General features: G+C 60.6%; 91 protein-coding genes, 2 pseudogenes and 1 riboswitch (2 of these 94 only partly in view). Of the genes and pseudogenes, 50 read left to right on the top strand and 43 right to left on the bottom strand.

Features of this window, described 5'->3' with window-relative positions; translation table 11 throughout:
* From HKK53_RS18205 to HKK53_RS18110, 20 genes are all read right to left on the bottom strand, one after another.
* A protein-coding gene (locus tag HKK53_RS18205; protein ID WP_169371976.1) for a beta-ketoacyl-ACP synthase crosses the window boundary here: on the bottom strand, positions 1-67 show its 5' portion. 1,160 nt of this gene lie to the left of the window's left edge; 67 of the gene's 1,227 nt are visible here — the first part of the coding sequence; the start codon lies at positions 65-67; its stop codon lies beyond the left edge, outside the window.
* Entirely contained in the window at positions 67-795 is a 729-nt protein-coding gene (gene fabG / locus HKK53_RS18200; protein ID WP_169371975.1) for a 3-oxoacyl-ACP reductase FabG, read from the bottom strand. Before fabG ends, HKK53_RS18205 begins: the two co-directional genes overlap by 1 nt.
* On the bottom strand, positions 795-1,253 hold the full coding sequence (locus HKK53_RS18195; RefSeq protein WP_169371974.1) for a hotdog family protein: 459 nt from the start codon (positions 1,251-1,253) through the stop codon (positions 795-797). The genes fabG and HKK53_RS18195 overlap by 1 nt, the downstream gene beginning before the upstream one ends.
* Complete coding sequence (locus HKK53_RS18190; protein WP_169371973.1) at positions 1,250-2,446, bottom strand: beta-ketoacyl-[acyl-carrier-protein] synthase family protein; 1,197 nt, start codon at positions 2,444-2,446, stop codon at positions 1,250-1,252. The genes HKK53_RS18195 and HKK53_RS18190 overlap by 4 nt, the downstream gene beginning before the upstream one ends.
* On the bottom strand, positions 2,443-2,925 hold the full coding sequence (locus tag HKK53_RS18185; protein ID WP_169371972.1) for a hypothetical protein: 483 nt from the start codon (positions 2,923-2,925) through the stop codon (positions 2,443-2,445). Before HKK53_RS18185 ends, HKK53_RS18190 begins: the two co-directional genes overlap by 4 nt.
* Positions 2,925-3,650 carry a class I SAM-dependent methyltransferase gene (locus HKK53_RS18180; RefSeq protein ID WP_169371971.1) on the bottom strand — a complete coding sequence of 242 codons (726 nt, stop codon included), beginning with the start codon at positions 3,648-3,650 and terminating at the stop codon, positions 2,925-2,927. The genes HKK53_RS18185 and HKK53_RS18180 overlap by 1 nt, the downstream gene beginning before the upstream one ends.
* Positions 3,647-4,894, bottom strand: coding sequence for an NAD(P)/FAD-dependent oxidoreductase (locus HKK53_RS18175; protein WP_169371970.1), 1,248 nt, complete (start codon positions 4,892-4,894; stop codon positions 3,647-3,649). The genes HKK53_RS18180 and HKK53_RS18175 overlap by 4 nt, the downstream gene beginning before the upstream one ends.
* Complete coding sequence (locus HKK53_RS18170) at positions 4,881-6,041, bottom strand: sodium:proton antiporter (protein ID WP_169371969.1); 1,161 nt, start codon at positions 6,039-6,041, stop codon at positions 4,881-4,883. Before HKK53_RS18170 ends, HKK53_RS18175 begins: the two co-directional genes overlap by 14 nt.
* A complete protein-coding gene (locus HKK53_RS18165) occupies positions 6,038-8,380 on the bottom strand; it encodes an MMPL family transporter (protein WP_169371968.1) in 2,343 nt (780 codons plus the stop codon). Before HKK53_RS18165 ends, HKK53_RS18170 begins: the two co-directional genes overlap by 4 nt.
* Positions 8,364-8,930 (bottom strand): outer membrane lipoprotein carrier protein LolA, encoded by a 567-nt coding sequence (locus tag HKK53_RS18160; protein ID WP_169374261.1) that lies wholly within the window; start codon positions 8,928-8,930, stop codon positions 8,364-8,366. Before HKK53_RS18160 ends, HKK53_RS18165 begins: the two co-directional genes overlap by 17 nt.
* A gap of 170 nt (positions 8,931-9,100) precedes the next feature.
* The gene (locus HKK53_RS18155) at positions 9,101-9,526 is read right to left on the bottom strand and encodes an acyl-CoA thioesterase (protein ID WP_169371967.1); all 426 of its coding nucleotides are present in this window, start codon (positions 9,524-9,526) and stop codon (positions 9,101-9,103) included.
* A complete protein-coding gene (locus tag HKK53_RS18150) occupies positions 9,519-11,063 on the bottom strand; it encodes an HAL/PAL/TAL family ammonia-lyase (RefSeq protein WP_169371966.1) in 1,545 nt (514 codons plus the stop codon). Before HKK53_RS18150 ends, HKK53_RS18155 begins: the two co-directional genes overlap by 8 nt.
* Positions 11,044-11,991 (bottom strand): LpxL/LpxP family acyltransferase, encoded by a 948-nt coding sequence (locus tag HKK53_RS18145; RefSeq protein WP_169371965.1) that lies wholly within the window; start codon positions 11,989-11,991, stop codon positions 11,044-11,046. The genes HKK53_RS18150 and HKK53_RS18145 overlap by 20 nt, the downstream gene beginning before the upstream one ends.
* On the bottom strand, positions 11,988-12,722 hold the full coding sequence (locus HKK53_RS18140) for a glycosyltransferase family 2 protein (protein WP_169371964.1): 735 nt from the start codon (positions 12,720-12,722) through the stop codon (positions 11,988-11,990). The genes HKK53_RS18145 and HKK53_RS18140 overlap by 4 nt, the downstream gene beginning before the upstream one ends.
* Positions 12,715-14,394 carry an acyl-CoA synthetase family protein gene (locus HKK53_RS18135; RefSeq protein ID WP_169371963.1) on the bottom strand — a complete coding sequence of 560 codons (1,680 nt, stop codon included), beginning with the start codon at positions 14,392-14,394 and terminating at the stop codon, positions 12,715-12,717. The genes HKK53_RS18140 and HKK53_RS18135 overlap by 8 nt, the downstream gene beginning before the upstream one ends.
* Entirely contained in the window at positions 14,391-14,936 is a 546-nt protein-coding gene (locus HKK53_RS18130) for a hypothetical protein (RefSeq protein ID WP_169371962.1), read from the bottom strand. Before HKK53_RS18130 ends, HKK53_RS18135 begins: the two co-directional genes overlap by 4 nt.
* The gene (locus HKK53_RS18125) at positions 14,933-15,187 is read right to left on the bottom strand and encodes an acyl carrier protein (protein WP_007992314.1); all 255 of its coding nucleotides are present in this window, start codon (positions 15,185-15,187) and stop codon (positions 14,933-14,935) included. The genes HKK53_RS18130 and HKK53_RS18125 overlap by 4 nt, the downstream gene beginning before the upstream one ends.
* A gap of 9 nt (positions 15,188-15,196) precedes the next feature.
* On the bottom strand, positions 15,197-15,457 hold the full coding sequence (locus HKK53_RS18120; RefSeq protein ID WP_169371961.1) for a phosphopantetheine-binding protein: 261 nt from the start codon (positions 15,455-15,457) through the stop codon (positions 15,197-15,199).
* On the bottom strand, positions 15,438-16,247 hold the full coding sequence (locus tag HKK53_RS18115; RefSeq protein ID WP_169371960.1) for a lysophospholipid acyltransferase family protein: 810 nt from the start codon (positions 16,245-16,247) through the stop codon (positions 15,438-15,440). Before HKK53_RS18115 ends, HKK53_RS18120 begins: the two co-directional genes overlap by 20 nt.
* Positions 16,223-16,948 (bottom strand): beta-ketoacyl synthase chain length factor, encoded by a 726-nt coding sequence (locus tag HKK53_RS18110; protein WP_169374260.1) that lies wholly within the window; start codon positions 16,946-16,948, stop codon positions 16,223-16,225. Before HKK53_RS18110 ends, HKK53_RS18115 begins: the two co-directional genes overlap by 25 nt.
* A 356-nt stretch (positions 16,949-17,304) precedes the next feature.
* On the opposite strand from HKK53_RS18110, the gene HKK53_RS18105 reads away from it, so the two are divergent.
* Positions 17,305-18,075, top strand: coding sequence for a ParA family protein (locus HKK53_RS18105; protein ID WP_054053184.1), 771 nt, complete (start codon positions 17,305-17,307; stop codon positions 18,073-18,075).
* 126 nt (positions 18,076-18,201) lie between these two features.
* On the opposite strand, the gene trxC is transcribed toward HKK53_RS18105, so the two are convergent.
* Positions 18,202-18,636: a thioredoxin TrxC gene (gene trxC / locus HKK53_RS18100; RefSeq protein ID WP_169371959.1), complete on the bottom strand. Its 435-nt coding sequence runs from the start codon at positions 18,634-18,636 to the stop codon at positions 18,202-18,204.
* Between the two features lie 270 nt (positions 18,637-18,906).
* On the opposite strand from trxC, the gene HKK53_RS18095 reads away from it, so the two are divergent.
* Positions 18,907-19,176, top strand: coding sequence for an AbrB/MazE/SpoVT family DNA-binding domain-containing protein (locus HKK53_RS18095; RefSeq protein WP_169371958.1), 270 nt, complete (start codon positions 18,907-18,909; stop codon positions 19,174-19,176).
* Complete coding sequence (locus tag HKK53_RS18090) at positions 19,176-19,538, top strand: type II toxin-antitoxin system PemK/MazF family toxin (protein ID WP_169371957.1); 363 nt, start codon at positions 19,176-19,178, stop codon at positions 19,536-19,538. Before HKK53_RS18095 ends, HKK53_RS18090 begins: the two co-directional genes overlap by 1 nt.
* 6 nt (positions 19,539-19,544) lie before the next feature.
* Here the strand turns inward: HKK53_RS18090 and selO are convergent, their stop codons facing one another.
* From selO to HKK53_RS33030, 5 genes and pseudogenes are all read right to left on the bottom strand, one after another.
* Complete coding sequence (gene selO / locus HKK53_RS18085) at positions 19,545-21,008, bottom strand: protein adenylyltransferase SelO (RefSeq protein ID WP_169371956.1); 1,464 nt, start codon at positions 21,006-21,008, stop codon at positions 19,545-19,547.
* 48 nt (positions 21,009-21,056) lie between these two features.
* Positions 21,057-24,437 (bottom strand): mechanosensitive channel MscK, encoded by a 3,381-nt coding sequence (gene mscK / locus HKK53_RS18080; protein ID WP_169371955.1) that lies wholly within the window; start codon positions 24,435-24,437, stop codon positions 21,057-21,059.
* Positions 24,438-24,472: 35 nt separating this feature from the next.
* Complete coding sequence (locus HKK53_RS18075) at positions 24,473-26,215, bottom strand: potassium/proton antiporter (RefSeq protein WP_169371954.1); 1,743 nt, start codon at positions 26,213-26,215, stop codon at positions 24,473-24,475.
* Positions 26,216-26,510: 295 nt separating this feature from the next.
* Positions 26,511-27,110, bottom strand: a pseudogene (locus HKK53_RS33035) (methyl-accepting chemotaxis protein); the annotation flags it as partial.
* Positions 27,111-27,413: 303 nt separating this feature from the next.
* Positions 27,414-28,070, bottom strand: a pseudogene (locus HKK53_RS33030) (MCP four helix bundle domain-containing protein); the annotation flags it as partial.
* A 342-nt stretch (positions 28,071-28,412) separates the two neighbouring features.
* Between HKK53_RS33030 and HKK53_RS18065 the strand changes: the two are divergent.
* The 3 genes from HKK53_RS18065 to HKK53_RS18055 all read left to right on the top strand — a co-directional run bounded on the left by HKK53_RS18065 (position 28,413) and on the right by HKK53_RS18055 (position 30,981).
* Positions 28,413-28,643 carry a hypothetical protein gene (locus HKK53_RS18065; protein WP_054053207.1) on the top strand — a complete coding sequence of 77 codons (231 nt, stop codon included), beginning with the start codon at positions 28,413-28,415 and terminating at the stop codon, positions 28,641-28,643.
* On the top strand, positions 28,640-28,942 hold the full coding sequence (locus tag HKK53_RS18060) for a cell division protein ZapA (protein ID WP_169371952.1): 303 nt from the start codon (positions 28,640-28,642) through the stop codon (positions 28,940-28,942). Before HKK53_RS18065 ends, HKK53_RS18060 begins: the two co-directional genes overlap by 4 nt.
* 101 nt (positions 28,943-29,043) lie before the next feature.
* Positions 29,044-30,981, top strand: coding sequence for a methyl-accepting chemotaxis protein (locus HKK53_RS18055; protein ID WP_169371951.1), 1,938 nt, complete (start codon positions 29,044-29,046; stop codon positions 30,979-30,981).
* A gap of 119 nt (positions 30,982-31,100) precedes the next feature.
* On the opposite strand, the gene HKK53_RS18050 is transcribed toward HKK53_RS18055, so the two are convergent.
* Both HKK53_RS18050 and putA read right to left on the bottom strand, forming a co-directional pair.
* Complete coding sequence (locus HKK53_RS18050; RefSeq protein ID WP_169371950.1) at positions 31,101-32,903, bottom strand: acyl-CoA dehydrogenase; 1,803 nt, start codon at positions 32,901-32,903, stop codon at positions 31,101-31,103.
* A 224-nt stretch (positions 32,904-33,127) separates the two neighbouring features.
* Positions 33,128-37,078 carry a trifunctional transcriptional regulator/proline dehydrogenase/L-glutamate gamma-semialdehyde dehydrogenase gene (gene putA, locus HKK53_RS18040; protein WP_169371949.1) on the bottom strand — a complete coding sequence of 1,317 codons (3,951 nt, stop codon included), beginning with the start codon at positions 37,076-37,078 and terminating at the stop codon, positions 33,128-33,130.
* 464 nt (positions 37,079-37,542) lie between these two features.
* Between putA and putP the strand changes: the two genes are divergently transcribed.
* From putP to HKK53_RS17995, 9 genes are all read left to right on the top strand, one after another.
* Positions 37,543-39,027, top strand: a complete 1,485-nt coding sequence (putP, locus tag HKK53_RS18035) for a sodium/proline symporter PutP (protein ID WP_169371948.1) — start codon at positions 37,543-37,545, stop codon at positions 39,025-39,027.
* A 268-nt stretch (positions 39,028-39,295) separates the two neighbouring features.
* A complete protein-coding gene (locus HKK53_RS18030) occupies positions 39,296-41,308 on the top strand; it encodes a type VI secretion system Vgr family protein (protein ID WP_169371947.1) in 2,013 nt (670 codons plus the stop codon).
* On the top strand, positions 41,298-42,035 hold the full coding sequence (locus HKK53_RS18025) for a DUF4123 domain-containing protein (protein ID WP_169371946.1): 738 nt from the start codon (positions 41,298-41,300) through the stop codon (positions 42,033-42,035). The genes HKK53_RS18030 and HKK53_RS18025 overlap by 11 nt, the downstream gene beginning before the upstream one ends.
* Positions 42,035-46,816 (top strand): RHS repeat-associated core domain-containing protein, encoded by a 4,782-nt coding sequence (locus HKK53_RS18020; protein ID WP_169371945.1) that lies wholly within the window; start codon positions 42,035-42,037, stop codon positions 46,814-46,816. The genes HKK53_RS18025 and HKK53_RS18020 overlap by 1 nt, the downstream gene beginning before the upstream one ends.
* A gap of 8 nt (positions 46,817-46,824) precedes the next feature.
* Complete coding sequence (locus HKK53_RS18015) at positions 46,825-47,241, top strand: hypothetical protein (protein ID WP_169371944.1); 417 nt, start codon at positions 46,825-46,827, stop codon at positions 47,239-47,241.
* Positions 47,242-47,385: 144 nt separating this feature from the next.
* Positions 47,386-47,694 (top strand): contact-dependent growth inhibition system immunity protein, encoded by a 309-nt coding sequence (locus HKK53_RS18010; RefSeq protein WP_169371943.1) that lies wholly within the window; start codon positions 47,386-47,388, stop codon positions 47,692-47,694.
* Between the two features lie 220 nt (positions 47,695-47,914).
* Positions 47,915-48,175, top strand: a complete 261-nt coding sequence (locus tag HKK53_RS18005) for a hypothetical protein (protein ID WP_237150576.1) — start codon at positions 47,915-47,917, stop codon at positions 48,173-48,175.
* A gap of 462 nt (positions 48,176-48,637) precedes the next feature.
* Positions 48,638-48,961: a hypothetical protein gene (locus HKK53_RS18000; RefSeq protein WP_169374259.1), complete on the top strand. Its 324-nt coding sequence runs from the start codon at positions 48,638-48,640 to the stop codon at positions 48,959-48,961.
* 232 nt (positions 48,962-49,193) lie between these two features.
* The gene (locus tag HKK53_RS17995) at positions 49,194-50,033 is read left to right on the top strand and encodes a 23S rRNA (adenine(2030)-N(6))-methyltransferase RlmJ (RefSeq protein WP_169371942.1); all 840 of its coding nucleotides are present in this window, start codon (positions 49,194-49,196) and stop codon (positions 50,031-50,033) included.
* Between the two features lie 126 nt (positions 50,034-50,159).
* Here HKK53_RS17995 and msrA read toward each other — a convergent pair whose 3' ends face one another.
* The 5 genes from msrA to aceE all read right to left on the bottom strand — a co-directional run bounded on the left by msrA (position 50,160) and on the right by aceE (position 60,123).
* Entirely contained in the window at positions 50,160-50,807 is a 648-nt protein-coding gene (gene msrA, locus HKK53_RS17990) for a peptide-methionine (S)-S-oxide reductase MsrA (protein WP_169371941.1), read from the bottom strand.
* 69 nt (positions 50,808-50,876) lie between these two features.
* Positions 50,877-53,570 (bottom strand): sensor domain-containing phosphodiesterase, encoded by a 2,694-nt coding sequence (locus tag HKK53_RS17985; protein ID WP_169371940.1) that lies wholly within the window; start codon positions 53,568-53,570, stop codon positions 50,877-50,879.
* A 255-nt stretch (positions 53,571-53,825) separates the two neighbouring features.
* Complete coding sequence (locus HKK53_RS17980; RefSeq protein WP_169371939.1) at positions 53,826-55,220, bottom strand: alkaline phosphatase D family protein; 1,395 nt, start codon at positions 55,218-55,220, stop codon at positions 53,826-53,828.
* A 275-nt stretch (positions 55,221-55,495) separates the two neighbouring features.
* Positions 55,496-57,466 (bottom strand): dihydrolipoyllysine-residue acetyltransferase, encoded by a 1,971-nt coding sequence (gene aceF, locus HKK53_RS17975; RefSeq protein WP_169371938.1) that lies wholly within the window; start codon positions 57,464-57,466, stop codon positions 55,496-55,498.
* An 11-nt stretch (positions 57,467-57,477) separates the two neighbouring features.
* Positions 57,478-60,123, bottom strand: coding sequence for a pyruvate dehydrogenase (acetyl-transferring), homodimeric type (gene aceE, locus HKK53_RS17970; RefSeq protein WP_169371937.1), 2,646 nt, complete (start codon positions 60,121-60,123; stop codon positions 57,478-57,480).
* Positions 60,124-60,506: 383 nt separating this feature from the next.
* On the opposite strand from aceE, the gene glnE reads away from it, so the two are divergent.
* From glnE to HKK53_RS17895, 15 genes are all read left to right on the top strand, one after another.
* Positions 60,507-63,446 carry a bifunctional [glutamate--ammonia ligase]-adenylyl-L-tyrosine phosphorylase/[glutamate--ammonia-ligase] adenylyltransferase gene (gene glnE / locus HKK53_RS17965; protein WP_169371936.1) on the top strand — a complete coding sequence of 980 codons (2,940 nt, stop codon included), beginning with the start codon at positions 60,507-60,509 and terminating at the stop codon, positions 63,444-63,446.
* A gap of 206 nt (positions 63,447-63,652) precedes the next feature.
* Positions 63,653-64,687 carry a lipopolysaccharide heptosyltransferase II gene (gene waaF / locus HKK53_RS17960; RefSeq protein ID WP_169371935.1) on the top strand — a complete coding sequence of 345 codons (1,035 nt, stop codon included), beginning with the start codon at positions 63,653-63,655 and terminating at the stop codon, positions 64,685-64,687.
* Position 64,688: 1 nt separating this feature from the next.
* Positions 64,689-65,750, top strand: coding sequence for a lipopolysaccharide heptosyltransferase I (waaC, locus tag HKK53_RS17955; protein ID WP_169371934.1), 1,062 nt, complete (start codon positions 64,689-64,691; stop codon positions 65,748-65,750).
* The gene (locus tag HKK53_RS17950) at positions 65,750-66,871 is read left to right on the top strand and encodes a glycosyltransferase family 4 protein (protein WP_169371933.1); all 1,122 of its coding nucleotides are present in this window, start codon (positions 65,750-65,752) and stop codon (positions 66,869-66,871) included. Before waaC ends, HKK53_RS17950 begins: the two co-directional genes overlap by 1 nt.
* On the top strand, positions 66,871-67,677 hold the full coding sequence (rfaP, locus tag HKK53_RS17945) for a lipopolysaccharide core heptose(I) kinase RfaP (RefSeq protein ID WP_169371932.1): 807 nt from the start codon (positions 66,871-66,873) through the stop codon (positions 67,675-67,677). The genes HKK53_RS17950 and rfaP overlap by 1 nt, the downstream gene beginning before the upstream one ends.
* Positions 67,677-68,411, top strand: coding sequence for a lipopolysaccharide kinase InaA family protein (locus HKK53_RS17940; RefSeq protein ID WP_169371931.1), 735 nt, complete (start codon positions 67,677-67,679; stop codon positions 68,409-68,411). Before rfaP ends, HKK53_RS17940 begins: the two co-directional genes overlap by 1 nt.
* Positions 68,408-69,160 carry a lipopolysaccharide kinase InaA family protein gene (locus tag HKK53_RS17935; protein WP_169371930.1) on the top strand — a complete coding sequence of 251 codons (753 nt, stop codon included), beginning with the start codon at positions 68,408-68,410 and terminating at the stop codon, positions 69,158-69,160. The genes HKK53_RS17940 and HKK53_RS17935 overlap by 4 nt, the downstream gene beginning before the upstream one ends.
* On the top strand, positions 69,160-70,611 hold the full coding sequence (locus HKK53_RS17930) for a lipopolysaccharide kinase InaA family protein (RefSeq protein WP_169371929.1): 1,452 nt from the start codon (positions 69,160-69,162) through the stop codon (positions 70,609-70,611). The genes HKK53_RS17935 and HKK53_RS17930 overlap by 1 nt, the downstream gene beginning before the upstream one ends.
* A 261-nt stretch (positions 70,612-70,872) precedes the next feature.
* Positions 70,873-72,630, top strand: coding sequence for a carbamoyltransferase family protein (locus HKK53_RS17925; RefSeq protein WP_133837954.1), 1,758 nt, complete (start codon positions 70,873-70,875; stop codon positions 72,628-72,630).
* Positions 72,614-73,744 (top strand): glycosyltransferase, encoded by a 1,131-nt coding sequence (locus tag HKK53_RS17920; RefSeq protein WP_169371928.1) that lies wholly within the window; start codon positions 72,614-72,616, stop codon positions 73,742-73,744. The genes HKK53_RS17925 and HKK53_RS17920 overlap by 17 nt, the downstream gene beginning before the upstream one ends.
* Positions 73,744-74,640, top strand: coding sequence for an antimicrobial resistance protein Mig-14 (locus HKK53_RS17915; protein ID WP_169371927.1), 897 nt, complete (start codon positions 73,744-73,746; stop codon positions 74,638-74,640). Before HKK53_RS17920 ends, HKK53_RS17915 begins: the two co-directional genes overlap by 1 nt.
* 8 nt (positions 74,641-74,648) lie before the next feature.
* Positions 74,649-76,073 (top strand): PIG-L deacetylase family protein, encoded by a 1,425-nt coding sequence (locus HKK53_RS17910; RefSeq protein ID WP_169371926.1) that lies wholly within the window; start codon positions 74,649-74,651, stop codon positions 76,071-76,073.
* Positions 76,074-76,131: 58 nt separating this feature from the next.
* On the top strand, positions 76,132-77,049 hold the full coding sequence (locus HKK53_RS17905; protein ID WP_169371925.1) for a DUF6625 family protein: 918 nt from the start codon (positions 76,132-76,134) through the stop codon (positions 77,047-77,049).
* Positions 77,012-78,166 (top strand): glycosyltransferase family 4 protein, encoded by a 1,155-nt coding sequence (locus tag HKK53_RS17900; protein ID WP_169371924.1) that lies wholly within the window; start codon positions 77,012-77,014, stop codon positions 78,164-78,166. The genes HKK53_RS17905 and HKK53_RS17900 overlap by 38 nt, the downstream gene beginning before the upstream one ends.
* Positions 78,163-79,047: a glycosyltransferase gene (locus HKK53_RS17895; protein ID WP_169371923.1), complete on the top strand. Its 885-nt coding sequence runs from the start codon at positions 78,163-78,165 to the stop codon at positions 79,045-79,047. The genes HKK53_RS17900 and HKK53_RS17895 overlap by 4 nt, the downstream gene beginning before the upstream one ends.
* A gap of 25 nt (positions 79,048-79,072) precedes the next feature.
* Here the strand turns inward: HKK53_RS17895 and HKK53_RS17890 are convergent, their stop codons facing one another.
* Both HKK53_RS17890 and HKK53_RS17885 read right to left on the bottom strand, forming a co-directional pair.
* Positions 79,073-80,287 (bottom strand): acyltransferase family protein, encoded by a 1,215-nt coding sequence (locus HKK53_RS17890; protein WP_169371922.1) that lies wholly within the window; start codon positions 80,285-80,287, stop codon positions 79,073-79,075.
* Positions 80,287-82,152: a bifunctional O-antigen ligase/aminoglycoside phosphotransferase family protein gene (locus tag HKK53_RS17885; RefSeq protein ID WP_169371921.1), complete on the bottom strand. Its 1,866-nt coding sequence runs from the start codon at positions 82,150-82,152 to the stop codon at positions 80,287-80,289. The genes HKK53_RS17890 and HKK53_RS17885 overlap by 1 nt, the downstream gene beginning before the upstream one ends.
* Before the next feature lie 156 nt (positions 82,153-82,308).
* On the opposite strand from HKK53_RS17885, the gene msbA reads away from it, so the two are divergent.
* The 4 genes from msbA to hldE all read left to right on the top strand — a co-directional run bounded on the left by msbA (position 82,309) and on the right by hldE (position 87,129).
* Positions 82,309-84,111 carry a lipid A export permease/ATP-binding protein MsbA gene (gene msbA, locus HKK53_RS17880; protein ID WP_169371920.1) on the top strand — a complete coding sequence of 601 codons (1,803 nt, stop codon included), beginning with the start codon at positions 82,309-82,311 and terminating at the stop codon, positions 84,109-84,111.
* Between the two features lie 185 nt (positions 84,112-84,296).
* A complete protein-coding gene (locus HKK53_RS17875) occupies positions 84,297-85,001 on the top strand; it encodes a sulfotransferase family 2 domain-containing protein (RefSeq protein WP_169371919.1) in 705 nt (234 codons plus the stop codon).
* Complete coding sequence (cysC, locus tag HKK53_RS17870; protein ID WP_169371918.1) at positions 84,994-85,605, top strand: adenylyl-sulfate kinase; 612 nt, start codon at positions 84,994-84,996, stop codon at positions 85,603-85,605. The genes HKK53_RS17875 and cysC overlap by 8 nt, the downstream gene beginning before the upstream one ends.
* Positions 85,606-85,707: 102 nt before the next feature.
* Complete coding sequence (gene hldE, locus HKK53_RS17865; protein ID WP_169371917.1) at positions 85,708-87,129, top strand: bifunctional D-glycero-beta-D-manno-heptose-7-phosphate kinase/D-glycero-beta-D-manno-heptose 1-phosphate adenylyltransferase HldE; 1,422 nt, start codon at positions 85,708-85,710, stop codon at positions 87,127-87,129.
* Between the two features lie 153 nt (positions 87,130-87,282).
* Here the strand turns inward: hldE and HKK53_RS17860 are convergent, their stop codons facing one another.
* The 4 genes from HKK53_RS17860 to HKK53_RS17845 all read right to left on the bottom strand — a co-directional run bounded on the left by HKK53_RS17860 (position 87,283) and on the right by HKK53_RS17845 (position 90,796).
* Positions 87,283-88,251, bottom strand: a complete 969-nt coding sequence (locus HKK53_RS17860; protein ID WP_169371916.1) for a metal ABC transporter ATPase — start codon at positions 88,249-88,251, stop codon at positions 87,283-87,285.
* Positions 88,252-88,283: 32 nt separating this feature from the next.
* Positions 88,284-89,096, bottom strand: a complete 813-nt coding sequence (locus tag HKK53_RS17855) for an aldo/keto reductase (protein WP_169371915.1) — start codon at positions 89,094-89,096, stop codon at positions 88,284-88,286.
* Complete coding sequence (locus tag HKK53_RS17850; RefSeq protein WP_169371914.1) at positions 89,093-90,268, bottom strand: NAD(P)/FAD-dependent oxidoreductase; 1,176 nt, start codon at positions 90,266-90,268, stop codon at positions 89,093-89,095. Before HKK53_RS17850 ends, HKK53_RS17855 begins: the two co-directional genes overlap by 4 nt.
* A 195-nt stretch (positions 90,269-90,463) precedes the next feature.
* On the bottom strand, positions 90,464-90,796 hold the full coding sequence (locus HKK53_RS17845; RefSeq protein WP_123402464.1) for a DMT family transporter: 333 nt from the start codon (positions 90,794-90,796) through the stop codon (positions 90,464-90,466).
* Between the two features lie 103 nt (positions 90,797-90,899).
* Here HKK53_RS17845 and HKK53_RS17840 point away from each other — a divergent pair, with 103 nt between their 5' ends.
* Positions 90,900-91,820 carry a LysR family transcriptional regulator gene (locus tag HKK53_RS17840; RefSeq protein ID WP_169371913.1) on the top strand — a complete coding sequence of 307 codons (921 nt, stop codon included), beginning with the start codon at positions 90,900-90,902 and terminating at the stop codon, positions 91,818-91,820.
* Complete coding sequence (gene waaA / locus HKK53_RS17835; RefSeq protein WP_169371912.1) at positions 91,813-93,090, top strand: lipid IV(A) 3-deoxy-D-manno-octulosonic acid transferase; 1,278 nt, start codon at positions 91,813-91,815, stop codon at positions 93,088-93,090. The genes HKK53_RS17840 and waaA overlap by 8 nt, the downstream gene beginning before the upstream one ends.
* A 64-nt stretch (positions 93,091-93,154) precedes the next feature.
* Here waaA and HKK53_RS17830 read toward each other — a convergent pair whose 3' ends face one another.
* A complete protein-coding gene (locus HKK53_RS17830) occupies positions 93,155-94,594 on the bottom strand; it encodes a TolC family outer membrane protein (RefSeq protein ID WP_169371911.1) in 1,440 nt (479 codons plus the stop codon).
* A 192-nt stretch (positions 94,595-94,786) separates the two neighbouring features.
* Positions 94,787-94,892: riboswitch (TPP riboswitch) on the top strand.
* A gap of 166 nt (positions 94,893-95,058) precedes the next feature.
* Here HKK53_RS17830 and thiC point away from each other — a divergent pair.
* Together thiC and cytX are read left to right on the top strand one after the other, a co-directional pair.
* Complete coding sequence (thiC, locus tag HKK53_RS17825; RefSeq protein ID WP_169371910.1) at positions 95,059-96,948, top strand: phosphomethylpyrimidine synthase ThiC; 1,890 nt, start codon at positions 95,059-95,061, stop codon at positions 96,946-96,948.
* Positions 96,949-97,139: 191 nt separating this feature from the next.
* Positions 97,140-98,432, top strand: a complete 1,293-nt coding sequence (gene cytX / locus HKK53_RS17820; RefSeq protein ID WP_169371909.1) for a putative hydroxymethylpyrimidine transporter CytX — start codon at positions 97,140-97,142, stop codon at positions 98,430-98,432.
* Here cytX and HKK53_RS17815 read toward each other — a convergent pair.
* Complete coding sequence (locus tag HKK53_RS17815; protein WP_169371908.1) at positions 98,401-99,144, bottom strand: RsiV family protein; 744 nt, start codon at positions 99,142-99,144, stop codon at positions 98,401-98,403. The genes cytX and HKK53_RS17815 overlap by 32 nt on opposite strands.
* Before the next feature lie 227 nt (positions 99,145-99,371).
* On the opposite strand from HKK53_RS17815, the gene HKK53_RS17810 reads away from it, so the two are divergent.
* The 11 genes from HKK53_RS17810 (at position 99,372) to HKK53_RS17760 (ending at position 111,549) form a co-directional block, all read left to right on the top strand.
* A complete protein-coding gene (locus HKK53_RS17810) occupies positions 99,372-99,989 on the top strand; it encodes an NUDIX domain-containing protein (protein WP_169371907.1) in 618 nt (205 codons plus the stop codon).
* Positions 99,980-100,432 carry a DUF1249 domain-containing protein gene (locus HKK53_RS17805; RefSeq protein ID WP_054053309.1) on the top strand — a complete coding sequence of 151 codons (453 nt, stop codon included), beginning with the start codon at positions 99,980-99,982 and terminating at the stop codon, positions 100,430-100,432. Before HKK53_RS17810 ends, HKK53_RS17805 begins: the two co-directional genes overlap by 10 nt.
* Positions 100,433-100,531: 99 nt before the next feature.
* Complete coding sequence (cpdA, locus tag HKK53_RS17800) at positions 100,532-101,347, top strand: 3',5'-cyclic-AMP phosphodiesterase (RefSeq protein WP_169371906.1); 816 nt, start codon at positions 100,532-100,534, stop codon at positions 101,345-101,347.
* 576 nt (positions 101,348-101,923) lie between these two features.
* Positions 101,924-102,532 (top strand): YqiA/YcfP family alpha/beta fold hydrolase, encoded by a 609-nt coding sequence (locus HKK53_RS17795; RefSeq protein ID WP_169371905.1) that lies wholly within the window; start codon positions 101,924-101,926, stop codon positions 102,530-102,532.
* A gap of 55 nt (positions 102,533-102,587) precedes the next feature.
* Positions 102,588-104,492, top strand: a complete 1,905-nt coding sequence (parE, locus tag HKK53_RS17790; RefSeq protein ID WP_169371904.1) for a DNA topoisomerase IV subunit B — start codon at positions 102,588-102,590, stop codon at positions 104,490-104,492.
* The gene (locus HKK53_RS17785; protein ID WP_169371903.1) at positions 104,492-105,481 is read left to right on the top strand and encodes an esterase-like activity of phytase family protein; all 990 of its coding nucleotides are present in this window, start codon (positions 104,492-104,494) and stop codon (positions 105,479-105,481) included. Before parE ends, HKK53_RS17785 begins: the two co-directional genes overlap by 1 nt.
* Before the next feature lie 294 nt (positions 105,482-105,775).
* Positions 105,776-106,771 carry an esterase-like activity of phytase family protein gene (locus HKK53_RS17780; protein WP_442962293.1) on the top strand — a complete coding sequence of 332 codons (996 nt, stop codon included), beginning with the start codon at positions 105,776-105,778 and terminating at the stop codon, positions 106,769-106,771.
* Positions 106,772-106,867: 96 nt separating this feature from the next.
* Positions 106,868-107,863, top strand: a complete 996-nt coding sequence (locus tag HKK53_RS17775) for an esterase-like activity of phytase family protein (protein ID WP_169371901.1) — start codon at positions 106,868-106,870, stop codon at positions 107,861-107,863.
* On the top strand, positions 107,860-108,381 hold the full coding sequence (locus HKK53_RS17770) for a retropepsin-like aspartic protease family protein (protein ID WP_169371900.1): 522 nt from the start codon (positions 107,860-107,862) through the stop codon (positions 108,379-108,381). The genes HKK53_RS17775 and HKK53_RS17770 overlap by 4 nt, the downstream gene beginning before the upstream one ends.
* A gap of 10 nt (positions 108,382-108,391) precedes the next feature.
* On the top strand, positions 108,392-110,659 hold the full coding sequence (parC, locus tag HKK53_RS17765; RefSeq protein ID WP_169371899.1) for a DNA topoisomerase IV subunit A: 2,268 nt from the start codon (positions 108,392-108,394) through the stop codon (positions 110,657-110,659).
* A 176-nt stretch (positions 110,660-110,835) separates the two neighbouring features.
* Positions 110,836-111,549 (top strand): PqiC family protein, encoded by a 714-nt coding sequence (locus tag HKK53_RS17760; RefSeq protein WP_169371898.1) that lies wholly within the window; start codon positions 110,836-110,838, stop codon positions 111,547-111,549.
* Positions 111,550-111,834: 285 nt separating this feature from the next.
* On the opposite strand, the gene HKK53_RS17755 is transcribed toward HKK53_RS17760, so the two are convergent.
* A complete protein-coding gene (locus tag HKK53_RS17755) occupies positions 111,835-113,361 on the bottom strand; it encodes an AhpA/YtjB family protein (protein WP_169371897.1) in 1,527 nt (508 codons plus the stop codon).
* A 135-nt stretch (positions 113,362-113,496) separates the two neighbouring features.
* Between HKK53_RS17755 and serB the strand changes: the two genes are divergently transcribed.
* Positions 113,497-114,711, top strand: a complete 1,215-nt coding sequence (gene serB / locus HKK53_RS17750) for a phosphoserine phosphatase SerB (protein ID WP_054053330.1) — start codon at positions 113,497-113,499, stop codon at positions 114,709-114,711.
* A 132-nt stretch (positions 114,712-114,843) separates the two neighbouring features.
* Here the strand turns inward: serB and HKK53_RS17745 are convergent, their stop codons facing one another.
* Positions 114,844-115,343, bottom strand: partial view of a molecular chaperone gene (locus HKK53_RS17745; RefSeq protein ID WP_169371896.1) — the 3' portion only. It continues 1,282 nt past the right edge of the window; 500 of the gene's 1,782 nt are visible here — the last part of the coding sequence; the start codon falls outside the window, past its right edge — the gene reads right to left on this strand; its stop codon occupies positions 114,844-114,846.

Raw genomic sequence — 115,343 nt, 5'->3', positions numbered from 1 at the left:
CGATGGTGTCCCAATCGCTGCCCAGTGAGGTGATGCCGGCCATGCCGGTGACGACGACGCGCTTCATCAGCACAGGCCTCCATTGACGGCCAGAACCTGGCGGGTGATGTACGAGGCTTCCGCCGACATCAGGAAATTCACGGCGCCGGCCACCTCTTCAGGGGTGCCCATGCGTTGTGCGGGGATCATTTTCATCAGTTCTTCCACCGGCACGTTTTCGTCGAGCATTGCGGTGTCGATCAGGCCGGGTGCGACACAGTTGACGGTAATCTTGCGTTTGCCCAGTTCGATCGCCAACGCTTTCGCGGCGCCGATCAACCCGGCCTTGGAGGCGCTGTAGTTGACCTGCCCGCGATTGCCGATCAACCCGGAAACCGAGGTGATGCACACAATGCGCCCGGCGGCGCGACGACGAATCATCGGCATCATCACCGGGTGCAGCACGTTGTAGAAACCGTCGAGGTTGGTGCGCATCACCACGTCCCAATCATCCTCGCTCAGCGCCGGAAAAGCACCGTCGCGGGTCAGCCCGGCGTTGAGCACCACGCCGTAATAGGCGCCATGGGCTTCGACGTCGGCTTCGAGAATGGCTTTGCAACTGGCGCGGTCGGAGACGTCGAATTGCAGCACGCGGGCGTTGCGGCCCAAGGCTTCGACTTCGACCTTCACGGCTTCGGCCTCAGCCAGACCGCTGCGGCAATGCAGCACGATGTCATGCCCGGCCTGGGCCAGACGTAATGCGATAGCGCGGCCGATACCACGGCTGGAGCCGGTGACCAGTACGGATTCAGTCATCACTCGACTCCTTGGATTTCTTGAAGGTATTGCGCCGCTTGCGGCGGGCGGTACACGTTGAGCCGGGCGGTGGCGTGGATGCCGGGCGCGTTGATGTGGCATTCGAACACGCCCATGCCGCTGTCGTCTTCCAGGGAACGCAGCCCGTGGATGGTCAGTTCGGTGCCGGCGGGGAAGTGTTCGACGTTACATTCGAATTTGCGGGTACCGAGCAGGAAGCCCAACTCCACCGCATCACCCCGCGCACGGGCATGGCAACCGGCGTAGGCAGCGACGCTCTGGGCCATCAGCTCGATGCCGACCCAGGCCGGCAGGCTGCCGTCGGGACGGTTGAACAGGCCACCGGGCTTGACGGTGAGGCGGGTGTGAATCTGCTCGTCATCGAACGACAGGATCTGCTCGATGAGGATCATGTCGCCAGCGTGAGGCAGCAGTTCGGCGAGCGGCCAGGCAATCATGGGGCGTCTCCGATAATCAGGCTGACGTTATTGCCACCGAAGGCAAACGAATTGCTCATCAGGTAGCGCGGTGCAATGGACGCCAGGCGATCGGCCGGGGTCACCCAATTGAGGGGCGGCAGGTCCGGGTCGGGCTGGCCGTCCCAGACGTGGGGCGGCAGGGCGTGTTCGGGATTGTCGGTGCTCAGGCTCAACCAACAGAACGCCGCTTCCAGGGCGCCGGCGGCACCGAGGGTGTGGCCAGTCATCGGTTTGGTCGACGAACAGGGCACGCCGTCCGGGAACAGCGCGGCTACGGCCAGGCTTTCCATGGCGTCGTTGTGTTGGGTGGCGGTGCCGTGCAGGTTCAAGTAGCTGATTTGCGATGGCTCCAGGGCTGCGCGGCTCAAGGCTTTGCGCATGGCTTGCAGGGCGCCGCGACCAGTCGGTTCCGGTGCGGAAATGTGGTGCGCGTCGGAGCTGGCACCGCTGCCGAGCAGGGCGATCGATGGGCCGTCGCCCGGTTGCTTGCTCATCAAAAACAGCACCGCGGCTTCACCAATGTTGATGCCGTTGCGGTTGGCCGAGAACGGGTTGCAGCGCTGCTCGGACACCGCTTCCAGGGCCGAGAAACCGTTGAGGGTCAGTTTGCACAAACTGTCGACACCGCCGCACAACACCGCGTCGCACAAGCCCAGGTCGAGCAAACGCTGGGCGCTCATCAAGGCCCGGGCGCTGGAGGTGCACGCGGTGGAAATGACATAGGCCGGGCCGCTCAGTTGCAGCCAGTCGGCAAGGAAATTCGCCGGTGCGCCGAGTTCCTGCTGCCGATAATCGTAGTCGGCGGGGAATTCATGCTCGCGCAGGTAATGGGCTAACCCGCGACTGGCTTCATCGATGCCCGAGGTGCTGGTGCCCAAAACAATTCCGATACGGTCGCGGCCAAAGCGCTGGATCGCTTGATCAATCTCCGGGCGAATTTGCAGCGCCGCTTCCAGCAGCAGTTGATTGTTGCGGCTGCGTTGGTCGGCCAACTCCTGTGGAATCGGCGCCAGTTCGCCATGCACCGCTGCCACCGGCAGTGAACGTTCCGTCACCCAACCCGCCTCGCTGCGCATGCCGGAGCAATCGCCGGCAAACAGGTTGCGCGCGACTTCCCGTTTGTCGCGACCCAGGGCGCAGATCACCCCCAGGGCGTTCAACCAGGCGGTCATGGTGTGTCCCCGTTCAGCGGCGTGACTTGGTATTTCGGGCCTTTGGGCAGGTTCAATTCAAAGCTCATCGGGCGTGAGTAACGAACGTCCCAGCGCTCGGGCAAAGTCCGTTGCGCGCCATGTTGCCAAGCGACGGGGTAGTTGCTCTGCAACTCACCTTCCGGCGTCAACGCAAACAACAACGCGGCGAACAGCTCGCGGGCTTCCGGATTCGGCGGCAGCAGACCGTCGGCCTGCCAGGCGCCGTCGATCAGCTTCTGCCGGGCCTGGGGAATGCCCAGCAAATCCATCATCGACCAACGCAGCGCCGGGCCTTCCTGCTGGATCACCAGCACCCAGTCCTGACGCTGATCGGCCACCAGGCGCTGGATATGCAATTGCAGCGGCAGCGCCAGGCTCGGGCTGTGCTCGGGCAACGGCGCGCGGCTGGCGCAGGCGCTCAGCAACAGGACGCAACCCAGAAGCAGAAAACGGATCATCAGGCGTTACCTTCAAGCGGTTTGCGCGCGACCACATTGACCAGGGTTTCTTCCCGTTGGCCAAAGGGCTTGGGCTTGCGCAAGCCAAAGCGTTCAAGCAGGCCGAAATCCTTGGCGCGGCTCCACCACAGGTACGGATAAGACACGTTCTGCGGGCCGAATTCGAAACCCTGCTGGCGAATCATTTGCAGATACCCGGCCGCGCTCTTTTGCACGTGCATCGGGTGGCGGAACAACCAGCGAATCACCCACGTATCAATGTAAGCCTCGGTGGACTCGGCGAACAGCAGATAGCCGCCGGGCTTGAGCACGCGATAGAACTCGGCCAACGCCTGATCCTGTTCCACCAGATGATGAAAGGTCTGGTGACAGAACAGCAGATCGACACTGGCGTCCGCCACGTTGAGGGTCGCGCAGTCGCTGCCGATCAATTCCACGGTCATGCCCTGGCGCGCCGCCTCTTCGCCGCTGAGGTGCAGGCTGTGCGGGTCGGCATCCACGCCGATCAAACGTTGGGGCGCGAAGGTCTGGCGCAGGTACTGGAACGACTTGCCCTGGCCGCAACCGGCATCCAGCAACACCGGGTTGCTCGGTGGCGACTCGCTGAACAAGCCGCGCAAGTCATTGATCGCCACCCGCAACACATGGTGCTGCCAGGTATGGCTACGCAGGAACCAGAAACCGAAGCGTGTTTCCTCGACGTAGTTGTCGCTCAGGTAACTCATGTGGCATCCCGTGCACAAATTTCCGAAATCACCTTCAACCGGCGTTTCGCTTCGCTGACGAACGGGTTGCGTTCATCCCAGGCGTAACCGGCGAGAATCGAGGCGATCATGCGGCGGATATCGGTGGAGCTGCCGTCGTGGAAGATCACGTCCTGGAAGGTGCCGGCGTACCAGCCTTCGACGTAGCAACGGAAGGTGTCGACGCCGCGTTTCAGCGGATCGGCGAACTCGGTTTGCCAGTCGACGCTTTCGCCCTGCAATTGCCGATGCAATACAGCGGCGGCCATGCTCGCCGAGCGCATGGCGATGGTCACGCCGGAGGAGAACACCGGGTCGAGGAATTCCGCCGCGTTACCGAGTAGAGCAAAGCCTGGGCCGTGCAGGGTTTTGACGTTGGCCGAGTAGCCGCCGATGGTGCGCGCCGGGGTGTCCCACACGGCATTGTTCAGCACACCGGACAGGCTTGGGGTTTCAGCAATAAAGCCGCGCAGGCACTCGTCGAGATCATCGGTCCGGCCTTCGAAATGTTCGGCCGCCGCCACCACGCCCACCGAGCAACGGCCGTTGCTGAACGGGATGGTCCAGAACCAGATATCGCGATGAACCGGGTGAGTGGTGACGAGGATTTTGCTGCGGTCGAAGTTCGGGTGGTCGATGTGGTCTTCGACGTGGGTGAACACAGCTTGGCGCACCGGGAAATTCGACGGCGCTTCGAGGTCGAGCAAGCGCGGCAACACCCGGCCATAGCCGCTGGCATCGAGCACGAAATCGGCTTCGACGCGGTACTCGCTGCCGTCTTCTCGCAGCACCTTCAGCTGCGGTTTCGCGAGGCTGAAATCGGCGCTGACGATGGCTTCGCCATAGCGCAATTCCACACCTTGCAGCGCGGCTTGATCGGCCAGCAGTTTGTCGAAATCAGCGCGTTGCACCTGGAAGGTGGTCGGCTTGCCGTTGCTGAACGTGTCACCAAAATCGAACGCGCTGTACAGCTCGCCCCAGGCGAATGCGGCACCGGTTTTAATTTGAAAACCGGCGGCGTTCACCGCCTCAAGCATGCCGGCCTCTTCGACAAAATCCAGGCAATGGGACAACAGGCTTTCACCGATGGAAAACCGTGGGAAATGCTGGCGTTCGATCACCAGCACGTCATGACCCTTGCGCTTGAGCAGCGCGGCGGCGATGGCGCCCGAAGGCCCGGCACCGATGACCACTACCTGACGATGTTCCATTTCAACGATTGGCACGTGGACTCCTTGCCGGGGTGGCGATATTCAGCGGGATTCGATGCATGCCGGCCAGTGCCGGCAGCAGTGTCGCGATCAGGCCCATCAGCATCAGCGCAAAGTACAGCGCCGGGCTGATGAGTTGTTGTTGCAGCAGCAGGTTGAGAAAGACGATCTCGCTCAACCCGCGAATATTCAGCAGCAGGCTTTCGCGCCAGCGACTGGCGCCGTCAACCGAAACCCCGGCCCAGCCCAGGCCCAGCCAGTTGCCCAACAGTTTGCTGGCAATCGGCAACAGCAACAGCGCAGCCAGCGGCAACCAGCCGAGGTTGGCCATGGCGCTGTGCACATCGATTTGCACGATGCCGAACGTGAGGATCAGCGGGATGGCGATCCAGGTCTGCAAACGGTTCATCCACAGCGCCGGCAACGGCAACACCAGCGGCACCTTGAGCGCGGCCATGCACAGCAAATAGCCGATGCCGAAAATCAGCGCGTTGAGCTTGAAGTGCTCGGCCACCACCAGCAGCGCGAAGAAGCAGCCACTGTGCAGCAGCGGTTGGCGCAAGCCGAGCAAGCGCAACAGCACCGGCAGACAGGCACCGGCCAGAGGCAGCAAAAGACTGCTCAGGTGCAGGCTGCCCTGGGCGAAGCCGAACAGTGTCCAGCAGGTGAGGTCGATCAGGATCGCGGTCTGCACCAGGCGCCGGGTGGCGTCGGGCGGATAGTTGATGTGTCGTAGATACAGGTACAACACCGGAATCGCGGTGATGGCGAAGACCAAACCGACGGCCAGCGAGCTGATCCACGCCTGTGGCGGCAACAGCCAGACCGCCGTCGCCAAGCCGCAGACGAACGGCAGGCAAAAACTCGGCAGGGCAATTTTCAGGCTCTGGCGGTCCAGCTTCAGGTCGATCACGTCGCTGAGAATGTGCCCCAGCAGCAAGGCGAAACTCAGGCTGTAGAGGTTTTTCAGCCACACCGGGGAAATCAGGTTGGCGCCACTGAGCTGCCAGCCCGGTTCAATCCAGAAGTACATCAACAGCGGCAGACCGAACGTCGCCAGCAGCAACTGGCTGACAATCGGGATCAGCCCGAAATGCCGACCGACGCGGGTGGCCACGGCGAACATCCCCAGAGCCATCGCCCAAAACAACACGATCATCATGCTGTTGGCTCCGCGACTGCAACTGGGTGGGCCTGGCGTCCGGCCCACGGCGCGAGGATGAAACTGAACGCCAGGCCGAGGCTCACTGACAATCCGAAGTTGCTCACTGCCGGTGTGCTGGACACCGCCAGCAAACCGAACGACAGCCAAGTGGTCAGTGCCGCCAGCAAGGTGCCCAGCAGGCTCACAGCGGCGCCGCCGATCTGTTCGCGCATGAGGATCGCGTAATCGACGCTGATCGCCGTCACCAGCAGCAGGCCGAACAGGCTGAACAGGGTCAGCGGCTGACCGAGCCAACCGAGGCTGGCCAGGCTGCACAGTGCCGCGAGCAAGGGCAGGGCGACGATGCGCAGCGCGCCACTGAGGCCGAACGGCAGGATCAACACCAGCACGATCAACGCACAGGAAGCGAGTTTCAGTTCCGCAGCGCTGATCTGGGTTTCAGCGAAAACCTTGTTCAGTTCGCCGAGACGGTCCACCAATTCCACACCCGGCAAGTCCAGGGCCTGGACCCGCAGCAGCGATGGATTGTTCAAGCCTTGCAGGCTGACCATGGCCGCCACGCCGCCGTCACCGGTCGGCCCCAGCCACAGGGTGCGATAGGGTTCGGCCAACGGTCCGACCAGCGCCGCGTCGATGTCTTCGGTGGGCAGCGCCTGCAACTTCGCCAGTTCGGCCTGCAACGCCTCGACCGGAACACCGACGTCGAGCAACGGTTGCCAGAATTGCGGCAGCTTGTTCAGCGCATCGCGTACATGCTTCTGCTCACTGGGTTGGCTGACCAGTTGGTTGAGCGACAGGAAACCCTGAAGCTTGTCGAGATTGACCAGTTGCTCCAGACGATCACCGAGCGCTGCTTGGCGTTCGAGCAACTCTTGCTGGTTGGCGGCCCGGATCAGGAAAAACTGGCTGGTGGGCTGGTAGCCGGTGATGCGCGCGATGGCCTGCGCTTCATCGGTCAAGTGCTGCGGCATGCCGACCCATTGGCGAATGTCATTCTTGGTGCTGAGTTGCAACAAACCACCGACGCAGAAAGCGATCAGCAGGGCCATCAACACCGGTGTGCGCACGCGCTGCAGCAGCGCTTCACGCAGGTTCACCAGACACTCGGCCACCCGCAGCGGCCATTGCGCCGGGCGCAGGTCAGCACCCTTGAGCAGCGCCGGCAACAGGCACACTGCCGACAGGTAGGCACCGAGCAGACCGGCGGCGGAGAACACGGCAATTTGCGTCAGGGCCGGGAACGGAGTCCAGGCCAGGGCCAGATAGCCGATGCAACTGGTGATCAGGCTCAACGTCAGCCCTGGCAGGGTCAGGCGCAGGGCCGGCCAGCTGTTCCAGGGTTTCAGGCTCCAGCTCTTCGACAGGTAATGCAGCGGGTAATCGACGGCGACGCCGATCAGGCTCGAACCGAGTACCAAGGTCATCACATGCATATGGCCGAACAGCGCTACACAAGCCACGCCACCGAACAACATGCCCACCAGCACCGGAACAAACGCGAGCAACACGCGCAAACGCCGGAACGCGAGCAACAGCAGCAACAGGATGCCGAGCGTAGCGCCGCCACCGACCCAGGTCATCTCCCGAGTCGCTTGTTGCTGACCGTTGGCCGCATAGAGCAAGCCGCTGGCGGCGAGCAATTGCACGTCGCCCTGGGCGGCTTCTTCGCGGCTGCGTTTGAGCAGGTCGGCCACTTGCAGCGGCAGGTTCATGTCAAAGGCGTTGCCGGTGGTGCGCGCCCGCAGCAGCACCCAGCTCTTGCCGTCGGCATCGGCGATCAAGGCGCCGCTGCCAATATCCAGTTGCACCGCACCGTGTTGCGGCTGGCTGTTCTGGATGCGCCCGGTCAGGCCCAGCCAGTCGTCCTGGCTCGGCACCAGGCTGAAACCGGTGAAGGGGTCGAACAGCGCTTGTACCCGTTGCTGGATAAAGGCGTCGGGATGCTCGATCAGTTGTTGCCGATCCTCGTCCGAGAGCATCGCCAGCCGGCCTTGCAGCAGTTGCGTACGCAGGGCTGGCAAGTCGGCTTGCAGGGTCCACTGGACCTTCTCGAACAGACCGCTGGCTTGCCACTGCTCGCCGAGTTTCTGCGCCATGGCCACGGCGTGCTGGCGATCGGTGTGACCGACCAGCACCAGCATTTCGCGGTTCAGCGGTTCTTGCATGCGTTGTTCGGCGCGCAGTTCCAGCGCGTCCGGCGCCGTGCCGGGCACCAGTTCCATCAGGTTGGCCGACAGCGGAGCGCCGTCACGCCATTGCCAACCGGCGAGCGCGAGCACCGCCAGCAGCAGGATCAGGAACAGCCGTGGGAGCCTCCGTTCACTCGGCAAAGTCATGTTGCTCCGCATCGCTTAACGGTTGGGCGCTGGTGCTGTCCTGCATGCGCATGAGGGTGCTGTCACCCTGGGTTTCCAGCAGTTCGATGCTGTTCACCAGTTCGCCGCCATCGATGTTGATCTGGTTGAACACCTGCTTGAGCAGCATCGAGCGCGGGGTCAGGGTCAGCTTCCATTTCTGTGCGTCGCCACTCAGCGACAGCTCGAAATCCCGTTGTAGGCCGCTGCTGTCGCCTTGCAGCACGGCGAGGAACAAGCGGTTCTGCTCAGCACCGGCGCTCTTGCCCGGCAGCAATTGCCAGCCGTTGGCATCACGTCGGGCGATGCCCTTGGCGGTGATGCGGTAATCCTGTTGCAACGGGGTTTTCAGCAGCCAGAGCAAACCGTGGTTTTTCGCGAGGACGAAAGTGCCCTTGCTGGTCAGCGGCTGGGGCAGGGCACGCAGGTGTTTTTCCTGGATGAAATGGCCGTGGATCACGTCAGGCTTTGCCAGCTGATCGCTCAACTGCTGCAAATCAAAAGCCTGCGCCAACGAAGAAAACCCGAGCATCAATACCAGCGCCACCACGAACCTGTAGCAGCTGGCGAAGCCTGCGTTCGGCTGCGCAGCAGTCGCCTTGGGTTTCTTCTGATGTACCGCATGTGCAGGTTTTGCGACGGCTTCGCCGTCGAACGCAGCCTCGCGGGCTCGGCAGCTGCTACAAAGGGGGTTCAGCAGGGTCATGCGAGCATCCTTTCGACGGCGTCGGTGAAGACCTTGGGCGAGGCCAATTGCATTTCACGGCTGCTCATATCGACCGCGACCTGCACCGTGCTGGCGCGGGTCAGGCGTTCACCGGTTTGCTGATCGCTGATCAGGTAATTGATCTTCAATCGGTTCTCCCACTCCACCAGACTGGCGCGCACGTTGAGCGTCTGGCCGAACACCGCGCCGCGCACGTAGCGCAGTTGCAGGTCGATCACCGGCCAGGCAAACCCCGACTCGACCATGGCGGTGTAGTTGTGGCCGAGCTTGTCCAGCAGCGCGCAGCGGGCGACTTCCAGGTATTTGACGTAATGGCCGTGCCAGACCACGTGCATGGTGTCGACGTCAAAGAACGGCACGAGGATTTCCGTATCGGCGTGAAGCACTCCCTTGCTACGCATGCAGCCTCCAGTGTTGCTCGGCGATTCGTTTCAGGCACAGGCGCAGTTCGCCTTCCAGGGCGCGGTCTTCGATGACCGGCGGGAAGTCCTTGGCCAGTTCTTCGTGCATCGCCGCCAGGGACGGTGGCAGTGGTCGTGCATCTTCGGCCTGGCCACGCAGCCAGACGCCTTGATTGGCGGCGAGCAAAGTGGCGGCGGCGACCTGTTCGGTCAGCTCCAGCACACGCACCGCATCGCGAGCGGCGATGGTGCCCATGCTTACTTTGTCCTGGTTGTGGCACTCGGTGGAGCGCGAGAACACGCTGGCGGGCATGGTGTTTTTCAGCGCTTCGGCGGTCCAGGCGCTGGTGCCGATTTGCACAGCCTTGAAGCCGTGGTTGAGCATGGCGCGGTCGGCCGTGGCGCCGGACAGGTTGCTCGGCAAACCGTGGTTGTAACGCTCGTCCACCAGCAACGCGAGTTGCCGGTCGAGCAGGTCGGCGACGTTGGCGACCAAGGTTTTCAGGCTGTCCATGGCGAATGCGATGTGGCCGCCATAGAAGTGCCCACCGTGCAGCACGCGTTCGGCTTCGGCGTCGATGATCGGGTTGTCGTTGGCGCTGTTGAGTTCGATCTCGATGAATGAACGCAGCCAGTTCAGGCTGTCGGCCAACACGCCGAGTACATGCGGTGCGCAACGCAGGGAGTAGCGGTCTTGCAGGCGATGCAACGGCGCGGTCGGCGCGTCGATCGCCAGATCCTTGCGCAGCCACGCGGCGACTTGCATCTGCCCCGGATGCGGCTTGGCGGCGAACAGGCGCTCGTCGAAATGCTCCGGGTTGCCTTGCAGCGCGACCACGTTCATCGCGGTGATGCGGGTCGCCAGTTGCAGCAAGTAATCGGCGCGGGCGAAGGCCAGGCAAGCAATGCCGGTCATCACGGCGGTGCCGTTCATCAGCGCCAGGGCTTCTTTCGGGCGCAACACCAGCGGCGTCCAGCCGAGCTCGCGATGTACATCGGCGGCTTCGCGGCGTTCGCCACGGAACATCACTTCGCGTTCGCCGGACAGGGTCGCGGCCACATAGGACAGCGGCGTCAAATCACCGCTGGCGCCGACCGAACCTTCTTCCGGGATCAGCGGCAGGATGTCGTGTTCGAGGAAGGCTTGCAGGCGTTCCAGCAACTCCACGCGCACACCGGACACGCCGTGACACAGCGACTGCAAACGCGCCGCGAGGACTGCGCGGGTGGCTTGGGCATCAAGCAATTTTCCCAGGCCACAACCGTGAAAGGTGTACAGATGACGCGGCAGCGCTTCGACGTGATGGAGCGGCACCGCGACTACGCAGGAATCGCCATAACCGGTGGTCACACCGTAAATCACGCCTTCCTTGTCCAGCAGGGAATCGAGGAATCGCGCGCCTTTGGCGATGCGCTCGCGAAATTCAGGGTCACCCTGCAACTGCGTCGGCGCCTGACGATTGGCCAGGGCCAGCACGTCTTCGATGCGCAAAGGGAGTTCGCCGAAGGTTACCGGCTCAAGCGTTGGCGTCGTCATCGGTCTTCCAGAAAGGGTAAAAGTTGAACCATTGTTGTGGCGCTTCAAGGCAATAGTGACCCAAGCGTTCGGCGTAGCGGGAAGCCCACTGATGAATGACCTGTTCGCGGTCGCTGCGCTTCCACACCACGGCCTCGGCGAAGGGTTCGAGGCTCAGTCGGTAGGCGCCTGTCGGTTGCTTCAGGCACAGCAACAGATTGACCTTGCACTTGAGCAAACCGGCCAGCAGCCAAGGGCCCTGGGGGAATGCCGCCGGATGACCGAGAAAGTCCACGATCACGCGGCGCCCGCCATGCAGCGGCACACGGTCGCCGGCAATCGCCAGCCACTCGCCGCGCTCCAGGCGTTCGTGCAGTTGCAGCATGATCACCGGGTCCAGTTCGCTGACCTGAATCAGGCGCAAATTGGTCGCCCCGGCTTCGCCGAGCAAGCGGTTGAACTGCTCGGCGTGCTTGGTGTGCACCAGCACGTTCATGGTGACTTGTTCGCCGATCTCCGCCAGCGCGCGGCAGACCTCGAGATTGCCCAGGTGCGCACCCACCAGCATCTGCCCACGGGCGCCACGCAGTTGGGTGCGCAACAGCGCCGGGTCGTCGATTTCGATCTGCTGGATGCTCAGCTTGCCGTTCCACACGTCGAGCTTGTCGAGCATGGAGTCGGCGAAGGCCATGAACTGGCCGAAGACCCGCCAATGGGTCGGGCGCAACTCCGGACGCGCGCTAAAGTCAGCGAGGCGTTGCTGGTATTGCCAGGCGCTTTTGCGCGCGCTGCGGCCGAACAGGAAAAAGTACAGGACAATGCCGTACAGCAACGGGCTCAACAGCCGCCGGCCGAGCACTTTGGCGCACAGTGCGGTGAATTTCATCAGCCAGAAACTGCCGCGCTCCTGGCGGTCGGCCCAATGCTTTTTATCTGCGTCAGTGCTCATGCCCGCCACCGCCGCCAGAGGATCACCGGAGCGCGCAACAACATGCCGAAGAACAGCCGGGTGTGCATGCTCGAGATCAAAACGTTGTCGTGGAACAGGCGAAAATGCGAGACGCCGTCCAGCGGGTAATGGACCTTGGTTTGCAGCCACTGCATCGGCAGGTTTTGCCAAGCCAGGCGCACCAGAATGTCCGAGTCGAAATCCATGCGCTTGCCGATCTTCGCCGAACTGATCAGCGCCAGGGTCGGCGGTAATGGATAGACGCGAAAGCCGCACATCGAATCGCGGATCTGTAGCGACAAGGTGTTGATCCACACCATCACGTGGGTCAGGTAGCGCGCATACAAGCGGCCCTTGGGCACGCTGGCGTCGTACAGCGGATAACCGCAGATCACCGCGTCGGGGTGGGCGCGGGATTGTTCGATGAACGTCGCGACGTCGGTCAGGTCATGCTGGCCGTCGGCGTCCACTTGCAAGGCATGGCTGAAGCCCAGGCGCGAGGCTTCGCGTAAACCGGTCATGACCGCGCCGCCCTTGCCTTGATTGACGGTGAGGCGGATCAGAAAGACGTGGTCCCGCAGCGCCAGTTGATCGAGCACTTTTGCGCAGGCCGGGGTGCTGGCGTCGTCTACCAGAATGCACGGCAAACCTTGGGCGAGCAGGGCATCGACCACCGTGGTGATGGCGGTTTCGTGGTTGTAGACCGGGATGATGGCGCAGGGGTTATGCATCCGCCGCCTCCAGCACAATCCGCCCGCTGGAGCAGGTGGCGGTGTCGTTGCGAAAGGTGAAATACAACTTGTGGCGCACTGGGTCGAACCGCAGGTGCAACTGAATTTCGTCGCCCGGACGCACCAGTTGCTGGAATTTCAGCACTTCCATCCCGGCGAACAGGGCCGGCAATTCCAGCAGCTGTTGACCCAGGCTCAGCGCCCACTCCACCTGCACCACGCCGGGCAATACCGGCGCCTGGGGAAAGTGCCCGCTGAAGTAGGCGAGGTCCGGCGGCACGGCCAGTTGCAGGCTCCATTCGCCGTCGGTTTCGACCTGTTCCAGCACTTCCGGTCCCTTGGGGCGCGGTGCCAGCAGCAGCGCTTCGACTTCGGCCTGGGGCAATTTGCCTTGGGCGTTCGACGGCAGTTGCCGCAGCAGGCGCCAGCGGCGGGGCAAGGCCAGGGCTTCGCAATGCTGGCTCAGGTGTTGACGCAGTTCTTGGGTGAGGGTTCGCCGCCCCTGATTGCGCAGGGCGTGCAGCCCTTTTTGGCTGAGCACCAGCAACGCGCCCAATGAGGCGCGGTTTTCCTGGACCACCCCAAGGCGCGCTTCGGCGACCCAGTCGTGGGCCATCAGCGCCTGTTCCAGCATCGGTAGCGAGATACGTTTCTCTTCCAGTTTGACGATGCGGTCCAGCCGTCCCAGCAGTTCGAAACGGCCATCGGCGGCGATCCGCGCAGCGTCGGCGGTGTGTTCGATGTGGTCGGCCGGCAAGTAGGGCGATGCGATCAGCAGCGCGCCGTCGCTGTCCTGGCTCAGCCGGACGTCGGCGAACGGCTGCCACAGGTCTTGCCCCTGACGCCAGGCAATGCCGCCGGTTTCCGAGCTGCCGAGGATTTCCGTTGGCCATTGCTGCAAGCGCTCGAACAGGCTTTGTGCAGCCTCGGCGGGCAGGGCGCCACCGGAGGAAAACACCCGACGCACCGCGCTCAGGGCCGGCCAGTCGAGGTTGTCGCCCATGCGTTTGAGCAGCGCCGGGCTGGCGACCCAGGCGAACGCCGGGTATTCGCGGCTGGCACGCTGCAAGTCTTCCGGGAAGGCCAGTTGCTTGCGCACGAACGGTCGCCCGGCGCACAGCGGCCACAGCACGCGGAACAGCAAACCGTAAATGTGTTGAGTGCCAACGCTGCCGATGATGCACGCCGGGCCCAGGTCGGCGCCCCACAGTTGCTCCAGGGCTTCGACTTCATTGGCCAACTGGCGCAGGGTTTTGTCGATGCGCTTGGGTTCGCCGCTGGAGCCGGAGGTGCACAGGCTCAACTGACAGCGATCCAAATCCAGCGCGGCGGCGGGCATTGGCGAATGTTGATAATCGGCCAGGTGTGCGTCGTCGGCCTGATCGGTCAGCCACAGATCGACTTCAGTCGACCAGCGCTGGCGGGTCTGGGCTTGCAGGTCGGCGGGCAGCAACACGCTGACCCCGGCACGCCAGGCGCCCAGCAGCGCAATCGCCAGCTCGGCGGCGTCTTCGAGGTGCACGGCCATGCGCCGCACGCCCTGGGCTTGCAGACCGGCAGCGAGACTCAGGGCCTGTTCGCACAATTGCGCGTGATTCAGCGCCGGGTCGGCCGTCATGGCACGTTCCGGCTGAGCCTTGAGCAGCAGGTGCTCAAGTGTTATCCAATTCATGGGTGGCCTCGTACCCGTTGTCGTATTAGCCATTCAATGGCAAACATCAGGCCGATCAATCCATAGGAGATCAGGCCGGTGTACAACATCCACCAACTCAGCGGCGCCCAAAGGGTCAGCGCGGCGGCGCACAAACCGTTGCAGAGAAAAAACACACTCCAGGCCACCGTGACCTGGCGGGTATAAACAATCGCCTTGGCCGGCAGCTGCGGTTCACGCAGGCGGGCCAGGCGTTCGGCCATCGGCGGGCCGTATTTCAGGCTCAGCCCGAATAGCGCGAGCATGAACCCGCTGATCAATACCGGGTACCAACGCAACAGCGCCGGACTGTCGAATATGGCCAGCAGCAGGCAAAACACGATGGCGACGCTGGCCATCCACAGGCTGCCCGGACGCCGCACGCCGGTCAGCGCGCGCGCCAGCCACAGGCTGCCCAGCAGCAGACCAAACTGCCACGGGGCGAAGTGCTCCATGCCGAAATACACCGCAAAGGGGTACAGCAGGCCCGCCAGCAGCAGGCCAAGGCCGATCACTCGACTCATGCGGCCGGTTGAACCAGACGGTAGACCGCCTCGACCACGTCGCTGACGGTACGCACCGATTTGAATTCTTCGGCGGCGATTTTCTTGCCGGTCTGGCGCTTGATGTGATCGATCAGGTCGACGGCGTCGATGCTGTCGATTTCCAGGTCCTGGTACAGGTTGGATTCCAGGCTGACGCGCTCGGGGTCCAGCTCGAAGAGTTCGACCAGGGCATCGCGCAGGGTGTTGAAAATGTCGTCACGAGTTTGCATGGTCCGGTCTCAAGCTGCCTGTTTTGCAGTGACGAACGCCGCAAGGCTCGCCACGTTGGTGAAGTGATTACGGGTGTCCTTGGCGTCGGCATCGATCTTGATGCCGTACTTTTTCTGGATCGCCAGGCCGAGTTCCAGGGCGTCTACCGAGTCCAGGCCCAGGCCTTCGCCAAACAGGGTCTGGTCGTCGCCGATGTCGTCGATACTGATGTCTTCGAGGCCCAGGGCGTCGATGATCAGGGTTTTTATTTCACGGTGCAGATCGCTCATCTTCGGCGAGCTCCTTAATAAAGTAGTGATGCAAGTAATCATTGAGCTTGCGCGAGGCCTGCGGGGGCGGACCCTGCGCGGCGAAGGCTTGTGGGTCTATATCGGCCCCCACACGGAAACTGAAGTGCACGCGACGTTTTGGTATCCGATACCAGGGTTCGGCCTTGGTCAATGTGCTCGGGCTGACCTTGATAATCACCGGGGTGAGGATTTTCGCACCGCGCAGGGCAATGGCCGCGCCACCCCGATGAAAGGCCGGTGCCTGGCCGGGTTGGGTGCGGGTGCCTTCGGGGAAAATGATCAGGGTCTGGCCACTTTTCAGGGCGTCGGCAGCAGCGTCGAGCATGTCCATGCTGCCGTCGTTGCTGATGTATTCGGTGCTGCGCAACGGGCCTCGGGTGAAGGGGTTCTCCCAGAGGCTCTTTTTGACCACGCAGTTGGTGTGGGGCACGAGGCCAATCAGGAACACCACGTCAATCAGCGACGGGTGATTGGCGATGATCATTTGCCCCGGGCGGCCGAGTTTTTCCGCGCCTTGAATGTCGTAGGTCAGCACGCCGGTGCGGGCCATGAACCGGACAAAAAACCAGAAACAGCGACTGACGGTTTTGCGCGCCCGCAGCCGATGGGCCTGGGCATCGCCGGGCAGGCAGCCGAGCAGCGGAAAAACCAGCAGCCGCAGGCACAGCCCGCCCAACCCGAACAGGGTGAAGCTCGCGGCGGTGGCCAGCAGGCGCCAGTAATAGGCGTCGCGGTTTTTATCGGCTACAGGTTGCGTTGCCAGGTCCATACACGATTTTTCCAGGCATGTTGGCAGGTTGACTGCTGGCCGAGCAGGGTACGCAATAGATTCAAGGCATGGGGCCAGTGAGCTTTGGACAGTGCATCCGGGTTGCTGTTCAGGGACAGCTGCCAGTCGTTCCCAGGGGTGAGCAGCAGACCGACCGCGTAAGGAAAGGGCACATCGTCGATCCAGGCCGAGTAGGCCTCGGGTGGTTGTTCTTCGGTGACCACCAGCAATACGGCGGGCGCGCCTTCCGAAAGTAATGCCGCGGCCTCAAGCATGCCGTGTTCAAGGCCGTCGCCGGCGGCGGCGAGGGCGGTCATTTCACTGGTTTCGCCGCGCATGATCGACCACAGGCCGATGACGGCGTTGTGCACGGAGAGGCTGAATTGGGTCGGCGACAGCGGCTGGTTGGCTGCCAGGTCACTGAGAATATCGAAGGTGCGCGGGGTTTCGCCGTGACGGGAAATAAAGACCAACGGTAGGTCCTGCCGACCATCGGCCAACGGCCAGCCGACGCTGAAGGCCATTCGCGCCAGGCGGCTGAGTCGCCGGCGCTGCATGGCCGGCAGAAACGACACATCGGGAGCGGCATCGCTGCATGGGAGCGCGACCGGTTGTCGGCTCCAGGCCTGCCAATCGTCCACGCTTTCGAGCCCAGGGGCCCATGCGCGCCATTGGGCGATGTTGAAGTTGATCACAAAGATTCATCCCGCCCCTGCGGGCTTTCCTTGACGGGTCGGTCGTAAAATCCACAGCCGACCTGACATGGCGCTATACGCCGAGTGGCGCGCATTATCCCGGTGCGGCGGGCGTGTAGCAAATGCTGGTTGCAGTTTGCGCAAACAAATGTACCGGTTGGTTCGTGAGAAAAGCTGTCGTTTGGCCATTATCCACATTACGGCAGGCGAGTCTGTCGGCCGTGTCTGCGCTCAATGGATGAGTTTGCGGCTTTTTCACCAGGAGATTACGCCTGACTGCGTAGTCCCCATGCCCGCGAGGTAGCTAAGCAGCGCTGTGGACTACTACACTCGGTCATTCTTTGATACACGGAGGTTTTGACATGCGGCGCGTGGTGTTCAATCAGAAAGGCGGGGTGGGCAAGTCCAGCATTGCCTGCAATCTGGCAGCGGTCAGTGCCAGCGAGGGGTATCGCACCCTGTTGGTGGATCTCGATGCCCAGGCCAACTCCACTCAGTACCTGACCGGCCTCACCGGCAATGACATCCCCATGGGCATTGCCGATTTCTTCAAGCAGACCCTGTCTTCCGGGCCGTTTTCGAAGAAAAACCAGGTGGATATCTACGAAACGCCATTCGATAACCTCCACGTCATCACCGCCACCGCTGAGCTGGCCGATTTGCAGCCCAAGCTTGAGGCCAAACACAAGATCAACAAGCTGCGAAAACTGCTCGATGAGCTGAGCGAAGACTACGACCGGATCTACCTCGACACCCCGCCAGCGCTGAACTTTTATGCGGTGTCGGCGTTGATTGCCGCTGATCGTGTACTCATCCCCTTCGACTGCGACAGCTTCTCACGTCAGGCGCTGTATGGCCTGCTGGCGGAAATCGAAGAGTTGAAGGAAGACCACAATGAAGGTCTGGAAGTCGAGGGCATCGTGGTCAATCAGTTCCAGGCCCGCGCCAGCCTGCCCCAGCAAATCCTCGACGAACTGATCGCCGAAGGCCTGCCGGTGTTGCCGGTGTACCTGGGCAGCTCGGTGCGCATGCGTGAATCGCACCAGGCCAACACGCCGCTGATCCACCTCGACCCGCGGCACAAGCTGACGCAGCAGTTTGTGGAGTTGCACAATCTGCTGGAAAACGCCTGACTGCCCTTTGTAGGAGCGTGGCTTGCCCGCGAAGAGGGTTTAACATTCAACGCTGTCGTTGAATGTCAGTTCGCCTTCGCGGGCAAGCCACGCTCCTACGGTTTCGCGGTGTTTTCGAGATCTCGTTCAAATCCCCTGGCTACGCAACCAGCTCATCAACTGCGGCAACGGAAACGCCCCGCTCTGACGCGCCACTTCCCGGCCGTTCTTGAACAGAATCAGGCTCGGAATCGAACGAATCCCCAACTGCGCCGACAACTGCTGGTTTGCCTCGCTGTCCAGCTTGGCCAACCGACACTTCCCCGCCAACTGCCCCGCCGCCTGCTCGAATACCGGCGCAAACGATTTGCACGGCCCGCACCACTCCGCCCAGACGTCCACCAACAACGGCAAATCGCCCTTGATCTGGCTGGCGTAATCGCCTTGCTTCAATTCGAAAGGTTTACTCAGCAACACTTCAGCCTTGCAGCGCCCGCATTTTGGCTGGTCGTTGAGGCGTTCGGCGGGGATGCGGTTGAGGCCGTTGCAGTGGGGGCAGGGGATGAGGAGTGGGTCGGACATGGGGGGCTCCAAAAGAGTGGGCAATCAATGCAACTGATTTGGAGTTGCGGTCCGTATTTATCAAGGCTGTAGGGCCGAGGCAGGAAGGCGGTGTGTCGCAAATGCTCACATTTTCCTGATTATTAGCGGGCAATCCGTGACTACGCTGGAAGCAACTCTAACCTTCATCGTTCTTGATTTGAGGAATTCGCGTTGCTTTCATCTGCGTGCTACTTTTGTTGCACTTGTCGTGACATCGACATCCCACATATTTCGGATCGGAGTGATCTCATGTCCGTAACTTCCAAAATACGCCGCCAGGGCGGTGCCGCCGTGATTACGCTCCCCCCTACCTTGCTTAAATTATTGCATCTTGAAGTCGGCTCTCAGTTGGAGCTCAACGTGGTGGATGGCGAGTTGATTGCTCGCCCAGTTGTGAAAGCATCTCGCAAGCGTTACAGCCTTGATGAATTGCTTCAGGGGGCAGAAGAATTGGCTGAGTTGAACGAGCAGACAGCCTGGGCTCGTGAAGGTGATTCTGTTGGTAGGGAGTTGGGTTAATGGTGCGTCGGCAGGCCCCGCAGCGGGGCGATGTCTTTTGGATTGACCCGAACCCGGTGGCAGGGAGAGAAATGATGAACCGCCATCGTTTTGTTGTGATTACGCCGAGGGGAATCAACGCGCTGGGCGTGAGCATGACCGTGCCCGTGACCAGTGGCGGGAGTTTCAGCCGAAACTCCGGATTGGCAGTGGTCGTTACGGGGCACGAAACAAATGGGGTCGCGGTGTGCAATCAAGTGCGCAGTTTCGACATTGAGCAGCGTGTTCGAGAGGGTTCAGCAAAGTTTATTGAACGCCTTGATGACGTGACGATGACTGACATCATTGCGCGCGTCGTCAGTGCCATTGACCCTCTGGATTGAGCTGCGTCACGACGAACAACTGATCTCCAGATGCTTGCCCCACTCCGGCGGCCGCTCGGCATAGCTCTCCATTCCCGCCTGTTCCACAAACGGGTTACTCAGCACTGCATGCAGGCGGCGAACTTCCGAGTAGTCGCCACTCTCTGCCGCATCAATGGCTTTCTGCGCCAGGTAGTTGCGCAGGATGTACAGCGGATTCACGGCATACATCCGAACCCGGCGCTGTTCTTGATCAAGCGGACCTTCGCGGCCAACCCGGGCCACATACTGCTCGCCCCAGGCATCAAAGCCCTTGATGTCGACGAAGTCATCACGCAAGCGAGCGACGGCCAACTCGGCTGATTCATCGCCCAAACGACGGAAGAACAGCGTGTAATCAACGCCACTGTTCTGCATCAGTTGCAGCAGACGTTCCAGCAGTTTCTGGTCATCGTCTTCAGCGGTGGTAAAGCCGAGGCGGCGGCGCATCAGGTCCAGGTAGTGGGCCTGGTACAGCGGCAGGTACAGGCCGAGGGTTTCGCGCAGGGCGTCGACGCTGATGAACGGCGTCAGGGCCTGGGCGAGGGCGCTGAGGTTCCACTGGCCGATCGGCACCTGGTTGCTGAAGGAGTAGCGGCCCTGGTCGTCGGAGTGGTTGCAGATGAAGTTGGCGTCGAAGTCGTCGAGGAAGGCGAACGGGCCGAAGTCGAAGGTGATGCCCAGGATCGACATGTTGTCGGTGTTCATCACCCCGTGGCAGAAGCCGTAGGCCTGCCATTTGGCGATCAGTTCGGCGTTGCGCTCGACGATTTCGCGGAACATCGCCAGGTACGGTTCCGGCTGCTCCAGGCATTCGGGGAAGTGCATGGCCAGCACGTGCTCGCCGAGGGCTTTTTGCTGTTCGGGGCGCTTGGTGTAGTAGAAATATTCGAAATGGCCGAAGCGCACATGGCTCGGCGACAGGCGCAGGACCATGGCCGCGCGTTCCTGCTTCTCGCGCCACACCGGTGTGTCGGAGCCGATGACGCACAGGGCGCGGGTGGTCGGGATGTTCAGGGCATGCAGCGCTTCGGAGGCGAGAAACTCGCGGATCGACGAACGCAGTACCGCCCGTCCATCGCCCATCCGTGAGTACGGCGTCTGGCCGGCGCCCTTGAGGTGCAAGTCCCAATGCTCGCCGGCCTCGTTGTACACCTCGCCCAGCAGCAAGCCGCGGCCGTCGCCCAGCTGTGGGTTGTAGGAACCGAATTGATGCCCGGAATAGACCATCGCCCGAGGCTCGGCTTCGGCCCAGAGCTTGTGCCCGCCAAACAGTTCGGCGAACACCGGCGTCTCGGCCACGGCCGGGTCCAGGTCCAGCAGCGCCATGGCGGCGGGGCTGGCGACCACCAGTCGCGGCGCGGCGATGGGCTCGGGCAGCACATGGGTTGAGAACGCATCGCCGAGGCGGGCGAAGCGATTGTCGAAGGTCAGTTCGTCGAGGGCTTTCAACGGCCATCTCCAGCAGAATGTCCGAGCATTCTGCTAGGGATAAGGCGGTTAGTCGAGTTTGGTCGGAGGCGGCTCTTGTTCCGGAACGTCGGGCGTGGACTCAAGGGGCGCGTCACGGGGAGCTTCGCGGGAGATGATGGTTTTTTTCTCTTCCTCGACCGGCACCAACTTGTATTCCTGGCCGTGAAGGTTCTTCAGGTAAACCTCCATCTGCCGGAACGAGATGTTGATGTGCTGCTTCTTGAATTCGCGGTTGATGAAGCGGTTGACCTCATCGAGCACCGGGTTGCGGTCGCCGAGGTCACGCACATGCATGCGCAACTCGTGGTCGAGGGTGCTTTCGCCGAAGTTCAGGAAGTACACGTGGGGCTCGGGTTCCTTGAGCACTCGCGGGTTTTCCCGGGCGGCTTGCAGCAACAAGGCTTTGACCAGGTCCAGGTCGGAGCCGTAGTCGACGCCGAGCTTGAGGGTCACCCGGGTGATGGTGTCGGTCAGGGACCAGTTGATCAGTTGCCCGGTGATGAACGTCTTGTTCGGGACAATGATGTCTTTGCGGTCGAAGTCGGTAATGGTCGTGGCGCGGATGCGGATCTTGCTCACCGTGCCCGACAGGTTGCCGATAGTGATGGTGTCGCCGATCCGCACCGGGCGTTCGAACAGGATCATGATGCCGGAGATGAAGTTGGCGAAGATTTCCTGCATCCCGAAACCGATACCGAGGGATAGCGCGGCCACCAGCCACTGCAATTTGTCCCAACTGACGCCGAGGGTGGACAGGGTTGAGACGAAACCAACGCCGGCGATCACGTAGGACAGCAACGTGGTGGTGGCGTAGGCGCTGCCCTGGGCCAGGTTCAGCTTTGACAGCACCAACACTTCCAACAGCCCTGGCAAGTTGCGCGCCAGGGCGAAGGTGATGCCGATGATGATCAGTGCGCCAAGCAAGTCGCCGATGCTGATCGGCACCATGCTCAAGTTGGCGCCCGTGCCGCTGGTGTATTCGTAGAGGGTCACGTTGTCCAGGTACGAGAACACGGTAATCAGGTCCGACCAGACCCAATACAGCGCCGCGATGAAGCCTGCCAGCAGCGCCAGGCGGATCAGGCGCAGCGACTGTTCGTTGACCTTTTCGATGTCCAGCGTCGGTTCTTCAATCACCGCTTCGCCTTCACCGGCCTCTTTCGCCGCCTGGCGTTTGGCCAGGGCTCGCTGATAGGCCAGGCGCCGCGCCGCGACACTGAGACCGCGCACGAACGTGGCTTCGATCACCAGCCAGAACATCAGCAGATACAGTGTATTGATCAAGCGGTCGCTGAGTTTCAGCGCGGTGTAGTAGTAGCCGAAGCACACCGCCACGAACAAGGCGATCGGCAGTGCCGTGAACAGAATCCCCACCGCTTTGCGGAACAGCGACGCGCTCTCATGGGTCGGGCTGCTGATCAACAGGCGACCGAGCAACCAGGCCATCAAGGCGTAACAGGTCAGCACTACCGGCATGCCCAGCACGTCATCGGCCAGTGTCGACGGTTGCAATTCAGCGACGGCCACCACCGCGACCAGCGCCATCACCACCAGCCCGAGACGCCGGACCCAGCCTTGCAGGAATTCGACCTGGGGTTTTTCCCAGCGGAAATGCAATTCGGCGACGCCGCCCGGCGCGAGGATCCGGTAGGCGGTGTAGAACACCAGCCAGGCCTGGCCCATTTGCAGGAGGGCCGCGCCCATATTGGCGTTCTGCCCACGGGCGTCGATCTGCAAGGCCAGGCCACACAAGGCCAGGCCCAGCGCCACCGGCATCGCCAGCAATATATTGATCAGGATTGCCTGGGGCGTGTGCCACTGGCTGTCACGCTTGAAGTGACCGATGTCCTGGTGAACTTTGTTCAGCCGGGCATACAGGCTCTTGCGGCGCCACAGCAGGGCGCCGATCAGCAATACCAGAGGCAGGAACAGCAACGGCCGCTGGATCAGGCCATCGCTCAGTTCGCTCAGGCTCGAAGACAAAGGCAGCGCGGCGACCTGCCGTTTCAGGCGTTCCGGCACGCCGTGCATCCATTCCAGATCCAGCGGCTTATTGCTGGGAATCCAGAACATTTGCTCGTCGAGGGTGGCCCGCAGGCTTTTCGTCGTGCTGAGCAATTGCTTCTGGTTCAGTTGCAGGGTGATGGACTGGTTGAGCACCGCGCTCAGTTCGCGGTTAAGGCGTTCCAGCAGGTCGGCACGGGTGTTGGCCAGTTCCAGCAGGCTCTTGCGCAACTGCGGGGTGACTTGCTCCGGTGGCTGGGTGGCCAATAGGTTGTCAACGTAGCTCGCCGGATTGCTGAGCAATTCCCGTTGTTGGCTGACTTCGAATTGAAACAGGCGAATATCGGCGATCTGGTCCGCCAGGTCGCGGTCAAGCTTGAGTGGCGGCAGGGCCTGTTTCTGTTTGTAGAGAATCTTGGAAAGCAGCAGGCTGCCCTTGAGGACGCTGATCTGCTCGTCCAGGGCCGAATCGCTCTGGGTCACGCTGTCCAGTTGTTGCTTGGTTTGCAGGTTCTGCTGAGTGATGTCATTGAGGCGGTCGGTATTTTTCAGCAGGTAGTCGGAAAGCTTCAGGTTCTGCGTGCTTTCTGTGGCCAGCAACACGCTGCCGCCGGACTTCTGCGCTTCGATGGATTGCTGGGTCACCGCTTCCTGGGAATGGGCCAGGCGCTTCTGGTTGATCAGGGTTTGCAGTTCCTGGATTTCCTGATCCATGCGCGCGGTTTTTTCCGAGAGCACGTCATGCTGGCTGTTGCCCAGGTCCTGCAACTGACTGTTGCCGGCCAGCTCCTGACGCCGCAGCGGGATCAGGGCGTTCAGCGCGGCGAGTTCGGCATTGAGCTGGTCACGCTGCTCGCCGCTCAAGGTCTTGCCGTTGTCTTTGCCGGCCTTGAGGATGTTGTTGATCTGCTGGATGCGCGTCTGGCTGCTGGCGATCTCGGCCTGAGCGCGCTCGGGGCGGGTCTGGGCGGTGATGATCAGGCTGTTGGCGTCGGCCAGGGCTTTTTGCAGATCGCTTTGCTGGGTGGAGCGCTCGGTGAGCATTTGCTCGAGCTGCTGGATCGACAGGTTGGCGTAGCGCTGTTCGATCGGGACTACCTTGGTGGCCTTGAGCCGGGCCAGTTCACGCTGGTTTTCGATGTTCTGCTTGGGCGCCGTAGCCAATTGCTGCTTCAGATCGATCAGTTTCTGATCGAAATCGCTCTTGCTGTTGAGCTGGGTCAGCGTGTTCTGCAGGATGGTTTGCAGCGCCTTTTGATCGGCCTCCGGCAGTTTGCGCTCGGCGATCTTGTCCAGGCTGCCTTGCACGGCTTCGCTGGACGGCGGTTCGGCCGCTTGCAAGGTTCCGATGGAGAGACTCAGGCCCAGCAGGGCAATGGCAAACAGGGAGCGCAGGGTTGGCATAGAGACCGATCGAATCAGGTGAAAAGAATGGCAGTTTAGAGGAAGAGTCCGGGGCCCGGGCGACTTCCTTCGGGGAATCTGACGCCCACTTTGCCGATCTTGTTCCCTTCCATGACCGCGACCGTCCAAATGGTGTTGTTCCACTCGACCTGGTCACCCACGACCGGCGCGCCGCCGACCTTCTGGGCAATGAAGCGGCCCAGGGACATGTCCGGATCGATGCCTTCGACTTTCAACCCGTACAGCGCAGCAACCGCGGCCAGTTGGGCGTCTCCTTCGAGCACGAAGTCGCCGAAGAAACGCAAATCGAGGCCCCGTTGCGGTGCCTGGCTGAACAGCTTTCCGAGGGCCGTCAGATTGTGTTCATGGCCGATCACGCAGAGCAAATCATCGACTTCGAGCACCGTACTACCCGACGGATGGAGCAGTTGCTGGCCACGAAACAGGGCCGCGATGCGGGTGCCTTCGGGCATTTTCAGCTCGCGAAGGGGCGAGCCGATGCACCATTTCTCAGCGCCGAGGCGGTAAACGAACAGCTCCCACTCGCTGGTGACGTGCACTTCCAGCGCCGAGCGGGAGATCGGTGCTGGCTCGGGTGGAACCGTGACCTTCAACAGTTTGGCGACCCACGGCAGGCTTGTGCCCTGCACCAGCAGCGACACCAGCACGATAAAGAACGCGAGGTTGAAATAGAGCTGGGCGTTCGGCAAGCCGGCCATCAGCGGGAACACCGCCAGAATGATCGGCACCGCGCCGCGCAGGCCGACCCAGGAAATGAAGGCTTTTTCGCGACCGTGGAAGGCTTTGAACGGCAGCAGGCCGACCATCACCGATAGCGGCCGGGCAAACAGAATCATCCACAGGGCCAAGCCGAGGGCGGGCAGGGCGATCGGCAGCAAGTCATGAGGCGTGACCAGCAGCCCCAGCACCAGGAACATACCGATCTGGGCCAGCCAGGCCATGCCATCGAGCATGTGCAGAATACCGTGACGGCTGCGCACCGGGCGGTTGCCGATCACCAGGCCGCACAGGTAAACGGCGAGGAAGCCGCTGCCGTGCAAGGCGTTGGTCAGGGCGAACACCAGCAGGCCGCCGGCAATCACCAGAATCGGGTACAGGCCGTTGGCCAGGTTGATGCGGTTGACCAGTTGCAACATGACCCAGCCGCCGCCCAGGCCAATCACGCCGCCGATGCCGAATTCGCGCACCAGATGCCCGAGCAGGTTCCAGTGCAGGCCGGTCTGGCCGCTGGCGAGCATGTCGATCAGGGTCACGGTGAGGAACACCGCCATCGGGTCGTTGCTGCCGGATTCGATTTCGAGGCTGGCGGTCACCCGCTCGTTCAGGCCTTTACCGCCCAGCAGCGAGAAGACGGCCGCGGCGTCGGTCGAGCCGACGATGGCGCCGATCAGCAGGCCCTGGATGATGTTGAGGTTGAACAGCCACGCCGCCGCCATGCCGGTCAGCCCGGTGGTAATCAACACCCCGACCGTGGCCAGCGACAGCGCCGGCCACAGCGCCACACGGAAACTCGAGACTCGGGTGCGCAAGCCGCCGTCGAGCAGAATCACCGCCAACGCCAGGTTGCCGACCAGATAAGCCGTGGGGTAGTTATCGAAAATAATGCCGCCGCCGTCGACGCCAGCAGCCATGCCCACAGCCAGGATAATCACCAGAATCGGGATACCGAGGCGGGACGAGAGGGAGCTCACCAGAATGCTTGCACCTACCAGCAACGCGCCGATCAAGAACAGGCTGTTGATGGTCGTCGCATTCAAGGGCAATACTCCAGAAAGCTGAAAGGCGGGCGCAAACTGACCATGCAGTCTGCGTGCCAGCGATTCTAACCTGTTGAAATGTGATGCTGTCAAAAAGGTTTTGACGATGTGGTGTTGATCGTTCCCACGCTCTGCGTGGGAATGCCTCAACGGACGCTCCGCGTTCGGCTCTTGATGGGGACGCGGAGCGTACCGGGCTGCATTCCCACGCCGAGCGTGGGAACGATCAATCAACCTGTAGGAGCTGTCGAGTGAAACGAGGCTGCGATCTTTCCGGCAGTGATGCGATCTTCGTTTAGAGGCTAAACCGTCCAACCATATTGTTCAGGTCCAGCGCCAAGCGCGACAGTTCATTGCTCGCCGCACTGGTCTGATTCGCCCCGGTCGCCGATTGCACCGACAGATCACGAATGTTCACCAGGTTACGGTCAACCTCGCGAGCCACCTGCGCCTGTTCTTCAGCCGCGCTGGCGATCACCAGGTTGCGCTCGTTGATTTCAACAATTGCACTGTTGATCGTATCCAGCGACATCCCCGCGCCACGGGCAATGTTCAACGTCGACTCGGCGCGTTCGGTGCTGTTACGCATCGAATCCACCGCGTGTTCGGTACCGCTCTGGATGCTGCCGATCATGCGTTCGATTTCGCTGGTCGACTGCTGGGTACGGTGCGCCAAGGCACGAACCTCATCCGCCACCACCGCAAAACCACGCCCGGCTTCACCGGCGCGGGCCGCTTCGATCGCGGCGTTCAGGGCCAACAGGTTGGTCTGGTCGGCCAGGCCGCGAATCACGTCCAGCACTTTGCCGATATCCCGGGATTCGTTGGCCAAATCGCCGATCAGGGTCGCTGTGCTCTGCACGTCGGCGCTCATGCGTTCGATGGCGCTGACGGTTTCCTGCACCAGGTCACGGCCGTCACCGGCAGAAGTGGTGGCGTTTTTCGAGGCTTCGGAAGTGCTCACCGCGTTGCGCGCGACTTCTTCCACGGCGCTGGTCATTTCATTGACAGCGGTGGCGGCCTGTTCGATTTCGTTGTTCTGCTGAGTCAGGCCCCGGGCGCTTTCGTCGGTGACGCTGTTCAGTTCTTCAGCGGCGGAGGCCAATTGCGTGGCCGAGCCGGAAATCCGTTGCAGGGTGTCGCGCAGCTTGTCCTGCATTTTCGCCATGGCCGCCAGCAAGCGACCGGCTTCGTCTTCGCCATCGACGGTGATCGGGCGGGTCAGGTTGCCTTCGGCGATTTCTTCCGCGGCGCTCAAGGCGTTGGCGATGGGCTTGGTGATGCTGTTGGTCAGCAACCAGGCGAACAGCAGGGTCAGGCCAGTGGCGATGACCAGCAGCGTGATCACAAGGTTAAACGACGACGAAAACTGATCGCTTGCACCTTGATCGGTCACGGCAATCTGCTGGATGTTGATCTCCAGCAGCTTCGCCAAGGCATTGTTGACCGCTTCGGAGTTGGCCAGCAGTTCGGTGTTGAGCATGCTGCGCAACTCATCGATCTGATTGTTGCGCGACAGGCTCTTCATCCGATCTTCGAGTTGACGGTACTGCGCCAGCAACTGTACGTACTGATCATAAGCCGCACGTTCCTGCGGGCCGTCGATCAACGGTTCGTAAACCCGCTGGGCGTCGCGGATCTGCTGGTTACGCAGGTCGAACAGCTCCATGGTTTTCTGCTGCACGTCCGGTTCGCGATTGATCAGCAAACGGTAGGACAGCACGCGCAGGCGCAGGGTCAGTTGGGTGAACTCGTCCAGGCTCTTGATGCTCGGCACGCTGGCGTTGGCGATGTCTTGGCCGGCGCCGCGAATCTTGCTCATCTGGTTCAGGGCGAACACACCCAGGATCAGCATCAGACCGCCAATCAGGGCAAAACCGAGGAACGCGCGCGGCGCGATATTCATATTACGAAGGGACATGGTGTTTCACCGTGAAAAGCGCATCCGTGCGGGGCTGAGACTGCTGTATGAGTGACTTATCGGTTCTACGACTAAAGTCTTGAGCCCCTGCGCGTATTTGTCGCACATCGGTTGCGGCGACGAAGTGCAGGAACCAGATTCGCCAATCACAGTCTCTAAAGCTCGCGAGCAAGGTTGCCCGCCAGGAAAATCAAGGCTTTGAGCCCCAATAACCCTGGCATCCGTGGTGACTTTTCTTTATCGTACGCGCCCTTTGAAAAAGCCTGGAAAATCAAAATGTTGGAAGCATCCCTGAGTCAATTGGAACAACTGGTCAGCGACCTGGTGCAACAGAACCAGAGCCTGCTGGGCACCAACCAGACCCTGAGCGCCGAACTGGCCCAGGCCAAGGATGAAAACGAAAGCCTGCAACTGAGCCTGATGGAACAGGAAGAGAAACAAGGCGCCACCGCCGCCCGCATCCAGGCCTTGGTCGAGCGCGTCAGCGCCGGCCCTGTCAGCGCATGAATCAGGGCGCCGCAGGGGTAAAAGTCGTCTCGATCCTGGGGGAGGACTATTCGATCAAGGCGCCGGCCGGGGAAGAGCAAACCCTGCTGGACGCCGCACTGATGTTGAAGGCTGCCCTGGCCGACACCAAACGCAAATACCCGACGCTGATCGGTGATCGTTTGCTGGTGCTGGCGGCGATGAATCTGTGCTCCCAGCAGATCGAAATGAAAAAGCAGCACCAGCAGGAACTCGACCGTTACCAAGAGCAAGTCAGCGCCACGGTTGAAGTGATCGCCAAGACGATCAATCAGGGCTGATCGGATTTGAGCACAACCAAAGAATAAAATTGTCGATTGCGTTGTATACAATCGGCACGGCTGTTGCAGTGTTTCAGCCACTTATTCTTTGGGGGTGGTCCATGCAGTTCTGGCGACGCAGTATTCAATGGCAGTTGATCCTGAGTATGGGCACCGCCCTGCTGGTCAGTATTCTGATCGTGGTTGGCGTTTATACCCTGGTGGTCAACCGCCTTGCCCAGAGTTATCTGGTCGAACAGGCGCTGCCGTCGAGCATCGAAGCGATGCGCAACGACATCGAACGCATCCTCGTGCAACCCCTCACCGCCGCCAAGGACATCGCCAGCAACAGCATGGTGCGCGACTGGCTGGCCGCGGGTGAAAACAGTGCCCAAACCGACACCTTCGTAAAGTACCTGGAAGGCATCCGCGCCGAGCACAGGGCCTTTACCGCGCTGATCGTCGGCACGGCTTCCAATCACTACCTTACGGAAAAAGGCCTGGACCGGACCCTCAGCCGTTCCAACCCGAAAGACGCCTGGTTCTACACATTCCTCGACAGCAACCAGCCGCGCACCCTCAATATCGACAATGACACCGCGACCGGAGAATTGGCGCTGTTTATCGACCTCAAGGTCGAGCAGGCCGGCAAAGTCGTGGGCGTTGCCGGGCTCGGGCTGAGCATGAAAGAGCTGTCGGAGCTGATCCACAATTTCAACTTCGGTGAGCGCGGCAAGGTCTATCTCGTGCGTTCAGACGGATTGATCCAGGTTCACCCCGAGGCGCAATTCAGTGGCAAGCGCACGTTGGCCGAACAAATTGGTGGCCCGGCGGCGCAAGCGGTGATGGGTCAAAAAGTTGCCGCTAGCAGCGGTTTTACCCGCGATGGCGAAGATTTTCTGGCATTGAGCCTGCCATTGCGGGATTTGGGCTGGACCCTGGTGGCCGAAGTACCACAGTCGCAGATCTACGCCGAGGCCCGCCGCGCGATGTGGATGAGCAGCGGCATCGGCCTGGCGGTGGCGTTGGTGTGCCTGTTGCTGGTGGTGGTGCTGGCCCGTGGGATGGTGCGACCGATCCGTCAGGTAACAGCGGCGCTGGTGGCCATCGGTAGCGGTGGTGGAGATTTGACCCACCGGTTAGATTCCAGCCGCGCCGATGAACTGGGCGATCTGGCGCGGGGCTTCAATCGGTTCCTGGAAAGCCAGCGCGACATGATTGGTGAAGTGTTGACCACCAGCGAGCGGCTGCGCACCGCCGTCAGCCAAGTGGCAAAGGTGGTGGATAACACTGCCGAACGCTCAGGACGGCAACAGGAAATGACCGATATGGTCGCCACCGCTGTCCACGAAATGGGCCTGACCGTGCAGGAAATCGCCCAGAACGCCGGCAACGCCGCAGTCGCTTCGCAAACCGCTCGCGATGAAGCGATGCAGGCGCGGGAAGTGGTCGGTGGTTCGATCCGGCATATAGAAAGCATGTCCGATGAGATTGGTGTCGCGGCCACGGCGGTGGGCGAGTTGGCGCATCAGGTGGCGTCTATCGATCAAGTGCTGGCGGTGATTCGCGGGATTTCGGAGCAAACCAACTTGCTGGCGCTCAACGCTGCGATTGAAGCGGCGCGGGCCGGCGACATGGGCCGTGGGTTTGCGGTGGTCGCGGATGAAGTGCGGACGTTGGCGCGGCGCACGCAGTCGTCCACCGACGAGATTCAGCAGATGATCGGCAGCCTCAAGCAGGGCGCGGAAAATGCGGTGTCGTCCATGCATTCCGGGCAAGCGGCGACGGGCACAGGGGTTGAGTCGAGCCAGCGCACCGGGACATCGCTGACGGCGATTACCGGGCAGATCGAACGCATCAGCGACATGAACCATCAGGTGGCGACGGCGACAGAAGAGCAGTCAGCAGTGACCGAGGAGATCAACCGCAACGTGCAGGGGATTTCCGATCTGGCACGGGCGACGGCCGGGGAGGTCAGGGCGTGTCGTGAGGATTGTCAGACATTGCAGCGGTTGGCCGATGACTTGGCGCGGCAGATGGGTGGGTTCAAACTCACCTGACTGATCGTTCCCACGCTCCGCGTGGGAATGCAGCTCGGGACGCTCCGCGTCCCATTGGAACGCGGAGCGTCCCCTGAGGCGTTCCCACGCGGAGCGTGGGAACGATCAGTGAGAGGGTGTCAGAACCATTCATCCTGCATGCTCAAACAAACATCATCCCGCGCCTCAAGAATCGCCAACTCATGGTGACAACCCGGTACTTCCCACGTCAGGAAATACCGCGCCGCCTGCAGCTTGCCTTTATAGAAGCTCACATCCGCCGCATTGCCCTTGGCCAACCCTTCCTCCGCGCGGATCGCTTGTTCCAGCCAGCGCCAGCCAATCACCGTGTGGCCGAACACTTTCAGGTACAGCGCCGAGTTCGCCAGGCTGCTGTTGACCTTGCCCTGGCCCAGATCCGTCAACAAGCTGATGGTCACCGTTTGCAGGCGTGCCACCAGTTTCTCCAGCGGCTCACGCAGTGGCGTCAGCGATTCATGCGCCTGGGCACGCTCGGCGGTATTGGCGATTAGCCGGATCAATTGCTTGAGTCCCGCCCCACCGTTCTGCGCCAATTTACGGCCAAGCAAGTCCAGCGACTGAATGCCGTGCGTGCCTTCGTGGATCGGGTTAAGGCGGTTGTCGCGGTAGTACTGCTCCACCGGGTATTCGCGGGTATAGCCGTGGCCGCCGAGGATCTGGATCGCCAGTTCGTTGGCCTTCAGGCAAAACTCCGATGGCCAGGATTTGACGATCGGCGTCAGCAAATCCAGCAACTCATGGGCCTGTTTGCGCGCGTCTTCGGTTTCAAGGGTCGTGGTGTCGTCGAACAGTCGCGCCGCGTACAGCCCCAAGTCGAACGAGCCTTCGACGTAGGCTTTTTGGGTCAGCAGCATGCGCTTGACGTCGGCGTGCTGAATGATCGCCACTGGTGCGGTATTCGGGTCCTTGCTGTCCGGCACCCGACCCTGTGGCCGCTCGCGGGCGTACTCCAGTGAATACAGATACCCGGCGTAACCGAGCATCACCGCGCCCATGCCAACCCCGATCCGCGCCTCGTTCATCATCTGGAACATATAGCTCAAGCCATGATGCGGCTTGCCCACCAGATAGCCGACACACTCGCCGTTATCGCCGAAATTCAGCGCCGTGGACGTAGTGCCGCGCCAGCCCATCTTGTGGAACAACCCAGCCAGCAACACGTCATTGCGCTGACCCAGGCTGCCGTCATCGTTGACCAGAAACTTGGGCACGATAAACAGCGAAATCCCCTTCACCCCGGCCGGTGCGTCCGGCAACTTGGCCAGCACCATGTGCACGATGTTTTCCGACAGCGGATGGTCGCCGCCGGAGATGAAGATCTTGTTGCCCTTGAGTCGATAGGTGCCGTCAGACGCTGGCTCGGCCCGTGTACGAATATCCGACAGCGATGAACCGGCGTGGGGTTCAGTCAGTGCCATGGTGCCGAAAAAGCGCCCGTCGATCATCGGTTGCAGGAAGCGCTGCTTCTGCTCCTCGGTACCGAAACTTTCGATCAGGTTCGCCGCACCCATGGTCAGGAACGGATACGAAGTGGATGCCGCGTTGGCCGATTGAAAATGCGCGAAGCAAGCCTGGGACAACAACGTAGGAAGTTGCATGCCGCCCGCGTCGAAACTTCGCGCGGCATTGAGGAAACCGGCTTCGAGGAACGCATCCACCGCCGGTTTCACCTCAGGAATCAGAATCGCCTGACCGTTCTCATAGCGCGGCTCGTTCTCGTCGCCCTTGCGGTTGTGCGGGGCGAAGAATTTCTCGGCGATGTTGCGGGCCGTGCCGATGGCGGCGTCGAAGGTCTCGCGATTGTGCTCGGCGAACCGCTCACGCTGGGTCAGGCCCTCGGCATCGAGGACTTCGTACAGCTCGAAAGCCAGATTGCGGGAACTGAGCAGCGTCTCGGACATGTCGGCCTACCTGTTTTGGGGATAGACCGAGTCTAGGCGCGCTAATAAAGGCTGAACAGGATGATTGATGAGCGTGATGGAGGGGCAAAACGAGGGTAGGGCATGATCGTTCCCACGCTCCGCGTGGGAATGCAGCCCGGGACGCTCCGCGTCCCCAAACGGCGTGACGCAGAGCGTCACAGGAGGCATTCCCACGCGGGAGCGTGGGAACGATCAGTGGCGTGTTAGCCGATGGTCATGAGGCTGGCATTACCACCCGCCGCAGCGGTGTTAACGCTCAAAGCGCGCTCAATCACCAGACGCTCCAGCGCAATATTAGTCTCGCCCTGGGACAAGCCATGAACCCCGACAATTGCCCCGGCACGCTTGGCCACTTGCTGGCACACCGCACGCAGCTGATCGGAATGGCCGTGATGCAGAACCGCATCAAACACCACTTCGTCCTTGTTCCAGTCGGAAACCAGCTTGATCCGCGCCTGAACTTCCTTCGGCAGACGTGCGAACACTGCCTTGGTCAACTCAGCTTCCGGCCATACCGCCGAACCGCCTACGGCCAAAACAGCAGCCAGTTGCGTCAGCAGATCGCCTTCGACTTCCGCCAGACACAGCACGTGCTCGCGAGGCAGGATGGCGTAGCTGTTGCGCTCGCCAGTCGGGCCCGCCAGTACACGGGTGATCCCGCTTTGCGATTGCGCCGCGAACTGCACACACAAGGTGCTCAGGTCGGCAAACTTGTTGCTATCGGCCCAGGCTTGCAGGGCGGTCAGCGGCTTGCTCATGGCATCGCGCAAACGAACGTCCGGCGCAGCGATAGCGTCACCGCGAGCGAAGGATTGTTCGATCGCATCCGTAGGACGGGTCGACAACAGACGGTACAGGTACAGCGGGCCACCGGCCTTCGGACCCGTGCCCGACAAACCTTCACCACCGAACGGCTGCACGCCGACCACGGCGCCAACGATGTTGCGGTTCACATAGACGTTGCCGGCATTGACGTTGTCGATCACCTTGGCGATGGTCTCGTCGATGCGCGTGTGCACGCCCAGGGTCAGGCCGTAGCCGGACGCGTTGATCTGGCCGATCAGTTGGTCGATGTCTTTGCGCTTGTAGCGAACCACGTGCAGCACCGGGCCGAAGATCTCACGTTGCAGTTCGTCGAAGCTTTCCAGTTCGATCAGCGTTGGCATCACGAAGGTGCCGCGTTTGACTTCTTCGGCGTCGGCGATAGCCACCTGGTACACGTTGCGACCTTTGTCGCGCATGGCCTGGATGTGCTTCTCGATGCCAGCCTTGGCTTCGGCGTCGATCACCGGGCCGATGTCCACGGACAGGCGCTCCGGGTTGCCGAGACGGCATTCAGCCATGGCGCCCTTGAGCATTTCGATGACACGGTCGGCGGAATCTTCCTGCAAGCACAACACGCGCAGAGCCGAGCAACGTTGGCCGGCGCTGTCGAAGGCCGAGGAAACCACGTCGATCACAACCTGTTCGGTCAGTGCCGACGAGTCGACGATCATCGCGTTCTGGCCGCCGGTTTCAGCGATCAGCGGAATCGGACGACCCTGAGCATCCAGGCGACCGGCGACGTTGCGTTGCAGCAAGCGAGCCACTTCGGTGGAACCGGTGAACATCACGCCTTTGACCCGATCGTCACCGACCAGACGGGCGCCGACGGTTTCGCCACGGCCCGGCAGCAATTGCAGCACGCCTTCCGGAATCCCGGCTTCGAGCAGCAAGCGCACGGCTTGAGCGGCCACCAGCGGGGTTTGTTCCGCAGGCTTGGCCAGTACCGGGTTACCGGCGGCGAGGGCAGCAGCGACCTGGCCACTGAAGATCGCCAACGGGAAGTTCCATGGGCTGATGCAGACCACCGGACCCAACGGGCGGTGGGCGTCGTTGCTGAAATCGTTGCGTGCCTGCACCGCGTAATAACGCAGGAAGTCCACGGCTTCACGCACTTCGGCGATGGCGTTGGCGAAGGTCTTGCCGGCTTCACGGGCCAACAGGCCCATCAGCGGCTGGATCTCGCCTTCCATCAAATCGGCGGCACGTTCCAGGATCGCGGCGCGTTCGGCGGGCGGGGTGGCCTGCCAGATCGGGCCGGCATTCAGGGCGCACTGGATTGCGTTGTCGACGTCTTCGACAGTCGCTTCCTGTACATGACCGACCACGTCACGCAGATCGGACGGGTTCAGGACTGGCGCAGGAGTTTCAGTGCTGGACGTGCAACCGAGCATCGGCGCGGCTTTCCAGCTGTTGTGAGCGGTGGCCAGCAGGGCGCAGGACAGCGAAGCCAGACGATGTTCGTTGGCCATGTCGATGCCGCTGGAGTTGGCGCGTTCGGCACCATAAAGGTCACGCGGCAGCGGGATGCGCGGGTGCGGCAGGCCGAAGCCACCTTCCACGGTTGCCATCTGCTCGATGCTGGCCACTGGATCGGCGACCAACGCCTGAATCGAGATCGACTGATCGGCAATCTGGTTGACGAACGAAGTGTTCGCGCCGTTTTCCAGCAGGCGACGCACCAGGTACGCCAACAGTGTTTCGTGAGTACCGACCGGGGCGTACACGCGGCACGGACGATTCAGCTTGCCTTCGGAGACTTTGCCTACAACTTGTTCGTACAGCGGTTCGCCCATGCCGTGCAGGCACTGGAACTCGTACTGGCCGGGGTAATAGTTCTGACCGGCGATGTGGTAAATGGCCGACAGGGTGTGGGCGTTGTGCGTGGCGAACTGCGGGTAGATGACTTCCGGCACCGACAGCAGCTTGCGAGCGCAGGCGATGTAGGAAACGTCGGTGTACACCTTGCGGGTGTAGACCGGATAGCCTTCCAGGCCTTCGACCTGAGCGCGCTTGATTTCGCTGTCCCAGTACGCGCCTTTTACCAGACGGATCATCAGACGATGACGGCTGCGGCGAGCCAGGTCGATCACGTAGTCGATCACGTACGGGCAACGCTTTTGATACGCCTGGATCACGAAACCGATGCCGTTCCAGCCAGTCAGTTGCGGCTCGAAGCACAGGCGCTCGAGCAGATCCAGCGACAGCTCGAGGCGGTCGGCTTCTTCGGCGTCGATGTTCAAGCCGATGTCGTACTGCTTGGCCAACAGGGTCAGCGACAGCAGGCGCGGGTACAACTCGTCCATCACGCGCTCGTACTGGGCACGGCTGTAACGCGGGTGCAGGGCGGACAGCTTGATGGAAATGCCCGGGCCTTCATAAATCCCACGACCGTGGGAGGCTTTGCCGATCGAGTGGATGGCTTGTTCGTACGAGGCCAGGTACTTCTGCGCATCATGTTCGGTGAGTGCCGCTTCACCGAGCATGTCGTAGGAATAACGGAAGCCCTTGGATTCGAACTTGCTCGCGTTGGCCAAGGCTTCGGCGATGGTTTCGCCGGTGACGAACTGCTCGCCCATCAGGCGCATGGCCATGTCGACGCCCTTGCGGATCATCGGCTCGCCGCTCTTGCCGATGATGCGGCTCAGGGAGGAAGTCAGGCCGGTTTCGTTGTGGGTGGCGACCAGTTTGCCGGTCAGCAGCAAGCCCCAGGTGGCGGCGTTGACGAACAGCGACGGGCTGTTGCCCAAGTGCGGCTGCCAGTTGCCGGTGCTGATCTTGTCGCGGATCAGTGCGTCGCGGGTGCCCTTGTCCGGGATGCGCAGCAGCGCTTCGGCCAGGCACATCAGCGCTACGCCTTCCTGGGACGACAGGGAAAATTCCTGCAACAGGCCCTGAACAATCCCGGCACGGCCACCGGCGCTTTTCTGATTGCGCAGTTTGTCGGCAATCGACGAGGCGAGCTTGTTGGTGGCTTCGGCCATCGCGGCAGGCAGACGCGCCTGTTCGATCAGCATCGGCACCACTTCCGGCTCAGGGCGACGGTAAGCGGAAGTGATCGAAGCGCGCAGGACCGATTGCGGCAGGATGCTTTCGGCGAATTCGAGGAAGCACTGATGGGCGTGATCCGTTGGCGCATCGACGTTATCGTCGGAATCCTTGGTCAAACCGCTCAGCTCGGTCAGGGTTGCACCACCCTCGAGTTTTTCCAGGTAATTGAAAATTGCCTGCTTGATCAGCCAGTGCGGCGTGCGATCAATCGAGGTCGCGGCAGCCTTGAGGCGTTCGCGGGTTGGGTCGTCAAGTTTGACCCCAAGGGTGGTGGTAGCCATATTTTTATCCTCATGTTTGCCACGACTGCGTGGCATCAGCTGGCGGCAAGATTAGCTGTGCGTTGGTTGAGGTGCAACCGGGTGCAACCCTTTTTTTGTCGGAATAATAAGCAGCTCGTCAGGAATTAAATTCCGGTACGAACGTGCCGCTTCTGCTTGGTGCTTTTACTTCTAGCAAATGCTTCGGACTGCCCTAAAAAGGAGCAAAAACAGGGCTTTTTCACGAATATCCGATCAGGTGCAACTGATTCTCAAGAAATGGGTTGCACCTTATTTGCTTTGTTGAATAGGATTCGCGCCGAAGGTGCAACCGGTCAAAAAAGACAGGTGTGCCGGCTGATGGCTTTCCTGGGGAAACATCAGTCATAAATGCGTGGGGCTGGAAATCGTCTGAACAAACAGTGTCGTTTGTCGGCGTTTCACACCTCGCCGCTACATAAAAACAAAGCCAGGGCAGCATTCGAATGAGCGTAAGCAATCCAACCCTGATCACGTTCGTGATCTACATCGCAGCAATGGTGCTGATCGGCTTCATGGCCTATCGCTCCACCAACAACCTTTCTGACTACATCCTGGGCGGTCGCAGCCTGGGCAGCGTCGTGACCGCGCTTTCCGCCGGCGCTTCCGACATGAGCGGCTGGTTGTTGATGGGCTTGCCGGGCGCGATCTACATGTCCGGCCTTTCCGAAAGCTGGATCGCCATTGGCCTGATCGTCGGTGCCTACCTGAACTGGCTGTTCGTCGCCGGTCGCCTGCGGGTGCAGACCGAGCACAACGGCGATGCGCTGACCCTGCCGGACTACTTCTCCAGCCGTTTCGAAGATAAAAGCGGCTTGCTGCGGATCATCTCCGCCATCGTGATCCTGGTGTTCTTCACCATCTACTGCGCTTCCGGCATCGTCGCCGGTGCCCGTCTGTTCGAAAGCACCTTCGGCATGTCGTACGAAACGGCGCTGTGGGCCGGTGCTGCAGCGACAATTGCCTACACATTCGTCGGCGGTTTCCTGGCCGTGAGCTGGACCGATACCGTACAAGCGACCCTGATGATCTTCGCCCTGTTGCTGACGCCGGTCATCGTGCTGCTGGCCACCGGTGGCGTCGACACCACGTTCCTGGCTATCGAAGCGCAAGACCCAAGCAACTTCGACATGCTGAAAAACACCACCTTCATTGGCATCATCTCGCTGATGGGCTGGGGCCTGGGCTACTTCGGCCAGCCGCACATCCTCGCGCGCTTCATGGCGGCGGATTCGGTCAAGTCGATCGCTAACGCTCGTCGCATCTCCATGACCTGGATGATCCTGTGCCTGGGCGGCACCGTCGCTGTAGGCTTCTTCGGTATTGCCTACTTCTCGGCCAACCCTGATCTGGCCGCGCCTGTGACCGAAAACCACGAGCGCGTGTTTATCGAGCTGGCGAAAATCCTCTTCAACCCTTGGGTTGCCGGTGTGTTGCTGTCGGCCATCCTGGCTGCCGTGATGAGCACCCTGAGCTGCCAGTTGCTGGTGTGCTCCAGCGCCCTGACCGAAGACTTCTACAAAACCTTCCTGCGTAAAACCGCTTCCCAGGTTGAACTGGTCTGGGTTGGCCGCGCCATGGTGTTGCTGGTTGCCCTGATCGCCATCGCGTTGGCCGCCAACCCGAACAACCGTGTACTGGGTCTGGTCAGCTACGCCTGGGCCGGTTTCGGCGCTGCGTTCGGTCCTGTGGTGCTGATCTCGGTGATCTGGAAAGACATGACCCGTAACGGCGCACTGGCCGGCATCCTGGTGGGTGCAATCACTGTGATCGTCTGGAAGCATTTCGAACTGCTGGGTCTGTACGAAATTATCCCAGGCTTCATCTTCGCCAGCCTGGCGATCTACATCGTCAGCAAGCTGGGTGCGCCGAGCAAAGGCATGCTGATGCGCTTTGCTGCGGCCGAAGCGGATTTCCGCCTGAACAAGTGATGGGGATGGGCTAAGGCTCTGATTCTTCGCTTACAAAAACGGCCCGTCTCCTGTTGGAGGCGGGCCGTTTTTTTGTTTGCGGGAAACAAATCAGAGTTATTGGAGCCACCACACTTCCTCCGAAGGGAAATGTCTGTAGCCAAACATCCCGATTCTTGAAGGACAAATCCCTAAAAAAGTAGGGCAAATCTGATTTTCCTGCCCTCCGCTCAACACCCCTTTTTGCTCATGCAGAATCGCCCGCCTTCATTCTGCAGAGACACATCGGATGTTCGCGCCTGCCAATCAACCGCGTTTCACGTTGACCCTCGACGGCGTCCAGAATGAGCTCAAGGTGCTTGAGTTCACGGGCAAGGAAGCCATCAGCCAACCGTTTCGTTTCGACCTGGAACTGGTCAGCGAACAGCCCGACCTCGAACTCGAAAACCTCCTGCACCGTCAGGCATTTCTGAGTTTCGATGCGCAAGGTTCCGGCATTCAGGGTCAGATTTATCGCGTCGGCCAAGGAGATTCCGGTAATCGTCTGACGCGCTATCAAGTCAGTCTGGTCCCGCGCCTGACTTACCTTAGTCAACGGTTCAATCAGCGAATCTTCCAGCACAAAAGCGTGCCGGCGATCATCGCGCAGGTCCTCAAGGACCACGGTATCCAGCGCGATGCCTTCGAATTTCAACTCGGCAGCGATTACCCCGAACGCGAGTACTGCGTGCAATACGCGGAAAGCGACTTGGCGTTCATCCAGCGCCTGTGCGCCGAGATTGGCATTCACTTCCATTTCCAGCACAGCTCCGACGGCCATCTGTTGGTATTCGGCGACGACCAGACGGTGTTCCCGCGTCTGCCCGAGCCCACGCTGTACTTGCCCGGCAGCGGCATGGCCGCGAGCGCTCCGGCGATCAAGCGTTTCAACGTGCGCCTGGAAACCCGGACTACAGCGGTTACACGCCGGGACTACGACTTCCACAAACCGCACCTGCCCCTTGAAAGCCGTGTCGATAATGAACAGCGACCGGTGCTGGAGGACTACCACTTCCCCGGACAATTCACCGGTCGCGAATCCGGCAAGCAACTGACCCAACGAGCGCTGGAGCGCCACGGCGCGGATTACCGTCAGGCTGAAGGGTGCAGCGATCAATCGGCGTTGGTCAGCGGACATTTCCTGCAATTGGCTGAACATCCGCGCGACGCCTGGAACGACCTGTGGCTGATCACTGAAATCGAACACCGTGGCCGACAGCCGCAGGTGCTGGAAGAGTCCGCCACCGACGACGGAGAATTCCAGGGTTATCGCAATACCTTTCTCGCAACGCCGTGGGACGTTTCGTTTCGCCCGCCGTTGGGGCCGGACAAGCCGCGCATGCTCGGCTATCAACCCGCCGTCGTCACTGGCCCGACTGACAGCGAAATCCACTGCGATGAATATGGCCGGGTCAAAGTCCAGCTCGCCTGGGACCGCGACGGCCAGCTCAATGAACATTCCAGTTGCTGGCTGCGGGTCGCCAGCGGCTGGGCTCACGACCGGTATGGCAGCGTGTTGATTCCGCGAGTCGGCATGGAAGTGCTGGTGGGCTTCATCGACGCCGACGCCGACAAACCACTGGTGATGGGCTGCCTGCCCAACACCGCGACCCCGGTCCCGCTGGACCTGCCGGCGGACAAAACCCGCAGTATTTTCCGCAGCCAGAGCAGTCCGGGAGGCGGTGGCTACAACGAATTGCGCATCGAGGATCGCAAAGGCGCCGAGGAAATATACCTGCGCGCCCAGCGAAACTGGACCCAGCACGTACTGAATGATCAACAGGTACAGGTCGATAACGCCCGCAGCATCGTCGTCACCGGCATCGCCCGCCATGAGCTCAAGGCCGACGAGCAACGCATCACCCACGGCCAGCGCCAGACTGAAATCCGGCAGGACGATCATCTGCTGGTGACCGGCGATCGGCACATCCGCGTGACCAGCCAGGCCATTAACGCCAGTCAGCAATTCCATGTCAGCGCCGGCCAGCAAGTGGTGATCGACGGTGGCGCCAGTGCAACGATTCAGGCGGGCGGGCAGTGGATCAACATTGGGCCTGGCGGGATTTTCAGCAGCGTGCCGATTGTGGTTGGTGGGGCGCCGATGGCGGCCATGGCGGCGGTAGCGAATTCGCCGGACGTTCCACTGAAACTCGCCGCAGCACCGGCAGCGTTGCTCAGCGCAGCTCAGATTCTCAGCCTGAAAAGTGATGCGCCGTTCTGCGAAGAATGCGAGCGCTGCAAGGGCGGTGTCTGTGCCGCCTGATCACTTGTCGCCTCACGACTGGCTGGAACAGCAGCCGTTAGAACCGTCGGAACACCTCTTCGCGATCTTCAGCAATGCCAGCGCGGCTGAGCCGTTCAACGCCTGGCAGTGCTCGATCACCGCTCAAGCGCCGAGACCGATTTGGGCCGATACCGCCTACGCCGAGTGGGAACCGGTAATGCCTTTTGTGGGAATCGTCGCTGCGGACCGTGAGTTTCTGCAGTGGGTCGCCACTACCGAGTCATGCGACTGGGGTTGGTTGGCAGTTTCCTCGGCCAGTCCCGAAGCGCTGGTCGAGCACTTGCGCTCCCTCACGCAAGCGCTGCTACCCAATGGCAACAGTGTGTTTTTCCGCTTCTGGGATGGACGTTACTTGCTGCCGATTCTGCGATCCACCGAGGTTGATGCCGCGCAACTGCTGCCAGTAATCGGGCGTTGCCTGATCAATGGCCAGTCGCTCGACATCGGTGGTCGCGCATTGAAAAGCACCCAGGTTTTCCCATGGTGGCAAGTCCCCGAGTCATTGCTGAGTCAACTCGCCGCGCATTCCGCCGTCACCCAAATCAACAACTTGCTGAAGTGGCTGAGCGAAGACCGCCCGGACCTGTTCGAAGCGTTTTCCGAAAGTGTACTGCGGCGCAAGGTCGCGAGTTTTCTTGAGGCGCCGGACCTGCCGAAAGCACCGAAACAAGCCTTAGTGGATTACCTGATGGTGGAGCTGAACTGATGGATCAGATGGTGTACATCGAGCAGGAGCTCGACAGTTTCAAAGGCACCTTGAGCGTGTATCGCCAACAGCTCGACGGCTTGTTCGTCCGGGCTGCGGACAAGGTCAGCCGCGCCACGGATATGCCTTCTCTGATGGGCATGGAGCGGACGATCAAACTGGGCAACACCACCACGGCGGTGAGCAGTCGTGACGACGATTTTTTCTCAAGCGTTGCCCAGTGTTCGGACAGTGGAACTCTGGAGATCGAGAGCAAGTTCGAGTCGGTTTACGACATTCCCTTGGGGAACATTCAGGTGGATGTCGTCGCGATTGAGGGCGGCGAGACGACGCCCGTCACGCTTGATCAATACGGCAAGGGCCAATTCTCCGGCACGCCCGGCAAGTTCTATCGCATCCGCGTTCAGAGCGAAGTGACGCCGGAGCAAATCGACGAGCTTTTCGAATCGTACGACGGCTTGACCCAAGAGCTGGAAGGCTGGCTACGCAGTGAGTGGGAAGGCTTCAAGCCGCAGTGGTCGCAGTCGGTTATGGCTGCGGTGGGTAACGGCCTGCTCGCGGGAAGCTGGGCGGCGATCATCGGCGTCTGGGACAGCATCAGCCTCGTTTTCGACATCCTTAAAAACCCGGGCGATCACCTTGATCGACTCGGCAGCGGCGCGCAGCAACTCATCGATTTAGCCGAGCAATCCCCCGCGGCGATGGAAAAAGCCATGCTGCTGGCCAGTGACGAAGCCGCACTGTGCTTGCTGTTTCGCACGGCAAGTCTCTGGTTTTCGGCGCTGCCACCCAGCCAGATGATGGGGTCATCCGCAGAGATGATCAGCAACGTCATTGTCACGGTGCTGATCGATATCCTGATCGCTTTTGCGCTGTGCCTGACGGGTGTCGGTGTGCCCGCCGCCGTGGCTTTTTTGACCTTGCGTGGGGTCAAGTACGGGAAGTGGCTGGCCGAGCTCGCGATTCGTTTCGTCAAGGCGACTTTCAGCATCCTCGACCGCTTCATGACCTACGTTGACCGCTACAAAAAAGTGGCGGTGCGAGGCATCGCCGCGGGTATTAAGAATGGTGCAATGCGCCTGCGGTGGGACGCCCGGCGCAATACCACGATCAAGAAAAACGAACACCACGACGACGCGCCCGACCAAGCGCAAAACCCAAACGGTGACGCCGCCACCTGTGTGCCATCGACTTGCAAAAATGGCTGTCCGGTATCGATGGTCACGGGCGAAGAGCTGCTGACCCTCACCGACGGTTCGCTGGACGGCCTCCTGCCGTTCGACTTCACCCGGCTCTATCGCACCAGCGCCGCCGAAATCGACAACGGCCTCGGTTTCGGCTGGAGCCACACCCTCGCGCATCACCTGGAAATCGATGGCGACAACGTCATCTGGATTGACCACGAAAACCGTCGCACTACGTTTCCGCTGCCATCCGCCGAGCGCCCGGCGATCCACAACAGCCTGTCACGCGCAGCGATTTATCTCGGCGAAGAACCGGAAGAACTGATCCTCGCCCAGGCTGGCGAAGAAACCCGTTTCTACCACTTTCATAACGGTTTTCTGACAGCGATCAGCGATGCGTACGACAACCGTCTACGCATCACCCGCGACCGCCAGGACCGCATCAAACGCCTCGACAACGGCGCCGGTCGCGCTTTGCTGTTGCGCTATGACCGCAGCCATTTGATCGCCGTCGATTATCAGCAATTTCGCCCGGCCGAGACACTCGATGATGCCTGGCACACCGAGCAGACGCTGGTCAGCTACCGCTACGACGAACGCCATCGACTGATCGAAGCGACCAACGCTGCCGGCGAAAGCGAGCGTTACGACTACGACGATCAACACGTGATCCTCCAGCGGCAATTGACCGGTGGGGCGAGTTTCTTCTGGGCGTGGGAAAGGTCTGGCAAGGCTGCGCGATGTGTCCGGCATTGGGCGTCGTTTTCGCAGATGGACACCCGTTACGTCTGGGATGACGAGGGCAGTGTCACCGTTCAAAACATCGATGGCAGCGAAGAGGTTTACGTCCACGGCGACCACGCGCGGCTGGTGCGCAAGGTTGAGTTGGACGGTGGCGAACACCTCAAGGCCTACGACGACAACGGCCGGCTGATCGCTGAGCAAGACCCGCTCGGCGCCGTCACCGAATACCGCTACGACGAAGTCGGACGCCTGGTGGCGCTGATTCCGCCGGAAGACGAGCCAACGGCCTACGAGTACCGCAACGGTTTCCTGCATGCGCGCTATCGCGGCGAAGCGGTGTGGACGTATCGGCGCAATACCCAGGGCGATGTCACCGAGGCCGTCGACCCGGACGGGCAGGTCACCCATTACCACTACAACGCTCAAGGGCGGTTGCTGTCGATCCGCTACCCGGACACCGCTCGGCATGTGTTTGTGTGGAATGGCTTGGGGCAACTGGTCGAAGAGACCCTGCCGGATGGCAGCGTGCGGCGTTATTCCTACGACGTGCTGGGCCGACGGACTACCAGCCAGGACGAATATGGCGCTGTTACTCGCTACCAGTGGGACGCCGTCGGCCGACTGATCCATACGACTCTTCCTACAGGCGCCACCCGCGCGTTCAGCTACAACGCCTACGGCCAGATCACCGCCGAACAGGACGAACTCGGCCACGTCACTCGTTACGAATACGCCGACGAACTGCACCTGGTCAGCCGCCGCATCAACCCCGACGGCACGCAGCTGAAGTATCGCTACGACAGCGCCCAGCTTCTTCTGACGGAAATCGAAAACGAATCCGGCGAAAAATATCAGCTGGACTACACGCCCAACGGATTGATCCGACAAGAAACCGGATTCGACGGGCAACGCACGGCGTATGCCTACGACCTCAACGGCCAATTGCTGGAGAAAACCGAGTTCGGCGAGGACGGCTCGCAGCTGATCACCGCTTACGAACGGGATTCGGCAGGGCGGCTATTGGTCAAAACCCTGCCCGACGGCATCAAGGTTTCGTACCGTTACGACAGTCTTGGCCGCTTGGTCGGCGTCGATGACGGCAGCGACCATCCGCTGGAATTCGAATACGACAAGCAAGACCGCCTCATCACCGAGCACCAGGGCTGGGGCACCTTGCGCTACGGCTACGACGCCTGCAGCCAACTCAAACGCCTGCGCCTGCCGGACAACAGCAAACTCGACTACCACCACGCCAAGGGTGGCGCACTCAGCGCCATCGACCTCAACGGCGCACGGCTCACTACCCACCAATACCAATTCGGTCGCGAACAACAACGCCAACAGGGGCAACTGACCAGCCACTACCACTACGACGAACAAGGCCGCCTGCAAGCCCACGCCGTCCACCAACAAAACCGCCCGCAATACCTACGCCACTACAGCTACGCGGTCAACGGCAACCTCGCCGCCATCGCCGACAGCCGCCACGGCCAGCGCAACTATTACTACGACGCCCTCAACCGCCTGACCCGCGTGCGCCACTCCCGCGACGAACCGCCGGAAAGCTTTGCCCATGATCCTGCGGGGAACTTGCTGATGCAGAATCGGCCGGGTGCGGCGACCGTTAAAGGCAATCGCCTGCTGATGCAGGGGGAGCGGCATTACGACTATGACGCCTTTGGCAATCTGGTTCGTGAACGTCGGGGGACTGGGCAGAAACTTGTCACCGAATATCGGTATGACTGCCAGCATCGGTTGGTTGGCGTCACGTTGCCGGATGGTAGTTGTGCGAGTTATCGCTATGACGCGTTTGGTCGTCGTATTGCCAAAACCGTCGAAGGTCGGACAACCGAGTTCTTCTGGCAGGGCGATCAGGTCGTTGCGGAAAGTAGTCGCGAGCATTACCGCAGCTACGTCTACGAGCCAGGCACCTTCCGCCCATTAGCCATGCTCGACGGCAAAGGCCCGCGCAAGGCTTGCCCGTTTTACTACCAACTTGATCATCTCGGCACCCCGCTGGAGTTGACGGATTTCGGCGGCGAGGTGGTTTGGGCGGCGAAGTACAACGCTTACGGCAAGGTCACTGGGCTGACGCATGGCGCGGGTGAACAACTTGAACAGCCGTTGCGGTTTCAGGGGCAGTACTTTGATGCCGAGAGCGGACTGCATTACAACCGGCATCGGTACTATGATCCGGACGTTGGGCGGTACCTGACGCCGGACCCGATCAAGTTGGCGGGTGGGATCAACCAGTATCAGTACACGCCGAATCCGACGGGGTGGGTTGATCCGTTGGGGTTGAGCTCTAACTGCCCTCCGCCGAAAAACAAGAAAAACGTAGGCTGTCCACTACCTGCGGGTCCCAATAAGCCCACCGTCAGTCAAGGTGCTCCGAAGCTTCCTAAGTCAAATGACCCGGAACCTAAAACGGAGGAGGAAGCCAAGCGTCAGGTATTAAAGTGGAACAGGCAATACAGAATGCATTCCGTTGAAAAGCACGGTCCCGAGATTAAGGATAAAGCTTTGAAGCAAAGGTCGATTGACGGCTCGCACCCCACGAAGAAAGGTGTGAGAGGACCGATAGTGCCTAGCTCTCAATTCAAGAGCTGGATAATGCACTATCGTGTTTTGCGTCATGCTCTTTCCAGAATGCAAGGTCCTGTGCCTAGACTGACTGGTTACGATGGTGAACAAAATCCGATTGTTAGAATGAAGTTGCCAGGGGCCGGGCGTGGTTACAAACCTAACCCTAATGATGCAGATAATCCTCGCTATGTAGAGAATCTAGATGGTGCGGAAGTTAAATTTGATAAGCGGGATCCAACTCGCCCATTCACTGCTTTTCCGCGATAGGTGAAAAAATGTTGAAGCACCCGTTTGTAGATATGCCATATGAGCTAAAAATTTCGTCAATTCTGGCAGGTATTTCTATTTATGATCGAGAAGAAACGCTCGGCGAAGCGCTATGGGTATATAATCCCAATGAAAAGAATGATCGAGAGGTAATTATTAGAAGGTTCATCATCTCTGATTTTGATTATTTAACCTATAGGCATAGGTTTCTCATATTTGAACTGCTGCGGGGAATTCTGCAGCAAGAAGATTTTGATTTTTCTGCACAGTTTGAAAGTGATTATGAAGATCCGAGGGTTCTTGCCTGGGATGAAACAGAAATAGATGATCCTCGTGGGTTTTTTGAGGATATATACAGGTTGGCAAGCGAGATATGGAAAGATGATGTCGATAAGGCCAGTCTTGAAGATAAAGCTACTTGGTAAAGCAACAAATAAATCCGTACCTTTTTGCGTAAATAAATCTGTCCCGTTTTTCGGTTCATTACCTGCATCTAAGGTGTTGCTGATCTTGATAAAAGAGCCGCGTCTATCTGAGGGGTATTTTTTACTAACAGGATTCCCAGAGATATGAATAAGACATTCCCCGAGCTGCATCAGTTTTTTGGAGCGTATTTTCATCAAGATTGGACGGTGGAGCATGAGACCGCTGAGCAAGTAATAGATGCTTTTCTCGCTGATTCTGACTCGGAAGATCTCACTATTGTCAGAGGAGAAATTACTGCTCTGCTTAATCAGGGAAAGGATGAGATGGAATTACGAAATTATCTTTTGCAAGAGCTGAGCTGTTACTACTGCTACTGGAATGTGTGGGAGTCCGGTGTGTCCTGGCTGCTCCATATAGCAGATAGATTGGCTAATGGATTTGACCGTCACTGATCACAACGGGCTGCGAAATTTCCGGGCAAGGTCGTCGGAAGTTTTCTTCCTCCCGCGGCGGCTTTCATGAACTGGTATGCAATAAAGGGGACGGATTTATTTCTGCTATAGGGTTTTTCGATGTGGAGACGATGCGTTAAGTTGTTTTGTTGAGTGGCCTCTCGTTGATAGGTTTTTAGTTATTGCTTTTTTGTACGGTGGTAAGCTGTGGGGCCTTCAAGTGACAGATAAGTACGTTGTAATTGTCCTGGCAGTAAATCCTATCGTTGAAGAAGTTCTATTGCTTGTCAATGGTGTGAAAGTTAAATGCTTTGCGAGCTGCTGTCCTGAAAAAATTCAGGTAGGGGAAACCTATGAGGTTGAGTTCGAGATAGTCCTTCCTGATGTTGACTTCATTACCGTTGCGGAAAAGCGGTCCGACTCACTTATTGAAGTTATAAACGATGGCTTTTCATGCTTTCTATATGGCTATTTGGACTGAAGTGTCTTCCGATCCTTCGTTGACTTTATGGATCAGGAAATCCACTACGACTATCCAGCGCTTAATGAAAAATTCGTCAAGGTCAGGGTGGACAGGATTGATGTGTCTTTCTGATTGAGGAGCGAAATTTCTGGACAAGGTCGTCGGAAGTTTCCTTCAACCCGCGGCGGCTTTCATGAACTGGTATGAAATGTTTTCCATCGATAGTCTTTGGTGGCCACTGAAAATTCAGTGGCAGGGTGTAGGAACCCTTCAAAGTCGTTGGAAATGTATTGGCGTCGAAGCTTGGTTTGCGGCCGTTAACGTGCGTCCGTAAGATCAGTTGCGGCGGCTATGCGCGGGCACGCTTCGGCGTGGTCGAGTTTTCCAAAGGCCTCGATATTCCTACCCCGCGCATAGCTGCCACCCAAGCCTGTAGGAAGGCTGATGGCAGTTCCTATTTGTTGCCTTTGGAACTTGAAAATGAAGACACTACACCCCGATCCACCCTACGAAAAACCAGTCCCCCACCCCGAAAACCGCTTCATGGCGCTCACCAGCAATTGCTGTGAAATGCCCACCTTGTTCGTCGACACCCACGCCCCGCTCGATGTTTTGTATGACGCTGCCAACTATCGAATCCGCGCCGTTACTCAGGTGCTGGAAAACTTGTCCATGCGCGATTCAATCGAATGTGAGTCCTTCATCCTCAGTGACTTTGCCTTGCTCTGCGCCATTCCGTTGCGCGATGGCTGTGATGTGTTGGATGTGATTGGGCGGCGGTTGCGGGCTCGGTCGCCGGAGTAGGGCTGCACGATGATCGTTCCCACGCTCCTGCGTGGGAATGCAGCCCGTGACGCTCTGCGTCACCTCGGTGTCAGGCGCGACATCGATGGTGCGGCTGGAACGCGGAGCGTGCCTGGCGGCATTCCCACGCGGGAGCGTGGGAACGATCAGAGTGCGGAATGCCCGCTCAGCCGTGAACCCCTGACGTTCGGCTCGGTACAAGGTAAACTTCCCGGCCTTCGCAGGAGCAATCATGAATTATCGTCACGCCTTCCATGCCGGCAATCACGCCGATGTGTTCAAACACCTGACTTTGACCCGCCTCATCGCCCTGATGTCGCGCAAGGAGCAGCCGTTTGCCTATCTCGACACTCACGCCGGTATTGGTCTGTATGACCTGCAGGGTGATCAGGCGAGCCGTACCGGGGAGTACCTGGAAGGGATCGCGCGGTTGTGGGATCAGCCGGATCTGCCGGAGCTGACCGCCGATTACATGAAGGTGTTGCACGACATGAACCCGGATGGCCAGTTGCGCTATTACCCAGGGTCGCCTGAGTTGGCGCGGCGTCTGACGCGGCCGCAGGATCGGGTGATGCTCAACGAGAAGCACCCTGAAGACGGTTTGCTGCTCAAGGACAACATGGCCGGTGATCGTCGGGTGAAGGTTCACTTGGGCGAAGGCTGGCATGTGCCGCGGGCGATGTTGCCGGTGCAGGAGAAGCGTGCGGTGATGTTGATTGATCCGCCGTTCGAGCAGCTCGATGAGATGCAGCGCTGTGCGGCGGCGTTGAAAGAAGCGGTGGGGCGGATGCGTCAGACGGTGGCGGCGATTTGGTACCCGGTGAAGGACCAGCGCCTGCTGCGTCGTTTCTATCAGGACCTGGCCGGCTCGGGCGCGCCGAAGTTGTTGCGGGTGGAGTTGCTGGTGCATCCGCTGGATACGCCGAACAGCCTGAACGGTTCGGGGTTGGCGATTGCGAATCCGCCGTGGGGTTTGGAAGAGGAATTGCGTGAGTTGCTGCCGTGGTTGTCCCAGAAGTTGGGGCAGACCCAGGGTGGGTGGCAGATGGATTGGTTGATTGCTGAGAGTTGACCGATCGTTCCCACGCTCTGCGTGGGAATGCCTCTAGGGACGCTCTGCGTTCCAGCTCGAGAAAGGGACGCGGAGCGTCCCGGGCTGCATTCCCACGCCGAGCGTGGGAACGATCAGGTCAAGCGATCAAATCGGGCAAGTCACGCCCGTACCGCCAATCCCGCAATACCCTTCAGGGTTTTTGGCCAGGTACTGCTGGTGATACGCCTCGGCGAAGTAGACCGTCGGCGCTTCGTCGATTTCCGTGGTGATAGTGCCTTTACCAGCCTTGGTCAGTTCAGCCTGGAACACTTGTTCGCTGTGCTTGGCGGCGGCGAGCTGATCCGGGTTGGTGGCGTAGATCACCGAGCGGTACTGGGTGCCGATGTCGTTCCCCTGGCGCATGCCCTGAGTCGGGTTGTGCAGTTCCCAGAACATCTTCAGCAATTCTTCGTAGCTGACTTTCGCCGGTTCGTAGACCACCAATACCACTTCGCTGTGGCCAGTCAGGCCGGAGCAGACTTCTTCATACGTCGGGTTCGGCGTAAAGCCGCCGGCATAACCCACCACCGTGCTGACCACGCCTTCGCGCTGCCAGAACTTGCGTTCCGCGCCCCAGAAGCAGCCCAGGCCGAAGATTGCGAAATCCACGTCCATCGCGAACGGGCCCAGCAGCGGCGCGTCGTGGACGAAGTGTTTTTCCGGCAGGTTCATCGGGGTTTCACGGCCAGGCAGAGCTTGTTCTTTAGTCGGGAGCACGTTTTTGTTCACCAGAATTTCCGAGCGCAAGACCATGATCAGTCCCCTCAGTCAGGTTGAATGTAAATTGTCAGACACGCAGTTTGCCCGAGTGTTACGCCGCTGTCAGGCGAGAGGGCCGCGCGGGTAGCGTTTGAGCTTTTCGATCAGCTCGGAACCCGGGATCGGGCGGTCGAACAGGTAGCCCTGGCCGACGTCGCAACGGTGGCGGCGCAGGAACGCCAACTGCTCGGCGGTCTCGATGCCTTCCGCCACGACCTTGAGTTTCAGGTTGTGGGCCATGGCGATCACTGCGGAGGTGATTTCCATGTCGTCCTGGTTGTCCGGGATTTCGTGGATGAAGCTGCGATCGATCTTAATGATGTCGATCGGGAATTTTTTCAAGTAGCTGAGCGATGAGTAACCGGTGCCGAAGTCGTCCATGGCCAGGGTCAGGCCCAGGCGCTTGAGCTGGTCGAGCTGCAAGTGCGTGTCTTCGGTGGCTTCCAGCAGCAAGCCTTCGGTCAGTTCCAGTTCCAGCAAGTTCGCCGGCAGCGCTTCTTCCTTGAGGATGCTGGCGATGGACGCCACCAGGTCCGGGTCGGAGAACTGCTTGGGCGACAGGTTGATCGCCACCTGAAGATTGCCCAGACCCGCGGCGGTCAGTTCCTTGCTCATGCGGCAGGCCTGACGGGCGATCCATTTGCCGATCGGAATGATCAGGCCGGTTTCTTCCGCCACGCTGATGAACTGGTCGGGGCGGATCATGCCTTTTTCCGGATGGTTCCAGCGCAGCAAGGCTTCCATCCCCAGCAGACGACCGCTGCGCAGGCACAGCTTGGGCTGGTAGAACACGTCCAGTTCGTTCTGGGTCAGGGCGCGACGCAGGTTGTTTTCGACGAACAGTTTGTAACTGGCTTCGGCGTTCAGCGCTTCGGTGAACACCTGGACTTGATGCTTACCGTTGGCCTTGGCCTTGTGCAGCGCGAGGCCGGCGTTGCGCATCAGCGTCTGCGGGTCGCGGCCATGCAGCGGTGCGCAGGCCAGGCCCACGGAGCCGGTAACGCTGATCAACTGGTTGTCGACGAACATCGGCTTGTCGAGGGTCGCCAGCAGTTGGTTGGCAACTTGCTGGCCGGCCGAGAGGTCGGTGTTGTCCAGCAGCACGGCAAATTCGTTACTGGCGAAGCGCGCCAGGCTGCCGCTGGAGCTCAGGCTATTGCGCAAGCGGCGGGCGAGGCTGATCAGCAGTTTGTCGCCAGTCTGATGGCCGAGGCTGTCGTTGATCCGCTTGAAGTTGTCGATGTCCACCAGCAACAGGCTGATCGGGGTATCGCTGTCTCGGGCGAAACGTTCATCCAGGTTGCGGATAAACGCCGGGCGGTTGCCGAGGTTGGTCAGGTTGTCGGTGTAGGCCAGGCGCTCGATGCGCTGCTGCGCCAGTTTGGTCTGGGTGATGTCTTCGTAGATGCCGATGTAATGGGTCAGCTCGCGGTTATCGCCATAGACCTTGGAGATCGACAACTGACCCCAGTACGGTTCGAGGTTTTTGCGCCGGCTCTTGAATTCGCCCTGCCAGCTATTGTTCTTGGCCAGCGCCGAGGGTGCGTCGAACAGCAGTTCGCTGAGATTTTCCAGCGCCGGCAGTTCCGACAGGCGCTGGCCGTGGACTTCTTCGGTGCTGTACTGGGTGATCGCGGTGAAGCTCGGGTTGACGTACTCGACCACGCCGTCGCAATTGACCAGCAGAAAGGCGTTGGCGCTTTGCTCGACCGCGCGCTGGAACAGGTGCAGGGCGCTGGTGGCGGTGCGGCGGTTGTGGTTGTTGATGACTTGGGCGAACTGATCCGCCAGCTCACCGGCAAAAGCGATTTCATCCGACTGCCAGGCGCGGGTGACACCGGTCTGTTCCAGGCACAACACGCCGACCACCTGGCCATCGACGCGAATGCTGGCGTCGAGCATGGCGTTGACGTCCCGCGGGCGCAGGCTCTCGGCCATGTCCCGGGTGCGCGGGTCGCGGATTGCGTTGTGTGCGTCGATGGCGCGACTGGTGTGCAAGGCGTCGAGGTAGTCGGGGAAACTGCTGGCGTCGATCGGCTCCGGCATCAGGTATTCCTGAGTGGCGCGGTGATAGGCCGAGATTGGTACCAGGGTTGAACCTTCGAGGTTCCACAGGCTGGCGCAGTCTATTTCGTAGATGTCGCAGGCGCAGCGGGTGATCAGTTCGGCGGCTTCTTGCAGGGAATTGCCGGTGCTGTAGCGCTGGCGGGTCAGCAGCAGGATCAGGTCTTGCTGGGCACGCACCCGGTCCAGGTGCTGCAGTTGTTCCTGCTGCGCGCGCTGGTTGAGTTCCAGGGCGATTTGCAGGCGCGAGTTCTGGGTTTCCAGGTCCAGGGCCGGCAGCAGCGGCTCACCCTGGAATAGCCCGTCCACGACCAGCAGGTAGCCGCGCAGCAGGTGTCGATTGTGTTGTTTGTAGGCTTCGCCGAGTTCCAGCAGGCTCAAGGTGCCGGCGGCGGTGTGCAGGGTGTATCGGATCAGGTAATGCGGGCTTTCGGTGAGTTGCAGCTGGATCGCGTCATGCAGTTGATAGCGCGCTTCGGGCTCCATCAGGCTGGCGTAGGGCGAACCCACCAGCGCACACAGCTCCACCGCCGGCAGGCCGAACTGGCGTTCGCAATTGGGATCGAGAAACAGCAGCGCCCAGCTCGCTTCATTCAGCCGTTCGAAACGCAGCATGCCGAGCCGCGAGGGCACAGGCAACTGCGTCACTACCTCGGCCACCATACGGCTGGCGGCATCGGGTTGGCTTTTCATGGGAGGGAACTCGCTTCGAATATGCTGATCGCGCCGGGCTCTCGCCCTCTTAACTGTTGCCTGCGGCAAGGTTGCATCATTGCGGCACCGACTGACAAGAGACATGAAGGCCAAGTGCTATAAGAATATGTCGGCAGGAGAGAGGATTTCTCCAGCGCAGGGGTGAAAGTAATGGTTTGGAGCGGAAAAAGATCGCAGCCTTCGACGGCGCTCACAGGCGCGCGGAGCTGCCGAAGGCTGCGATCTTTTGATTCTTTAACGCAATGGAATGCCGATTGTCTGCAATAGAACGCCATCCCGATCGTGGTAATTGACCCGGATCTGCTCAGCCTCAACGACCAGGTGCGCAAAATTATCCTGGCTCACCACCTTGCTCGTCAGTTCATGCCGATAATCGCCAGCGGCTGTTTGCGCCAACGGCTGGTCAAGGATGAAGGTCGATTCCCTGGCATACGGCAGCCACTTGCTATTACACAGCGGCGACGAAACGATGGTGTGAACCTCGAAGTCCGGATCTTCACTGTGGGTCAGACGACTGGTCAGGGAGCCGTGGACATCGCCGGAAATGAAGATGACGTTGCGGATGCGGTGTGTACGAATAGTCTCCAGCAGCCGCAGGCGTTGTTCCGGGAACGCTTTCCACGCGTCATCGCCAAGGCTTTTACGGTCGGGATAAAACATCACGCTGGTGACCACGAATTTCACCCGTGCCGGGCTGTTGATCAGCCATTTGAGCAGCGCGTGTTCCTGTTCTTCATCGAGGATGCGTCGATCCTCGGCAGACAAATTGCGCCGAGTGCGGCTATCGGTGACAAACCATTCAATATCGCCTTCGGCAAACTGATACCAATACTGTTCCAGCTTTCGGCTTATTTGCCCGTTGCTCAATAATTCATGCGCAGGGCTGTGGCTGGCTTGATACAGCTCATAAGCGGCGATGGCATTTTCATACAAGTCGTTATCACTTTCGCTTTTATTGACGGGCCAATTGTCTTCAATTTCATGGTCGTCAAGGATCATGTAAGTCGGTGTGCCAGACATTAACTTTCTGATATTGGGCTGTGAAAAAGCGGCCTGATATTTACTGAGGATTTCCTTGTATTCCCGATCAGGGGCGATGCGATTCAAGTCATCGACATAGATTTGGTCCCCGGTCATCAGCGTCGCACTGATCGGCGGGTCGGCCTGTTCCGCCAGTTGCGTGATTGAGGCAAAAATCCGGTCGCCCAGGTGCGGCATCGACGCAATGCCGGCTGTCATGCGCAGATACCGGCAAGACCCGACAATATAGGCCCGCGGCAATACGCGCTGGCTGGAGCGAGTGCGAAAACGATAGATCTCCCGTGGCCATTGCAGCGGCAATTCCTGCACCGTTTCCACGGTATGCACCGGGCTCATGGGGCTGAACCAGCCCGCCTGGTATTCGTATTCGGTATCTTCACCCAGATTATTCAGCGCAATGACATCGCACCGGTCGCGCAAGAGTGACAGTTTGGCAAACACGCCTTTAGTCCAGCGTTCATCGCCCAGGCGCCGATAACGGATACCGGCAAATACACTGTCGCTATGCTGAAAATCTCCGCGCAGAAAAATACGCGCGTGGTTAGTTGTAGTGTGGCCAATAATCGGGCCGACAGTTGGTTTGAACATATTCGAATCCGTTCGAAGTAGTGCTAACTAAGCTATTGAAGGTTTCAAAGTTCAGGCTGAACTTTATGCAACTAAGCCTAGTTATTGGCCGGCAAAAAAGATCGAGCCGAAAGGGACTGCTGTCGTGGGCGAAATCAGCCACGGCTGTAGGAAGGAGTCAGGTTTTTTTGAAGGCAAAAAAAGCCCCGCCAAATTGGCGGGGTTGAGGTACGAGCGTGGCGCTCGGAAATCGTCTAACGCGACAGGCCCTCCGGTGAAGGAGGGCCTGTCGGTTGTTACAGCAGAATGGTGCGGATGTCCGCCAGCAAGTCGCTCAGACGCTTGGTGAAGCGTGCAGCAGCGGCGCCGTTGATCACACGGTGATCGTAGGACAGTGACAGCGGCAGCATCAGTTTCGGCTGGAAGGCTTTGCCGTCCCAGACTGGCTGGATGGTTGCCTTGGAAACACCGAGGATCGCCACTTCCGGCGCGTTGACGATCGGCGTGAAGCCGGTGCCGCCAATGTGGCCGAGGCTGGAAATGGTGAAGCAGGCGCCTTGCATGTCGTCAGCGGTAAGCTTTTTGTCGCGAGCCTTGGCGGCCAGCGCAGCGGCTTCGGCTGCCAGTTGCAACAGGCTCTTCTGGTCGACGTTCTTGATGACCGGTACGAGCAGGCCTTCAGGGGTGTCGACCGCGAAGCCGATGTTCACGTACTTCTTGCGGATGATCGCCTTGCCACTTGGTGCCAGCGAACTGTTGAAGTCCGGCAGTTCCTTGAGCAGGTGCGCGCACGACTTGAGCAGCAGCGGCAGGATGGTCAGCTTGACGCCGGCCTTCTCTGCCACGGCTTTCTGTGCGATGCGGAACGCTTCCAGGTCGGTGATATCAGCCGAATCGAACTGAGTCACGTGCGGGATGTTCAACCAGCTGCGGTGCAGGCTCGACGCGCCGATTTGCATCAGGCGAGTCATCGGCACTTCTTCGGTTTCACCGAAGCGGCTGAAGTCCACGACCGGAATCGGCGGGATGCCCGCGCCGCCGGTTGCGCCAGCGGCAGCGGCCGGTGCTTCCTTGGCCTTCTGCATCATGGCTTTGACGTAAACCTGCACGTCTTCTTTCAGCACACGACCGTGCGGACCGCTTGGGCTGACCGCGCTCAACTCGACGCCGAATTCACGGGCCAGTTGGCGCACCGCCGGGCCGGCGTGAACCTTGGCGCCCGGCTTGGCCGGAGCCGCAGCAGGCGCGGCGGCTGCCGGAGCAGCAGGTGCCGCAGCGGTTGGAGCAGGAGCAGAAGCGGCCGGTGCGGCGGCAGCGGCAGGAGCCGGTGCAGCAGCAGGCGCAGCGCCTTTGACTTTCAGCTTCAGGATCAGATCGCCGGTACCGACTTCGTCATCCAGCTTGATGGAAACGCTTTCCACCACGCCAGCGGCAGGCGATGGAATTTCCATGCTTGCCTTGTCGGATTCCAGGGTGATCAGCGACTGGTCTGCAGTGACGGTGTCGCCCGCCTTGACCAGCACTTCGATGATCTTGGCCTTGCCCGACGAGCCGATGTCCGGGACATGAATGTCCTGAACACTGTCGGCAACCGGTGCCGCCGGGGCCGCAGCGGCTGGCGCTGGAGCAGCGGCGGCGGCCGGAGCAGCAGCCTGGGCTGGCGCGGCAGCAGCAGGGGCCGCAGCACCCGCCACTTCCAGGTCCAGGATCAGATCGCCGGTGCCGACTTCGTCATTGAGCTTGACGCTGATGGCCTTGACCACGCCAGCGGCAGGCGATGGAATTTCCATGCTCGCCTTGTCGGATTCCAGGGTGATCAAAGATTGATCAGCCGCGACGGTGTCGCCGACCTTGACCTGGATCTCGATGATCTGGGCCTTGCCCGACGAACCGATGTCCGGCACGTGCACTTGCTGAACCGAAGCGGCAGCAGGCGCGGCCGCTGGAGCCGCGGCGGCAGGTGCAGCAGCCGGTGCAGCTTCAGCCTTGGCAGCCGGCGCAGCAGCGGCAGGCGCAGGGGCCGCAGCAGCGGCACCTTCGACTTCCAGCTCCAGCAGTTCGTCGCCTTCTTTCAGGCGATCGCCCAGCTTCACTTTCAGGCTCTTGATGATGCCGGCTTTCGGCGCAGGCACTTCCATGCTCGCCTTGTCCGACTCAAGCGTCAGGATGCTCTGGTCGGCTTCGATACGGTCGCCGACCTTCACAAATAGTTCGATTACTTCACCTTCACCGCTGCCGATGTCAGGTACTCGAATGAGTTCGCTCACAGATTGTCTCCTCAGCAGTCCAGTGGGTTGCGTTTTTCCGGGTTGATCCCGAACTTGACGATAGCTTCGGCCACCACCTTAGGTTCGATATCACCACGGTCAGCCAAGGCTTCCAGGGCTGCCAACACCACGAAATGACGGTCGACTTCGAAGAAGTGACGCAGCTTCTTACGGCTGTCACTGCGACCGAAACCGTCGGTGCCCAGGACTTTGAATTCCTTGGACGGGACCCACTGACGAATTTGTTCAGCGAACAGCTTCATGTAGTCGGTAGAAGCGATGACCGGACCTTTACGGCCGTTCAGGCACTCTTCGACGTAGCTCAGCTTAGGCTTCTGACCCGGGTGCAGACGGTTGCTGCGCTCCACGGCCAGGCCATCGCGACGCAGTTCGTTGAAGCTGGTAACGCTCCACACGTCAGCGCCGACGTTGAACTCTTCACGCAGGATCTTCGCGGCTTCGCGGACTTCACGCAGGATGGTGCCGGAGCCCATCAGTTGAACGTGGTGCGCCGCTTCGCGGGTGTCTTCTTCGAGCAGGTACATGCCCTTGATGATGCCTTCCTCGACACCGGCCGGCATGGCTGGTTGCTGGTAGGACTCGTTCATCACGGTGATGTAGTAGAAAACGTCCTGCTGCTCTTCGGTCATCTTCTTCATGCCGTCCTGGATGATCACCGCCAGCTCATAGCCGTAGGTTGGATCAAAGGTGCGGCAGTTCGGGATGGTGCCGGCCAGGATGTGGCTGTGACCGTCTTCGTGTTGCAGGCCTTCGCCGTTCAGCGTGGTCCGGCCGGCGGTGCCGCCGATCAGGAAGCCACGGGTACGGCTGTCGCCAGCGGCCCAGGCGAGGTCGCCGATACGCTGGAAGCCGAACATCGAGTAGAAGATGTAGAACGGCAGCATTGGCTGGTTGTGGCTGGAGTACGAAGTACCGGCAGCGATGAAGGAGCTCATGGCGCCCGCTTCGTTGATGCCTTCTTCGAGGATCTGGCCCTTCTTGTCTTCTTTGTAGAACATCACCTGGTCTTTATCGACTGGCTCGTAGAGCTGGCCAACGGACGAGTAGATGCCCAACTGACGGAACATGCCTTCCATACCGAAGGTACGGGCTTCGTCCGGGATGATCGGAACGATGCGCGAGCCGATTTCCTTGTCCTTGACCAGTTGCGCGAGGATCCGCACGAACGCCATGGTGGTGGAAATCTCACGGTCGCCGGAGCCGTCAAGGATGGCCTTGAGGGTGTCGAGTGGCGGCGTCGGGATGTTGAAGCTTTGCGCGCGGCGCTGTGGCACGAAACCGCCCAGTGCAGTGCGGCGCTCGCTCAGGTAGCGGGCTTCGGCGCTGTTTGGCTCTGGCTTGAAGAACGGCAGGTTTTCCAGCTCTTCGTCGCGCACAGGGATGTCGAAACGATCGCGGAACAGCTTCAGGCTTTCAACATCAACCTTCTTGGTGTTGTGCGCGGTGTTCTTCGCTTCGCCGGCACCGGTGCCATAACCCTTGATGGTCTTGGCCAGGATGACGGTTGGTTGTTCTTTGTGGTTGACCGCTTCGTGGTACGCCGCATAGACCTTGTACGGGTCGTGGCCGCCACGGTTGAGTTTCCAGATCTCGTCGTCGGACAGATCGGCAACCATCGCCTTGAGTTCAGGCGTGTTGAAGAAGTGTTCACGTACGAACGCGCCGTCTTTGGCTTTGTAGTTCTGGTACTCGCCGTCGATGACTTCGTCCATGCGACGTTGCAGGATGCCGTCGACGTCTTTGGCCAGCAGTGGGTCCCAGAAACGGCCCCAGATGACTTTGGTCACGTTCCACTGAGCACCGCGGAACACGCCTTCGAGTTCCTGGATGATCTTGCCGTTGCCGCGAACCGGGCCGTCGAGGCGCTGCAGGTTGCAGTTGATGACGAAGATCAGGTTGTCGAGCTTCTCGCGGCCAGCCAGGGAGATGGCGCCCAGGGATTCCGGCTCGTCACACTCGCCGTCGCCCAGGAAGCACCAGACTTTCTGCTTGCCTTCAGGGATGAAACCACGGGCTTCCAGGTACTTCATGAAACGTGCCTGGTAGATCGCCTGGATCGGGCCCAGACCCATGGATACAGTCGGGAACTGCCAGAAGTCAGGCATCAGCCAAGGGTGCGGATAGGACGACAAGCCCTGGCCGTCGACTTCCTGGCGGAAGTTGTTCATTTGTTCTTCGGTGATGCGGCCTTCCATGAACGCACGGGCGTAGACGCCTGGCGAGGTGTGGCCCTGGAAGTAGATCAGGTCGCCGCCGTGTTCGTCGGTCGGGGCCTGGAAGAAATAGTTGAAGCCGATGTCATACAGGGTCGCGCTGGAGGCGAAGCTGGAGATGTGACCGCCCAGGTCCGAATCTTTCAGGTTCGTACGCATCACCATGGCCATCGCGTTCCAGCGAACCAGCGAGCGAATGCGGCGTTCCATGAACAGGTCGCCAGGCATGCGTGCTTCGTGGGTCACAGGAATGGTGTTGCGGTATGGCGTGGTGATGGCGTAAGGCAATTGCGAACCGCTGCGGGTTGCCAATTCGCCCATACGGGTCATCAGATAGTGAGCGCGGTCTTCGCCTTCTTTGTCGAGAACCGATTCCAGGGCGTCCAGCCATTCCTGGGTTTCGACGGGATCGAGGTCTTGCATGGCTTGCTCCAGGGCGGAAAGGCTTCCAGAATCGGTTGCCTGAGTTTGCGACTGGCCTTGTGGGCAGACGATATAAATTCTTGGATTGCCGAGAGGTTGTTCCGGCGGCGTGTAGTTTTACTACAAATCAACGGGCATTTCAGCCTTTCGAATGTATAGACGAGTAGTAAAACTACAGATGAATGGCTTGTGGCCTCCGGCTGCGTTGTGAGAATAATCGTTAAGGTTGGTCTTTTGCCAACCAGAAAAGGTGAAAGCTTGATGTTGGCTGCCAAAATAAAAGAAATTTCAGCTATTTCTAACCTTTGTTCGACAGTCGGTCACGTAGCGGGTTTTCAGAAATCACTACATGCAGCCCTTCACACGCCGATCAAGGATAGACCATGACCCTGCCTTCGCTTGCCGAACTGCCCGCCATTCTCCAGCCGTTGGTCACCCGTGCCGAGCAGTCGTTCCGTACGGCCGTCGCCTTGTTGGAAGACGACCATGGCCTGTCCACCTGGACGCCCGAGCGCTGGGCGCAATTTGCCCGCGTCACCGCCGCCAGCGACTTCGTGATTGAACAGAGCGTTCGTGACCCTTTGATGTTGCTGGCGCTGGTGCAGTCCGGCGAACTGGATCGCGCCTTTGCCCCCGGCGAGCTGTGCGCGCAGATTGCGGCGGCAGCGAATGCGGCTGAAAGCGAAGACGAACTCGGCCGCGTCCTGCGCCGTCAGCGCACCCGCCATCAAGTGCGGATCATCTGGCGAGACCTGACCCGCCAGGCCGATCTGGTCCAGACCTGCCGCGACCTCTCGGACATGGCCGATGCCAGCATTGATCAGGCTTATCAGTGGTTGTACGCGCGGCATTGCCAGCAATTCGGCGTGCCCACCGGCCGGCGCAGTGGCGAGCCGCAGCAAATGGTCATCCTCGGCATGGGCAAGCTCGGCGCGGTGGAGCTGAACCTGTCCTCCGACATCGACTTGATCTTCGCTTACCCCGAGGGCGGCGAAACCGTTGGCGTGAAGCGCTCACTGGATAACCAGGAATTCTTCATCCGTCTCGGCCAGCGCCTGATCAAGGCGTTGGACCCGATGACCGTCGACGGCTTCGTGTTCCGCGTCGATATGCGCCTGCGGCCTTACGGTTCGGCCGGTGCGCTGGTGTTGAGCTTCAATGCGCTGGAACAGTATTACCAGGACCAGGGCCGTGACTGGGAACGCTACGCGATGATCAAGTCGCGGGTGGTGGCCGGCGACCAGGTGGCCGGCGCGCAATTGCAGGAAATGCTGCGGCCCTTCGTTTATCGGCGTTATCTGGACTTCTCGGCCATCGAAGCGCTGCGCACCATGAAGCAGTTGATCCAGCAGGAAGTGCGGCGCAAAGGCATGGCCGACAACATCAAACTCGGCTCCGGCGGCATTCGTGAAGTTGAATTTATCGCCCAGGCGTTCCAGCTGATCCACGGCGGTCGCGACCTGAGCCTGCAACAACGTCCGCTATTAAAAGTATTGAGCACCCTGGAAGGTCAGGGTTATCTGCCGGCACCGGTGATCGCCGAGCTGCGCAACGGTTATGAATTCTTGCGTTACACCGAGCACGCGATCCAGGCGATCGCCGACCGCCAGACCCAAATGCTGCCAGATGGCGCGCAGGATCAGGCGCGGATTGCATTCATGCTCGGGTTTGCCGATTGGGCGGCGTTCCATGAGCGGCTGATGTATTGGCGCGGTCGCGTGGCCTGGCACTTTGCGCAGGTGATTGCCGATCCTGACGAAGAAGAGGGGGCCGAAAGCGAAGTGGTGGTCGGCGGTGAGTGGTTGCCGTTGTGGGAAGAGGCCCAGGATGAAGAGGCTGCGTGCCGTCAGTTGGAAGAGGGCGGTTTTGCCGATGCCAGCAAGGCGCTGAAAGCCTTGGCCGGTCTGCGCGGCAGTCCGCAATTGCGCGCTATGCAGCGTCTGGGGCGCGAACGCCTCGATGCCTTTATTCCGCGCTTGCTGGCCCAGGCTGTGGAACACGCCAATCCAGACTTGGTATTGGAGCGAGTGCTGCCATTGGTGGAAGCCGTGGCCCGGCGTTCGGCTTATTTAGTGTTGCTCACGGAAAACCCCAGCGCCCTACGTCGTTTATTGACCCTGTGCGCCGCGAGCCCGTGGATTGCCGAGCAGATCACCCGTTTTCCGTTGCTGCTCGATGAGTTGCTCAACGAAGGCCGGTTGTTCAAGCCGCCGCTGGCGCCGGAACTGGCCGCCGAGTTGCGCGAACGCCTGACGCGGATTCCCGAGGACGACCTCGAACAGCAGATGGAAGCCCTGCGCCATTTCAAACTGGCGCACCGCTTGCGCGTAGCGGCGTCGGAAATCTCCGGCAGCCTGCCGTTGATGAAAGTCAGCGATTACCTGACCTGGCTCGCCGAAGCGATCCTCGAACAAGTGCTGGCCCTGGCCTGGCGCCAGACCGTGGCCAAATACGGCACGCCGCTGCGCACCGACGGCACCTTGTGCGATCCCGGCTTCGTGATTGTCGGTTATGGGAAGGTCGGCGGCCTGGAATTGGGGCATGGTTCGGACCTGGACCTGGTGTTTATCCACGACGGCGATCCGCAGGCGGAAACCGACGGGGCGAAACCTATCGATGGTGCGCAGTTCTTCACTCGGTTGGGGCAGCGGATCATTCACTTGCTCACGGCGCAGACCAACTCCGGTCAGTTGTATGAAGTGGACATGCGCCTGCGTCCGTCCGGCGCGTCCGGGTTGCTGGTGAGTTCCCTCGGGGCGTTTGCCCGTTATCAGGAAAACGAGGCCTGGACCTGGGAACATCAGGCGTTGGTACGGGCGCGGGTGTTGGTGGGCAGTCAGGAAGTCGGCCAGGCATTCGAAAAAGTTCGCGCGGCGATTCTGGGCAAGGCCCGGGATTTGCCGACCTTGCGCCAGGAGGTCAGCGAGATGCGCGCCAAGATGCGCGATAACCTCGGCACCAAGAGCACCGCCGCCGGCACCGGGGCAAATGCCTTCGAGGCCACGGCGCCGTTCGATCTCAAGCAGGACGCCGGAGGTATCGTCGATATTGAATTTATGGTGCAATACGCGGCCCTGGCGTGGTCCGAACTGCACCCGTCATTGCTGCGCTGGACTGACAACATCCGCATTCTGGAAGAGTTGGAAAAGGCAGGGCTGATGCCGGTCGAAGACGCGAGCCTGCTGCGCGAGGCCTATAAAGCCTACCGCTCCGCCGCGCACCGGCAGGCCTTACAGAAGGACCCCGGGGTGATTCCCGGCGACCAGTTCGTGGACGAACGGCGGCAAGTATCGCGGATCTGGCGTGAGCTGGGGCTAAGCTGAAGCTGACTTGACATGTGCCGGGCTTAACCTGGCACTCAGGCAACCGGGCTTAACCCAAAGGGTTATGCTGACTGCTATTGATGTGCATGAAATTGATCCGACGAGCCCCAACCGGCTCGTCCAAATGACCTGCCGGCCAAGGCTGCAGGTGCTGGATTCTCGAGGCGGGGAGGCGTATGCCTCCCCGGTTCGTTTTTGGAAACCACATGAAAATTCTGATCGTTGGGCCCAGTTGGGTCGGTGACATGGTGATGGCGCAGACACTGTTTCAGTGTCTCAAGCAGCGCCACCCGCAGTGCGAAATCGACGTGCTGGCCCCCGAGTGGAGCCGGCCGATCCTTGAACGCATGCCCGAAGTGCGCCAGGCCTTGAGCTTCCCGCTCGGCCATGGCGCCCTCGAGCTGGCGACCCGTCGGCGCATCGGCAAATCCCTGGTCGGCCAGTACGACCAGGCGATCCTGCTGCCCAATTCCCTGAAGTCGGCGCTGGTGCCGTTTTTCGCTGGCATCCCGAAACGCACCGGCTGGCGTGGCGAGTTCCGCTACGGCTTGCTCAATGACGTGCGCACCCTGGATAAAGAACGCTACCCGTTGATGATCGAACGCTTCATGGCCCTGGCCTACGAGCGTGGCGCCGAGCTGCCGCAACCGTATCCACGGCCGAGCCTGCAAATCGACCCGGTGACTCGCGAAGCCGCGCTGGCCAAATTCGGCCTGACCCTGGATCGTCCGGTATTGGCCCTGTGCCCCGGCGCCGAGTTTGGCGAGTCCAAGCGCTGGCCGTCCGAGCATTACGCCAAGGTCGCCGAAACCAAGATCCGCGAAGGCTGGCAAGTCTGGCTGTTCGGTTCGAAAAACGATCACGCGGTCGGCGAAGACATCCGCGCGCGGTTGATTCCCGGTTTGCGTGAAGAGTCGGTGAACCTCAGCGGCGGCACGTCCCTGGCCGAGGCCATCGACCTGATGTCCTGCGCCGATGCCGTGGTGTCCAACGACTCCGGCCTGATGCACGTCGCCGCGGCCCTGAACCGTCCGCTGGTTGCCGTCTACGGCTCGACTTCGCCGGGCTTCACCCCGCCACTGGCCGAGCACGTCGAGATCGTTCGCCTGGGTATCGAATGCAGTCCGTGCTTCGATCGCACCTGCCGCTTCGGCCATTACAACTGCTTGCGCCAACTGATGCCGCAACCGGTCAACGAAGCCTTGCAGCGGTTGCAGGGCACTGTGGTCGAGGTCAATTAGTTTGCGGGTACTGTTGATCAAGACTTCCTCGCTGGGCGACGTGATTCACGCGTTGCCAGCGTTGACCGACGCGGCGCGGGCGATCCCCGGCATCACGTTCGACTGGGTGGTGGAAGAAGGCTTTGCCGAGATTCCGACCTGGCACCCGGCCGTGGGCAAGGTGATCCCGGTGGCGATCCGGCGCTGGCGCAAAAACATCTGGCAGACCATTAAAAGCGGCGAGTGGAAGCGCTTCAAACAAAGCGTTCGCGAGACTAAATACGATTTGGTGATCGACGCCCAGGGCTTGCTGAAAAGCGCCTGGCTGACCCGTTACATCAAGGCCCCGGTGGCCGGGCTGGACAAGGATTCGGCTCGCGAACCGATGGCTGCGCGCTTTTACTCCCGACGTTTGTCCGTGGGCCGTGGTCAGCACGCGGTCGAGCGAGTTCGTCAGTTGTTCGCCTTGGCGCTGGGCTACGACTTGCCCAAGGGCTTGGGCGATTACGGCCTGAACGTCGAGCGTCTGGTAGAGCTGCCACGCAAGAATCCGTACGTGTTGTTCCTGCACGGCACAACGTGGGACACCAAACACTGGCCCGAAGCCTACTGGCGTGAGCTGGCCGAGCGTGTCGGTCATCTCGGTGTCGCGGTGAAGTTGCCGTGGGGCAACCCGATCGAGAAGGCCCGCGCCGAGCGCATCGCCGCCGGTTTCCGCCATGTCGAAGTGCTGCCCAAACTGAATCTGGCCGGTGTTGGCAAAGTATTGGCCGGTGCCCAGGCGTGTGTGGCCGTGGACACTGGACTCGGTCACCTGGCCGCCGCGCTGGACGTGCCGACCCTGTCGCTGTTCGGTCCGACCAACCCGGGCCTGACCGGCGCCTACGGCAAGGCGCAGATTCACATAGCCAGCGACTTTCCGTGCGCACCGTGCCTGCAAAAGAAATGCACCTATCAACCGACGACCGAAGATGCTCGTCAGTTTGACCTGAAACGCGAGTGGCCCCTGTGCTTCACGCGTCTGAATCCCCAGCGTGTCGCCAGCCGACTGAGCACGTTGTTACTGGCTGAGGAGCTGCGCTGATGCAATTGGCTTTTGTCCTTTATAAATATTTTCCGTTTGGCGGTTTGCAGCGCGATTTCATGCGCATTGCCCTGGAGTGTCAGCAGCGTGGGCATCAGATCCGCGTCTACACCCTGATCTGGGAGGGCGACGTTCCTCCGGGTTTCGAAGTGCTGGTGGCGCCGGTCAAGGCGTTCTTCAACCATCGACGCAACGAGAAGCTCAGCGAGTGGATGGAGGCCGATCTGGCCAAGCGTCCGGTGGATCGCCTGATCGGTTTCAACAAGATGCCGGGCCTGGACGTCTACTACGCCGCCGACGGCTGCTTCGAAGACAAGGCGCAGAACCTGCGCAACTCGCTGTACCGTCGTTGGGGCCGCTACCGGCACTTCGCCGAGTACGAGCGCGCAGTGTTCGCCAAGGACGCCAAGACCGAAGTGCTGATGATCTCTGAAGTCCAGCAGCCGTTGTTCATCAAGCATTACGACACGCCGCTGGAACGCTTCCATTTGCTGCCGCCGGGCATTTCCCAGGACCGTCGCGCGCCAGCGAATGCCGCCGAAATTCGCACCGAATTCCGCCGTGAGTTCAAGCTCAAGGATGACGACTTGCTGCTGGTGCAAATCGGCTCCGGGTTCAAGACCAAGGGCGTGGATCGCAGCCTCAAATCGTTGGCGGCGTTGCCCGCTGATCTGAAGAAACGTACCCGGCTGTTTGTAATTGGCCAGGACGACCCCAAATTGTTCCAGATGCAAAGCGCGACACTGGGGCTCGGCGACAACGTGACGTTCCTCAAGGGCCGCAGCGATATCCCGCGTTTCCTGTTGGGCGCCGACCTGTTGATCCACCCGGCGTACAACGAAAACACCGGCACGGTGCTGCTTGAAGCGCTGGTCGCCGGGTTGCCGGTGCTGGTGAGCGCGGTCTGTGGTTACGCCCATTACATCGCCGAGGCCGACGCCGGCCTGGTGCTGGACGAACCCTTCGATCAGGCGCAGCTCACGCAGTACCTGACCGGCATGTTGAATGACGCGCAAGCACGAGCGGCGTGGAGCCGCAACGGTCTGGCCTTCGCCGAGACGGCCGACCTCTACAGCATGCCGCAACACGCGGCCGATGTGATTCTGGCGGAGCACGCTTAATGAAGTTGATGCTGGCTGAACCGTTCAAAAGCCTGTGGGCCGGACGCGACCCGTTCGCCGAAGTCGAGGGCTTGCAGGGCGAGGTGTACCGCGAGCTCGAAGCGCGCCGGACCCTGCGCACTGAAGTGAACGGCAACGGGTTTTTCGTGAAAATCCACCGTGGCATCGGCTGGGGCGAGATCTTCAAGAACCTGCTCACCGCCAAGCTGCCGGTACTCGGTGCGGGCCAGGAGTGGAAGGCCATCCAGCGCCTGCAAGACGTCGGCGTGCCGACCATGACCGCCGTGGCTTACGGCGAGAAGGGTAGCAATCCGGCGGACCAGCACTCGTTCATCGTCACCGAAGAACTGGCGCCGACCGTCAGCCTCGAAGATTTCAGCATCGATTGGGTCAAGCACCCGCCCGAGCCGAAGCTCAAGCGCGCACTGATCGCCGAAGTCGCGCGCATGACCGGCATGATGCACCGCGCCGGGGTCAACCATCGCGACTGCTACATCTGCCACTTCCTGTTGCACACCGACAAACCGGTGACCGCGGACGACTTCAAACTCTCGGTGATCGACCTGCACCGCGCCCAGACCCGCCCGGCGATCACTCAGCGCTGGCGCAACAAGGATCTGGCGGCGCTGTACTTTTCGGCCCTGGACATCGGCCTGACCCGGCGCGACAAATTGCGTTTCCTCAAGGGCTACTTCCAGCAGCCTTTGCGCCAGATTCTGGGTGAAGAAGCCGGGTTGCTCGCCTGGCTCGAAGGCAAGGCCAACAAGCTTTACGACCGTAAACAGCGATACGGGGATGCGCTCTGATGCCGGGTTGGAGACTGGAACCTGCCTACAGCGATCTGGCCGAAGACTTCGGTAGCCTGGAAGCGGTGTTTGCCCTTCAGGGCGAGCGCCTGACCCGTGACCCGTTGTCCGAGGTCATCCGCGTCAAGCGCAACGGCGTCAACTATTACGTCAAGCGCTACGTCGGTGCCGGCAAAGGCCTGCGTCGCTATTTGGGCAAGCCACGGGTGAAAGCCGAATGGCAGAACCTCAAGCGCTTCGCCAAGTGGGGCATCCCGACTGCCGAAGTTGTGGCCTGGGGCCTGGAGCGGCGCGGTGCGGCGTACGACCGTGGGGCGATGATCACTCGCGAGTTGCCGAACACCGAAGACTTGTCGGCCCTGGCCGACCGGCATGATCCGAAACTGGCGGACCGCGCCTGGGTCGATAACATCAGTCGGCAACTGGCGGGTTACACCCGGACCATGCACGACAATCGCTTCACCCATAACGATTTGAAGTGGCGCAACCTGCTGATCGACGATCAAGCCAGGCTGTTCCTGATCGATTGCCCCAACGGCGATTTCTGGCGCGGTTTCTGGCTCAAATACCGGATCACCAAGGACCTGGCCTGCCTCGACAAGGTGGCCAAATATCACCTGTCCGCTACCCAGCGCCTGCGCTTCTACCTGCAATATCGCGGACGGACCCGGCTCAACGCGGCCGACAAAAAACGCATCCGGCACGTGGTGAGATTCTTCGAGGGACGCGAATGACTGATTTTCTGGCCGCTGAAGACCGTGCGCTGCTTGAGCGTCATGGTCTCGGCACCTTCGACGCCCTCTGGGCCAAGCAGCTCGACGCGGTGGATGAACCCAACACCGCGGGCGGCGGCTGGAGCAGCGTGTTTCGGCTGGATCTGGAAGGTCAGGGGTTCTACCTCAAGCGCCAGAGCAACTACCTGACGCGGACCTTGCACGCGCCGTTCGGCGAACCGAGTTTTGCCCGCGAATTTCGCAACATCACGCGCTATCAGAAAATGGGCATCCCGGCGCTGCAAGCGGCGTTTTTCGGTGAGCGCAAGGTCGACGGCGAAGTTCGGGCGATCCTGCTGACCCGCGCGCTGGATGGCTGGGATGACCTGGACTCGTTGTTGCAGCGCTGGTCGGACCTGAGCGCGGCGCAGCACTCGGCAATTCTGCACGCCTGCGGGCAACTGGCGCGGCGCCTGCACAGTGTGCGTCAGGTGCATGGCTGCTTCTACCCGAAACACATTTTCCTGCGGGCCACCGGCGACGGTTACCAGGCGCAATTGATCGACCTGGAAAAGACCCGGCCCTTGCTGTTCGGTCAGCGTGACCGGATCAAGGATCTGGAGCCGCTGCTGCGCCGGGCGCCGGAATGGACCGAAAGTCAGCTGCGCGAGATGTTGGCCAGCTACGTCGATCAGTCCAGTGACAGTTCGTTGGTGGACACCTGGGTTTCGCGCCTGACCGCACGGCGCAGTCACAAGGAGACGCGTTGATGCGTTTGTCCGAACTGAAAAACGCCGGCCGTAGCCCGAGCCTGCCATTGAGCATTCCGCTGGCCGATGCCGCCGGGCCTGCCGATTTGCAATTGTTGAGCTTGCTGCGGGTGTTGCCGGGGCAGCGTTACGTTGGCGCGGGCGTTTGGCGCGGCCGGCCGGTGCTGGCCAAATTGTTGGTCGGCAGCAAAGCGGCGCGGCATTTCCAGCGTGAACGCGATGGCGTGCGTTTGCTGGCAGACCAGGGCCTGACCACACCGCAACTGTTGGCGGATGGCTTGAAGGACGGCGAGGGCGGTTGGCTGCTGTTCGATTTCATCGAAGGCGCCGAGAGCCTGGGGGACACCTGGAAACAGGTCGAACACTTGCCAGTGCTGGCAGATATGCAAGGCGCGGTGCTGGCCGAGGCGTTGGGCGCTATCGGCCAAATGCATCGCAAGGGCCTGTGGCAGGAAGACCTGCACCTGGACAACCTGTTGCGCCAGCGTGGTCGGCTGTACCTGATCGATGGCGGCGGTGTCTGCGCCGAAACCCCTGGCCAACCGCTGTCACGACAGAAAGTTTTGGAAAACCTCGGCGTATTTTTCGCCCAGTTGCCCAAGACGCTGGAACCGTTCACCGAAGAATTGCTGGTGTATTACCTGTTGAGCAACGGCGAGCACGCCTTGCCGATGGAAGCCTTGCAGAAGCAGATCGACAAGGTCCGCCGCTGGCGCCTGAAGGACTTCCTGATCAAGTGCGGCCGTGAGTGCACGTTGTTCAGCGTTCAGCGCGGGGCGTTCGGTTTGCGGGCGATTCGTCGCGAGGAAGCAGCGGCGATGTTGCCGGTACTGGAGCAGGCCGATGCCTTGCTCGATCAGGGCCATTTGTACAAGACCGGCGGCGCGGCGAGCGTTGGCAAGGTCGACGTCGCCGGACGCACGCTGGTGATCAAGCGCTACAACATCAAGGGCTTTGCCCACTGGCTCAAACGCTTCTGGCGCCCGAGCCGTGCCTGGCATTCCTGGCGCGAAGGCAATCGCCTGGCGTTCCTGGGCATCGCCACGCCCAAGCCATTGGCCGTGCTGGAAAAGCGCTTCCTGTGGCTGCGCAGCCGGGCTTATCTGGTGACCGAGTACCTGCCGGGGCCGGACATCATCGAGCGTTTTGCGCCGTATGTTGAGAGTGGTTCGGCACCAGAAGCCGAATTGCTGGCGCTGGATCACCTCTTCGCCGAACTGATTCGCGAGCGGATCAGCCATGGTGATTTCAAGGGTCATAACCTGTTCTGGCAGCAGGATCGCTGGGCGCTGATCGATCTGGATTCGATGTGTCAGCACGGCTCCGCGGGCAGCTTCGCCCCGGCGTATGCGCGGGATCGGGCGCGGTTTATGCGTAATTGGCCGGAGAGCAGTGCGTTGTATCGGGTGATTGATCAGCGGTTGCCCAAGGACATCAGTAGCGCCGCATAGGGCGCCAAGATCGCAGCCTGCAGCAGCTCCTACAGGGATTTGTGTCGGTCGCATATTGGCGGCGTGGCAATGGCCCTTGTGTAGGAGCTGCCGCAGGCTGCGATCTTTTGATCTTGATCGTCCGCGTCAAACAACCTCTGGGTCATTCCCGCCATGTTTACGCTATAATCCCGCCCTTTAGCTGTCTCTCGCCCCTTGCGAGGGCACATTAATTTTTGAGGCGCTTGTCGCCTGAATGCAGACTAAAGAGGCTAGACCCCTGTGGCATTGACGATTCTTGGCCTGTCCGGCGCCCTTAGCCATGATCCTTCCGCAGCCTTGTACATCGACGGCAAGCTGGTCGCGGCGGCTGAGGAAGAGCGCTTCGTACGCGATAAACATGCAAAGAACCGCATGCCCTACGAATCGGCGAAGTTCTGCCTCGAACAGGCAGGCATCAAGCCGTCCGACGTTGACGTGGTCGCGATCCCGTTCGCCCCGATCAGCCTGTTCGGCAAGGCGCGCTGGCACTACGCCAAGCGTTACTGGTACGCCCCGGACCGCGCCCTCGACGCGATCCTGATGGGCAACCGTCGCTACAAGCGTTATCGCAACAAGATCGTGTTCTGCCTTGAGCAACTGGGTTTCGACCCGAAGAAAATCAAGATCGAGCCAGTCGAGCACCACTTGGCCCACGCCTCCAGCGCTTACCACTGCTCCGGTTTCAAAGAGAAAACCGCGATCCTGGGGATCGACGGCAAGGGCGAGTACGCCACGACCTTCTTCGGTTATGGCGAAAACGGCAAGATCCACAAGATCAAGGAATTCTTCGATCCCGATTCCCTCGGCGGCCTGTACGGCGCGATCACCGAGTTCCTCGGTTTCGAGATGCTCGACGGCGAGTTCAAGGTCATGGGCATGGCGCCGTACGGCGACGCCAGCAAATACGATTTCTCGCGCCTGGCCTCGTTTGAAAACGGCGAGCTGGTGATCAACACCGACTACGCCAACGTCATCGGCCTGCGTCGTTATAAAGAGAAGGGCAAGGGTTTCTACTTCTCGCCGAAGCTGATCGAGTGGCTGGGGCCGAAGCGCGAAGGCGACATCGCCGACGAGCCGTACATCCACTACGCGGCCAGCATGCAAGCGCTGTTCGAAAAGATCTCGCTGCAGATGATCGACCACTACCTGGGCGACGTGCTCAAGGAAACCGGCAAGCTGGCCTTCGCCGGCGGCTGTGCGTTGAACGTCAAGCTGAACCAGAAAATCATCGCCCGCGATGACGTCAAGGAACTGTTCGTGCAGCCTGCGTCCGGCGATGCCGGTACCGCGGTGGGTGCCGCAGCCTACGTGTCCCACGCCCGTGGTGTGCCGGTCGAGAAGATGGAACACGTCTACCTCGGCCCGTCCTACAGCAACGAAGACGTGATCGCCGCGTGCGCCCGTCACCCGAGCAAGCCGGCCTGGCGCAAGATCGAGAACATGCCGGAGAACATCGCCAAGATCATGGTCGACGGCAACCCGGTGGCCTGGTTCCAGGGTCGTATGGAGTTCGGTCCGCGCGCGTTGGGCGGTCGTTCGATCATCGGTTGCCCGAGTGCGACCGGCGTGGCTGACCGTATCAACCACCAGATCAAGTTCCGCGAGCGCTGGAGGCCTTTCTGCCCGTCGATGCTCGACACCGTGGCCCCGCAGATGATCAAGGTCGATCACCCTGCACCGTTCATGACCTTCACCTTTGAAGTGGCGGAAGAATGGAAGACCCGCGTGCCGGAAGTCGTCCACGAAGACGGTACGTCCCGGGCCCAGGTGCTCAAACGCGAATACAACCCGCGCTACTACGACATGATGAAAGCGCTGGAAGTACTGACCGGCAATGGCGTGTCGCTGAACACCTCGCTCAACCGTCGTGGCGAGGCAATGATCTGCTCGCCGACCGACGCCCTGAACATGTTCTTCGGCTCCGACCTGCAATACCTGATCATGGAAGACATTCTGGTGGTCAAAGAAGGCGCGGACGCTTATGACACGCTCGGCTGAGCGCCATGTGCTGCAGTTCTGCCACGGCTATGACGGGCCGTTCCTGGACTGCGCCCGGCAATACGCCAGCCTGTTCGCGGGGACTGGCTATCGGGTGACCACGGTCTTTTTGACCGGGGCCGCCGATAGCGACGTCGCCGCGGGCTGCGCTTCCGATGAAGTGCTGTTCATGGAATACAGCTCCAAGGCCATTCGTGGCCTGAAGCTGGGCGCCATCGGCGATCTGCGCAAGATCGCCGCCTCGCGCAACTTCAGTTTCTGCATCGCCCATCGTTTCAAGCCGATCTACATCGCCTTGCTCGGCACCTCGTTGCCGGTGATTGGCGTGCACCACGCGTTTGACGATTACAAACGCGGCACGCGCAAACTGTTCGCGCATATTTTCCGCAAGCGCTTGAGCCTGCTCGGCGTGTCCGATGCGGTGCGCGACGACATGCGCCAGTGCTTGCCGAAATGGCCGGCGGCGCGGATTCAGACGCTGTACAACCGTATCGATGTGCAGGCCTTGCAGGTCACTCAGGTATCGACTCGCGAAGCCCGGGAAACCCTCGGTCTGGCGGTGGACGCCTGGGTGGTCGGCAACGTCGGGCGGCTGCATCCGGACAAGGATCAGGCCACGCTGCTGCACGGTTTCGCCGCGGCGTTGCCGGGTTTGCCGGGCAATAGCCAACTGGTGATTCTCGGTTCCGGTCGCCTGGAACAGAGCCTCAAGGATCTGGCCCGTGAACTGGGGATCGGCGACCGCGTGCTGTTCCTCGGCCAAGTGCCCGAAGCCCGGCGTTACTTCCGCGCTTTTGATGTATTTGCCCTCAGTTCCGATCACGAACCGTTCGGCATGGTGCTGCTTGAAGCCATGGCCGCCGGCGTACCGTTGCTCGCCACCGCATGTGGTGGGGCGAAGGAAGTGGTCGAAGGCGTGGGCATTCTGTTCCCGCTGGGCGATGCCGAGCGCTTGGCGCAAGGGCTGCAACATTTGGCCGCGATGAACGAGCAGCAACGTCGCCAGTGTGCCGAGCTGATGCTCGACCGCTTGCGCGAGCGCTTCTCCGACCGCGCGGTGCGCGAGGCTTTCTGGCATTTGCCACACGTTACCGAACTGGCACAGAGGGGCTGATGCTCAACCGATTTCAAGGCTGGCGCGAACGAGGCTGGGCGTCGGTCGACGCCTCGACTTATGCCGATGCCTGGCAGCGTTTTGGCGGCAGTGTCGCCACCCATCCCATCGTCGTCGAGCGGCTGGCCGCGCTGGCGGAGATACCGGTGCGCTACCTGGCCTGGGAACACGATGGCGAAATCAAAGCCGCGATCCCGACCTGGGGCCGCGACCTCGCCTTGTCCAAGGACGTGCTCAAACGCAGCGGCAAAAAAGGCTTGTTCGACCTCGGCAATGCCGAGCTGATCTTGCCGGCCGCCGCCGAGGCTCAGGCTCCTTTGCGTCATCGCGGGCGTTACTTGTCCGCCCTGAACGAAGGTCGCTTCAGCGGCATCAAGCTGCAAACCGAACAACTGGCCATGGCCCGCACCCCCGAAGAACTGTCGAAAAAGTTTCGCTACAACCAGCGTCGCGAATTGCGTCTGCTGGAGGAAGCAGGTGGAGTGGTACGGCCGGTCAGCGACTTTTCCAGCAGCGAACTGGCGGCGATCTACTGCGACCTGTTCCAGCGCCGCTGGGGCTTTCCGGCGACCGGCGCGGCGCGCATGGGCGAGGTGATCGAGTTGTTGCGGGAGTTGTTGATCGGCTCGGTGATTTTCCTCAACGAGACGCCGATTGCGATTCAACTGGTGTACCGCGTCGAAGCGCCGGAGTGGATCAGCGTCGAGTACATCAATGGCGGCGTCGATCCTGAAACCCGCGAGTTCAGCCCCGGCAGCGTGCTGAGTTTTCTCAACACCCAAAGCGCCTGGGAACACGCTCGCGCCTTGGGTAAACCGCTGCGGTTTTCCTTCGGTCGGGCCGACCGTGAATACAAGGACCGCTGGTGCAATCCTGTGCCGGTCTTCACCGTATGAGCCAACCCATGAGTCGCAAACAGCAACTGCTCAAGCGTCACCGTCGCAACAAACGCATCGGTCTGCTGATCGCGTTGGCGCTGTTGATCGTCATCGGCCTGCTGGTGGCCTGGTGGCTGCCGCTGGTGCTCGCGGTCCTGGGCTGGATCGCCCATGAGGCGTGGTTCGCCGACCATTTGTTCTATTCGCCCAAAGACGATTACCAGTACAGCTTCCCGCCCTACACCCAGCGGCCCAAGGTTCACTTGGTGGGCGAGCACCTGCGGCTGGACGAAGGCGTGATGCTGGTCGACGACGCCACGCTGGTCCTGGCGTTGCGGGTCAAAAGCACCTGGCTGGGCCGTTTTATCGACCCGGTGATCGAGTTGGCCGGTGGCAATAACCCCGACCAGCAAACCTTCGAACGCGGCGTCGATGGCCTGCGCTACTTGAACCTGACGGGTCAGTCGCACGTACTGTCCCAAGGACAGTTGCGGTTGCGCGGGCGCTTCTGCCGGTTGCTCGGCGAACCGGTGCTCTGGGCCTTTGAGCTGCCCGATTACCACCGTCAGCGAGTCATGGTCATTGCGCCCCACGCCGACGACGCCGAACTGGCGGCCTACGGTTTGTACAGCCAGGCCAGTGAAGCCTGGATCGTCACGCTCACCGCCGGCGAGATCGAAGCCGAACACTATCAGCAGATGGGTCTGAACAAGGTTGAAGCGGCGCGGCTCAAGGGCCGCTTGCGTGCCTGGGACAGCATCGCCGTGCCGCGCTGGGCCGGAGTGCCGGAAGCGCATTGCGTGCAGCTGGGCTATTTCTGCCTGCAACTGGCGGCGATGAAAGCGGCGCCGTCGCAACCGATGGGTTCGCGGGAAGCGGAGTTGGGCGACACCCGCCTGTTTCGTCAGTTGAACCCGTTCACTCTGCCGGGCGATGCCGACGGTGCGCCGACCTGGAACAACCTGCTGGCCGACCTGCGTGAAGTGCTGATGCGAGCCCGTCCGGAAGTGATCGTGTTGCCGCACCCGACCCTCGATCCGCACCCCGATCATATCTGCGCGCAGGAAGCCGTCCTTGAAGCACTCCGGGGCCTGGACTTCCAGCCGACCCTGCTCGGCTACGCCAATCACCTGCACGACAATGATCGCTGGCCGATGGGCAATGAGGGCCAGGGCATTGCGCTGCCGCCGGCATTCGATTCGAGCGTGCCCATGCAGCCGTGCTGCCTGCCGATGTCTATCGAGCAACAACGCGACAAGGCGATGGCGCTGGGCATGATGCATGACTTGCAACCGCCCCTGCCGTTCAAGCGACGTTTGCGCCGCTGCATACAACGGCTGTTGGCTGGACGGGTGCCGCCGACTTATGGCGAGAATGAGTTCTTCCGCAAAGCGGTGAGACGCCATGAATTGTTGTGGGTTTTGAAGCAAACAGATACATCTGCACAGTAAAAATGAAGCATGACGCGGTTTAGCATGTCGGCAAATTAAACAGCCGCAGTGACTTTGTGTGATGAACTCATGCCCGCGTATTCTTTTTCTGATTCCTTATTTCGGCCATTGGCCGTTCTGGATGCCGTTCTTTCTGGAGAGTTGCAGACGTAACGCCGATATCGACTGGTTACTGTTCAGTGACTGCGGTACGCCTGAAAATCTGCCGCCCAACGTCACCGTCGAGGCCATGACCTTCAGTGATTATTGTGCGTTGGTGTCACGGCGCTTGAAGATCGACTTTGCGCCCGCTGCCGCTTACAAGCTGTGCGATATCAAGCCGGCGTTGGGACACATTCATGCCGACCGCCTGCAAGGCTATGATTTCTGGGCGTTTGGCGATATTGATCTGGTGTATGGTGACCTGCGAAGTTACTTCACCCCGGATCGGCTGGCCGGTCATGACCTGTTTTCTACCCATGAGCGGCGGGTTGCAGGGCATCTATGCCTGATGCGCAATACCGCGCGCAAGCGTGAGTTGTTCATGCAGATCAAGGGTTGGCAAACGCGTTTTACCGACCAGGAGCATCACGCGCTGGACGAAGGGGCTTTCAGCCGTATCTTCCACTGGCGCAAGAATTTTCCAGAGCCGCTGTTCACCCTGGTGGGCAAGCTCAATCCGTGGCGTCGCCGCAGCGAATTCACCGAGGCCTTCAGCACGCCGGGTGGCTGCATCAAGTGGCATGACGGCACGGACGATTTTCCGCGTCACTGGTATTGGCGCGATGGCAGTTTGAGCAATGATCGCGATGGCGATCGCCGGTTTCCGTATTTCCACTTCGTTTGCTGGAAACGCAACGAGTGGTCACGGTTGCCCCCACCCGATCCAGCCGAGGTCAGGCGCCTCGCCGCCGAACCGGCCTGGGTCATCGATGCGACTGGTTTCCACGGGGAGAGTTATGAGTCAACGGTCAAAGGTTCTGCAACTGCAGCCTGACTACAACGTCAAAGCCCATGATTTTGCCGACCTGGCAGAGCAGATCGTCAAGGCGCTGCCGAGCGATCGCTATGAGGTGACTGCCGCGTTTCTACGCGGCAAGCCGGGGCCGGGCGAGGCAGTGAGCCGTGCCGACCGTTCGGTGTATTTCGAGTTTTCCGACAAGTCCCTCAAGGGCATGCGCCTGCGCGCGATGTGGCAGTTGTACAAGTTTTGCCGCGCAGAGAAGTTCGACGTGGTGATCTGCAACCGTTTCAAACCCGTGAACATGATGCTGACGCTCAACCGTTGGCTGAAAGTGCCGCTGTGCATCGGCATCTCCCACGGTTTTGGCGAGTACGACCGGTTTTACCGGCGCCGCCAGACCCAGCGCCTGGTGGATCGGCACTGGCGCTTCGTCGGCGTCTCGCCAGCGGTCAAACAGTACCTGCTGGACTGCGATTGCGGCTTTACCGAGCAGAACACCTACGCCATCACCAACGCCATCGACATCGAGCAGGCCGAAGGCTTGCAGCACAGCCGCGAGCGCGCCCGTGAGATGTTGGGCATCGACCCGTCGGTGCGGCTGATTGGCGCCCTGGGTCGCCTGGTGCCGGTCAAGGGGCATACCTACCTGTTGCAGGCATTTGCCGCGCTCAAGGACAAATACCCGAACACCCAACTGGCGATTATCGGTGCCGGCCGCGAAGAAGCGAAACTGGCCGCCGAGATCGAGCGCCTGGGCCTGACCGGCCGGGCGCATCTGCTGGGTTTCAAGGAAATCGCCTTGCAGTACATTCGCGCGTTCGACGTCTGGACCATGCCGTCCCTGGCCGAAGGCCTGGGCTTGGCACTGCTCGAAGGCATGAGCGGGCATCTGCCGGTGATCGCTTCGAACGTGCCGGCCATGTTGCCGCTGATCGAGGGCGCCGGTGGCCTGGCGATTACCCCCAAGGATGTGCCAAGCCTGGTCGCGGCGCTGGATAACTACCTCGGCCTGTCGGACGACGAACTCAAGGCCAAGGGCGAACAGGCGTTCCGTTATCTGCAGACCGAACACGACATCGAGGTGTTCCGCCAGGAATACCTGAACCTGATCGACTCCGGCCTGGAACAGGCTCGCAAGGAACAGAAATGAACGACGCGCAACCCATCGTCACGGTCATCATCGCGTCGTACAACCACGCTCGCTACATCGAGGAAAGCATCCTCAGCGTCATCAACCAGACGTACTCGAACATCGAGTTGCTGGTGGTCGATGATGGTTCAAAAGACGACAGCGTCGAGCGCATCAAGGCGTTGCAGGCTCAACACGGCTTCGATTTCCGGGTTCAGGAGAATCAGGGGCTGACCAATACGCTCAATGGCGCGATCGCCCGTTCCACGGGGAGCCTGATCGTGCCGTTCGGCTCCGATGACATCATGTTGCCGGAGCGCATCGCCACGCAGGTGGCGTACATGGACGGCAAGCCCGAGGTTGGCATTTGCGCCGGCAACATCGAGCTGATCGACGCCGATGGCAATCTGTACCCGGAGAAGCGCCAGCGCCGGGATGTGCCGTTCCGTCGCCTGGATTTCGATGACATGTTCCTGGAGCGCAAGCCTTACCCGCCTGCGCCGACCCTGATGATTCGCCGTGAAGCGCTGGACAAGGTGGGCGGGTTCGATCCGAACATTCGTCTGGAGGATTTGCTGATCGAGCTGAAGGTGACCCATGCCGGTTATTTCATCGACGGCCTGAATGTGCTGATGGCGCGCTATCGCAAGCACGCCACCAACTCCTACAAGAACCACCGTTTCATGATCGACAACATCCTGCGCTCCTACGCCTTGTTCAGCGATCATCCGCTGTACGACGAGGTGCGCTACAAGTTCTTGAGCTCGATGTTCCTTAAAACCGCCAACCGTGACCGCAAGCTGGCGCGGGAGCTGCTGGCGCAGATCCCGCTCAAGGCCTGGAACAAGAAGACCTGGCGTGGTCTGGGGCGGCTGTACTTCTCGCCGCTGGAAAAGGACTGAATTCGTTCAGGCAGTTCGCTCGATGTTATCGGGCGAACTTTTCCCTCAGGTTCTTCGCCATCCGGCCCTGACGCAGCCACTTCAAGACGTGCTTGCCGGCGTTGATGCCAGGCTTTTCGATGTACAGGAAGGTCGCGCTACTGATGATAATCAGCAGGCACGCACACAGCGCCATCGTCGGCAGGAAGACCCAGGTTTCCCGGGTGTCGATGTTCAGCACGTGCGGCAGGCGCTGCACCATGACCCAGAGCAGGAAACCGTGCAGCAGGTAGGTGCTGTAGCTGATTTCTCCCAGCCAGCGGATGCTGCGCGGCTTCAGGGCGCCAAAAAGCGTGTGCCCGGATGCCACGATCACAAAGAACACCGACATCAGCAGCAGCGGCATCAGGCTGAACGCCCGGTTGAAAGCGGTAAAGGCAATGGCCAGGGCGAGCAACGCGATAATGCCCGCCAGTCGCGTCTGACTCCAGGCCACCAGTTGCGGGCGGCGCACCCAGTACGCGGCAGCGATACCCCCCAGGAAGCTGGCCAGGAAATGCTTCTTCAGCGAGTGTTCCCAGCCGACCACCTGGTACAGCACGTAAATGCCGATCAGGCACAACACCACTTGCAGCCAGCTGCCGCGATAGATGAACACCATCGCGGCCAGAGGCAGCGCCAGGTAGAAAAACACCTCGTAGCCCAGGGTCCAGGTGACGTTGGAAATCAGCATGCCCGTCTGGTGGTACTGGTTGATGTCCGGTCGGTCAAAGGTCAGCCAGGCCAGGATCTGTCCGGCAAGCTTGATGCCGGGCTCCTTCAGTTCCCAGTTCTGCAACTGGAAGACCGAGACAAACACAATCAGCATCAGTGGCAGGTACAGCGGATACAGGCGGAACAGCCGGGAGACCGCAAAGGCCAGCCAATCGTGTTGGCGTCCCTGGGAGAGCAATCGGCTCCAGAACAGAAAACCGGTGATCATGAAAAACAGCGCGACGCTGCCTTGGCCGAGCTGCGAATAGAAATTGCTCGGCGGGAAATCAATCACGCCGGTGCGCAGAAAGATCCAGGTAATGATCGAGTGGTGAATAAACACACCAAACGCGAGATAGCCGCGCAAGCCGTCGATGCTGGCAAAGCGACTTTCACCGGAATGCTGAAGGTGGCGGGCGATTTTCGGCACGGCGCGCAACAACAAGGCGGCTGTCAGGATGGCCAGCACGTAGGCTGCCACCGCTATGAGGGGGTTGGTTTCAATCATCAATGAGCCCGGGCCGTGTTGCTGGCGGCCAGCACTTGCCTGTGCAGGTTGTTTACGGCGGATGTGGATGCGGTGGCGGCGTATCCCTGGAGCAGCGCCTGGAAGTGATCTTCGAACAGCCAGCGCCGATCTTCGGTGTAGCGTTGCATATGACGCAAATTACGCTGACGCAGTGACAGACTCAGTGACGACGGGTAGATGCGCATGTCGGCCAGATCGATCAGGCCGAACTCGCCGTCGTCCAGCACCAGTACGTTGCCCAGGTGCAGGGAGCGGAAATACACGCCTTGCTCATGCAACTGCGCCATGAACTTGCCGAAACGCTCTACCAGTGCCTGGCGCACCGCCGGCGCGGTGATCCCTTGCAGGACCTGGCGCAGGGTGTTGCCGGGCAGTGGCGAGTAATGCACCGCGCTGCTGCCGTCTTCGAGGCGGTACAGGGCCAGGGTCTGTGGTGTTGGAATGCCCAGGGTCCGCAGTTGCTCGCTGTTGACGGCAAAGCGTTCGGAATAAGGGTTGAAACTGCCCGAGGTGTACCAGCGACGACGACGGAACAGCTTGAGGAAACTGCCATCGACCAGGCGCAGTACTTTCGGCCCGAGACCATCCTCCTCGATCACCTGGGCATTGGCGGCCATCTGCACGAATGCCGTCGGCGTCAGCGTCTTGACCGGCGTGGCCAGCAGGCGTCTGGCGCGCTGGTTGATGCTCAGCGCAGCGATCAGCGCCAGCGGAATCCACAGCAGGAACCAGTGCTCCTTGGGGCGAGAAATGATCCCGCCGCCCTCGGTCAAACCTGCTCCAATCCCGAATATCAGCCAGGTCGAGGCAACAATGAACAGCGGTTGGACGCGATAGCGCCAGCTGCTCAACAGGGCCCAGGCCTGGAAAAACAGCCAGGGCAACAAGCCGATAATGCCGACGTAATAGAGCACGCCGAGCGCAAAGCTATGCGGCTCTTGCAAGGTGTAGCCGACGCCGGGGTCGAGTGCCAGGCTGGCGTTGTAGCCATGGCCAATCCACGGGTGTTCGGCAATCCGACTCAGGGCCAACTGCCAGATTTCAAAGCGAAAGGAGTCGCCTCGTTCAATGAGCATCCGCGAAAACAGCACGCTGACCGCTAACCCACTGACGGTCAGCGCTGCGAGCAATACGATTGAACGACGATTCCAGCAAATGAAGCCCAGCCAGAGCGCAGCCAGTGTCAGGGCAACCAGTGGGGTCCTGGAGCCCGTGGCGATTACCGCGGCAAACATGATGGCCATCGCCGGAAGGCTGAGCCAGAGCATCTGGCGCCGCTTGCAGGTCATGCTCAGGCTCAACCAATAGGCACAGAAAAAGCCGAAGATATGCGAGCTGAGCAAGGGGTTGTCGAACGCGCCGCCCCCAATCAGTCGCATGCCCGGCTCATAGATATGGGCAAACATGAACAGGTTGTAGACCGAGGCGATCAACCCGACCATCGCCGCGCTGAACAGCAGTGGCTGGATGATTTCGCTGCGGTGGCGCACCAGCAGATAGGAACCGGCGAACAACAGCAGCGTATGAAGCGCCGGCTTGAACTGGGCGGGGATGCTCTCGTCATCCGTCGGTCCCCAGCACAGGCTTAGCAGGGCCCACGCGGCGAACAGCAACAGTGCGATGAACACCGGTTCACGCAGCAATTCCTTGAGTTCCCGCGGGCGCAGGCACAGGGCAATCAGCGATGGAATGCTGAACAGGCCGTAAAACAACTTGTGGTGAAGGCTGCGCCCGGGCAGAAAGAACAGCGCACACAGGAGCAAAAGATAGCCCAGTGGAAGAATCCACAGGCAAATGAAGTCGAAAACTCGATTGGACGTGCTGTTGAAACCGCTGAGTTGCATGCTGAGAGATTCAATCCTGAAGTTGATCGGCCATTTCGGGGGGATGGCTATTTGATGCTGAATGCAGTGCCTAACAATAACAGCCTTTATGCGTTTGCCAGAACCCTGAAGAAGCTGTGCTAAAGTCAGCGTCCTTTTTATCGACATTCGCGTGATATGACCGACTCCAGTCTCTCCGCAAGCCCATCGAGCTTGAAAATCTACTTCCGTCTGCTCGGCTATGTCCGGCCGTACATCAGTCTGTTCCTGATCAGCATTGTCGGCTTTCTGATTTTCGCCTCGACGCAGCCAATGCTCGGCTACATTCTCAAGTACTTCGTCGATGGCCTGTCCAATCCAGAGGCCGTGCTGTTTCCAACGGTGCCTTACCTGCGCGACCTGCAACTGCTGCAGGCGGTGCCATTGCTGATCATCCTGATTGCCGCGTGGCAAGGTTTCGGCTCGTACCTGGGCAACTACTTCCTGGCCAAGGTGTCCCTCGGGCTGGTCCACGACCTGCGGGTGCAGTTGTTCAACAACCTGCTGGTCTTGCCTAACCGGTACTTCGACAAGCATAACTCGGGTCATCTGATTTCGCGTATCACCTTTAACGTGACCATGGTGACCGGGGCGGCCACGGATGCGATCAAGGTCGTAATTCGTGAGGGCATGACAGTGATTTTCCTGTTTGCCTCGCTGTTGTTCATGAATTGGAAGCTGACGCTGGTCATGGTCGCGATCCTGCCGCTGATCGCGGTCATGGTGCGCACCGCGAGCAAGAAATTCCGCAAGCAAAGCAAGAAGATCCAGGCCGCCATGGGCGACGTGACCCACGTGTCCTCGGAAACGATCCAGGGTTATCGCGTGGTCCGCAGCTTCGGCGGCGAAGTCTACGAACAGAAGCGCTTCCTGGCCGCCAGCCAGGGCAACACCGACAAGCAATTGCGCATGACCCGTACCGGCGCGATCTACACGCCGCTGCTGCAACTGGTGATCTACTCCGCCATGGCGGTGCTGATGTTCCTGGTGCTGTACCTGCGCGGCGACGCTTCAGCCGGTGACATGATTGCCTACATCACCCTGGCCGGCCTGCTGCCCAAGCCGATCCGCCAGTTGTCCGAAGTCAGCTCGACCATCCAGAAAGGCGTGGCCGGTGCCGAGAGCATTTTCGAACAGCTGGATGTCGAGCCGGAAATCGATACCGGTACCATTGAGCGCGATGCGGTCACTGGTCGCCTGGACGTGCGCCACCTGAGCTTCACCTACCCGGACACCGATCGCCAGGTGCTCAACGACATCAGCTTCTCGGTTGAGCCGGGGCAGATGGTGGCGCTGGTAGGGCGTTCGGGCAGTGGTAAATCGACGTTGGCCAACCTGATTCCACGCTTCTATCACCACGACAAGGGCGAGATCCTGATCGATGGCGTTGAAGTGGAACAATACAAACTGCTGAACCTGCGCAAGCACATCGCCCAGGTGACCCAGCATGTGACGCTGTTCAGCGACACCGTGGCCAACAACATCGCCTATGGCGATCTGGCCGGCGCGCCCCGTGAAGACATCGAGAAAGCGGCGAAAGACGCTTACGCCATGGACTTCATCGCGCAGTTGCCCGAAGGCCTGGACACTCAAGTCGGCGAGAACGGCGTGTTGCTGTCCGGTGGTCAGCGCCAGCGTCTGGCGATTGCCCGGGCGTTGCTGAAAAACGCACCGTTGCTGATCCTCGACGAAGCCACCTCGGCCCTTGATACCGAATCCGAGCGGCACATCCAGGCGGCACTGGACCAGGTCATGAAAGGCCGGACCACCCTGGTGATCGCTCACCGGTTATCGACCATCGAGAAGGCTGACCTGATTCTGGTCATGGACCAGGGCCGGATCGTCGAGCGCGGCACCCACGCCGAACTTCTGGCCCAGAACGGCTACTACGCCCGCTTGAACGCCATGGGCCTCGACGCCCCGGCAGAAGACATCGCCTGACCTGCGGCGGGGGTGAGCCTGACTCACCCCTCGCTCATCGGACGTGCAAGGCGTCCGGTGATTTGTATCGGCTTGCTTACCCGTCCTGACCAAACCTGAATAAATCTCTGCACCGCGCTTGTTAAGGTTCCTGAACGAACTTTGACTTTCATCGGCGGGGCCATCCCCGTCGCGCGGGTATTGCCATGTTGCAACGCTATCTCTGGAAACTGTTGCCCAAGCAGCAGCGGGCCTTCCTGCTGGGGCGCCTGTCGGTTGTCGACCGCCAGGTCGTGAACAAGTCGATGTCGGCCAATCTGCACTTTCCCAAGTCCTTCGCACAGCGTGAATGCCTGTTCATTCACGTGCCCAAATGTGCCGGGAGTAGCGTGTGTGCGGCATTGTTCGACGACTGGAGCCCCGGGCACTTGCCGTTGTACTGGTACGAGCAGCAGTTTCCCGAACAGTTTGCCTCCAGTTTCAAATTCGCTTTTGTTCGCGATCCGCTGGAGAGGGCGTATTCGGCTTATGCGTTCCTGCGGGGTAATGAGTTGGGCCGGCGAGATCAGGCGGCGCAGAACCTGGTCAGTCAGTACCGCGATTTCGATGACTTCGTGGCGCGCTGGCTGCACCCGGAGACGATTGGCCGGCAACTGCATTTTGCGGCGCAAACGGATTTTCTCACTGACTCCCTGGGGCATCTGGCGCTGGATTTCATCGGCTATCAGGAACACCTGGCGCGGGATTTCGCGCTGGTCTGCGAGCAGTTGAAGTTTGCGGTGGACTTGCCTCACATCAACAGCTCGCAGCAACGCCAGCCGAGGCTTGCCCGTGATTTCTGTTCGGTTCGGACCCGTCGGCTGGTGCGCCGGGTTTATCAGCGCGATTACGAGATGCTCGGCTATGAATGAGGCCCAATCGATGTCAGCGCCCATGCCGGCGATTCGCCCCTATGGATTGGCGCTATCGAGCCAGGCCCGGGCCGCGCTCAAGTCGCAGCGTCCGTGCTGCCTCTGGTTGACCGGATTGTCCGGGGCGGGCAAGTCGACCCTGGCCAATGCCCTGGAGCTGCAACTCAATCAACGTGGCCTGCACACCTTTATCCTCGATGGCGACAACCTGCGCGGTGGTCTGTGCCGCGACCTGGGGATGGGGGCTGATTGTCGCCGGGAAAACATTCGGCGCATGGCCGAGGTGGCGCGACTGATGGTCGATGCCGGGCTGATTGTGATCGTGGCGGCGATCTCGCCGTTTCGCGCCGAGCGTGAGGCGGCGCGGCAGCTGTTTGCTGAAGGTGACTTCATCGAGGTCTACGTGAGCACGTCATTCGCGGTCTGCGCGCAACGCGACCCCAAAGGTTTGTATCAGGCCGCCCTGCAAGGCCGGATCAAGGACTTCACCGGCATCGACAGCCCGTATGAGGCACCGTTGACAGCAGAGTGCGAGATCGACACGCAGAGCCTGGCGCTGGAAGACGCCTGCGCTCGGCTATCGAGTTTTTTGCTCAATAAATGATCAAAAAATCCTGCCAATTCATCCTGTTGCAGCCGTCGCGCAAGCCGGTGCCAACCCTGTGGTAATATCGCGCCCCTGTTCATTTTGTATGTGGGTTGCTCCATGAAGTTGTCCATGCCGCGATTCGATCAAGCCCCTGTCTTGGTGGTCGGCGATGTCATGCTCGACCGTTACTGGCATGGTGGTACCTCACGGATTTCCCCTGAGGCGCCGGTACCGGTAGTCAAGGTCGAGCAAATCGAGGACCGCCCGGGCGGTGCCGCCAACGTTGCCCTTAACATCGCCGCCCTCGGCGCCCCGGCCTCGCTGGTCGGTGTGACCGGCGACGACGAAGCCGCCGACAGCCTGGCCAACAGCCTCAAGGGCGCTGGCGTGCGGGCGTTGTTCCAGCGTATTGCGCACCAGCCGACCATCGTCAAGCTGCGGGTCATGAGTCGTCACCAGCAACTGCTGCGGATCGACTTCGAAGAACCGTTCGCCACCGACGCCCTGGCGTTGGGCGAGCAGGTCGACGAATTGCTCGAAGGCATCAAGGTGCTGGTGCTGTCCGACTACGGCAAAGGCGCGCTGAAAAACCATCAGGTGCTGATCCAGGCCGCCCGTGCCCGTGGCATTCCGGTGCTGGCCGATCCCAAGGGCAAGGATTTCTCGATCTACCGCGGTGCGAGCCTGATCACGCCGAACCTCAGCGAGTTCGAAGCCATCGTCGGCGGTTGCGTCGATGAGCACGACCTGGTGAGCAAGGGCGCTACCCTGATGCACGACCTCGACCTCGGCGCCTTGCTGGTGACCCGTGGCGAGCACGGCATGACCTTGTTGCGCCCGGATCATCCGGCGTTGCACCTGCCGGCCCGCGCCCGTGAAGTGTTTGACGTGACCGGCGCCGGCGACACGGTAATTTCGACCCTGGCGGCGGCGATTGCCGCTGGCGAAGAACTGCCCCACGCGGTGGCCCTGGCCAACCTGGCGGCGGGCATCGTGGTCGGCAAGCTGGGTACGGCGTGCATCAGCGCGCCGGAACTGCGCCGCGCCATCCAGCGTGAAGAGGGTTCCGAGCGCGGTGTGCTCGGTCTTGAGCAATTGCTGCTGGCGGTCGACGATGCCCGTGCGCACAACGAGCGGATCGTCTTCACCAACGGCTGCTTCGACATTCTGCACGCTGGCCACGTGACCTACCTTGAGCAGGCGCGGGCCCAGGGCGATCGTCTGATCGTCGCGGTCAACGACGATGCTTCGGTGAGCCGCTTGAAAGGGCCGGGTCGTCCGATCAACAGCGTTGACCGGCGCATGGCGGTACTGGCCGGTCTGGGCGCGGTGGATTGGGTCATCAGTTTCCCTGAAGGCACCCCGGAAAACCTGCTGCGCGAGGTCAAGCCGGATGTGTTGGTCAAGGGTGGTGATTACGGGATCGACCAAGTGGTCGGCGCGGACATCGTCAGCGCTTACGGCGGGACAGTGAAAGTGTTGGGGCTGGTGGAAAACAGCTCGACCACGGCAATTGTCGAGAAGATCCGTAATAACTGACCCCGGCTGATCGTTCCCACGCTCTGCGTGGGAATGCCTCGATGGACGCTCGGCGTCCGCTGTTGGGACGCGGAGCGTCCCGGGCTGCATTCCCACGCGGAGCGTGGGAACGATCAAATACAAGGAGCTGCCGAAGGCTGCGAACTTTTGGCTTTAAGAGCCGACTTTCTTGCGCGGCACGATCTTCTTCAACAATTGCGTGGCCTTCCCCCGCAACCGCGCCAACCCTGAATCCTTCCCGGGCGGCGCCAACCCTTGCTGGCGCACCCAATCCTTCCAGCGAATCCGCTCATCCCTGACCAGCCAGCCTTCCTGTCGGGCAAAACTCTCGGCCAAGTACAACCCTCGGGTACTCGCCGGGTACAGCTGATCCTTCTTCAAGGTGTACAGCTCAGCCATCGGCTGGCCATCTTCCAGCGGCATCAAGTACAAGTCCGGACGCTTGCGGTCCAGCCGTGCCACCAGTTGATCACCTTCCAGGCGCTCGTCGACATGAAACAGGCTCAGGGACTTGGCTTCCTTGGGCACGTCCAGGCGCAAGTCGTAGATCAGTTGCAACGACGCGGTCGGTAAATGCACATAGGCCCGTGGCCGTTCGATCAACTGCATATTGGCGCAACGTACCGGCCGCGCCGAGCCGGACAACGGCGTCAGGCGAAACGGCAGGGCTTCGCGATAATGCAGGGCGGACGAGTAGGGCGCCGGCAGCCAGGTGTCATTGAAGCGCCCGGTCAGCCAGCCTTCCGGGGTTTCCAGCAGGCACTCTTCGGCGATCTCCTGGATCGCCGTGTGCAACGGCAGGTTCAACTCATGAGCCGGCACGTAACCGGAAATCAGCTTGAGCACCACGTCGCCACGGTCTTGCCGACGCTGACGCACCAGTACCCAGTAATCGCGATTCTGCCAATGCAGGGTCAGTCGCACCGAGACCCCGAGATTGGCCAGTTCCAAGGCAAAGCGCTCGGTGTCGGCCACGCTCACCGGGCGACGACGTTGCAGGGTCTGGGAAAAATTCAGCGGCATCCCGACGCTCTGATAACTCAGGCCTTCGGGAGTCGCTTCGACGTACAACGGCAGGGTCTTGAAGTTGCTCGGGTTCTTTCTAATGAGCGTACGCGGCATGTCGGCTCCTGCTTAAGGCCGCGTGGGCGGCATCAGTTTCTACGTAGGACCTGGGCAACGGTCGCGACGTTGTGGGCGAGGTGCAGCGGATTGATGGTCCCGACAATAGCACTGGCAACACCCGGATGTTGGAACAACAACTCGAAGCTGGCGCGCACCGGGTCCACGCCGGGGCTCAGGCACACGTGACCGCTGGCGAGGGCCTTCTTGACCAGGATTGCTTTGCCGTGGGCAGCAGCATAGTCAATCACGGCTTTTTCGTTCTGTTCGTTCAGATTGTAGGTGACCATGGCGCAATCACCTTGTTCCAGAGCCTTCAAGCCGCCTTCGACGGTTTTCCCGGAAAAGCCGAAGCCGCGAATCTTGCCCTCGTTCTTCAGCTCGGCCAGGGTCGCATAGACCTCGCAGTCGTCGAGGATCCTAAGGTCATCGCCGTCGGAGTGCACCAGCACTAGGTCGATAAAATCCGTTTCCAGACGTTGCAGGCTGCGCTCCACCGACAGGCGCGTGTGGGCGGCACTGAAGTCGTGGCTCGACTGGCCATCGACAAACTCTTCGCCGACCTTGCTGACGATCACCCAGTCTTGCCGCTGGCCACGCAGCAACGGCCCGAGACGTTCTTCGCTGCGACCGTAGGCCGGGGCGGTGTCGATCAGGTTGATGCCCATGTTGCGCGCGAGGTTGAGCAGCATCCGCGCTTCGTCATCGTCCGGAATCTGGAAGCCGTTGGGGTACTTCACGCCTTGGTCGCGACCGAGTTTCACGGTGCCCAGGCCGAGGGGCGAAACCAGCAGGCCGGTGCTGCCCAGCGGGCGATGCAGATCGTGCAGGGTTTTTACACTCATGGCAGCAGTTGCTCCCAGGCGGGGACGCCCATCGGTGGTTTTGGCAGATCAGGCAGCGGCGCTGCCGGGCCGGGTTGGATACCGTCGCGGTTCAGGCTGGCGATCACCCGATCAGCGAAGTCCGGCGCCAGCGCCAGTTTGGTTGGCCAACCGACCAGCAACCTGCCCTGTTCGGCGAGGAACGCATTGTCCGGGCGGGTCAGGCCGGTTTGCAGCGGTTCGGCGCGATCCACGCGCAAGGTCGCCCATTGCACGGTGCTGAGGTCGATCCACGGCAGCAACTGGCCCAGTTCTTTTTGCGCCGTGGCGATTTGCTCGGCGGGTTCGCGGGCCACGCCTTCGGCTTCAGCGATATCGCCGCCCAAATACCAGACCCACTGGCCATCGGCAGCCGGGTGAGTGGTGACGGTGATGCGCGGTTTGGTGCCGCCGCCCAGGCAGTGGGCGTACAGCGGTTTGAGGCTCGGGCCCTTGGCGATGATCATGTGCAATGGGCGGCGCTGCATGGCGGGCTGGCTCAGGCCCAACGCTTCGAGCAACGCGGCGGTGCCACCGCCGGCGCTGAGGACGATGCGCTGGGCGCGAATCTCACGGCCGTCGACTTTCAGGCCAACCAGAATTCCGCCGTCCAGCAACGGTTCGATGGTCTGTCCGGCGAGCAAACCGTCGCCCGCCAGATCGGCCAGGCGCTGGATCAGGCTCGGCACGTCGATCACCAATTCGGCCAGGCGATACACCTTGCCCTTGAAGCGCTTGTCTTGCAGCGCCGGCGGCAGTTGATCGCCCTTGACCTGATCGACGCGGCCACGCACGGCTTTGCTGGCGAAGAAACTGGTGAGGTTGCCGGCGATCGTGCCAGGGGACCACAGGTAATGGGCTTCGGACAGCAGGCGCACACCGCTCAGGTCCAGCTCACCGTCACCGGCCAGCGCTTCACGCCAGCGGCGCGGCATGTCGGCGATGGCTTCCGAAGCGCCGGTCAGCGCACCGTGCAACGCGTACTTGGCGCCGCCATGGATGATGCCCTGGGACTTCACGCTCTGCCCGCCGCCGAGACTGGCACTTTCCACCAGCACGGTCGAAAAACCCTGGCGGCGCAGACGCGCATTCAGCCAGAGGCCGGCGACACCTGCGCCGACAATCAGAACGTCGGTGGAAATAACGGATGGCATGCAGCGACCTCAGTGTTCAAGACGAGGGCGCAGTATACAGATTCATGCCGGACGCAAACTTTGTAGCAACTGCCGAAGGCCGCGTTCGAGGACGAAGTCCTCGCCTTTAATCTGTCTGAAGAATCGCGTTGTCAGGGAATACGACTGCTTCGCAGTCGGACGCAGCCTTCGGCAGCTGCTACATAAAATCGCGGATCAATGCCCCGCGGTTTTGGAGAAGAGCTGGATGACGACGACGCCCAACACAATCAACCCCATCCCCAACATCGCCGGCACATCCAGCTTTTGCCCATAAATAAACAGCGCTGCCACGCTGACCATCACAATCCCCATCCCGGCCCACACCGCGTAGGCCACGCCCACCGGCACGCTGCGCACCACCAGGGTCAGCATCCAGAAGGCGATGCCGTAGCCGACAATGACCAGAATCAGCGGCAGGGGCGTGCTGAAACCTTTGACCGCTTTCATCGAAACAGTGGCGATCACTTCGGCGCAAATGGCGATGGCCAGGTAGTAGTAAGCGGTCATGGGGTAATCCTCAATTGAAGTGTTGCTCTCTGAGGTCGGCATTCTAGAGATTCTCCAGATGCGGTAAAGTCATTACCTATCTGCCTAAGAGATGGGTTGCGCCATGAATATGCAATGGAATCTGGAACAGCTGCGTTTGTTTGTCAGCGTAGCGGAACAGCGCTCTTTTTCGGCGGTGGCGCGGGACCAGCGCAAGGCGCAGTCGGCGGTCAGCAGTTCGATTGCGTTGCTGGAAGAGGACCTGGGCGTAAGCTTGTTCGATCGCAGCAGCGGCCGCCAGCCGAAGCTCACCGAGGCCGGTGGTGCCTTGCTGGAAGAGGCGCGGGAAGTGCTGCGTCAATGCGAGCGTTTGAACGGTCGGGCGCTGGCGATGATGCGTGGCCAGGAAGCGCGCCTGCGGGTGGCGCAGGACGAGGCGATGCCTTATCAGCCGATCATCGAAAGTTTCGAAGCCCTGGCGGAAAAATTCCCCAGCCTTGAAGTGCAGTTGACCAGCGCCGCCCAAGGCGATGTCGCGCGCAAACTGGTGGAGCGTCGGGCGGATCTGGGGCTGTTGTTCTTCCATGATCAGATCCCCGAAGCGCTTGAGCGACGGGTGCTCGGCAGTGTCGAAATGGTCACGGTGTGCGGCAAGGGCCATCCCTTGGCGGGCATGGGTGAAGTCGACTGCCAGCAACTGGCTCAGCATCGGCAGTTGCTGATGTCCACCGAATCCAGCGTTTACCCCGGCAGCGAGCCCGCCAGCCCGCAAGTCTGGCGTGCCGACAGTTTCTACGTGATGGCCGAATGGCTGGTACGCGGTCTCGGCTGGGCCTGGCTGCCGCGGCACGTGGTGCAATACCCGACGTATCAGAATCAGATGGTCGAACTGGTCAGCGAATGGACCCCGCCGGCGCTGGTGGTGGAACTGGTGTGGCGCCGCGACGAACCGCTGGGCCCGGCCGCGCGCTGGCTGGCGGAACGTTTTGCCGTGCACTTGCAGGCGATCGGCTTAAAAACCGATAAACTCCGCCGCCATGAATAGAACTCTCTACACCGCGCTGTTTTACCTGGGGCTGCCACTGGTAGCGATTCGGCTATGGCTGCGTTCGCGCAAGGCGCCGGCGTATGCCAAGCGCATTGGCGAGCGCTTTTCCTATGGGTTGCCCGCGATGAAACCGGGCGGCATTTGGGTACACGCCGTGTCTGTAGGCGAAAGCATTGCGGCGGCGCCGATGATTCGCGCCTTGCTGCAACGTTATCCCACGCTGCCGATCACCGTGACCTGCATGACCCCGACCGGCTCGGAGCGCATCCACGCTTTGTTCGCCGATGAGCCGCGCATCCAGCACTGCTATTTGCCCTACGACTTGCCATGCGCTGCCGCGCGGTTTCTTGATCGGGTCCAGCCGAAACTGGCGGTGATCATGGAAACCGAGCTGTGGCCCAACCACATCCATCAGTGCGCCAAGCGCGGGATTCCCGTGGCGCTGGCCAATGCGCGATTGTCCGAGCGTTCGGCCAAGGGCTATGGCCGCTTCCATAAACTGACCGGGCCGATGCTCGCCGAGATGAGCCTGTTCGCGGTGCAGACCGAGGCTGAGGCCGAGCGTTTCCGCTCACTGGGCGCACGTGCGGAAACCGTCGAAGTCACCGGCTCGATCAAGTTCGACCTGACCATCGACCCACAACTGCTCCAGGGCGCCGCCGAGTTGCGCGGGCAGTGGCAGGCGTTGGAGCGTCCGGTGTGGATCGCCGCGAGTACCCACGAAGGTGAAGACGAAGTGGTGCTGGCGGCCCATCGTCAGTTGCTGGCCAGTCATCCCGATACGTTGCTGATCCTGGTGCCGCGTCATCCGGAGCGTTTCAATTCGGTGTTCGAGTTGTGCCAGCAGCAGGGCTTTGCCACGGTACGGCGTTCCACGGGGGAGTCGGTCACCACCGATACCTCGGTGCTGCTGGGCGACACCATGGGCGAGTTGCTGTTTCTCTATGCCTTGGCCGACAGCGCGTTTGTCGGCGGCAGCCTGGTGCCGAATGGCGGGCATAACCTGCTGGAGCCGGCGGCATTGGCCAAGCCTGTGTTGAGCGGCCCGCACCTGTTCAACTTCCTCGAAATCGCCGCGCAGTTGCGCAGTGCCGGGGCGTTGCGGGAAGTGGAGGATGCCGAAGGGCTGGCGCTGGCCGTGCAGCAGTTATTCGAACTGCCGCGAGATGCGCAGCGCATGGCCGAGGCGGGGTTGAAGGTGATGCGCACCAATCAGGGCGCGTTGCAGCGATTGTTGGGTGGTCTTGGACGATTGATCAACCGCTAATTTGTAGGAGCAAGGCTTGCCCGCGATGGGCCCTTAAGATCGCCATCGCGGGCAAGCCATGCTCCTATTGACCCGGCCGGGCCTTCAATTGCTCGGCCGCAGCTTTGGCCAGGTCCGGCGGCAGGAAGTCTTTATCCGGGTTGTAGTCAGCCTTGAGATAGCGCGACAAATCCTGCAAATCCCCCGGGTTCAATGTGCCCGCCGCTTGCTTCAAGCGCAGGTTGTCGAGGATGTAGTCGTAGCGGGTGTTGTTGTAGTTGCGCACCGAGGTGTACAGCTGACGCTGGGCATCAAGCACGTCAACGATGTTGCGCGTCCCCACCTGATAGCCGATCTCGGTGGCTTCCACCGCGCTCTGGTTGGAGATGATCGACTGCTTGCGCGCCTGCACCTGCTCGACGTCGGTGTTCACCGCGCGGTGCAGGTTGCGGGTGTTTTCCACCACTTGCCGGCGCAGGGATTCGCGTTGCTGCTCGGACTGGTCAAGGCGTGCGTAGGACTCGCGCACCTGGGAGTTGATCAGGCCACCGCTGTAGATCGGGATGTTCACTTGCAAGCCGACGGTGGTTTGCTCGACGTTGCCGCCGTAAGGCTGGCCGAAGGCGTTCGGGTTACTGAAACCCAGCGCGTCGTTGTCACCCTTTTCGTATTTGGCCACCGCATCGAGGGTCGGCGCGTGGCCGGCCTTGCGTTGCTTGAGGGTTTCTTCGGCGGCGCTGACCGCGTAGTTGCTGGCCAGCAGATTCAGGTTCTGTTTGGCGGCGGTGTCGACCCAGGCCTTGGCGTCATTCGGCGCTGGCGGCAGGATCGGCAAGGTGTGGACGATGCCCTGGATCGCGTTGTACTGACGGTTGGTCAGGGTGATCAAGGCTTCGAATGCATCATCCACCTGACGCTGGGCGAGGATTCGATTGGCCCGCGCGGTGTCGTAGCTGGCCTGGGATTGCAGCACGTCGGTCTTGTCCGACAGGCCGACATCGAAGCGCTCGTTGGACTGGTCGAGCTGGCGTTTGAACGCGGCTTCTTCGGCCTTGGTCGAAGCCAGGTTGTCCTGGCTACGCAGCACGTTGAAATAGCTTTCTGCCGATTGCAGGATCAGGTTCTGTTCGGTGGCCGACAGTTGCAGCGAGGCTTGCTCGTTGACGTCCTTGGCGGCCTGGAACTGGAACCAGCGATCGGCGCGGAACAGTGGCTGGGCCAAAGTCGCCTGATAGGAATGGGCATTGCGGTTGGCGGTCGCCGACGGCTGATCGATCTGGGTGCGCACGGAACTCAAGTTGGCCCCGCCCGACAGGTTCGGCAGCAGGCCGGCGCGGGCCTGGGGTACGACTTCTTTCTGGGCGCCGTACTGGGCACGGGCGGCCGCCAGGTCAGCGTTGTTATCCACCGCTTCCTGATAGACGCTGACCAGGTCGGTCTTGGTGGATAAGGGCGCTTCTGCGGCCCAGGCCATTCCATTGGAAGCACAAGACACGGCAAGGGCCAGTGAGAGTTTGCGCAGCATGCGGCCATCCCTAAAAAATTACGCTGATAATTTGAGCGCCAAAGGTAAGGCGCAGCCTGCACAGCGTCAAGGCGCGGCACAGCGTAGCGAGTGTAGTTGCGCACACGTTTGGCAACAATCCGTTAATTGCGCCATTCATCACGGTGTTTACTCCGGTGTTGGCGTTCCTTGCCAGTTGTGTCTAGACTGGCCGGGTTCTTGTCGGGGTGCCTTGCTATGAGGCTGAGATCGAATAATTTCGGATCCCGTTGAACCTGATCAGGTTAGCGCCTGCGTAGGGAACAAGATTTCTCGTCACCCGGCGAGTCCTCTTGTGCTTCGTCCGGGATGTTGTTCGACAATCGAACACCCCTCGAGCACTGAGCACAGCACCAACAGCATTGTTATGGCTGATTGGTCGCGTCCATTCGTTACAGGTTCGCTCCGACAAAAATCCACTGCCTGGATGTGTTGGAGAGCCCGTGATGACGATAAAACTAAAAAATACGACGAACCTGAGTGATTCGGCCCAAGTCGATCAACAGTCGGTTCAACCGTTTACCCGCTCGCAAAAAATCTATGTCCAGGGTTCCCGCCCGGACATCCTCGTGCCGATGCGTGAAATCAGCCTCGACGTGACCCCGACCGACTTCGGCGGCGAGATCAACGCGCCGGTCGTCGTGTACGACACCTCGGGCCCGTACACCGACCCCAACGTCATCATCGACGTGCGCAAAGGCCTGGCCGATGTGCGTTCGTCGTGGATCGAGTCCCGTGGCGACACCGAGCGTCTGCCCGGCCTGAGCTCCAACTTCGGCCAGGAACGCCTCGCCGATGCTGAACTGACCAAGCTGCGGTTCGCCCACGTCAACAATCCGCGCCGGGCCAAGGCCGGGGCCAACGTCAGCCAGATGCACTACGCCCGCCAGGGAATCATCACCGCCGAGATGGAATACGTCGCCATCCGCGAAAACATGAAGCTCGAAGTGGCCCGCGCCGCCGGGCTGCTGGACCAGCAACACGCCGGTCACAGCTTCGGCGCCAGCGTGCCGAAAATCATCACCCCGGAATTTGTCCGTGACGAAATCGCCCGTGGCCGCGCGATCATTCCGGCCAACATCAACCACACCGAACTGGAACCGATGATCATCGGCCGTAACTTCCTGGTGAAGATCAACGGCAACATCGGCAACAGCGCCCTGGGTTCGTCCATCGAAGAAGAAGTGGCGAAACTGACCTGGGGCATTCGCTGGGGTTCGGATACGGTCATGGACCTGTCCACCGGCAAACACATTCACGAAACCCGCGAGTGGATCATCCGTAACTCGCCAGTGCCGATCGGTACCGTGCCGATCTACCAGGCCCTGGAAAAAGTCGACGGCGCTGCCGAAGACCTGACCTGGGAGCTGTTCCGCGACACGCTGATCGAACAGGCCGAGCAGGGCGTCGACTACTTCACCATCCACGCCGGCGTGCTGCTGCGCTATGTGCCGCTGACCGCCAAACGTGTGACCGGCATCGTTTCCCGGGGTGGTTCGATCATGGCCAAGTGGTGCCTGGCGCATCACAAGGAAAACTTCCTCTACACCCATTTCGAAGACATCTGCGAAATCATGAAGGCCTACGACGTCAGCTTCTCGCTGGGCGATGGCCTGCGTCCGGGTTCGATTGCCGACGCCAACGATGCGGCGCAATTCGGTGAGCTGGAAACCCTCGGCGAGCTGACCAAAATCGCCTGGAAGCACGACGTGCAATGCATGATCGAAGGCCCGGGCCACGTGCCGATGCAGTTGATCAAAGAGAACATGGACAAGCAGCTCGAGTGCTGCGACGAGGCGCCGTTCTACACCCTCGGCCCGCTGACCACCGACATCGCGCCGGGCTACGACCACATCACCTCCGGCATCGGTGCGGCGATGATCGGCTGGTTCGGTTGCGCCATGCTCTGCTACGTCACACCGAAAGAGCACTTGGGCCTGCCGAACAAGGATGACGTGAAGACCGGGATCATCACCTACAAGATCGCGGCCCATGCCGCCGATCTGGCGAAGGGGCATCCGGGGGCGCAGATCCGCGACAATGCCTTGAGCAAGGCGCGGTTCGAATTCCGTTGGGAAGACCAGTTCAACTTGGGCCTGGATCCGGACACCGCGCGTTCGTATCACGATGAAACCCTGCCGAAGGATTCGGCCAAGGTCGCGCACTTCTGTTCCATGTGCGGGCCGAAATTCTGCTCGATGAAAATCACCCAGGAAGTCCGCGAATACGCGGCCAACCAGCGGATCGAAACCGTCGATGCCGAAGTCGCCCAGGGACTGGCGGACCAGGCTGAGCGGTTCAAGCAGGAAGGCAGTCAGCTGTACAAGAAGGTCTGATCCGACACTGATCGTTCCCACACGGAGCGCCCCTGATCGTTCCCACGCTCCGCGTGGGAATGCCTCCTGTGACGCTCTGCGTCACGCCGTTCGGGGACGCGGAGCGTCCCGGGCTGCATTCCCACGCGGAGCGTGGGAACGATCATCGCGGGATCAACACAACAACAAAATGTCCCTCTGAGATAACACCCTTGAGCATTCAACCCAGCACGTATTCCCCTGATATCGCGGTGCCAAAAGACAAACGTGTCTTCGGCGGCCGTGATCTGTTTTCCCTGTGGTTCTCCCTCGGCATCGGCCTGATGGTCTTGCAGACCGGCGCTCTGCTCGCGCCAGGTCTGGGCCTGTCCGGCTCGCTGCTGGCGATCTTCCTCGGCACCCTGGTCGGCGTTCTGCTGCTGGCGGCGGTTGGGGTGATCGGCAGCGACACGGGCCTGTCGTCGATGGCCGCGCTCAAACTCAGCCTCGGCAAACATGGCGCGAGCCTGCCGGCGGTGCTGAACCTGTTGCAACTGATTGGTTGGGGCTCGTTCGAAATCATCGTCATGCGCGACGCCGCCAGCCTGCTCGGCGCCCGGGCCTTCAGCGAAGGCAGCTTGCTGTCGAACCCTTTGCTCTGGACCGTGTTCTTCGGTGGCTTGGCGACCTTGCTCGCCGTCAGCGGTCCGCTGACCTTCGTGCGGCAGATCCTGCGCAAGTGGGGCATCTGGCTGCTGTTGGCCGCGTGCATCTGGCTGACCTGGAACCTGTTCGCCAAAGCCGATCTGGCCGCGTTGTGGGCTCAGGCCGGTGACGGTTCGATGCCGTTCGCCGTGGGCTTCGACATTGCGATTGCGATGCCGCTGTCCTGGCTGCCACTGATTGCCGATTACTCACGTTTCGGCAAGCGCGCGAAAAACGTGTTCGGCGGTACCGCACTGGGCTTCTTTATCGGTAACTTCTGGCTGATGAGCCTGGGCGTGGCTTACACCCTGGCGTTCGCGCCGAGCGGTGAAGTGAATGCCTTGCTGTTGGCGCTGGCCGGTGCCGGCCTGGGGATTCCGCTGTTGCTGATTCTGCTGGACGAGTCGGAAAACGCCTTTGCCGATATTCACTCGGCGGCGGTGTCCAGCGGGATTCTGTTGCGCTTGAAAGTCGAACATCTGGCGTTGGCGATTGGCGTGATCTGCACATTGATCGCGTGCCTGGCGCCATTGGCCCAGTACCAGAACTTCCTGCTGTTGATCGGTTCGGTGTTTGCGCCGCTGTTCGGCGTGGTGCTGGTGGATCACTTCATCCTGCGCAAACGCAGTGCTCAAGTTGCATCAGCCGCATTGCGCTGGCCGGCGTTGCTCGCCTGGTTGGGCGGGGTGAGCACTTATCATCTGCTGGCGAATCTGTATCCGGATGTCGGCGCAACCCTGCCGTCGCTGGTACTGGCAGGGCTGCTGCAACTCGTGCTCGGTCGAGCCTTCAGTTACGGCCGGGAAACAGCTCGGGCCTGAGAATGCCGTTCAGGCGCGGGTAGGGGATCTTCAGTTCGATGTGGCCCAACGCGTAAGGCGCGATGGTGCTCACTTCGTACTTGAGGATCACCCCACCGTAGGTCAGCGCCACGTTCTGGGTTTTCTGGAAATGCCAGGTCTTCAGGAAATCCGGTTCCTGATCGAGCTTGGTGCTGATCAGCCAGCTGTTGTGCGCCACTTGCGCGGCTTTCCAGAACGCTTCTTCCTGCCCCGGCAGCAACATGTCCGACAAGGTCAGCACTCTATGCTGCTGGCGCGAATAGTTGATGAAGCTGCGGCCTGGCGTGCCATGGGCGCCGCCGGTGTCCAGGTAGCTGGAAAATTCGACGATCACCAAGCCGTCATGCTGCTCACGTACCTTGGCTTGCAAGTAGCTGCTGGAGCGCGGTGCGGCGGTGCGCAGGAACTGGTCGCGATAGGCGGCCAGGGTCGGTGCCGCCGGAGCGTCCGGGGTGCGGGTCAATTGCAGCAGGTTTTTTTCGACGATGCCGTCCAGCTGTGGCTCGGCCGGGAATCGCAAGGTATCGATGTTTACCAACGGGCAGTCAGGCGTGGTGCAACCCGGCTTGAGGATTTCCGAAGCATCGCGGGTGGTTTCCAGCGGCGTCCGGTAGTTGGGTTGGAACAGGCTCTGGCAAGCGCCCAGTGTCAGGGCGATGGCGGCCACGGAGGCGATTTTAAAAAGCGACATGGGCGTCCTTCATAAAACAGGGAAAGGCGAAAAGTTACCGCTTCGACTGTCAACGAAGCAGTCAGTTCGCCACTAAGCTAATTAGAGTTGGTTTCGCCCTCACCGTCTATCCCGATGAGGGTAAAGGGGCTGCATCAAATGTCGCGGGCGCGTTAGGATGGCGCGAAGTCGAGGTTGCCAGTAATAAAAAGCAGCCTCGTAACGGATTGCAGTAAACGAGGATTGTCATGACTGATTTTGCCAACGCCATTCCAACCACCGTTGAAATCGTTCGACGCGAAAAGTGCTACGAGGGCTTCTACAAACTCGATCGCCTGCATTTGCGCCATGAATTATTCGCCGGCGGCATGAGTCGCGAGATCAATCGTGAAGTGTTCGTGCGCCACGATGCGGTGTGCGTGCTGCCGTACGATCCGCAGCGCGATGAAGTGGTGCTGATCGAGCAGTTTCGGGTCGGCGCCATGGGCAAGACCAGCAACCCGTGGCTGATCGAGCTGGTCGCCGGTCTGATCGATAAAGACGAGGAACCGGAAGAAGTTGCTCACCGCGAAGCGCAGGAGGAAGCTGGGCTTGTGTTCGGGGCGCTGTGGCCGATGACCAAGTATTTTCCATCGCCGGGCGGCAGCAACGAATTCGTGCATTTGTACTTGGGGCGTTGCGAAACAAACGGAGTAGGCGGGCTGCATGGACTGGCAGAAGAAGCGGAAGATATCCGCGTCACGGTCTGGGCGTTCGAAGATGCGCTGCAAGCCGTACGCGACGGACGAATTGCCAACGCGGCCAGCATCATTGCTTTGCAATGGCTTGCTTTGAACCGCGCTGAAGTGAGGGGGTTATGGTCGTAAACAAGCTGCGCGATCGCTATCGGGTGGACCTCGTGGGGCTGCAAGCCTCCTGCGAGGCCAACTACGCGCGCCTGATGCGACTGCTGCCGGACATGCGCAGCGAACCCGAGGCACGGCGCATCGCCGTGACCCAGGGTGATCAGATGCTGGGCGTGCTGGCGCTGGAAGTGCTGCAAGTCAACCCGTACACCACCACCTTGCAAGTGCGCCAGGAACACAGCCTGCCATGGCTGCCGGTGCCGCAACTGGAAGTCCAGGTCTATCACGACGCGTGCATGGCCGAGGTCGTCAGCGCCGAACATGCAAGACGCTTCCGGGGCATCTATCCTTACCCGAATGCCGCGATGCATCAGCCGGATGAAAAGGCCCAGCTCAATCTGTTCCTGGGGGAATGGCTGAGCCACTGTCTGGCGTGCGGACACGAGTACGCCGTCGTGCGATAGATGTGAACTGCGTCCGGTTCACAGGTTTCCTCTTTTAGATTTCCCCCAGCATAATTGCGGCCTCTATCCAACCCCGTGATTCAGCCCTGGGAGAACGCCTTGCCGAGCGTATCCACATTGACCACCGCCGATCCGGCGTTGCTGGTACAGCTGTCCGACAGTCATTTGTTCGCCGAGGCGGATGGCACGTTGCTGGGCATGAACACGCGCGAGAGCCTGCAAAAGGTCATCGAACTGGTCCGCCAGCAACAGCCCCGGATCGACTTGATCATTGCCAGTGGCGACCTGTCCCAGGACGGCACGCTGGAGTCGTATCAGCAGTTTCGCGACCTGACCCGTCAGCTCGATGCCCCGGCACGCTGGATTCCCGGTAATCACGATGAACCCATGATCATGGCCGAGGCGGCGGTGCAGAGCGCACTGCTGGAGCCAGTGGTGGATATTGGCAACTGGCGAGTCACGCTGCTCGATTCCGCCGTGCCGGGCTCGGTGCCAGGGTATTTGCAGGATGAACAGTTGCAGTTGCTGGCCCGTTCATTGAGCGAGGCGCCGGATCGCCATCACCTGGTGTGCTTCCATCATCATCCGGTGTCGATCGGTTGCGCGTGGATGGAGCCGATTGGCTTGCGCAATCCTGAGGGACTGTTTGCGGTACTGGATCGGTTTCCACAGGTGCGTGCGGTGTTGTGGGGGCATGTGCATCAAGAGATCGATCAGGTGCGCGAGGGGGTGCGGTTGATCGCATCGCCTTCGACCTGTATTCAGTTCGAGCCAGGGAGCGAGGATTTCAAGGTCGGGGAACAGGCGCCGGGGTATCGGTGGTTGCGACTTATGCCGGATGGGCAGATTGAAACTGGGGTTGAGCGGGTGACCGGGTTCGACTTTACGGTTGATTACGGTTCCAACGGCTACTGAGCTTTTGACTTTGGTCTTGGTCTTGGTCTTGGCGGCCAAATAGCCGACCAGGTTATTGCTGACTGAGTACATATCCATTTCTGCGGTAACGGCGGCTGACGGTTTCGCTCTTACAGCGAGTCCCTTTTGGCAAACGCCCCAAAAGGAACCAAAAGGTCTCGCCCCGGCGTCCGGCCCCTCGCCTAGGCTCGGCGTTCCTTCGTTCCGGTGTCCATCTGGGGGCATCGCCTCCGGTCGGCTTCGCTTCGACCTCCTCTCGATGTGTGCGGCTTCGCCGCACGGCGCTACGCGCCCACCCCCAGATGAACACCTCCACTCAGCCTCCCGAAGGGGCGGGTAGAGCAAGATCAAAAGCAGGCGAGCTAACGCTCGGCCTAATGAGTGGTGAAGAGCGGGGCGGTGTACATCAATCCTGTAGGAGCGAGGCTTGCCCGCGAAGGCGTCCTGACAGACGACCGATCCCTCCCGGATGCAACGATTCTGTACGTAACCGTGTTCATTTCGATGGATGCTGGCGCCAACATTCCCCGTCTCCCTGTAAACTGCGCCTCTTTACCCGACGCCCAGGGAGTTCTAATGTCCGGTTCGATCCTTTATATCCACGGTTTCAACAGTGCGCCGGCCTCGAAGAAGGCCTGCCAGTTGATCAATGTGATGGAGCGGCTGGGCCTGAGCGATCACTTGCAGGTGCCGGCCTTGCATCACCACCCGCGCGAGGCCATCGGTCAGTTGAACCGGGCGATCGAGGAGCTTGGGCGGCCGCTGCTGGTCGGAAGCTCACTCGGCGGCTACTATGCGACTCACTTGGCCGAGCACCATGGCCTCAAGGCCCTGCTGATCAACCCTGCCGTCAGTCCGCACCGGATGTTTGACGGGTATCTGGGGACGCAGAAAAACCTGTATACCGATGAGGCCTGGGAATTGACCCACGACCATGTGACGGCCCTGGCCGAGCTGGAAGTGCCGGCGCCCCGGGATCCGCAGCGCTATCAGGTGTGGTTGCAGACTGGCGACGAAACGCTGGACTATCGCCTCGCCCAACAGTATTACCGCGCCTGTGCCTTGCGCATCCAGGCCGGTGGCGACCATAGTTTCCAGGGTTTTGCCGGGCAATTGCCGGCCATGTTGAGTTTTGCCGGCATCGGCGCAGATTTGTATCAGGCGATCGATTTCACAGCACTGTGACTCATCGCCCCTATTTTCAACGAGCACTCTTTTTACAGGCGGACGACGAGACCCCATGGCCACTCCCAGCGCTAGCTCTTATAACGCAGACGCCATCGAAGTCCTCTCGGGCCTCGACCCGGTGCGCAAACGCCCCGGCATGTACACCGACACCAGTCGGCCGAACCACCTCGCCCAGGAAGTCATCGACAACAGCGTCGACGAAGCCTTGGCCGGGCATGCGAGCTCGGTGCAGGTCATCCTGCACGCCGATCACTCCCTGGAAGTCAGCGATGACGGCCGTGGCATGCCGGTGGACATTCACCCGGAAGAGGGTGTGTCGGGCGTCGAGCTGATCCTCACCAAGCTCCATGCGGGCGGCAAGTTTTCCAACAAGAACTACCAGTTCTCCGGCGGTTTGCACGGGGTGGGTATTTCCGTGGTCAACGCCTTGTCGAACGAAGTCCGGGTGCGCGTAAAGCGTGACGGCAACGAATACCAGATGACTTTCGCCGACGGTTACAAGAAGACCGAGCTGGAAGTCATTGGCACCGTCGGCAAGCGCAACACCGGCACCAGCGTATTTTTCGCGCCGGACCCGAAGTACTTCGATTCACCGAAATTCTCCATCAGCCGCCTCAAGCACGTGCTCAAGGCCAAGGCCGTTCTGTGCCCGGGGCTGCTGGTCAGTTTTGAAGACAAGGCCACCGGCGAAAAAGTCGAATGGCATTACGAAGACGGCCTGCGCTCCTACCTGGTGGACGCGGTCAACGGCTTCGAACGCCTGCCGGACGAGCCGTTCTGCGGCAGCCTGGCCGGTAATAAGGAAGCAGTGGACTGGGCGCTGCTGTGGTTGCCGGAAGGTGGCGACAGCGTGCAGGAAAGCTACGTCAACCTGATCCCGACGGCCCAGGGCGGCACCCACGTCAACGGGTTGCGTCAGGGCTTGCTCGATGCGATGCGTGAGTTCTGCGAATTCCGCAGCCTGTTGCCGCGCGGCGTGAAGCTGGCGCCGGAAGACGTCTGGGAACGCATTGCCTTCGTCCTGTCGATGAAGATGCAGGAGCCGCAATTCTCCGGCCAGACCAAGGAACGCCTGTCGTCCCGTGAAGCGGCGGCCTTTGTCTCCGGCGTGGTCAAGGACGCGTTCAGCCTGTGGCTTAACGCCAACCCGGAAACCGGCATGCTCCTGGCGGAACTGGCGATCAACAACGCCGGCCGTCGCTTGAAGGCGAGCAAGAAGGTCGAGCGCAAGCGCATCACCGCAGGGCCGGCATTGCCGGGCAAACTCGCCGATTGCGCCGGGCAAGACCCGATGCGTTCCGAGCTATTCCTGGTCGAAGGTGATTCCGCCGGCGGTTCGGCCAAGCAGGCGCGGGACAAAGAGTTTCAAGCAATCCTGCCGTTGCGCGGCAAGATCCTCAACACCTGGGAAGTCGACGGCAGCGAAGTGCTGGCCAGCCAGGAAGTGCACAACATCGCCGTGGCCATCGGCGTCGATCCGGGCTCGGCGGACATCGCTCAGTTGCGTTACGGAAAAATCTGCATCCTCGCCGACGCCGACTCCGACGGTCTGCACATCGCCACCTTGCTTTGCGCATTGTTCGTCCAGCATTTCCGCCCGTTGGTGGATGCCGGTCACGTCTACGTCGCCATGCCGCCGCTGTACCGCATCGACCTGGGCAAAGAGATTTACTACGCCCTCGACGACGCCGAGCGCGACGGCATCCTCGATCGCCTGGTGGCCGAGAAGAAACGCGGCAAGCCGCAGGTCACCCGATTCAAAGGCCTGGGTGAAATGAACCCGCCGCAGCTGCGCGAAACCACCATGGACCCGAACACTCGGCGCCTGGTGCAGCTGACACTGGACGATTTCGAGGCGACCTCGGAAATGATGGACATGCTGCTGGCGAAGAAACGCGCCGGTGATCGCAAGTCGTGGCTGGAGTCCAAGGGCAACCTGGCCGAGGTTCTGGGCTGATGCGCTTTGGCTGTGCCCTGGCGTGTGTGTTGCTGCTGACCTCGTTGACGGTATCTGCCGAACCGGTTCTGGAGCTGCGCGTGGTGTCCGAACATGCCGTCGATGGTATGCGCGGCGGCAATCTGTCGGGGCTGGCCCAGTGCGGCAACGAGCTGTGGACGGTTTCCGATCGCGACGATGATCAAATCTACCGTCTCGATACGACCGCCAGCACCTGGCAAGCCGAAACCGTGCGCATCGATGTGCCGCCCGTGCCTGATACCGGTTTGCCCTGGGGTTTGCGTTCGCGGACCTGGGCGGCGTCTTTCGTGCGGGGCGGAGACCTGGACTTCGAAGGCATCACCTGCGACAGCGCCGGCAATCGTTACATCGTCAGCGAAGGCCATGCGGCCGTTCTGCAAGTGCCGCCAATGGGCCCGGCAAACTGGTTGAAAATCTCGCCCATGATGGTTCGCGAAGCGCGGGCTCGGGGCATGTTGCTGCAATTCAATGCACTGTTTGAAGGCCTGGCGATCAATCCGGCAGGTGATCAGATGTGGCTCGCTGCCGAGCGGCAAAGCCGTGGCTTGTTGCTGATCAAGCGCAAACAGACGGTGTGGGATTGCGACGGTGGTTGTGTGCTGCTGAGCGAGGCGGGCATGGAAATGCAGCCGCCGCAGTTTCGCAATGCCCGGGCGGTTAACCGGGATTTTTCCGACCTGTCATTGTTCAACGGCAAGCTGTTTACCCTTGAGCGCAATGCCTTTCAGATTTGTCGCCGCGACCCGCAGACGGCCAAAGTCGAGCGCTGCTGGTCGTACGCTGCCGAACTGTTGCAGGATAACCGGCGTTACTCGCAGAACTATGGTTTGGAGGAGGCATTGATCATCGACGCCGACGGTGCCTGGATTGGGGTCGACAACAACTTCGGCCCTCGCGCCGATGGTGAGGTCCGCCCGATTGTCTGGCGCTTCGCCGCACCGGAAAATGGCTGGAGCGCCAAGCCCTAGGCGCCCATCATCGCGCCGTCCTGACTGACGTTCGTCAATCTACAAGCAAATCCCGAAACTGCTGCAATACTTGAGTGAGGAAAGACGTGCCCGTTGTTCGGCAATACGCTCAACGTGGCGCCTTGAATGATCTATAGCTTTGCTGCGCTGGCCGGTGGTTGGAGTCCCGAGCCATGAAGTGCAGGCAATGAAGCTCTGAAGCAATGCTGTCGAGACAGTAGTGACGTCGTTGAATTCCGACATGTCGTGCAAGGCTCAGGGAAACTTGAAACGCCGACTGCGGGAGATTCAATGATGAAACTCAACCACTTCGCTGCGGGACTTTTGCTTGTTTGCAATTCACTGGTTTTTGCTGCGGATCCTGAATTGCGCTTGCTCTCAGAGCATCCCGTCAACGGTATGAAAGGTGGCAATCTGTCCGGGCTGGCACAATGCGGCCAGACGTTATGGACGGTATCGGATCGAGACGATAACCAGATCTATCGCCTCGATACCCGCGCCACCGTCTGGCAGGCCGAAACCGTACCGATCACAGTACCTCCCGTCCCCGACGACAGCGGGCGTTCATTGTTCATGAAGATGCGCAGCGCGCTGGCCTCTTTGGTGCGTGGCGCAAGTCTGGACTATGAAGGCATCAGTTGTGACGGCGCCGGGAATCGTTACATCGTCAGTGAAACCTATTCAGCCGTGCTCAAGGTCACGCCGCAAGGCGAGGCGTCCTGGTTGGCCATTCATCCATTGATGGTGAATTCGGCGCGGGCCAAGGGCATGCTGCTGCACGCCAATGCGCTGTTTGAGGGGCTGGCGGTCGATCCGGACGGAGGCTGGATACGCCTTGTCGCCGAGCGCGAGCGGCGCGGGATGGTGGTCATCGGTCGCAGCCCCGACAACGAGTGGATCTGTCCTTTCTACCTCTGTGTCATGTTTAGCGAGGACGGCCTGGAACTCCAGCCACCGCAGTTTCCCAATCCACAGTGGGTTGCCAGGGATTTTTCTGACTTGGCACTGCACCAGCGCAAGCTCTTCACCCTGGATCGCAACGCGTTCAAGATCTGTCGCCACCGTTTGGTGACGGGGACGCTTGAGCGTTGTTGGTCGTTCGCTGCCGAGGCGCTTGTACCTCATCGGCAGTATCCGTCGCGCCATGGAATGGTAGAGGCCTTGCTGGTCGACGAAAAAGGCGCATGGATTGGCGTTGACAACAATTCGGTTACTCGCGCCGATGGCGAATCCCGCCCCATCGTCTGGCGCTTTGCCGCGCCGGAAGGTGGCTGGGATGCCGAGCCATGAGTCAGCCGTAGAACTGCGCGCACATCCACATGACCTCTCAGGGTGTGATGCCGGTTGTTAATGAGGAAAAGAGTCTGCAGCACTGGAGGATCAAGGATGAGTGCCAATGGTTGTTTTGCATTGATATTGCTGCTCTGGGGATCGCTCGCCTTGGCTGCAGACCCTCAATTGCACTTGATCTCCGAGCATCCGGTAAACGGAATGCGAGGAGGCAATTTGTCCGGGTTGGCGTTGTGCGGCCAGACGCTCTGGACAGTGTCGGATCGCGACGATGACCAGATCTACAGACTCGACACCCGAGCCACTGTCTGGCAGGCGCACCCCGTTGTGATCCACGTACCTGCGGTGCCCAACGCCAGCGATCGTCCGTTAAAGATGAAGGTACTCAATGGGTTGGCGACGCTGGTTCACAACGTCAACCTGGACTATGAGGCAATAAGCTGCGATGACTCAGGCAATCGATATGTCCTCAGTGAAACCTATTCCGCCGTGTTGCAGATCACACCGAATGGCGAGGCCTTCTGGCTGCCCATCTTGCGCAATGTCGTGCATGTGGCGCGAACTGCTGGGATGTTGCAGGAAACCAATGCACTATTCGAAGGCTTGGCCGTCGCCCCGAGAGGCAATTGGCTGGTGTTGGCTGCGGAGCGTGAGCGGCGGGGGCTGGTCAGGGTTGAGGCGAGTGTTGATGGGTGGACGTGTCCTGTCGTTAACTGTGTCATCCGGGCTGAAATGGGGCAGGAGATCCAGCCGCCGCAGTTTCCCGATCCGCAGTTGGTAAGCCTTGATTTTTCAGATGTGGCGCTTTTCGGTGACAAACTCTTCACCTTGAATCGCAATGCGTTCAAAATCTGTCGTTTTGCTCTTGCTCCGATCATTCTGCCAGAGCGCTGTTGGTCATTTGCTGCTGATGCATTGACCCCTCCACGCCTGTACCCTTCGATCCATGGTATGGCGGAGGCATTGGTCATCGATAATCAAGGAGCTTGGGTGGGTATCGACAATAACTCTGAGCGTCGCGCCGACGGGGAGAAGCGCCCGGTGGTGTTCCGTTTCGCTTCGCCTTCCGGTGGATGGCTTGCTAAACCATGAGCCAACAGGCGCCGGGCCAGCGCATCGGTCGTGTTTTCATGGTGCTGGCCTGGTGCGCGGCGTTGTTTTTGGCGACGCGGTTTTTCGGGCAGTTGGAACAGCGTCAGCAAAACCCTAATGCGGTGGTCAGTTCACAGCAGGGTGAAGGATTTATCGAAGTGAAACTGGTCGGTAACAACCAGGGGCATTTCGTCGCCAGCGGCCAGATCAACGGCCAGCCGGTAGATTTCATGCTGGATACCGGGGCGACTGATGTGTCGATCCCGCAGGAATTGGCCGAACGGCTGAAACTGGAGAAAGGCTTCGGGGTGACCTTGAGCACGGCCAACGGTCTGAGCCAGGGTTATCGAACCCGCATCGACCGGCTGCAACTGGGCGATATCGTGCTGCGTGATGTTCGCGCGCTGGTCGCGCCAGGGCTGGATGGCAATCAGGTGCTGCTCGGTATGAGCGCACTGAACAAACTTGAATTTACCCAGCGCGGTGGCACCATGCTGCTGCGCCAGACAACGAAATGATGAGGCCTGCATGAGCGACTCCCTTGATCTCAGCCTGGACGGTGTAGAGCGCCGGTCACTGGCTGACTTCACCGAAAATGCCTACCTCAACTACTCCATGTACGTGATCATGGACCGTGCCTTGCCGCATATCGGCGACGGCCTGAAACCGGTACAGCGGCGCATCATCTACGCGATGAGCGAGTTGGGGCTGGACGCCGATTCCAAGCACAAGAAATCGGCGCGTACCGTCGGTGATGTGCTCGGTAAATTCCACCCGCACGGCGATTCGGCGTGCTACGAAGCCATGGTCCTGATGGCCCAGCCGTTCAGCTACCGCTACACGCTGGTGGACGGCCAGGGTAACTGGGGTGCGCCGGATGACCCCAAGTCCTTCGCCGCCATGCGTTACACCGAAGCACGGCTGTCGCGTTATTCCGAAGTGCTGCTCAGCGAGCTGGGCCAGGGCACCGCGGACTGGGGCCCGAACTTCGACGGCACCCTCGACGAACCGCTGGTGTTGCCGGCCCGTTTGCCGAACATCCTGCTCAACGGCACCACCGGCATCGCCGTGGGCATGGCCACCGACGTCCCGCCGCACAACCTGCGCGAAGTCGCGACGGCGTGCGTGCGTTTGCTCGATGAGCCGAAAGCCACGGTCGAACAGCTCTGTGAGCACATCCAGGGCCCGGATTACCCCACCGAAGCGGAAATCATCACGCCCCGCGCCGACCTGCTGAAAATGTACGAAACCGGCAAGGGCTCGGTGCGTATGCGCGCCGTGTACCACATCGAAGACGGCGACATCATCGTCACCGCGCTGCCGCATCAGGTGTCCGGCGCCAAGGTGCTGGAACAGATCGCGGCGATGATGCAGGCCAAACCGTCCAAGGCGCCGCAGATTGCGGACTTGCGCGATGAATCCGACCATGAAAACCCGTGCCGGATCGTGATCATTCCCGGTGCGCGCAAGAACTTCGACCACGATGCGTTGATGACCCACCTGTTTGCCAGCACCGAGCTGGAGTCGAGTTACCGGGTCAACATCAACATCATCGGCCTCGACGGCAAGCCGCAGCTGAAAAACCTGCGGGCGTTGCTGGTCGAGTGGCTGGAGTTCCGGGTGCAGACCGTGCGTCGGCGCCTGCAATTCCGCCTCGACAAGGTCGAGCGTCGCTTGCACCTGTTGGACGGTTTGTTGATTGCCTACCTCAACCTGGATGAAGTGATCCACATCATCCGTACCGAGGAACACCCGAAAGCCGCACTGATCGCGCGTTTCGCCCTGAGCGAAATCCAGGCTGACTACATTCTCGACACCCGTTTGCGTCAGTTGGCGCGACTGGAAGAAATGAAGCTGCGTGCCGAGCAGGATGAATTGCTCAAGGAACAAGCCAAGCTGCAAGCCTTGCTGAGCAGTGAAGCCAAGTTGAAAAAACTGGTACGCACCGAACTGATCAAGGACGCCGAAACCTATGGCGACGACCGTCGGTCGCCAATCGTCGAGCGTGCCGAAGCCAAGGCCCTGACCGAACACGATCTGCTGCCGAATGAAAAAGTAACCGTCGTATTGTCGGAAAAAGGCTGGGTGCGTTCCGCCAAGGGGCATGAAATCGACGCTACCGGCTTGTCGTACAAGGCCGGGGACGGCTTCAAGGCCCTGGCGCCGGGACGTTCCAACCAGTTTGCGGTGTTTATCGACTCCACCGGGCGCAGCTATTCGGTGCCGTCGCACACGTTGCCATCGGCCCGTGGCCAGGGCGAACCGCTGACCGGCCGTCTGACGCCGCCGCCAGGCGCAACGTTTGAATGCGTGCTGATGCCGGAAGACGATTCGCTGTACGTGATCGCCTCCGACGCCGGTTACGGTTTTGTGGTGAAAGGCGAAGACTTCCAGGCCAAGAACAAGGCTGGTAAAGCGTTGCTGAGCTTGCCGAACAACTCGAAGGTCATCCTGCCGCGCCCGGTGGCCGATCGCGAGAACAACTGGCTGGCTTCGGTGACGACCGAAGGTCGCCTGCTGATCTTCAAAATCAGCGACCTGCCACAATTAGGTAAGGGCAAAGGCAACAAGATCATCGGCATCTCCGGTGAGCGTGTGGCCAGTCGCGAAGAATATGTCACGGACATCGCCGTTCTGCCGGAAGGCGCCACCTTGGTGCTACAGGCCGGAAAACGTACCTTGTCACTGAAGGCGGACGACCTCGAACACTACAAAGGTGAGCGTGGTCGTCGTGGTAACAAACTGCCACGTGGCTTCCAGAGGGTAGATGCGCTGCTCGTCGAAAACCTCAATTAAGCGTCCTAGACGGCTCGATCTACGATTTAACGCGTAGATCGACGCTTTGGCGCTGGAGTCGGAACGCATATTCACGGATGATATGGCCTTTCAAGCGCCGGCGTGGCCGAGCGTTCTTCATATTTATTGAGTATTTTCACTGTGGTTAGCCTTGTGGCAGCCACCTGGATGGGACGATGACTGCTCTGCGCCTTCCGTTAATTTTGATGCTCGCTGGCGTTCTTGGCCTGGCGGGTTGCAGCGTTCACCAACCGGTGTCGTTGTATCAGCTGGACAGCGGAAGTCCGGCTCAGCCTGCGCAAAGCGCGGGCATGGCTGTGTTGTTGGGCCCGGTCACGATTGCCGACTACCTGCAACGTGAAACGTTGCTGCAGCGTCAGCCGGATGGCAGCCTCCAGGCTTCGTCCGATGGGCGCTGGGCTGGCAGTCTGTCTTCGGACATCGATCAGTTGCTGCTGCGTCAGGTTGCCGGTCATCTGGACAGCCAACGCGTAGTGCTGGCACCGGCGACATTGGGGTTTACCCCGGATGTTCAGGTCTTGCTGACGATCACTCGCCTGGATTCGGGTGAGTCGCAGCCGGCGATCCTGGATGCGCAATGGCGTTTGATCGACCGTCGTGGCCAGGTTCGCGACAACCGCATCATTCACCTGCAGGAACAGCATGCCGGCGGGACGGCGGCGCAGGTTCAAGCACAAGGTGTGCTGGTGCAGCGTCTGGCCGAGCAATTGTCCGTGGCGCTGAAACCATTGGCCAACCAGCCGCCGATTGCCGAAGCGCCGCGTAAAAAGGAGGCCAAGCCTGTGGCGCCGGCCGCCGAGCAGGACAAGCAGCCGAAGATCCCGATGGCCTCGCCGATTCGCACCGATATGGAAGTGTTCAGGTTCTAAAGCCTGGATTCATTCAAGACAAGGCCCGCAGAGATGCGGGCTTTGTTGTTTCTGGCAGATCGTTCCCACGCTCTGCGTGGGAATGCAGCCCGTGACGCTCCGCGTCACCTCGGTGCCAGGCGTTCGAATGAGGTGCAGCTGGAACGCGGAGCGTCCCTGGAGGCATTCCCACGCAGAGCGTGGGAACGATCGGTAGGAGCAAGGCTTGCCCGCGATGGCGTCAGAAAGGGCAACAAAAAGCCCGCAGACAATCACTCGTCTGCGGGCTTTTTCACAACAGGGCGATTACGCCCGACGCTCATGCATCCGCGCCAGTTGCCGCTCCAGCATCGACGGATAAGGCTCCATCAGCCGCTCGACACAGCAAGCACCCTCAGGGCTGGCGATCGGCCGGATCCGCGCACGTTGGCGGATCAGGGCGTCGTCGCCGATCTTGCGCTCCACCAGCAGCAGGTTGCGGCTGTGTTGCGACAGGGCCAGGGCGTCCTGGGCCGACTCGGTCAGCAGCAGGTCGATCTGGCTCAGGCCGAACAACTCGTCGCCCAGGGTCAGGCCCAGCTGCAATTGCAGGGTGATGCCGCTGTCCGCGACTTCAATCTGCAACTGATGACCCAGGGCGCGCAACAACTCACCGCAGCAGATGGCATTGGTCAGGTAGTCGTCGCCGCTGTCTTCGGTGTGGAACAGCATCAGCGTGCTGCCGTCGTTCAGGGTGTGCAGTTCGCTCTGATACAGCGAAGCGGCCTGGTCGAGGCAGTCGCGGTAGCGCTTGAGCAGTTCCTCAAGGCGCGTGCGCGGCAGTCGACGCAGTTGATCCTGAGCGCCCAATTGCACGGCCAGCACCGCGCTGTGCTGTGGCACGTTCGAGATCACGGGTTTAGCCACTGGTTTCGGCGCGCTGTCTGCCGACTCATCGCGCAGGTCGGCAAACGCATCATCGTCGTCATCGTCTTCGACGGTGCTGACACTGCGCTTTGGCGCAGGCTTGAGGCCGGCCACAGGCTTGGTCTCGTCGAAGCTCGGATCGCGCAGGTTACGCACTTCGAAGGCTGGATCCGACTCTTCGTCATAATCGACGTCGTCGAATTCAGGCTCCGGCACGGGTTCCGGCTCAGCCGGTTCCGGGGCGAAATCGGCGTGCAGCTGGCGGGCCAGATCGCCGATTTCATCCTGACGCTCGGTGGCCGGGGTGTATTCGTCGGTATTGCGCAGCCACACCCGCAATTGCATCAGCGGCGTGGAAATGTGCCGACCCAGGCGCAGGCTCAAGGCCAGGGACAGGGCCAGCAAAATCGCACTCAGGATGCCCATGCTTTGCAGGCTGATGGTCATCGGCTGTTGGAACTGATCCATGTCCAGGCTGATGCGCAGTTGCCCGGCAGTCACGTCCTGGAAGGTGATCTTGCTCTCATACATGCCTTCGGCTTCACCCAACAGGCTGTGCTTGGGGCGCTGGCCAGACTCGGCGAGGATGCGGTTATCCACGCTATAGATGGCGGCGTGAGCCACCAGCTTGTTCTTGGTCAGGTTGTTGAGCAGCACGTTGAGGCTGAGGATGTCGTTGGACACCAACAGCTCGGTGGCCGAGGTGGCGGTCTGCGTGGTCAGGCTTTCGCCCAGCGCATCGGCCTGCTCGTGCATGGCCTGCTTGAACTGCAAACCCATCACACAGGCATAGATCACCAGGGCCAGAGCGACCAGGATCACGTTATGGCTGGCAATGCGCAATGCAATCGGTACACGGCGGTGGCGCAGTGCCCGGAAGATCAGCAGGAAGAAGTTATCGGTTTTTACTGGCGTGGGCCGGTTCACTTGAGCTCGGCTCTTTTGTCCGTGAAGTTGACGCGCAGTATAGCGACAGGCCCTAGACCGGCAAAGCGCTGACGGTGCCCGATGGTCACTGAAAGTGGGTAGAATGCGGTTTTTTTCCACCTGCGGGGGTGCGCCTTGCGCGAAATCGTCCTGATAAACATCACGGGAGTCGACCGACCGGGTCTGACTGCGGCCATTACCGGCGTTCTGGCCCAGGGTGGTGTGAACATTCTCGACATTGGTCAGGCGGTGATCCACGACACTCTGTCGTTTGGCATCCTGGTTGAGATTCCTGACACCGAGCAAGGCAAGTCAGTGCTCAAGGACATCCTGTTCAAGGGCTATGAGCTCGACCAGCAGGTGCGTTTCACCCCGGTGTCCGAAGAGGATTACCAGCAGTGGGTCGGCAATCAGGGCAAAAAACGCCACATCGTCACCCTGTTGACCCGCAAAGTGACCGCCGGACAATTGCAGGCCGTGAGCTCGATCACTGCCAAATATGGCCTGAACATCGACCATATCGATCGTCTGTCCGGACGCATGCCGCTGGACACCCCGGCTGACAAGGGCAAGGGCTGCATCGAGTTCTCCGTGCGTGGCGAAGCGGCCGATCCGCAGGCCCTGCGTGCCGAATTCCTCAGCGTCGCCCAGGAACTGAATGTCGACATCGCTTTCCAGGAAGATTCGCTGTTCCGCCGCAACCGTCGCCTGGCGGTGTTTGACATGGACTCGACCCTGATCGAAGCCGAAGTCATCGACGAACTGGCCAAGGCGGCGGGCGTGGGCGATCAGGTGTCGGAAATCACCGAACGGGCCATGGCCGGCGAACTGGACTTCCGCGCCAGCTTCAAGGAACGCCTGGCGTTGCTCAAAGGCCTGGACGTCAGCGTGCTGGACTCCATCGGCGCCTCGCTGCGCCTGACCGAGGGCGCCGAAACCCTGTTCGCCGAACTCAAGCGCCTGGGCTACAAGACCGCGATCCTGTCCGGCGGCTTCACCTACTTTGCCAAGCAATTGCAGGCCAAGTTGGGCATCGACTACGTGTTCGCCAACGAACTGGAAGTGGTGGACGGCAAGGTCACGGGCGTGGCAGTCGAGCCGATTGTCGATGCCCAGCGCAAGGCCGATCTGCTGAAAGAGCTGGCGCACAAGGAAGGTTTGCGTCTGGAACAGACCATCGCGGTCGGCGACGGCGCGAACGACCTGCCGATGCTGGCGATTGCCGGGCTGGGCGTGGCGTTTCGGGCCAAGCCGTTGGTCAAGCAGTCGGCGAAGCAGGCGATTTCCACCCTTGGGTTGGATGGGGTGTTGTATTTGTTGGGTTTCAGGGATCGTGATGGGCAGCTCTGAGTTCTTGGTTGCCTGAGCGGGCCTCTGTGGCGAGGGAGCTTGCTCCCGCTGGACTGCGCAGCAGTCCCTTTTTTGGAGGCCGCTGCGCGGCCTGACGGGAGCAAGCTCCCTCGCCACAAGTTGTCAGTGCTCTTAAAGCGACTTCCACAACGAATCAAAATCCTCTTCGGCCCCGACCACGCCGCTCCCTGGGTTGTTTTCGGTTTTGCTCGCTTCCAGCGAGCGATAAGCAAACTGGTTGAAACTGTTGGTGCTCGACACCCGTCGATCCAGCCCGGCGCGGCGCTCCTGGCCGTTGGTGTTGATCAGCACCTTGTTGCCTTCCTGGAACGGTAAACGCGGAGCCAGCAAGGTGGCCGGCAGGTCAATCGCGCTGATGGCCGGCAGCAACAAGCCGCGCAGGTACTGACTGTGATCGTCCCGGGTGCGCACCAGTTGCAAACCGCACGGCTCGGCATACGGCGCAACTTGCTCGATCCCCATCTGCGTACCACCGCCCCGCACCTGGCGAATCCAGCGCACAACCGCAATGCTCCAGCCCTGGCCGGCAGCATCTTCGATACCGACCATTTCGCCGGCCTGCAACTCGGCGGGCACCGCGCCAGGCCATGCCAGGCAATAACCGCCAGGGC

Origin of the sequence: Pseudomonas sp. ADAK7, from assembly GCF_012935675.1 — a bacterium.
Taxonomy (GTDB): domain Bacteria; phylum Pseudomonadota; class Gammaproteobacteria; order Pseudomonadales; family Pseudomonadaceae; genus Aquipseudomonas.
The sequence above is the reverse complement of the archived record's forward strand: the minus strand, read 5'-3'. Positions and strand labels throughout refer to the sequence as shown.

What these genes read in the sequence shown, in the direction of transcription:
- fabG (WP_169371975.1), bottom strand. Translation starts at nt 795, where the DNA reads ATGACTGAATCCGTACTGGTCACCGGCTCCAGCCGTGGTATCGGCCGC.
- HKK53_RS18195 (WP_169371974.1), bottom strand. Translation starts at nt 1,253, where the DNA reads ATGATTGCCTGGCCGCTCGCCGAACTGCTGCCTCACGCTGGCGACATG.
- HKK53_RS18190 (WP_169371973.1), bottom strand. Translation starts at nt 2,446, where the DNA reads ATGACCGCCTGGTTGAACGCCCTGGGGGTGATCTGCGCCCTGGGTCGC.
- HKK53_RS18185 (WP_169371972.1), bottom strand. Translation starts at nt 2,925, where the DNA reads ATGATCCGTTTTCTGCTTCTGGGTTGCGTCCTGTTGCTGAGCGCCTGC.
- HKK53_RS18180 (WP_169371971.1), bottom strand. Translation starts at nt 3,650, where the DNA reads ATGAGTTACCTGAGCGACAACTACGTCGAGGAAACACGCTTCGGTTTC.
- HKK53_RS18170 (WP_169371969.1), bottom strand. Translation starts at nt 6,041, where the DNA reads ATGATGATCGTGTTGTTTTGGGCGATGGCTCTGGGGATGTTCGCCGTG.
- HKK53_RS18165 (WP_169371968.1), bottom strand. Translation starts at nt 8,380, where the DNA reads ATGACTTTGCCGAGTGAACGGAGGCTCCCACGGCTGTTCCTGATCCTG.
- HKK53_RS18160 (WP_169374261.1), bottom strand. Translation starts at nt 8,930, where the DNA reads ATGCTCGGGTTTTCTTCGTTGGCGCAGGCTTTTGATTTGCAGCAGTTG.
- HKK53_RS18155 (WP_169371967.1), bottom strand. Translation starts at nt 9,526, where the DNA reads ATGCGTAGCAAGGGAGTGCTTCACGCCGATACGGAAATCCTCGTGCCG.
- HKK53_RS18150 (WP_169371966.1), bottom strand. Translation starts at nt 11,063, where the DNA reads ATGACGACGCCAACGCTTGAGCCGGTAACCTTCGGCGAACTCCCTTTG.
- HKK53_RS18145 (WP_169371965.1), bottom strand. Translation starts at nt 11,991, where the DNA reads ATGAGCACTGACGCAGATAAAAAGCATTGGGCCGACCGCCAGGAGCGC.
- HKK53_RS18140 (WP_169371964.1), bottom strand. Translation starts at nt 12,722, where the DNA reads ATGCATAACCCCTGCGCCATCATCCCGGTCTACAACCACGAAACCGCC.
- HKK53_RS18135 (WP_169371963.1), bottom strand. Translation starts at nt 14,394, where the DNA reads ATGAATTGGATAACACTTGAGCACCTGCTGCTCAAGGCTCAGCCGGAA.
- HKK53_RS18130 (WP_169371962.1), bottom strand. Translation starts at nt 14,936, where the DNA reads ATGAGTCGAGTGATCGGCCTTGGCCTGCTGCTGGCGGGCCTGCTGTAC.
- HKK53_RS18125 (WP_007992314.1), bottom strand. Translation starts at nt 15,187, where the DNA reads ATGCAAACTCGTGACGACATTTTCAACACCCTGCGCGATGCCCTGGTC.
- HKK53_RS18120 (WP_169371961.1), bottom strand. Translation starts at nt 15,457, where the DNA reads ATGAGCGATCTGCACCGTGAAATAAAAACCCTGATCATCGACGCCCTG.
- HKK53_RS18115 (WP_169371960.1), bottom strand. Translation starts at nt 16,247, where the DNA reads ATGGACCTGGCAACGCAACCTGTAGCCGATAAAAACCGCGACGCCTAT.
- HKK53_RS18105 (WP_054053184.1), top strand. Translation starts at nt 17,305, where the DNA reads ATGCGGCGCGTGGTGTTCAATCAGAAAGGCGGGGTGGGCAAGTCCAGC.
- trxC (WP_169371959.1), bottom strand. Translation starts at nt 18,636, where the DNA reads ATGTCCGACCCACTCCTCATCCCCTGCCCCCACTGCAACGGCCTCAAC.
- HKK53_RS18095 (WP_169371958.1), top strand. Translation starts at nt 18,907, where the DNA reads ATGTCCGTAACTTCCAAAATACGCCGCCAGGGCGGTGCCGCCGTGATT.
- HKK53_RS18090 (WP_169371957.1), top strand. Translation starts at nt 19,176, where the DNA reads ATGGTGCGTCGGCAGGCCCCGCAGCGGGGCGATGTCTTTTGGATTGAC.
- mscK (WP_169371955.1), bottom strand. Translation starts at nt 24,437, where the DNA reads ATGCCAACCCTGCGCTCCCTGTTTGCCATTGCCCTGCTGGGCCTGAGT.
- HKK53_RS18065 (WP_054053207.1), top strand. Translation starts at nt 28,413, where the DNA reads ATGTTGGAAGCATCCCTGAGTCAATTGGAACAACTGGTCAGCGACCTG.
- HKK53_RS18060 (WP_169371952.1), top strand. Translation starts at nt 28,640, where the DNA reads ATGAATCAGGGCGCCGCAGGGGTAAAAGTCGTCTCGATCCTGGGGGAG.
- HKK53_RS18055 (WP_169371951.1), top strand. Translation starts at nt 29,044, where the DNA reads ATGCAGTTCTGGCGACGCAGTATTCAATGGCAGTTGATCCTGAGTATG.
- HKK53_RS18050 (WP_169371950.1), bottom strand. Translation starts at nt 32,903, where the DNA reads ATGTCCGAGACGCTGCTCAGTTCCCGCAATCTGGCTTTCGAGCTGTAC.
- putA (WP_169371949.1), bottom strand. Translation starts at nt 37,078, where the DNA reads ATGGCTACCACCACCCTTGGGGTCAAACTTGACGACCCAACCCGCGAA.
- putP (WP_169371948.1), top strand. Translation starts at nt 37,543, where the DNA reads ATGAGCGTAAGCAATCCAACCCTGATCACGTTCGTGATCTACATCGCA.
- HKK53_RS18030 (WP_169371947.1), top strand. Translation starts at nt 39,296, where the DNA reads ATGTTCGCGCCTGCCAATCAACCGCGTTTCACGTTGACCCTCGACGGC.
- HKK53_RS18020 (WP_169371945.1), top strand. Translation starts at nt 42,035, where the DNA reads ATGGATCAGATGGTGTACATCGAGCAGGAGCTCGACAGTTTCAAAGGC.
- HKK53_RS18015 (WP_169371944.1), top strand. Translation starts at nt 46,825, where the DNA reads ATGTTGAAGCACCCGTTTGTAGATATGCCATATGAGCTAAAAATTTCG.
- HKK53_RS18010 (WP_169371943.1), top strand. Translation starts at nt 47,386, where the DNA reads ATGAATAAGACATTCCCCGAGCTGCATCAGTTTTTTGGAGCGTATTTT.
- HKK53_RS18000 (WP_169374259.1), top strand. Translation starts at nt 48,638, where the DNA reads ATGAAGACACTACACCCCGATCCACCCTACGAAAAACCAGTCCCCCAC.
- HKK53_RS17995 (WP_169371942.1), top strand. Translation starts at nt 49,194, where the DNA reads ATGAATTATCGTCACGCCTTCCATGCCGGCAATCACGCCGATGTGTTC.
- msrA (WP_169371941.1), bottom strand. Translation starts at nt 50,807, where the DNA reads ATGGTCTTGCGCTCGGAAATTCTGGTGAACAAAAACGTGCTCCCGACT.
- HKK53_RS17985 (WP_169371940.1), bottom strand. Translation starts at nt 53,570, where the DNA reads ATGAAAAGCCAACCCGATGCCGCCAGCCGTATGGTGGCCGAGGTAGTG.
- HKK53_RS17980 (WP_169371939.1), bottom strand. Translation starts at nt 55,220, where the DNA reads ATGTTCAAACCAACTGTCGGCCCGATTATTGGCCACACTACAACTAAC.
- aceE (WP_169371937.1), bottom strand. Translation starts at nt 60,123, where the DNA reads ATGCAAGACCTCGATCCCGTCGAAACCCAGGAATGGCTGGACGCCCTG.
- glnE (WP_169371936.1), top strand. Translation starts at nt 60,507, where the DNA reads ATGACCCTGCCTTCGCTTGCCGAACTGCCCGCCATTCTCCAGCCGTTG.
- waaF (WP_169371935.1), top strand. Translation starts at nt 63,653, where the DNA reads ATGAAAATTCTGATCGTTGGGCCCAGTTGGGTCGGTGACATGGTGATG.
- HKK53_RS17950 (WP_169371933.1), top strand. Translation starts at nt 65,750, where the DNA reads ATGCAATTGGCTTTTGTCCTTTATAAATATTTTCCGTTTGGCGGTTTG.
- rfaP (WP_169371932.1), top strand. Translation starts at nt 66,871, where the DNA reads ATGAAGTTGATGCTGGCTGAACCGTTCAAAAGCCTGTGGGCCGGACGC.
- HKK53_RS17940 (WP_169371931.1), top strand. Translation starts at nt 67,677, where the DNA reads ATGCCGGGTTGGAGACTGGAACCTGCCTACAGCGATCTGGCCGAAGAC.
- HKK53_RS17935 (WP_169371930.1), top strand. Translation starts at nt 68,408, where the DNA reads ATGACTGATTTTCTGGCCGCTGAAGACCGTGCGCTGCTTGAGCGTCAT.
- HKK53_RS17930 (WP_169371929.1), top strand. Translation starts at nt 69,160, where the DNA reads ATGCGTTTGTCCGAACTGAAAAACGCCGGCCGTAGCCCGAGCCTGCCA.
- HKK53_RS17920 (WP_169371928.1), top strand. Translation starts at nt 72,614, where the DNA reads ATGACACGCTCGGCTGAGCGCCATGTGCTGCAGTTCTGCCACGGCTAT.
- HKK53_RS17915 (WP_169371927.1), top strand. Translation starts at nt 73,744, where the DNA reads ATGCTCAACCGATTTCAAGGCTGGCGCGAACGAGGCTGGGCGTCGGTC.
- HKK53_RS17910 (WP_169371926.1), top strand. Translation starts at nt 74,649, where the DNA reads ATGAGTCGCAAACAGCAACTGCTCAAGCGTCACCGTCGCAACAAACGC.
- HKK53_RS17900 (WP_169371924.1), top strand. Translation starts at nt 77,012, where the DNA reads ATGAGTCAACGGTCAAAGGTTCTGCAACTGCAGCCTGACTACAACGTC.
- HKK53_RS17895 (WP_169371923.1), top strand. Translation starts at nt 78,163, where the DNA reads ATGAACGACGCGCAACCCATCGTCACGGTCATCATCGCGTCGTACAAC.
- HKK53_RS17890 (WP_169371922.1), bottom strand. Translation starts at nt 80,287, where the DNA reads ATGATTGAAACCAACCCCCTCATAGCGGTGGCAGCCTACGTGCTGGCC.
- HKK53_RS17885 (WP_169371921.1), bottom strand. Translation starts at nt 82,152, where the DNA reads ATGCAACTCAGCGGTTTCAACAGCACGTCCAATCGAGTTTTCGACTTC.
- msbA (WP_169371920.1), top strand. Translation starts at nt 82,309, where the DNA reads ATGACCGACTCCAGTCTCTCCGCAAGCCCATCGAGCTTGAAAATCTAC.
- HKK53_RS17875 (WP_169371919.1), top strand. Translation starts at nt 84,297, where the DNA reads ATGTTGCAACGCTATCTCTGGAAACTGTTGCCCAAGCAGCAGCGGGCC.
- cysC (WP_169371918.1), top strand. Translation starts at nt 84,994, where the DNA reads ATGAATGAGGCCCAATCGATGTCAGCGCCCATGCCGGCGATTCGCCCC.
- hldE (WP_169371917.1), top strand. Translation starts at nt 85,708, where the DNA reads ATGAAGTTGTCCATGCCGCGATTCGATCAAGCCCCTGTCTTGGTGGTC.
- HKK53_RS17860 (WP_169371916.1), bottom strand. Translation starts at nt 88,251, where the DNA reads ATGCCGCGTACGCTCATTAGAAAGAACCCGAGCAACTTCAAGACCCTG.
- HKK53_RS17855 (WP_169371915.1), bottom strand. Translation starts at nt 89,096, where the DNA reads ATGAGTGTAAAAACCCTGCACGATCTGCATCGCCCGCTGGGCAGCACC.
- HKK53_RS17850 (WP_169371914.1), bottom strand. Translation starts at nt 90,268, where the DNA reads ATGCCATCCGTTATTTCCACCGACGTTCTGATTGTCGGCGCAGGTGTC.
- HKK53_RS17845 (WP_123402464.1), bottom strand. Translation starts at nt 90,796, where the DNA reads ATGACCGCTTACTACTACCTGGCCATCGCCATTTGCGCCGAAGTGATC.
- HKK53_RS17840 (WP_169371913.1), top strand. Translation starts at nt 90,900, where the DNA reads ATGAATATGCAATGGAATCTGGAACAGCTGCGTTTGTTTGTCAGCGTA.
- waaA (WP_169371912.1), top strand. Translation starts at nt 91,813, where the DNA reads ATGAATAGAACTCTCTACACCGCGCTGTTTTACCTGGGGCTGCCACTG.
- HKK53_RS17830 (WP_169371911.1), bottom strand. Translation starts at nt 94,594, where the DNA reads ATGCTGCGCAAACTCTCACTGGCCCTTGCCGTGTCTTGTGCTTCCAAT.
- thiC (WP_169371910.1), top strand. Translation starts at nt 95,059, where the DNA reads ATGACGATAAAACTAAAAAATACGACGAACCTGAGTGATTCGGCCCAA.
- HKK53_RS17815 (WP_169371908.1), bottom strand. Translation starts at nt 99,144, where the DNA reads ATGTCGCTTTTTAAAATCGCCTCCGTGGCCGCCATCGCCCTGACACTG.
- HKK53_RS17810 (WP_169371907.1), top strand. Translation starts at nt 99,372, where the DNA reads ATGACTGATTTTGCCAACGCCATTCCAACCACCGTTGAAATCGTTCGA.
- HKK53_RS17805 (WP_054053309.1), top strand. Translation starts at nt 99,980, where the DNA reads ATGGTCGTAAACAAGCTGCGCGATCGCTATCGGGTGGACCTCGTGGGG.
- HKK53_RS17795 (WP_169371905.1), top strand. Translation starts at nt 101,924, where the DNA reads ATGTCCGGTTCGATCCTTTATATCCACGGTTTCAACAGTGCGCCGGCC.
- parE (WP_169371904.1), top strand. Translation starts at nt 102,588, where the DNA reads ATGGCCACTCCCAGCGCTAGCTCTTATAACGCAGACGCCATCGAAGTC.
- HKK53_RS17785 (WP_169371903.1), top strand. Translation starts at nt 104,492, where the DNA reads ATGCGCTTTGGCTGTGCCCTGGCGTGTGTGTTGCTGCTGACCTCGTTG.
- HKK53_RS17780 (WP_442962293.1), top strand. Translation starts at nt 105,776, where the DNA reads ATGAAACTCAACCACTTCGCTGCGGGACTTTTGCTTGTTTGCAATTCA.
- HKK53_RS17775 (WP_169371901.1), top strand. Translation starts at nt 106,868, where the DNA reads ATGAGTGCCAATGGTTGTTTTGCATTGATATTGCTGCTCTGGGGATCG.
- HKK53_RS17770 (WP_169371900.1), top strand. Translation starts at nt 107,860, where the DNA reads ATGAGCCAACAGGCGCCGGGCCAGCGCATCGGTCGTGTTTTCATGGTG.
- parC (WP_169371899.1), top strand. Translation starts at nt 108,392, where the DNA reads ATGAGCGACTCCCTTGATCTCAGCCTGGACGGTGTAGAGCGCCGGTCA.
- HKK53_RS17760 (WP_169371898.1), top strand. Translation starts at nt 110,836, where the DNA reads ATGACTGCTCTGCGCCTTCCGTTAATTTTGATGCTCGCTGGCGTTCTT.